Here is a 107,401-nt window from a genome sequence, read left to right as displayed (position 1 = left end):
ACCGCCCGGCGTGCGCGGCGGCGCCAGGCGCTGCTTACGCGCGAAACCCTCTGTGACGGGCTCGAAGACCACGTCCGTCATGTCGGCCACTTCCCGTGCCTCCCCCGGAGTGCGGCGCGCCCCCACGCGCCGTCGTGGCACCACCATGCACCGCGCGGCCCGTCGGCGGAAGGGGTTCGACGAAGATCGCCCGAAGGGGAACCGATCGTGGGGCCGGTGCGTCTAATTCATATCGGGCCCTGTGCGGGTCCGGCGTACGGCATGCGAGGGGAGCGCTATGACCGACATCGACATCGCGGAGGAGACGGCCGCGGAAGTGGCCCGGCTGAGCCGGGTCTCGGTACTGTGCGGTGGTGCGCAGGTGGACGTCTCGCTGCCGCTGCTCACCCCCACCGAGGTGCTCATCCCGGAACTGGTGCGGCTCTTCGGCGATCGCATCGGCGAGTCGGCGGAGTCCGCATGGTCGCGACCGTGGCGGCTGGCCCCGGTCGGCGGGGAGCCCCTGCCCGGCCCGCAGACCCCCGCCGACACCGGCATCACCGACGGTGCGCTGTTGGTCCTGTTCGTGGCCGACGCACCGCCTCCGCCGCCCGTCTTCGACGACGTCTTCGATCGGACCGCGGCGGATCTGACGGCCGGCCGGCGGTGGGACGAGCGGGCCGCGATGATCGTGGGCCTCATGGTGCTGGCCCTCGCCGTGGTCGCGACGGGCGCGGTGTCGCTGCGTCTGGGGCTCGCGCCGCGCAGCGCCGACGGCACGGGAGCGGGCGCGGACCGGGTGTTCGCCCAGCTGTGGTGCGGCGCGGCCGGCGCGGCGTTGATCGCCGGCTCGCTGCTGACCGCACGGCGGATGCGTTCGGCCGGGCCGGTTCCCACGGTGCTCGCGGCGTGTGCCGTCGTGCTGGCGGCGGTCACCGGAGTGCTCACGGTACCGCTCGGCGCCGACGGCCGGTACGGCGCGGCGCACGCTCTGCTCGGCGCCGCCGCCGCTGCGGTGACGGCTCTCGTCGCGCTGCGGTTCACCGGCCGCGGCACCGCTGTCCACGCCGCGGTGCTCACGGCGGCCGCGCTCGCGGGCCCCGCGATGTTCGCCGCGATGTGGCTGCCCGGCCGCCGAGCCGCGATCGGGGCCACCATCGCGATCATCGCCTACCTGGTGCTGGTGTTCGCGGCGCGGATCGCCGCCGTCGCCGCCCGGATCCCGTTGCCGCACGTGCCCGCCGCGGGGGAACGGATCGACCCGATCGACGACGACCCGCCGCCCACCGTCGCCGGTGTCGGTGCCGTGGCATCCGGGCTCGTGGACGAGCAGTCCGAGGCGCCGCGCTCGAGCTTCGCCCAACTGGTCTGCACCGGAATCACGGTCGGCGCGGCGGTAGCCGGCGCCGTGGCCGCTCTGACGGTCGGCGCCGGCACCCGAGAACTGCCCGGCCATCACCTGGCATTCGCGATCGTCGTCGCCATCGCGTTCTGCCTCCGGGGCCGCACCCACGCGGAGCCGGTCCAGGCGAGCGCCGGGGTCCTCGGCGGCGCGGTCATCGCGATCGGCACCGCCACGAGCCTGGCCTGGGGCTACGGGTCCTGGCCCACGATCGGACTCGTCGCGCTCGCCGCGATCGCCGGCCTGGCTCTGGCCTGCGGCGCGGTCGCTCCGCGCGTCACCTTCAGCCCGGTCCAACGCCGACTGGCGGAGATCGGCGAGTACCTCACGATCGCCGCCGCCGGCCCTCTGCTGGGCTGGGTATGGGACGTGTACGCGACAGTCCGGAATCTCTGATGGGGCGGCGGATCCGGGCCGTCACCGTCGCCGCGGCGGCCGTTCTCGCGGTGCCGGTCGTGCCGGCTGCCGCGGATCCGCCGGCGCCGGACGGTGCGCCGCGCGGGCCGGTGGCCCCGCTCGCGCCCACGGTCCAACGCACGCAGTGCAACACACTGCGTACGCAGTCCGGAACCGACTACGGCCGTGCCGATCACGCCCTCCGTGCGCTGCGTTTCGACGAGGCGTGGCGGTTCACCCGCGGCGAGGGACAGAAGGTCGCGGTGATCGACACCGGCGTCACACCGCACCCGCGCCTCGGGGAGGTGATCGCGGGCGGGGACTACGTCTCCTCCGGCGACGGCCGCGACGACTGCGACGCGCACGGCACCGCGGTCGCCGGGATCATCGCCGCGCGTCCCGCACCCGGCGACGCCTTCGCGGGCGTGGCGCCCGCGGCGTCGATCATCGCGATCCGTCAGGCCAGCGCCGCGTTCGAGCCGCAGCAGCGCGGCGTCAACAGCCACGGCAACGTGACCACGATGGCCTACGCGGTGGTCCGCGCCGTCGACCTCGGTGCCACCGTCATCAACATCTCCGAGGTGGCGTGCGGGCGCTCGGCCGCCGAACTCGGGGACGACGCCCTGGGGCGCGCCGTGCGCTTCGCTGCGGCGCGGAACGTGGTCGTGGTCGTGTCGGCCGGCAACGTCGGGTCCGGCGGGCCGTGCGCGGAACAGAACACGAATGCCGCGGCGCCCACGACGATCGCGTCGCCCGCACGCTTCGCCGACCAGGTGCTCGCCGTCGGCGCCACCGAGCCCGACGGGCGGCCGGCGGCGTTCTCGCTGGCGGGGCCGTGGGTCACCGTCGCCGCGCCGGGCACGGACGTGACCACGCTCGAGCCGCGCGGAACCGGCCTGGCGAATGCGCAGGCGACCCGCGAGGGCACCGGTCCGCTCGCCGGCACCAGCTTCGCCGCTCCCTACGTGGCGGGTGTGGCCGCGCTGGTCCGATCGCGGTTCCCGCAGCTCACCGCGGCCCAGGTCCGTGCACGTATCCTCGCGACGGCCCGGCGGTCCGCAGGGATGGGCGGGGCGGGCATCGTCGACCCCGTCGCGGCGGTCACCGCGGAACTCCCCGCCGACGTCCCCGCTGCCGGCCGCCTCGCCGTCGCAGCGGCTCCCGCCCCCGATCACGGGCCGCGCACCGTCGCGCTCGGTGGGCTCGGGCTCCTGCTGGTGGCCGCTGTCGGGGCGTGCCTCACGCGCCGGTGAGTCCGGTGCGGCGCAGTGCACCGATCGGGCCGTCAGAGGCGGAATCGCGCGGAGGCGATCGCCTCCAGGACCCGTTCGATCGTTCCGGCCGGGGTATCGGCCGAGGTGTCGAGAACGTGCGGTTCGTACTCGTCGAGCGCATCGAACTGGTCCCACATCGTCACGATCGGATGTTCGTCGACGAGGGCCCCGGGCGTTGTTCGTGCCTGCGCGCGACGGAGCGCGACGGTCCGTGACGGCCGGAGGATCACGTAGTGGACCGCGGCCTCATCCGCGCGGTCGCTGAAGTGATCGAGCATCCACGGACCCACGATTCCATCGAGGACGGTCGTGAATCCGCCTCCCGCGTAGGTGAAGACCGCTCCGGCGATGACCTCCATCACCGTCCGATTCTGCTCCGCCGACTCCGGCTCGTACGGCGGAATCGCCCCGGCGACGATGGAGTGCCAGAAGTCGTCCGTGTGCAGGTGGACTCCGCGGGCGAACGACCTGGCGACGGATGCCGCGACAGTACTCTTCCCGGCCCCCGGTGGCCCGGTGAGGATGACGACGGTTCGCTCCATCTGATTCGTCCCTCCGGTGGCGGTTCGTCGACGACGCGGTGCCACGCACTCTGCCGCGGACCGTGGCGGCGGTCAACCTGATTACCGGACCCGCGCGAGTCGGGAGACTCAGCTGGACACCGTGATCGGCACACCGTCGCGGGTCACGGCGGCGGCCGTCCGCGTGAGGTCCGGCCCTGCGGGCAGGGCCGAGAGCACCGACCAGGCCACGGGCCGCGGCTGGTGCAGCAGCCCGAGGATCTGCGCGGTCCCCGTGTCGGGGATGCCGAACCGCACGCCCGAGTCGGAGACGTAGAACAGGCCATCGCGGCGCTCGCCGCCCGGCTGCGCCGAGACCACGTACTCGCCCGACCCCGCGGGCACGAGCGCCGCGTCCAGGGCGTCGCCGGCACCGTCGGCCCCGGCGAGCGCGACGGGCGTGCCGGGCCCGGATGGCGCGGTGAAGGTGCGCAGTTCGACGGTGCCCCCGCTGTTTCCGTCGGTCGAGGCCGCGGCGCACACGACCGGCGCCTCCCGCAGCGTGCGGAGAGCGGGCCGCCTGTCCGGCAGGTCGGCGACGGGCACCGAGCGCCGGACGGCCGCGGCGGCGACGACCGAGGCGGGCACGGTGGCGATGGGCGCTCCCGTCGGGTCGCCCGCGCGGATCAGGTCGGCGGCCCACTGCCCCACCGGCTGCACCCCGTCGGACAGGACGACGTAGAGGCGGTCCCGGTCGGCGTCGGAGACCCGGACCACATCGGCCACCCGCGATCCGGGGACGGCTGTGGCGGCCTGGCCGCGGCCGGCGATCTGTGGGATCGCGATGTCGTCGATCCGGGCGAACGCGTTGAGCAGGGGCGCACTGACCGCGCGAGCCGCGGCGCCGTCGATGCCCGCGAGCCTCCGGACAACGGGGTCAGCGGGGTCGACCGGCGCGCGGAAACCTCGCAGCAGCAGGAAGTACCGGTCCTCGCGGCGCACCAACACGGCGCCGTCGTCGGCGGATCCCTCGTCGACGGACGTGACCATCGTGTCGAGCGCGTCCCGCGCCGTGGGCTGGTCCGACGGTGCCGGCCGCGTCCGGTCGCAGAGCAGCCACGGCGACGCGCCGTCCTTCCAGGCCGAGACCGGGCCGAGGATCTGGGCCGGTGCGCCGACGATCCCGACCTCGGGCCCCCGCCGGAAGTCGCTGAGCCGCTTGTCCTTCACCGAGGTGGGCGAGGCGGCCTCGCCGACCACGAGGCGCGCGGACGCGAGACCGGTCACGGGGTGCAGCACGTCCTCCACGCGGACGTACAACGCGCCGGACTCCTTGGCCAGCACGATTTTCGCGCTGCCGACGGCACCCTGCGGACGGATCAGTGCGAGGACGCCGCAGCCGCCGGTGACCACCAGCGCCAGGATCAGGCCCACGATGAGCGATCGGGACTGCGAGGCCATGGGATCCGAGATCATCCGCGGATCGCGGCGCAACAGCGCGTGGTCCATGCGCCGCAACACGAAGCGGTATCCGCTGACCTGCGCGCGGGTGGTCAGTTGTCTACGCATTCTCGCTCGCCCTCCCCCAAGGTGCGTGCCGATCCGCTTCCCCCGAAGCGGTCGTGCTCTCGCCGAGACTACGGTACTTTCACAGCACTGCAGGGCGTTTCGGGGGAGACGGCCGGGCTCGAGGGGGAGCATTCATGGATCAGTCACTACCGTCGACCGGACTCACCGCTCCCGGGAGGTGGCACCGCTCGACGTGGCCGGGCACCGGCGCTGTGCTCCTCGCGGAGGCGGGTGCCGCTGTCGCGGGGCTCGGCACCGCGGCGCTCGGCGGGCCGCACTGGGCCGCCGCCACCGCCGCGCTCGTGGTCGGGGGCGGGGCGTTGACCCGAGTGCGCGGGACCTCCGGCGCCGAGTTCGTCGCGGACCGGCTCGCCGTGCGGGCGGCGGCACGGGTCCGGGTCGAGGCCGCGCCCTATCCCGGCGGTGGCGACATCGGAGTGCGCCGCAGCGGCGACGGGCTGACCACGTTCGTGCGCATCGCCGCGTCGACGCCGCACCTGGTGGCGCTGCTGCGCCGGGACGACCCGGCCGTGCCGCTGGGACTGCTCGCGGGGCTGCTCCGGCACGCCGACTCACCCGCATCGCGGATCGATGTCCTGCTGAACGGCGGCCGTGCGCCCGGTGAGCCGCCCAATCCGCGCCTGCGGTACCGGCAGCTCCTCGGACCCGTGAACCGTTGGGCCGCAATCGACATGCTGCTCGGCGTCACGATCGATCCGCGCGAGTGTGCGGCGGCGTGCCTACGACGGGGTGGCGGACCGTCGGGCGAGGGACGCGTGGCCGCGCTGGCGGCGCAGCGGGTGATCGATCTGCTCCGCGCGGCGGGCATCGACGCGGCCGTGGTTCGCCCGGCCGAGGCTGCGCACCTGGACACCGCCCCGCCGTCCGGAGCCGAGCACCTGGACCCCGAGATCCTCTCCCACGGCGGGCTGGGCGACCTGTTCCGCGAGGATGCACCGGGCACCGTCGGAGTGACGCTGCGCGCAGGTACGGATCGCGGAGTCCGGCTGGGCGCCTGGCTCACCGGGGCCGAATCGGGCGACCGCCGGCGGCGCGGCGATCACGAGGCGACCGGCGCGGTGAACGCCCTGGAATCCGTCCACGTGCCGCTGAGCGGGGCCGGCCAGATCCTCGGGTCCGATGCGGCGGGCGGGCCCGTGGGAGTCCGCCTCCACGGGCGCGGCGTTCGGACCGTCTGGGCCGCCGTCGCCGACGATCCGGCCCGCCAGCTCGTCGAGCGCGCCGTCGCGACGGGGGCGCGGGTCCTCGTCGTGACGGGCCGGCCCGCGATGTGGGAGCCGCTCGTGTCCTGGGTGGGATCTCCGCGCCACCTGTGGATCTCCGGCTGGCGCTACCCCGATCCGGTCCCGCTCGGCCCGGCCGACTACACGGTCACCGTGCTCGACGGCACAGCGATCGGGCTGCCGCCGGGCTCGGTCGAGCCCGCGGGCACCGTCTGGCGGATCGAACAGGCGGGGATCTCCCCGGTCTCCGAGGCCGACGTGGTGCTCAGCCAGCCGATGCCGGGGATGCTCACCGTCCGCACCGACGGCGGCGCCGCCACCCTGCGGCTCGTCGCATGACCCACTGTCCCGCGCACGACGGGGCCCGGCGACCGAGCGGTCGCCGGGCCCCGTCGCCGCTTCCGAGCTAGGTCTGCCAGCCCTGCGCGGCCTGCGCGTTGGTCGTCTGCATCGACTGGACCGCGTTCTCGGCTGCCGTCTTGACGCGGGTCAACAGCGAGGTGATCTCCTCGAAGCCCGAGTTCCACTTCGTCTGCACCGCCTGATAGGCGGTCGCGGAATCCGGGTCCTCCCAGGCGCCCTCGAACTTCTTCTGCTCCGCGACGATGCTCTCCGCCTGTTGGAGCAGCACCGTCGTGCGGGTGGTGATGTCGTCGAGCGCGCCGCGGATGGTGGCGTAGTCGTACCGGATGTAGTCACTCATGATGTTCCCCCTGTGTCGTTGTCTGATCAGACGTTCAGCACGCCGCCGAAGCCCGCGTTGATGTCGGAGACGTTCTGTTCCTCCTGCGCGCCGTAGCTGGCGGTGTTGTTCGTGAGCATCGTGCTGATGTCGTTGAGCGCGGTGTTGATCTTGGCCGCGCTCTCGTCCCAGCGCGCCATCACGCCGAGGAACGCCACCTGCGCCGCACCGGCCCAGACCCCCTGCGTGGCCTCCACGTCGCCCCGCAACTGCCCGAGCGTCCCCTTCATCTGCGCGCCGAGGTCGTCCAGCGTCCCGGCGCCGGTCTTCATCGCCGCGAGTTCGGCCTTGGTCGTCATGTCGTACTCCTCCCCGCCGGACGTGCCGGCACGTCGCGACCCGCACCGGTCGGCGCGAGCCGTCCCCGGTCACGGCGTCCAGCCGCCCCCCGGAAGTTCTTCGCAGGCACTCCGCAACGCCCTGCCGATCCGATGCGTGCTCCCCTCGGCCACCGCCATGAACGCTCCGGCGCCGGACCCGCCCGCTGTGCGGACGACGACGCGGCCGCTGGGCGCGTCGATCACCGCGACCACGCCCGCGCACCGGGACTCGCCCGCGTGCACCGTGAACTCGACACTGCGCCGCGAGCGCGTGAACACCTTCGCGATCAGCCGCGCGGGATCCGCCGCGACCCCGATCGCCCGAAGTCCTGCGGCGACGGCGGACGCCTCCCCCGCGGACAACGCCTCCATACCCGCCGCGGCGGGCAAGCACGCCGCGACAGCGGGATCCGCGGGCACACCCGCGCCGAGCAGCGGCGCGACGAGCACGCCCAGCCGGTCCGCGGAGCCGTCGCAGTGCGGCAGGTCGACGGTGGCGGTACCCGCGCTGCGGATCACCCGCGCTGTGCTGAGTCCCGAACGGGCCAGACACAGCCGTGATCCCAGTGCATCGGACGAACGGCCCTCGATCCGCACCTGCGGCGCGGCGAGCACGCCCAGGGCCGCCAGCTCGTCGTCGTCCAGGCCGTCGTCCTGCTCCGCCTGCGCTGGTCGGCCGAGCGCCGGCTCGTCGGAATCGACGGTGCGCCTCGGGTCCGGCGGCGTCCACAGCACCGGGGGTACCTCGGTACCGAACCGTGCCCTCAGCGCGGCGACCGCGTGCGCGCTCACAGCTCCTCCACCAGGCTCTCGCCGTGGGCGCCGAGCACCGCGGGCGCGGCGTGCACCACGAAGGCGTCGGGAGCGTCCTCGTCACCCGCGGAGGGCATGGCGCCCGGAGTGTGGGTGACCGCGTGCTTCGCACCGGCACCGGCCGCCGCGCCCATCAGGCCGGCGGGCATCATCGGTACGCCGCGCCCACCCGTGGCGGTCGTGTTCGCCGCGGCGGCCGGACGTGTGCCGGTACCCGCCTGATCGCGCTGGAGCGCGCTCGCCGGGAACGCGGAGAGCGGCGCGGCCGGGACCCCGACACCACCTGCGCCGCGGCCCGCTCCCGAACCGGAGCCGGAGCGCTTGTCCCTAGCGGGCTTCTCGCGCCCCGCGTCCGTCTTCGGTGGCGGCGCGAAGTCCCAGGGCACCCGCAGTGGCTCCGCGGCGCGCTCGAAGCCCACCATCACGGCGGAAGCCGTGCCGTGCGCGTCCTGCTCGGCCCGTTCGGCGTCCACCGCGGCACCGACCAGTGCCGCCACCGCGGGCTCCGCACCGCCGGCGTCCGCCGCGGCACGAGTGTTCTCCCGGTCCGTGCGCATCCGCGTGGCGTCCGCCACCGAGGGCATCGCCCGAGATGCGGTCTCGTAGGCGGACGCCTGGCCCGCGAGCTTCGCGGCGTACTCCGCGAGGTCGGCCGCATGCCGCGCCAACCAGCGCGCGTACTCCGGGAGCGGGCCGGTGCGCCGGGCCTCCGTGTCCGAGCGCCCCGTGTCCACGGCACCGTCGAGCTGCACGACGAGCCGGTCTAGCTGGACTGCGGCGGCGCCGTACGCGGACGCGAGCCGCGCCGTCTCCTGCGCGGCGGCGGTGAGCGGCTGTGCGCCGGCACCGCCCAACAATTCGCTCGCTAGCCGCTCGGTGGGACGGGAGTACCATTCGACGCCGGTGAAACCCGGATCGCGCGGCACCGTCAGACCGCCAGACCGACGACCGCCGCGAGCTCCCCGTCCCTGCGTTGGACGGCCGAGACATGGCCGCTCACCGCCTGGCCGAGCCTGCGCAGCTCGGCGGTGGACGTCTCCGCGGCGCGGGACTGGGCCTCCCCCATCCGGCGAGCGGTGTTCGCCACCGCCACCGACACCTCGTCCCTCCCCGTGGCCGGCGGCGCCGCGTGTGCCGCGAACCGCTGCTGCGCCCCGGTGAGGTCCTCGACGATCCGCTCGATGCCGCGGGCGATCTCCCGCGCCTCCCGCGGATCCATGCTGAGCCTGGTACCTGTCATGGTCGTGCACTCCCCCCGAAGTTCTTCCCTCATTCATTAGACGCACCGACTCCCGGTACGGTTCCGCCTGTTACAGGCGCAGTTCGACATCGGGCCCGGCAAGGTCGGCGGACGGCGATGCGTCGCCCACCACCTGGGGCCCGACCAACGGCAGATCCCCGAGTACCTCCTCCCCGTTGCCGCTGGTGACGAGGTAGTCGGGCACGGAGTGGTCCGCGCCGGTGGCACGCGCGCCCGACGCGCCGGCCGCACCCATCGGCATCATGCCGCCGCCCATCCCGGTGCGCGTGAGCACCTCCGAGGCGGGCACCGTGCGCGCGCCGCCGTCGACGACAGGGGTGCGCGCCGCCGGCGTTCCCGAACTCGGTTGCGCCAGAGTGGCGGACGCCGCGCCAATACCGGCGCCGGTGAGGCCGACGCCTCCCCCGCCTCCGCCCGCACCCACGCCGCTGCCGGTACCAATACCAGCGCCGGTGGTGGCCACCGGGAACGCGTCCCGGTCCGCGTCCGGCGCGCCGGCATCCTCGGACTCCGTGGTCGACTCCGCCAGGCCGCCGACCGCCTCCGCCGCCGAGCCCGCCAGGCCCACGGCTGTTTTCACGGCACCCGAGACCGTGTCGGTGGCGAGCTTCGCCACGCCCGTGAGAGCACCCGTGACCGCGGAGACCACGCCGGGGACGATCGACGCGGCGGCCTGCGCCGCGGTCGTCGCCGCGGTCATCGGCGGCGACGCCACCGGGACCTTGCGGCCCGCGGCGCCCACCTGCGCGCTGAGCCCCGAGAGCTGACTCTTCGTGCGCGCCACCACCTCCGTCGCGTGCGCGAGGTGCTCCTCGGCGGCCGCCACCGCCGCGGCCTGCCCGGGCGGAAGCCACAGCGACGGCCCGAGCGCCGCGATCACCGACATGAACGAGTCGATGATCGCCTGCAGCTCGGCCTCGCCCGTGCCGACGACGGTGGCGGCCTCGCCGACGGCCGTGGACAACTCCGCGCCCTGTTCGGCGGCCAGGCCCGTGCCGGTCGCGGCCTGGAGCCCCTTGCCCGTGGCCGCCGTCGCGGCGGGCCCCTGCCACACCGACGCGAGCTGCCCGATGGCCTGCATCCCCGTCGACACGCCCTGCTCGAGCGCCTTCGACGCCCCGGACAACGCCGCCGACGGGTCCAGCCCGCTGAAGCTGCCGGAACCGAAGGTGGACAACAGATCCGTCATGGGTTTCACCAGGCCCGCCACGTCGAAGCCCGGGAACTCCGGCGCCTCCGGCACGCCCTTCGGGGCGGGCGGCAGCTCCTGCTGCGGAGGCTTCTCCGGCGCCGTGGGCACCGGGGGCAGACCGAGCGCGGCGAGGACCTCGTTCACGGGCCGGTCGAGCAGCGCCCGGATGGCGGGGTCCAGCCCGGTATCCGTGCCCCCTCCCGCTCCCGTTCCGCCGACCGCCCCGGCACCCGGAGCCACTGGATCGGCCATGGCCTACAGCACCGCCGAGGTCAGCCCCGCGACGTTCGCCACCTCCGTGGCGCCGTACGCCGCGACGGTGGCCGACGACGACGCCGCGATCCCGCCGTACAGCACCGCCAGCTCCGCGACCGACTCGACATGGACCGCCTGCGCCGCGGTGAACGCCGCGAGGAAATCCTGCCCGATCAGCCCCAAGGCCGGGTTCAGCGCCGCGACATTGGCCGCCGCATCCACCGACCCCGCCGTCGCGACCGCCACCCCGATGCCGGCGTTGGCGGCGCCGAACGCCGCGATCGCCGAATTGACCGCCATGAACATGTCTCTCCCCCATCGTGTTCCCGGGGCCCGGTGCGCGAGGCCCTCATCAATTGGACGCACCAGCTCGGGAATCGGATCCCGAAATCTTCCTCCGCCCCGGCGCGTGGTCCTCAGCCGGCGATATCGGCATGGAAGCGCTCCATGACCGCGCCGCGGCGGGCCGCGACCTCCCGCGCCGCGACGGCGCAGACGTCGACGATGCGTCGGCCGAGCACGGCACCGTCGGACCGGCAGGCCGCAGGCGCGAGCGTGAGGCCGACCAGGGCGCACACCCCGTCCAGCTCCACGCGAATGGCGCCGTCCGGGCTGGACACGGCGACCCGGAGGTCGTCGAGCTCGATCCTGGTGCGGCGCAGCACCCGCAGCTGCTCGTGCGCGCGGGCCTCGATGCGGTCCATCTCCTCGCTCATCGGCTCAGACCCGCCGCAGCCACGTGCCGACCGCGTCGTCCGGCCGCTCCTGCGGCGCCGGCGGGTCGGGCAGGCGCATCGCCCGCAGCACCTCCTCGGCGACGCCGGCGCGTTCGAGTTCGGCGCGGCGCCGGAGCCCGGCCGTGGTGGCGGCGTCGCGGCACAGCCGGACGATCGCATCCGCGAGATCCTGCGGCTCGCGGCGCAGTTCGGTCCGCTCGATGGCGATGTGCAGCGGCGTGCCCTGGTCGTTCGCGCGCACCCGCAGCCCACCGTTCGTCGATGTGGCGATGGTCATCTCTCCCCCTTCATGATTCATTCCTCCCGCACGGTGCCGACGGCGCGCTCACACGCGCCCGCCAGCGGTGCCGCCGTACGCCCGGCCTCACAACCCACGCTGAGCTGCGCCGCCCCCGCGACGACCACGTACCAGTCCACGAACCGTTCCGCATCGAGCTGTTCGCGGTAGCCGATCACCTCCCGCCCCGCGACCCGCGCGGCCGGATTCAAGTCGGTGATCCTGCGGTCGCCGCGCCGGGCGAGGGCCGCTTCGAGATCCGCCGCCACCGCCGCGGTGTCCGACGGTGCCCGCAGGCGGGTCCGCACCACGGTGACGCGGCGGCCGTCGCCGGCCTGCGCGAGGCGACGCCCCGGCGCGGGTTCGGTGAGCGCCCAGCCCTGCGGGAGGTCGACGACGGCACCGTCGAAGGCGACGCGGACGAAGGTCTCCGCAGGTGGCACGGGACGCTCGGGCGCCGACGGCGGTGTCCCGGGCAGGCACGCCACCGCACCGACGGCGATCACCCCGACGGTCCCGGCGCCGGCGGTGATCAGCGGCCAGCGCCGGAAATGTGCGGTCGTTCGTCTCGGCGATTCTTCAGACGGACGACCGCACATTCGCGCCACCGCCTCCCGCGGCGGCGCGGCGAGAGCCGCGAGCACCTCCGCCGGGTCCGTCCGGACCACGCGCCAGAGCTTCTCCGCGGCGAGCGCGGCGCGGACGGCTTCGTACACCTCCGGCGGACCGTCGACGAGGGCCTGATCGACCCGCTCGTCGAGGACCGCCCGCACCGCCCGCACCGGATCCGGGTGCGACGAGGCGGCGACGGGAAGCCAGGCACCGTCGGCGGATTCGAGGACGTGAGCCTGCGCGACCGGACCGCGGCACTCGAGAACCAGGGCCCGCCGGCAATCGAGGAGGCCGATCGCGCGGACGACCGCCTCGGCCCGCGGGAGCACCTCCGCCGCGACGCCGAGGGATCCCGCGGCCGCCGCGAGGAGACTCCGCCGCGGTGCGCCGAAGACGCTGGGCGCCAGCACCGTCCAGAAGCGCGACGGCGCGCTGCCGCTCGCCGCATCGGCGAGCCACTGCGCCCACCGGCGGGTCGTCTCGGCGGGCGCCGCGAACTCGCCCGTGGCCGCCGGAGCGGCCAGGGCGTGCACGGCACCGTCGGGCCCGTGTACGTACCATTCATCCCCCGCGCAATCGATGAGAATGCGCGCCGGGTCCCCCAACCCGATCATGCGAGGGAGGTTAGCGCGCGGCGGTCTCCTGCGGAGCCGGTTCCGCGGATTCACGCTTGCGGGCGCGGCGGCGGGTGATCACGGTGACGGCGATCGGGATGATAATCGTCAGCGCCGAGCCGATGAACAGCACCTCGAGATGGTCGCGCAGCAGCGGGATCCCGCCGAGGAAATAGCCGAGCAGCACGATGCCGTCGCACCACAGGATCGAGCCCAACACCGAGAACAGCGTGAACCTGCGGTGATCCATCTTCGAGAACCCCGCCAACACCGGGACCAGCGTGCGGACGATGCCGATGAACCGGGCGAAGAGCACCGTGAACGGGCCGTACCTGTCGAAGAAGGCGTAGGTCTTGTCCACCGGGTCCTGACCGATGAAGCGCATGACCCTGCCGCGCATCACCTTCGGCCCTGCGTACCGACCGAGGGCGTAGCCGCACTGGTCGCCGAGGATCGCCGCGATCGGCAGGAACAGCAGCAACTGCCACAGGTGGGCGAAGGGCTGCGGCTGCGCCGCGAAGATGCCGGCGGTGAACAGGATCGAATCGCCCGGGAAGACGAACCCCACCAGCAGACCGGTCTCGATGAAGATCAGCAGTACCAGGCCGATCAGGCCCGCGGAACCGAGGAAGCCGGTGACGTCGAAGGGGTTCACATCACCCGAGTATCCACGCGGTGAGCGTCGCGATCATGAACTGCGGGCGAACGGCTCCGCAACCTGTCGTCAGTCGCCGCAGCAGCCGCCCGCGTGGGCGTCCACCTCACGCTTGTCCCGCGTGGCGAGGTTGCGCGCCGCGAGCTCGTGGTCCGCGGGGTAGTCGACGCGCACCAGCGTCAGGCCGCAGGCCGCGGCCACGTTGATCGCACTCGAACGCTCGCGCTCGTCGAGGAGCCCGGCGACCCAGTCGGCGGACCGTCGGCCCTCCCCGACCGCGGCGACGGCGCCGACGAGGGAACGGACCATCGACCAGCAGAAGGCATCGGCGGAGACCTGCGCGGTGCAGACCCCGTCGGCGTCCTGCGACCAGGAGAAGCGCTGCAGTTCGCGGACCGTCGTCGCGCCCTCGCGGCGGCGGCAGAAGGCGGCGAAGTCGTGCAGGCCCAACAGCGCATCGCTCGCCGCCTGCATCCGACCCAGGTCGACGGGCCGACGCCAGGGCGCGGTGTCGCGGGCGCGCAACGGGTTCGCGCCGAAGGGGGCGTCGGTGAGGCGGTACTCGTAATGTCTGCGCAGCGCGGAGAACCGGGCGTCGAAGTCCGCGGGGGCGACACCGACCGCGGTGACCCGCACGTCCTGCGGGAGCATGCGCGCGAGGCGGCGCACCAGGCCGTCAGGGATCACCACCGGGTCCGGCAGGTCGAAGTGGGCCACCTGGCCCGTGGCGTGCACGCCCGCGTCGGTGCGGCCCGCGACAGTGAGCTGCACGGCGGTCCGCAGCACCGTCGAGAGGTTCTCCTCCAGCACGCCGCACACCGTGCGCAGTCCGGGCTGGCGGGCCCAGCCGCTGAAGTCGGTGCCGTCGTAGGCGATGTCGAGGCGGTAGCGAGTCATAGCGGTTGCGATTTTACCGCCGCGGCCAGACCGTCCAGGTAGCGCGTCAGCGCGGTGTCGAGCAGCACGTCGGCATCGTAGGGGTAGCTCGTGTGCAGCATCTCCGCCATCGTCGGGAAGCGGTCGGCGGGCGCCGCTGCGCGCAGCTCGCCCAGCTGGGTGTCGATCCACTCGTCCTCGGTGACGCCCGTGGCGGCTCGATCGGCCAGCTCCGGCTCGATCGTCGCGCCCAGGCCCCGCACCAGGTTCAGCAGGCACAGGTACTCCGTGAACGCCGCGCGCGGTTCCAGGCCGGCGGAGCGGAGCGCGCCCAGCAGGTGCTCCGACATCGGCATCGCACCGGGCATCACCGACGGCCGGGTCATCGACATCGCGGCCGCCAGCCACGGGTGGGCCTTCATGGTCTCCCACAGGGCACGGAGGAGCGCCTCGACGTCCTCCCGCCAGTCGGCGGTGCGCGGCGGCAGCTCCAGCTCGCCCAGCACCCGGTCCAACATCGCGGCCTGCAGTTCCTCACTGCTGGGGACGTAGCGGTAGACGGCCATCGTGGGGATGTCGAGCGCCGCCGCGAGCCGGCGCATCGAAACCGCCTGCAGCGACTCCTCGTCGGCGATGGCGATGGCGGCGGCGAGGACGGTGTCCCGGGTGGGCTCGGCCGGGCGCGGACGCCCCGGAGCGAGCACGACGCTGCCCCTGCCGGGCGCGGAATCCACCAGGCCGTCGGCCTGCAGCCGGGCCAGCACCCGGGTGGCCGTACCCATCGCGACGCCGTGATCGCGCATGATCGCCCGGGTCGACGGTGCCCGGTCCCCCGGCCGCAGCCGACCCGCTGCGATGCGCTCGCGGAGCACCGCGGCGATCTCCTCGGCGCGATTCACGCCGCCGCCCGGAGCGGTGCACTAGTGCACTTCTTCGTTCTTCCCACGTCAACACTGTAGCGTGATGCACTCGATACGGCGTACCTTCGCATCATGAATCAGCTACGAATCCTCATCAGCGGCGCCTCCATCGCCGGTCCCGCCGCAGCCCTCCTCCTCGCCCGCCAGGGACACCGCGTCACGATCGTCGAACGCGCGCCGTCGCTCCGGGCGGGCGGCCAGACCGTCGACCTGCGGGGCGCCGGCCGCACCGTGATCGACCGGCTCGGCCTCGGCCCGGCCACCACCGAGCGGCTGCTGGATCAGCGCGGCATCGTCAAGGTCGACGATCGCGGCCGGCGCGGCGCGAACATGCCCGTCGAGGCCTTCGGCGGCAACGGCGTCGTCTCCACCCACGAGATCCTGCGCGGCGACCTCGCCGAGGTCCTCGTCGGCGCCGTCCCCGACGACGTCGAGTACCTGTGGGACGACACCGTCACCGCGATCACGCAGGACGGGAACCGCGCGCACGTCGAATTCGAATCCGCGCCGGCCCGGGAGTTCGACCTCGTCATCGGGGCCGACGGTCTCGGCTCGGCCGTGCGGCGCGCCGCCTTCGGGCCCGACGGAGACGCCCTGCGCCCCATCGGCCTGCGATACGCCTGGTTCACCGCCGCCATCGACGAGGACACCCGGGGCTGGTACCTCATGCACACCGCCCGCCGGGGCCGCGTGGTCTCGGTGCGACCGTCGCGCACCGACGGCACCGTCAAGGCAGGTCTCGCGATCCGCGGCACCGACGCGCGCCGACTGAGCCGCGAGGAGCAGTTCGCGCTGTTCGAGCGGGAGTTCGCCGACATCGGCTGGGTCGCCCCGCAACTGCTGCACGCCATGCGCACCGCCGACGACTGGGCGTACCAGGACCTCGCGCAGGTCACGCTCGACTCGTGGACCCGCGGCCGCGTCGCCCTCGTCGGCGACGCCGGGTACTGCCCCACCCCGCTCACGGGGCTGGGCACCACCCTCGCGCTCGTGGGAGCGTACGTGCTCGCCGGGGAGCTCGAGCGCGCTGATGGTGACGTGCCCGCCGCGCTCGCGCGGTACGACGCCGTGATGCGGCCCTTCATCGGCCCGGCACAGGAGTTGCCGCCCGGCAGCCCGTCCGGGTTCGCACCGATGGGACGGCTCGGCATCGCGCTGGGCGACCTCACCTACCGGACCGCCACGAGGTGGCCGATGCGGCTGGTCTGGGCGGCGCAGTTCGACAAGGCCGACGGCATCGACCTGCCGGCGTACGCCTGAGGCTGTTCACGATGTCGGGTTCTGCGGCGGTCCAGCCGCAGTTCTCCGCACCCGGATGCCGCAGAACTCGATATCGTGAGCGGCGTACCGTCGGGACGATGACCGATACCTCCCAGACCGTCACCGTGGCCACCGATCTCCCGCCCGCCGTGCTGTTCGCGGCGCTGGCCCGCCCCGCGGTGCACGCCGCCGCCGACGGGTCCGGCATGCTGCGCGGCGTCTCCGCCGACAGCCCCGAGACGATCACGGGCGTCGGCGACGTCTTCGGGATGGAGATGACCGCCGAGGACGGGCGCGAGTACTCGGTGGACAACCACGTGACCGCGTTCGAACCGGAGCGCCGCATCGCGTGGCTGCCCGCCGGGCGCGGCAGACCGCCCGTCGGGGTGGAGTGGACCTGGACCTTCGAACCGCAGGACGCCGGCACCGTCGTCTCCGTGACCTGCGACTGGTCGCGCGTGACGGACGAGGCCTACCTCGCGCGGTTCACGCTGCCGCGGGTCTCCGCGGAGAAGGTACGGCGCACCGTCGACGCCGTGATCGCGACGACCCGTACCTGACCCGAGGGTAGGTAGCACCGGGCGCAGAAGAAGTCGCAGGTCGGCACATGGGCCAACACTGTTGAGTCAGAAAGCACGGAACCCGCCGCACCGAAGGGTGCGACGGGTTCCGTGGGTGAAGCGTGGGTGACTACTCCGAGTCGGAGGCGTCCTCCTGCTGCGACTTCGGCAGCGAGTAACCCGCAGCCTCGGCCGAAGCGTCGTCGGCGAACCAGATCTCGGCGACCGTCGACTCGAAGAAGCGGGTACCGGGGCGGTGGTACAGCTTCGAATCGGCGTTGCCCTTGATCGGGAAGCCCTCGGGAGCCTCGTTGACGTCCTCGAGCGGCGCGTGCGCGCCGGCGGGGAGGTCCGAGCCCTCAGCCGAATCCTCGGCCGGAGCCTCGGTCTCGACGATCTCCGCAGCCTCGACGGCGGCGGACTTGGCAGCGGCCTGCGAGGCGGCGACGCGGGTTGCGCGCGCGCCCTCGGTGGCGGCGAGCTGCTCGGTCACGATCTCGATGACGGCCATGGGGGCGTTGTCGCCCTTGCGGTTCTCCGTCTTGATGATCCGGGTGTAACCGCCCTGACGGTCGGCGACCGCCGGAGCGATCTCCGCGAACAGCACGTGCACGACGTCCTTGTTGCGGATCTCCTTCATGACCTCGCGGCGGTTGGCCAGCTTGCCGTGCTTGGCATGGCTGATCAGCTTCTCCGCGTAGGGACGCAGGCGCTTGGCGCGGGACTCGGTGGTCTCGATGCGGCCGTGCTCGAAGAGCGCGGTCGCGAGGTTCGCCAGAATGTGCTTCTGGTGCGAGGCCGAGCCGCCCATCCGGGCGCCCTTAGTGGGCCTAGGCATTGTTTCTCCTGTGGGTGTTTACGAGCTCTTCAGCTCAGAGCTGCTCGGTCTCGGCGTAGTCCTGATCGCCATCGGCGTCGCCCGAGAACGACGCCTCGTCGCTCCAGGTACCGGTGGCCGGGTCGTATCCGTCGACCTGCGACGGATCGAACGACGCGGGGCTGTCCTTGAGGGCCAGACCCAGCGTGTGCAGCTTGACCTTGACCTCGTCGATCGACTTCTGACCGAAGTTGCGGATGTCGAGAAGATCGGACTCGGTGCGGGCCACGAGCTCGCCCACGGTGTGCACACCCTCGCGCTTGAGGCAGTTGTACGAGCGCACCGTCAGGTCGAGGTCCTCGATCGGCAGCGAGAACGCCGCGATGTGGTCGGCCTCGGCCGGCGACGGCCCGATCTCGATGCCCTCGGCCTCGACGTTGAGCTCGCGCGCCAGGCCGAACAGCTCGACCAGGGTCTTGCCGGCCGAAGCCAGCGCGTCCCGCGCGGTCATCGAGTTCTTGGTCTCGACGTCCAGGATCAGGCGATCGAAGTCGGTGCGCTGCTCGACACGGGTGGCCTCGACCTTGTAGGTCACCTTCAGCACGGGCGAGTAGATCGAGTCGACCGGGATGCGGCCGATCTCGGCGCCCGACGCCTTGTTCTGCACGGCCGGCACGTAACCGCGGCCCCGCTCGACGACGAGCTCGATCTCGAGCTTGCCCTTGTCGTTCAGGGTGGCGATGTGCAGGTCGGGGTTGTGGACGGTGACCGACGCCGGGGGGACGATGTCGCCCGCGGTGACGGCGCCCGGACCCTGCTTGCGCACGTACATGGTGACCGGCTCGTCATCCTCCGACGAGACGACCAGGCCCTTGAGGTTCAGGATGATGTCGGTGACATCCTCCTTCACGCCGGGGACCGTGGTGAACTCGTGCAGCACGCCGTCGATGCGGATGCTGGTCACGGCCGCGCCCGGGATGGACGACAGCAGCGTGCGGCGGAGCGAGTTGCCCAGCGTGTAACCGAAGCCCGGCTCCAGCGGCTCGATGATGAACTTCGAGCGCGCCTCGGAGATGACCTCTTCGCTGAGAGTGGGTCGCTGCGAGATGAGCATTGAGTGATTCCTTCTCTCTGGGCGTCCGCTATTTGACGCCCGTTAACAGGTCGCCGGCGGCGAATCCGCCGGCGACCGTGCAGTGCTTACTTCGAGTAGTACTCGACGATGAGCTGCTCCTGGAAGGGCACGACGATCTGCTCACGCTCGGGCACGCGGTGCACGAGGATGCGCAGGGTCGACGGAACCACCTGGAGCCATGCCGGAGCGGTGCGCTCGGCAGCGGTCTCACGCGCGATCTGGAACGGCGTGGTGCCCAGCGACTTCGGGCGCACGTCGATGATGTCGTACTGCGAGACGCGGTACGAGGGAACATCCACGCGGACGCCGTTCACCGTGAAGTGACCGTGGGTCACCAGCTGGCGGGCCTGACGGCGGGTGCGCGCCAGGCCGGCGCGGTACACGACGTTGTCGAGGCGGGTCTCGAGGATCTGCAGCAGGGCGTCACCGGTCTTACCGGTGGCGGCCTTCGCCTCCTTGTAGTAGCGGGAGAACTGCTTCTCCATCACGCCGTACATGAAGCGAGCCTTCTGCTTCTCCTTGAGCTGCAGGAGGTACTCGGACTCCTTGATCCGCGCGCGGCCGTGCTGGCCGGGCGGGTACGGACGACGCTCGAACGCCTCAGAGCCGCCGACGAGGTCGACGCCCAGACGACGGGACTTACGGGTGACAGGGCCGGTATAACGAGCCATGGTTTCTCTCTCCTACCTTCCCTAGACCCGACGCCGCTTGGGCGGACGGCAGCCGTTGTGCGGCTGCGGCGTCACGTCGGAAATGGTGCCCACCTCGAGGCCGGCGGCCTGCAGCGAACGGATGGCGGTCTCGCGACCCGAACCCGGGCCCTTGACGAAGACGTCGACCTTCTTGACGCCGTTCTCCTGCGCCTTGCGGGCAGCGTTCTCGGCGGCGAGCTGCGCGGCGAACGGGGTGCTCTTCCGCGAACCCTTGAAGCCGACGTGGCCCGAGGAGGCCCAGCTGATCACGTTGCCGTTGGGGTCGGTGATCGAGACGATCGTGTTGTTGAACGTGCTCTTGATGTGCGCGTGGCCGTGCGGAACGTTCTTCTTTTCGCGACGACGCGATGCGCCCTTCTTCGCGCCGGTGGCGGCGCGCGACTTCGGAGGCATTACTTCTTCTTTCCGGCGATGGTCTTCTTCGGACCCTTACGGGTGCGAGCGTTGGTCTTGGTGCGCTGGCCACGCACGGGCAGGCCACGACGGTGGCGGATGCCCTGGTAGCACTGGATCTCGATCTTGCGACGAATGTCGGCCTGCACCTCGCGGCGCAGGTCACCCTCGACCTTGTAGTCCGTGCCCTCGATGAAGTCGCGGAGCTTGGTCAGATCCTCGTCGCTGAGGTCCTTGCTACGCAGATCCGGGCTCACACCGGTCTCGGCGAGAATCTCAGTCGCGCGGGTACGGCCGATGCCGTAGATGTAGGTCAGTGCGATCTCCATGCGCTTCTCGCGCGGGAGGTCGACACCCATGAGACGTGCCATTCTTGGCGGTTTCCTTTTCTCGTTCGGAGGTCTGCTCCCCGCCCGTCCTCGCTGGTTCCGGCGCTTTCACGCCGGCCGAGGCCCCGGCCTCCGAGCCGGGGGTCCCACAGGGGCCGTATGCCCCCGCTGGTGCGGAGAGGTCATCAAAGAGTTCCAAGCGGCGAACCGCTCGAAGCGCGGTGACTAGCCCTGACGCTGCTTGTGACGCAGGTTGTCGCAGATCACCATGACCCGACCGTTACGGCGGATCACCTTGCACTTCTCGCAGATCGGCTTGACGCTGGGGTTGACCTTCACGTCAGTCCTATCCAGTTGTTCCGTGTTTTTCCACGCCGCACCGGGTATCCGGAACAGCGCCACGACACGCACGACGAAGTCGCGCACGCACGCGATGATCCAGTGTACGCTGCGCGCGCCGCGCTCCCAAATCCGCTGCCGAGCGGCCGCCCGTGCTAGCCTCAGGCGCACACGTGACATGCACTATCCGTCACCGACGATTCCCAATGATTCGATAGGACCGAGACATGCGCATGTCCCTCGCTCGCCGACTGAGCGTCGCCGCGACCGCCGCCGCCGGCGTCGCCACGTCGTTGCTGGTCACCGCCGCTCCCGCCGCCGCCGCGCCGCGCATCGTCGTGGGCCCCGGCTCCGAGATCGACGTGGTGCAGAAGCGCACCGGCGACGGGATCGAGGTCGCCGCCTGCACCCTCGGCGTCCTCGCGATCACGCCGAACGGCGAGCGCGTCGGCGTCACGGCCGGCCACTGCGGACGCGCGGGACAGGACGTCGCCGTGCCCGTGCCCGGCACCGAGCGCACCATCGCCGCCGTCGGCAAGATCCGCCAGTCGTCGAACCCGAAGGTGACCAAGGACGGGCGGGTAGCGGACTTCAACGCACCCGACTGGGCGACCATCACCTTCAAGAAGGACGTCCCGCTGAGCACCTCGCTCGGCCGCGTCAAGCCCACCCGCGTCGCCCGTGCCGTCGTCGGCGACCGCGTGTGCCGCCAGGGCCGGACCACCGGCTGGCAGTGCGGCAAGGTCGTCGACGTCGCGACCACGCGGATCCTCACCGACCTCAAGGGCGATCACGGCGACAGCGGCGGCCCGCTCGTCCGGCTGTCCGACGGTGCCGCGCTCGGCCTCACGACCGGGGGTATCCAACTCTCGACGAACAGCGGCCTGATGTCGGAATTCATCGACCTGCAGTTCGTGTTCGCCCAGGCCGGCGGCCTGCGGCTCGCGGTCTAGCAGCCGGACTCCGGGCAACCGGACCCGATCGACCCGCAGATACGGAAAAGGCCCACCCCGCGGGGTGGGCCTTTCTCGTCGCTGCGCTACACGGTCACTTGTACCGGTAGACGATGCGCCCGCGCGTGAGGTCGTACGGAGAGAGCTCCACGACCACGCGATCCTCGGGCAGAATACGAATGTAGTGCTGCCGCATCTTGCCGCTGATGTGTGCGAGCACCTTGTGCCCGTTCTCCAGCTCGATGCGGAACATTGCGTTGGGGAGCGGCTCGACGACGCGGCCCTCCACCTCGATGGCTCCGTCCTTCTTCGCCATACCCTCCACGATCCTGTTGTCTTCAGCGGACGCCGTGTGCGACCTGTGCCCCGCCGCGAGCGGCCGGGCATGCGGCCGAACGCCGCGCTACCCATCTATTCTACGCGCTCACGACCCTCCGACCGAATCCTGGCCGAAGGCCCCGTCGGAACCGCCCTCGCGGCTGACGAGGTGCAACGCGAGTCCGACCGAGTCGGGGACGAAGTCCGCGGGGTCCGCGGCGACCGCCGCGAGCAGATCCGCCGGCTCCATCCACTCACCGCTCGCGACCTCCTCGGCTTGGTGGACGAGCGCACCGTCGTACGTGCAGACGTACTGGAAGCAGACGAACCGGGTGTGCGCGTCCGCGTACGAACGGACGCCGACGGGCCGCAACTCGACCCCGTGCACGCCCAGTTCCTCGAAGGCCTCGCGGGCGGCACCGTCGTCCGGCGACTCCCCCGCCTGCAGCACCCCGCCCGCGCAGAAGTCGCGCAGGCCCGGGTAGAGGTCCTTGACGACGGTGCGCCGGTGCACGTAGATGCGGCCGGCGCCGTCGAAGACGAGGATCGCCGTCGCGCCGTGCCGGAGGTTCTCCGCGCGCACCCGCGAGCGGAGCGCCGAGCCGGTCTCGCGCCCGGCCTCGTCGAACAATCCGACGATCTCGTCCTGCGGCATGCGCCTCCCCCTTTTCCCACAGTATGAGTCAAACCCTGGACATCGGCGCGCCCGTGCACTTGTATCGGGGCCATGAGCAATCCGGACAGCCCGAACTGGCACTTCGAGACCACGCAGATCCACGCCGGGCAGTCGCCCGACGGTGCGACCAACGCGCGTGCGCTCCCGATCTACCAGACCACGTCGTACACGTTCAACAACACCGACCACGCCGCGGCGCTGTTCGGGCTGGCCGAGCCGGGCAACATCTACACCCGCATCATGAACCCGACCCAGGACGCCGTCGAGCAGCGCGTCGCCGCGCTCGAGGGCGGTGTCGCGGCGCTCCTCGTCGCCTCCGGCCAGGCCGCCGAGACGCTGGCCATTCTCAACGTCGCGGAGTCCGGCGACCACATCGTCAGCTCGCCCTACCTGTACGGCGGCACGTACAACCTGCTGCACTACACCCTCGCCAAGCTGGGCATCGAGGTCACCTTCGTCGAGAACCCGGACGATCTGGAGCAGTGGCGCGCCGCCGTCCGCCCCAACACCCGCGCGTTCTTCGCCGAGACCATCTCCAACCCGCGCGGCCACGTGCTCGATGTCGCGGGCGTCTCCGGCGTCGCGCACGAGAACGGTCTGCCGCTCATCGTCGACAACACCGTCGCGACCCCGTACCTGCTGCGCCCGCTCGAGCACGGCGCCGACATCGTGGTGCACTCCGCGACCAAGTACCTCGGCGGCCACGGCTCGGCGATCGGCGGCGTCATCGTCGACGGCGGGAACTTCGACTGGACCCAGGGCCGGCACCCGAACTTCACCACCCCGGACCCGTCGTACCACGGCGTCGTGTTCGCCGACCTCGGCGCGCCCGCGTTCGCCCTCAAGGCCCGCGTCCAGCTGCTGCGCGACCTGGGCCCCGCCATCTCGCCGTTCAACGCCTTCCTGCTCTCGCAGGGCATCGAGACGCTGAGCCTGCGGGTGGAGCGGCACGTCGAGAACGCACAGAAGGTCGCCGAGTTCCTCACCGGCCAGGAGGCCGTGACCGACGTGATCTACGCCGGGCTCCCCTCGTCGCCGTACCACGATCGGGCGAAGGAGCTGCTGCCCAAGGGCGCCGGCGCCATCGTCGCGTTCGAACTGGGTGGCGGCGTGCCCGCGGGCAAGGCCTTCGTGGACGCGCTCCAGCTGCACAGCCACGTGGCCAACATCGGCGACGTGCGCTCGCTGGTGATCCACCCCGCCTCCACCACGCACAGCCAGCTCAGCGAGCAGGAGCAGCTCGAGGCCGGCGTGACCCCGGGCCTGGTGCGCCTGGCCGTGGGCATCGAGCACATCGACGACATCCTCGCCGACGTGCAGGTGGGCCTCAAGGCCGCCGCGGACGCGTCCTAGGGATCCGCTGATGCACGCGCTGCGGTGGTTGCGTCGGGCCGTCCGGTCCGTCCTGCGGGACGACGATGCCTGGACCGCGGCCGTGCAGCGCGGGTGCACGTAGCGCCCGATCCGCTCGTCGAAGGCACCCCCGACACCGTGAACGACGGAGTCGGGGGTGCTTCGTTCTGCACGCACTCGGATTCCGTCCGATTCGGACAGGGATTTCACCGGGATCGGATTGGGATACGACTGGTAGAGTGATCCCATGGAAGCAACAGTGGATTCCGTGGGCCGGATACTGGTCCCGAAGCAGCTCCGCGACGCGCTCGGCATCACGCCCGGCTCGGTGGTCGACATCTCGTGGTACGGCAGCGGCGTTCAGATCACCCCCGGCGGCCGTACCGCGAAGCTCGAGCGTGACGATGACGGTCGCCTGGTCGCGGTCGGCGACACCCCCTTCGATGACGACGTGCTGTTCGCGCTGATCGACGCCGGCCGCAGATGACGTCGGCGGCACTCATCGCGGTGGATACGTCCGTCGCAGTCCCCCTCTTATCCACCCTGCACCGGCAACACGAAGCCGTCGCCATGTGGGCGTCCGGGAAAAAGCTGGCATTGAGCGGTCACGCGCTTGCCGAGACCTATTCCGCGCTGACTCGGCTCCCGGGCGGGTCACGGGTCGCCCCCACCGATGCGACGGACCTCATCGACGCGAACTTCGAGCAGGTCCTCACGCCGGCGCCCCGCACAACAACCGAGATCCACCGATTGTGCGCGGAGCTGAACATCGCAGGAGGTCCGGTGTACGACGCGCTGGTCGCGTTCGCCGCCCGTGACAACGGCGCCACACTGGCCACCCGCGACGCCCGGGCACGTGGCATCTACAGCCTGGTGGGCGTCACGACGACCTTCGTCGCGCCGTAGCCCGGTTACCGCTCCAGGGCCGCCCGGACCTGGCGCTCCAGGGCGACGGTGGCGGGTCTCGGCAGGTCGATGAGGCCGTCGAGCTCGGACCGGGCCCGCTGGTACGCCTGCTGGCGCTCCGGGCCCGTGGCGGCACCGTCGAGTGCGACGGCCAGGAGGCGTTGCGCCTTGGCGAGGCGTTCCTGCTCGATCGGCGAGAAGTCCCCGCGGCGTCGGCGGTGCGCCTCCTGCTCGGCGACATCGAACGCGGCGGCGTAGGCGTGGACGGCGTCGCGGTACTCCTCCACCCCGTCGACCTGCTCCGGGCCGTCCGGGCGGAGCAGGTCCGCACGACGCTTGGCCTTGTGGAAGTCGACGGTGAGCGGCTCCCGCATGTCGACCATCATCGGGAAGTCGAGGATCGTCGACAGGTCCGTCTCGTACTCGAACCAGCGGGTGTCGACGGCGTCGTGGTCCGCGACCGCGCGCGCGAGTTCCTGCCGCACCTCGGCCGCATCGACCTGCGCGCGGCCCTTCGCCTGCGCCATCGCGGCCTTCGTCTCGTGCTTGATGCGGTACCGCTCGAGCCGGCGGTCCGCCCGCCGGTCACTCCAGCTGACCGCGCCCTTGACGCCGGCCGCGATCACGCCGCTGAAGGGGAAGATCAGCCACCAGAAGTTGAGCCACTCCACCTCACCAGGGTAGCGCGATGATTCGGGCCGCTCAGGACATCGTGTCCGTTCCCGAGCGGCCCGGAATCAGTTCTGCTGCTCCGCGTTCGCAACGATCACGTCGTGCACGTACTGCGCCAGGCCGGGAGCGATGTCGTCGTAGTGCTTGGTGAAGCGCTCGTCGGCGACGTACATCTGCGCGAGGCACACCTGCATCTCGTAGCTGCAGTCGTAGAACTTCTCGATGCTCGCCCGGTGCTGTTCGGCCAGTTCCCCGGCCTCGACGGTGCCGGGCGCGACCCCGCGGGCCAGGCCGTCGGCGAGCGCCGCCTCCAACGCATCGGTGTCGGCCTTGATCGCCTGCCAGTCCGCCTTGGAGAAGTGCCTCGTGCGCTCCGCACTCTGCTTCCACTCGTCGGTCTCGCCCCAGCGCTGCTGCGCCTCCTCGGCGTACTCGTCACCCATCCAGTTGTCGCCGAAGATCTCGGTCTGCTCCTCGGCGGTCAGTTGGATGCCCTGCTTCTTGCTGTTCATCATGTCCTCCACAGCCGCGACCATCCGGTGCAAACGGTCGATCCGCTCGGTCAGGAGCTTGCGTTGCTGCTCCAGGTGCGCCATGGCGTCGGCCGACGGATCGTCGAGCAGGGTCGCTATCTGCTCGAGGGGAAAACCCAGCTCCCGGTACATCAGCACGCGGTGCAGCCGCTCGACGTCGGCGTCCGAATAGGCCCGGTAGCCGGCGCGGGTGCGCGCCGACGGCGGGACCAGCCCGATCTCGTCGTAGTGGTGCAACGTGCGGACACTCACCCCGGTCATCCGCGCGATGACGCCGACCGGGTGGAACCGATGCTTCCCTTCGTTCACAGCGACCACACTGCGGCCTCACGTCGCGTGAGGGTCAAGCGCGGCACCGTCATCGCAGGTCAGGGAGGTGGGTCAGGGACGCGGAGTGAGGATGCGCGGACCGTCGGCGGTGACGGCGACGGTGTGCTCCCAGTGCGCTGCGCGGGCACCGTCGTCCGTGACGACGGTCCAGTCGTCCTCGAGGACGGAGGTGTCCGGGGTGCCGAGCGTGAGCATCGGCTCGATCGCGAGCGTGGACCCGACGACGAGGCGCGGGCCCTTGCCCGGGTCGCCCTCGTTGGCGAGGAAGGGCTCCATGTGCATCTCGCGGCCGATGCCGTGGCCGCCGTAGCCGTCGACGATGGCGAGGTCGCGACCGAGCCGCGCGGCCTGCGCGTAGGTGGCGGTCTCGATGGCGTGCGAGACATCGGTGAGGCGGTTGCCGTCGAGCATCGCGGCGATCCCTGCCTCCATCGCGAGGCGGGTGGCCTCGGAGAGGTCCGCGTCCTCCGCCGACAGCTCGCCGACGCCGAAGGTCCACGCCGAGTCGCCGTGCCAGCCGTCGAGGATCGCACCGCAGTCGATGGACACCAGGTCGCCGGCGGCGAGCACCGTCGACCGGTCCGGGATGCCGTGCACGACGACCTCGTTGACCGACGAGCAGATCGAGCCCGGGAAACCGTGATAGCCCTTGAACGAGGGCACCCCGCCGGCCTCACGGATCACCGTCTCGGCGACCTCGTCGAGCTCGAGCGTGGAAACGCCGACGCGGGCGGCGTCGCGGACCGCGACGAGCGCGCGGCCCACGACGGCGCCCGCGGCGGCCATCGCGTCGAGCTCCCCCGCGGAGCGGAAGGGCACGGTCTTCTTCGTGAGGCGGAAACGACTCACTTGTCGAGCTGCGCGGTGACCCGGCCCAGCACCTCGTCGACGGTCCCGAGAGCGTCGATGTGCGTGACGAAGTCGCCGTAGTAGTCGAGCAGCGGCGCGGTCTGATTCGCGTACACCTGCATGCGGTTGCGGATGACCTCTTCGGTGTCGTCCGCGCGGCCGCGCGCGAGCATGCGCTCGACGACGGTGTCCTCCGGGACGTCGAAGGAGATCACGGCGTCGAGCTTCTCGCCGCGCTCGGTGAGGATCTCGGCCAGCGAGTCGGCCTGATCCGTCGAGCGCGGGAAGCCGTCGAGGATGAAGCCGTTCTTCGCGTCCGGCTCCGTCAGGCGCGAGCGCACCATGTCGACGGTGACCGACGACGGGACCAGCTCGCCCGCGTCCATGTACTTCTTGGCCTGGACGCCGAGCGCGGTGCCCTCGCTGATGTTCGCACGGAAGAGGTCGCCGGTGGAGATGTGCGGGATGCCGTACTTCTCGGACAGCCGCTCGGCCTGCGTACCCTTGCCCGCCCCGGGAGGGCCCAGAATAACCAGTCTCACTTGAGGAATCCTTCGTAGTTGCGTTGCATCAATTGACTCTCGATCTGCTTCGTGGTGTCGAGCGCCACGACCACGATGATGAGGATCATCGTGCCGCCGAAGGGCAGATTGCTCGTGCTCGAACCGCCGCCCATCTCGAGGAACAGGTTGGGGAGAATCGCGATGATACCCAGGTACAGCGAGCCCGGGAGGGTGATCCGCTGCAGGACGTAGTTGAGGTAGTCCGCGGTCGGCTTGCCGGGGCGGATGCCCGGGATGAAGCCGCCGAACTTCTTCATCTCGTCCGCGCGCTCCTCCGGGTTGAAGGTGATCGCCACGTAGAAGTACGTGAAGAAGATGATCAGCGCGAAGTAGACGGCGATGTGCCAGGGGCTCGCGGGGTTGACCAGGTTGTTCTGGATCCACACCACCCAGCTCGCCGTCGAGCCGTTCGCGACCAGCTGGATCACCAGCTGCGGCAGGTACAGCAGCGACGACGCGAAGATGACCGGGATGACGCCCGCGGTGTTGACCTTCAGCGGCAGGTAGGTCGACGAGCCGCCGTACATCTTGCGGCCGACCATGCGCTTGGCGTACTGCACCGGGATGCGGCGCTGCCCCTGCTCGACGAAGACGACCGCGACGAGGATCACCACGACCGCGACGCACACGAGGCCGAAGACGAGGCCGCCCTGGCTCTGGAGGATCTTCTGCCCGTCGGCGGGCAGGCGGGAGGCGATGCCCGCGAAGATGAGCAGAGACATGCCGTTGCCGATCCCGCGCTCGGTGATCAGCTCGCCGAACCACATCACGACGATCGCGCCGGCGGTCATCACGACCACGATGGTGACCAGGGTGAACAGGTCGTTGTTCGGGAGGATCGGCTTGTCGGCCGGGCAGCCCTGCAGCAGCTGGCCGCGCGAGGCCATCGCGACGATCGCGGTGGCCTGCAGCAGTGCCAGCGCCACCGTGAGGTAGCGGGTGTACTGGGTGATCTTCGCCTGGCCGGCCTGGCCCTCCTTGCGGAGGGTCTCGAACCGTGGGATGACCACCATCAGCAGCTGGATGATGATCGACGCCGTGATGTACGGCATGATGCCGATCGCGAACACCGACAGCTGCAGCAGTGCGCCGCCGGAGAACATGTTGATCAGCGAGTAGACATCGGCGTTCGCGCCCTTGCTGACAGTATCGATGCACTCACTGACGTTCTTGAAGTCCACGCCGGGCGACGGCAGGGTCGCGCCGAATCGGTAGAGCACGACGATGCCCAGGACGATCAGCATCTTCCGTCGCAGATCCGGGGTCCGGAAGATCGGGACTAGGGCCGAAAGCACACATCCTCCTGGCAGCCGGGCGACCCCGACCGGGGCGCCCCACGCTCGTGGACACGTCCTCCACCCGCGGCGGAGTGCCGTGTCCTCATGGGTAATCCTGCAAACGTATGAAACTCTAACAGCCGCTCTCAAAGAGGCTGTTCAGGGTGGGTGGCAGACCGCATGCGCGGTGACCAGCCCGCGCGGCACACAGCCCGCGGGTTCGGAGCGTACCGCCCGGCAGGAGGCGGACGGTCACCGTCGAACCCGCGAAACGAGAGCCGCGGTAGGCACCGGTGACCGGCGCCTACCGCGGCGTCCACGTTGCGCTCAGCGCGAGGACTAGGCCTCGGCCGAGGGCTTCAGCTCGGTGGTCGAACCACCGGCGGCCTCGATCTTCGCCTTGGCGGCGCCGGTGACCTTGGTCGCCGTCACGTCCACCTTGACGCTGATCTCGCCGTCGCCGAGAACCTTGACGACACGGTTCTTGCGAACCGCACCGGCGGCGACGAGCTCGTCGATGCCGATGGTGCCGCCCTGCGGGAACAGACGGGCGATGTCGCCCACGTTCACGACCTGGTACTCGACCCGGTTGCGGTTCTTGAAGCCCTTGAGCTTCGGCAGCCGCATGTGCAGCGGCATCTGCCCGCCCTCGAAGTTCACGGGGACGTTCTTGCGGGCCTTGGTGCCCTTGGTGCCGCGACCGGCGGTCTTACCCTTGGAGCCCTCACCGCGACCCACGCGGGTCTTCGCGGTCTTCGCGCCCTTAGCGGGACGGAGATCGTGCAGCTTGATAGCCATTGCTTACACCTCCTCCACTTCCACGAGATGCGACACGACCTGGATCAGGCCGCGGTTGACGGGGGTGTCCTCACGGACGACCTGCTTGCGGATGCCCTTGAGGCCCAGCGTCCGCAGGCTGTCGCGCTGGTTCTGCTTGAGCCCGACCAGGCCACGCGTCTGAGTGATCTTCAGCTGTGCCATGACTTACGCTCCCTGACCCGCGCGAGCGCGGAGCATGCCGGCCGGGGCGACGTCCTCGACGGGCAGGCCGCGACGAGCCGCGACCTCCTCGGGACGCTGCAGCTCCTTGAGAGCCGCCACGGTCGCGTGCACCACGTTGATGGCGTTGTCCGAGCCCAGGCTCTTGGCGATGACGTCGTGGACGCCGGCCGCCTCGAGCACGGGACGCACGGCGCCACCGGCGATGACACCGGTACCCGGGCTGGCGGGACGCAGCAGCACGACGCCGGCCGCGGCCTCACCCTGCACCGGGTGCACGATGGTGTTGCCGATCATGGGGACGCGGAAGAAGTTCTTCCGAGCCTCCTCGACACCCTTCTGGATGGCCGCAGGAACTTCCTTGGCCTTGCCGTAACCGACGCCGACCATGCCCTGGCCGTCGCCGACGATCACGAGGGCGGTGAAGCTGAAGCGACGACCACCCTTCACGACCTTCGACACGCGGTTGATGGTGACGACCTTCTCGATGAACTGGCTCTTCTCGGCCTCACGGCCACCGCGCTGATCGCGATCGCGACCACCACGGCCGCCGCGGCGGTCGTTCGAGTTCTCGGGGCCGTTGCTGCCGGCGGGCCCATTGCCGCCGTCACGACGCTGACGTCCGGGCATCAGGCTGCCTCTCCTTCGATGGAAAAGATGGTGGTGTTGGTCATCAGAACTCCAACCCGCCTTCGCGAGCGGCGTCCGCGAGAGCGGCGATCCGGCCGTGGTACTTGTTGCCACCACGGTCGAACACGACGGCCTCGACACCGGCTGCCTTGGCGCGGGCCGCGATGAGCTCGCCGACCTTCTTCGCCTGGGCCGACTTGTCGCCACCCGCAGCCTTGACGTCCGCCTCCAGCGTCGACGCCGCGGCCAGCGTGTGGCCCTTGAGGTCGTCGATCAGCTGCACGTGGATGTGCCGGCTGGAGCGCTTGACGACGAGGCGCGGACGGGCCGCGGTGCCCTCGATCTTCTTGCGCAGGCGGAAGTGACGGCGAGCCTTCGACGTGCGACGACGAGTCGAAACGTCCTTGCCCACCGGGATACGCTTGTTGTTCTCGGTCTGAGTTGCCATGAGTTACTTACCCGTCTTTCCGACCTTGCGACGGATCTGCTCACCCTCGTACCGCACGCCCTTGCCCTTGTAGGGATCGGGACGACGGAGCTTGCGGATGACCGCCGAGATCTGGCCGACCTGCTGCTTGTCGATGCCGGACACGGAGAACTTGGTGGGGCTCTCCACCGCGAAGGTGATGCCCTCGGGCGCCTCGATCGGCACCGGGTGGCTGTAGCCCAGGGCGAACTCGAGGTCCTTGCCCTTGAGCGCCACGCGGTAACCCACGCCGTAGATCTCCATCTTCTTGGTGTAACCCTCGGTCACACCGGTCACCATGTTGGCGACCAGGGTCCGCGACAGGCCGTGCAGCGCGCGATTGCGCCGCTCGTCGTCGGGACGGGCCACCACGACGGCGCCCTCTTCGTTCTTCGACACCGAGATCGGCTCGGAGACGGTCAGCGACAGCTGGCCCTTGGGGCCCTTGACGGTGACGTCCTGGCCTGCGATCTGCACGTCGACGCCCGCGGGAACGACCACGGGGTGCTTACCAATACGCGACATAAGTTTGTTGTCCCCTTACCAGACGTAAGCGAGGACTTCGCCGCCCACGCCCTGCTTGGCTGCCTGGCGATCCGTGAGGAGGCCCGAGGACGTGGAGATGATCGCCACGCCCAGGCCACCGAGGACCTTCGGCAGGTTGGTGGACTTCGCGTACACGCGCAGACCGGGCTTCGACACGCGGCGCAGGCCGGCGATCGAACGCTCACGGCTGGGGCCGTACTTCAGCGAAACGACGAGGTTCTTGCCCACCTCGGCGTCCTCGGTACGGAAGTCGGTGATGTAGCCCTCACGCTTGAGGATCTCGGCGATGTTCGCCTTGATCTTCGAGTGCGGGAGCGTCACCTCGTCGTGGTACGCCGAGTTGGCGTTGCGCAGACGGGTCAAGAAGTCTGCGATCGGATCAGTCATGGTCATGACAGATTCGTCTACCTTTCTCGCAGCGGTTCCCATGCATCGCCGGCGCTCTGGTGCCCTCACGAGGAGGGCCTGGATCGTCCGACGGTGGGCCTACTACGAAGCAAACCGTCCTGCAATACCGTTGCACTGCAGGGATTCCGGACCGGCCGGACGAGTCCGTACCGGTTCGGGGAAGTGCGCCGGCCGTGCTCGAAGCACGGCAGGCAACCTCACTAGTGTAGAGAAAGTCCCGGTCAGAGTCGAATCAGTGTGGCTCGTCCGGCCCGGAGGGCGCCACAGGTCACCGGGCCCGACGGTGCCGCCCGGTCGTCCCCCGCGCCGCACAGACTCCCCCACTCCACGGCTCCGCCCCCACCGGACGCCGGTCGTGCGGTGGGGGCTCGGCCGTCCCCCACGCGGCGCCGACGTCCCCCGCGCCACGCCAGGCCTCCCGCATCGGACGCCGACTCCCCCACCACACGCCGTGCACCGTCGGCCATCCCCCGCGCGGCGCCGACTCCCCCACCGCACGCCGGATCCCCCACCCGACGCCCACCGCGTACCGTCGGCGCCATGACGCACGGCGATACCGGGGTCTTCACCCTCCACCTCGTCGAGCTGCCCCGGACGACGACGGCGTCGCTGCTGGTGCGGCCGCCCGGGCCGGGCACCGTCCCCGGGCTGCGGCACGCCGAGACCCTGGCGCTGATGCGGCTCGGCGCGCCCGTCGTCTCCCCCGACCGCCTACAGCTGCGCCGGTTGGCGATGTTCGCGCGGTGGGACGACGAGGCCGCGATCGACGACCACCTCGCGAGCCCGGCCGGCGCACGACTGGCCGACGGCTGGCACGTGCGGATGCGTTACCTGCGGCGATGGTCGCAGATCAGCGCGCTGCCGGGACTACCCGCACGGGCCGGCGAGTGGGACGAGGACGAACCGGTGGTCGCGGTCACCGTCGCCCGGATGCGCCTGCCGGAGGTGCCCCGCTTCCTGCACTGGGGGCGGCCCGTCGAACGCCAGGTCCGCGACGATCCCGGCGCGACGCTCGCGGGAGCGGCGATGCGCCCGCCGAACACCATCGCCACCTTCTCGATCTGGCGGACCGTCCGCGCGATGACGGACATGGTGCACGGCCACAGCGACCTGCCGGATCCACATCGGCACGAGGTCGCGATGGAGGAGCGCCGGCGCCGGGACTTCCACCACGAGTTCGCGACCTACCGGTTCCGGCCGGTCTCCGAGCACGGCAGCTGGGACGGGCGGCGCGGATACGTTCCCGGCCTCCCGCCCGGCGCGTGACGCCCGGGGTCGCTCCCGGCGCGTGATGCCCGGGGTCGCTCCCGGCGCGTGATGCCCGGGTCACTCCCGGCGCGTGAGCTTGTAGTGCAGCCGCAGCGCCGTCGCCGGCCCGACCGGCACGACGTGATCGGTGCGCAGCGTCCCCTCGTCGTCGACGTACAGCTGGAAGCTCTCGTGCAACGGCACCCGCTTGGCGAAGTCGCGGCCACTGTCGTGGACGGTGATGTACGCGCCGTCGGCGCCCCACGGGCCCCGCGGCGACGCCAGTTCGAGCGCTCCGCCCGGCCGGTCGGAGGGCCGTAGGAAGACCTGCAGGTTCCCCGCCTCGAGCGGGAAGGTGACGTGCACGCTGGGGCGGTCGGCGCCGGGCAGGGTCCGCGTGGAGTAGCAGCCGCTGAACACCGTGTCGCCGGAGCTGCGCAGTGTCCGGATCCAGCCGGCGGCGACCTGCTCGCCCGCACTGTCGGTGAGCACGGACACCCGGCCGTCGAGCCCGCGCGCGACGTCCAGGGGGTTCGTCGGGAGCGCGAGCTGCTGCACGCGCCGGCCGAAGCCGCGCGAGACGATCTCGCCGCCCGGCTGGAACAGCGGCGACCAGCTGCTCCACACCTCCATCCGCCACCGCGCGGTGCGCGCGTAGAAGTCGACGATCGACGGGTGCAACGCCGACGGGTCGAATCCCGCCCCGGCCAGGGCGCCCCAGTCGGGGATCAGTCCCGCGTCGGGCAGGTCGTGGTGGACCGTGCCGCCCCGGCGGGCGGCCTCGGCCTCGAGCCACGCCGTCCCGACGGGTCCGGGGCCGACCGTCGGCGCCCGGAGCCAGGCGTCGGCACCGTCGAGGTCGATCTCCCGCCCGGTCAGGCGCCAGAACTTCCGCGTCCCCAGGTCGACGGTGCCGGCGAACCGACGTTTCGGAGCATCACGCATGCCGTCACCCCATCACACCCGCGCCGCGTCCGCCCTCGGGAGGACGACGGGGCGCGGGGCGCGGCGTACCGTCGAAGGGCATGAAGGTCTCCGAGATCGTGCACGAACCCCGCCTCTATCAGCTGGCCGCCGCGGGCCAGGCGGCCGACGCAGCGATCTGCGTGCAGCCGATCCCCTACGTCGCCGCGTGCCTCGACTCCGTGGGGTGGCCCGACGGTGGGCGGTGGTTCTTCCCGGTGGTCAAGGGCGCGTCGGCGCTGGGGCTCGCGGCGGCGCCGCGGTGGCCCGGCCTGGCCCGGTTCACCGCGATCATGCTGACGCTGTACTTCAGCGTCGCGGTCGGCATGCACGTGCGGGCCCGCGACCTGCGGCTGAACTTCGCCGCCGCCTCGTCGATGCTGGTGTTCTACGCCGCGCTCGCCGCGACGGGGCCGCGCGTCAGTTCACCCGCAGCGTCGTCGTGACCGGGGTGGGGTTCTGGGTGAGGTCCAGGACCGGGCAGTGCGCGTCGACGGTGTCGGTCAGCTCGCGGTAGCGCTCCTCGCTGTCCGGGCCGGTGATGTCGACGGTGACCCGCACGGCCGTGAATCCGGGGCGGACGGTGTCGTCCAGGCCGAAGAAGCCGCGCACGTCGAGGTCGCCCTCGGCGCTGAGCTTCAGCTCGTCGATGCTCACGCCCAGCTTGTCCGCGTAGAAGCGGTAGGTCACGACCTGGCAGGCCAGGAGCGCGCCCAGGTACGCCTCGACGGGGTTGATCGCGGTGTCCGTGCCGCCGAGCGTGGGCGGCTCGTCGACCGCGAGAGTGTGCTGCCGGGCCGTCGTGACGCTGCCGACGGTGCCCTGCGGCACCGCGGTCGCGGAGAACACCACGTGCGCGTTGGCGACATTGCGCGAGACGGCCTCAGCGGTCGCGTCGATGATGGCGGTGAGGGTTCCGGTCGCGGATGCGGTCATGTGGGGTTCCTTCGGTGGGGGCGGATGGTTCTTCCGCGGACCGTATGACCGTTTCGCCCGGGACGCACTGGTTGCGCTCAGCATGATTGCCTGCGGATATTCTGACCCCGTGTCCACCTCCCTCACGGTCGCCCTGCTCGCGGTGCTCACCACGGTGGGCCTGGTCGGGTCCGTCGTGTCCGACGGTGCCGCCTCCCTCGTCTGGGCCGTGACGACCGTCGCGGTCGCGGGGCTGCTCGCGTGGCGCCTGCGGTCCGCCCCGCCGGGGATGGGGCTGGTCGCCGCGTTCATCACCGGCATCCTCGTGGTGTCCGCCGGGTTGCCGGTGGCGATCGTGATGACCGAGGGCGACGCCGGACCGGGTTCACGGGCGAGCGCCGCGGACGAGACGATCGACCCGTCGACCGAGGTGCAGCGCGTGCTCGCCAAGGCCGAGGAGATCCAGCCGGGTGCCACGAAGACGCTTCGGCAGATCACGATCAGCACGTACTGGACGCAGATGCGGTACCTCGACCTCGCGCGGGGCGAGGAGGTCTGGTTCCAGTTCTCCCGCTCCGGCGGCTCGCACGAGTGGAACTCCCCGTCGCGCAGCACCACGTCCTATCGCGCGGATGCCGCGTTCAGCGCCGCCGACATCGCCGGGCTCGACCTGACCGCCGCGTCCACGAAGGTGGACGCGGCGATCGCCGCCCTCGGCATCGAACGCAAGCCGTCGACGTCGGACAAGATCGAGATCGCACGGCGCAGCTCCGACAAGAAGCTGGTCGCGACCTTCGGCAGGTCGTCCGTCGAATTCGAAACGGACCACGTGGGGAACCTCCCCGACAACCTCGCGCTGGCGAAGGTCGACGGGCTGCTGCCCGTCGCCGAGCGGCTCCTGCGCGACAACGGCTTCACCCCGGACCAGTCGGTGCTCGACGACCTCGAGTACCGCGTCTTCGCGACGAACGCCAGCTCCGTCGGATCAGGGAAGGGCACCGTCGAGATCACGGTCCGCGGGGCGGGGAAGTACGGGACGCTGAAGGAGACGGTCGGGAAGTTCCCGGAGGTACGACTGAGCCCGTCCACCTACACGCCCGACGACGCCTTCCCGCTGCGCGCGATCACCACGGCCGCGATCGAGAAGGCCCGCTCCGACGTCGAGCAGCGCTTCTCCGTGCCACCGATCGACGCCCACGCCCTGGGCCTGCACGTCGATACGGACACGCGGACCAGCTCACGCGCCGTGCCTCCACCGATCCTGCAAGTGGGCCTCGGCCCGAACTCGGACCACCGCGCGTACTACCGGATCGACGGCAGCTACCTGCGCGCCGATTAGGTCCGGGCGGTGAGGCGGCGCACCGTCGACACCTCGGACTCCCGGTAGGCGCGCCCGTCCGGCCACAGGAGGTCGTGGAACCACTGCGCGGGCTGACGCGCCCCGACGTAGGGCTGCTTCCACGAGTCCCACGGGTAGTAGGTCTGGCTACGGCCGGCCACGAAGCCCCACTGATAGGCGTCGATGCCGAGCTCCTGGCAGATCGGCAGGATCGTCTCGATCGTGCTGCCCTGCGGGCGGGCCATGTACTCCGTGAGCAGCATCGGCCGGCCCTGCTTCGCGAGATCCGCGGCCATGGCGCGGAACTTCTCCGGCGGGTCGTAGCTGTGGAAGCTGATGACGTCCGACTGGGCGAGCTGGATCGCGCGGATCTCGGGGCGGGTGTCGGCCCAGACGCCGGAGGTCAGCGGCTGCGTCGGGGCGCCGGCGCGGGCCCACTCGAAGGCCTTCGGGAGCAGCTGCGCGACGCGGGCCACCTTGTCCGGCGGGCTCAGCGGGTAGGAGTCGGCGAGGTTCTCCGGCTCGTTCCACACGTCCCACGCGATCACGCGCGGATCGTTCGCGAAGGCCTTGACCACGCCGGTCGCGTAGGCCTGCAGCGTGCTGGTGTCGGGGTTGGTCAGGCCCGCGGCGCCCGGGCTCTGCACCCAGGTCGAGTTGTGCACGCCGGGCGTGGGCTCGCGCTGGACGCCCGGCTTCGGGTTCGGATCCCAGCACGAGTCGAACAGCACGAACATGACCTTGATGCCGTTGGTGTTCGCGACGGTGAGGAACTGGTCGAGGCGCCGCACGAAGCCGGTCGGGTCGGCGGTCCACAGCTGGTCCTGCAGGAACACGCGCATCGTGGTCATGCCGAGCCCCTTGGCCCAGCTGAGCTCGAGGTTCATCCGCACCGGGTCGAAGGTCTGCGCCTGGAACATCTCGAACTGGTTCCCGGCGTTGGCGTTGATGTAGTTCGCGCCGACCATCCAGGGGTTCTGCGCGCGCCACTGCTGCGCACGTTCGGGGGTCCAGCGGGTTGCGGGCCCGGCGGGCGCGCCCGGCGTCGTCGGCCCGACGGTGCCGCCCGCCCCCGGTCCGGAGCCCGGGTCGGCGGCGGCACGCGCCGCGATCATCGCGGCCGGCACCGCAGCGGCGGCCGCACCCAGCAGCACCCGTCGAGTCACAACAGTCACACTGACACCATAGGCAACAATTGTCACGGGAGTGTTGCGGCGCGCGGCAGCGCGCGCCGCGGACCACCGCGCATTTCGGGTGCGAACGGCTTCCCGCACCCGTTTCGCGCAGCCGCACCCTGCACGCCGGGGGCGCTGGCGCATTTCAGGTGCGGATGACCTCGCGCACCCGTTCTGCGCGCGGCGATCGGTTCCGATCAGCTCTCGATGGCCTTGCGGGCCTCTGCCTCCAGCTCGGCGCGGAACCGCGGCGGCGCGGGTAGGACGCCGCGGTCGACCAGCCGGTCGACGGTGCTCACCACCTGGTTCAGGTACGCCGCCCGCTCTGCGGCGGTGCTGGACGAAGCGTGACGGTAGAGCTTGAGCCCACGGTCGAGGTCGCGGGCGTCCTCGGCGGGCAGCCCGGTGGTGCCGGTGCTGCGGGCGTGCCGGTCGGCGGCGTACCAGGTGGTGCGCAGGTCGGTGACGGCATCGGCGTACTCCGCGGCGGACTCCTCGCCGGGGTATTCGTCGGTGCGCAGGGCGCCCGCGTGCTCGAGGGCGTCGTGGAAGGCGATGACCTTCGGCGAGCTGAGGTCCCACATCGCGGGGAAACGGAGCAGCATCTCCGGGTCGAGCTCGTAGCCCGCGTACTCGGACAGCACCTCGTCGTGACGGCCCGTCGCACGCTCCCACAGCGCCCTGCCCGACGGCGCCGGGGTCGCCTTCGGCTGCGCCCGCGGCCGCTGCGGCGCAGGGGCGTCGACGAACCGCAGCGGGTCGGGCCGGCGCACCGCCGCCTCGTTGCCGGGGCCGGCGAGGAGCACGACCATCGCGATGATCAGGCCACCGGCCAGGAACAGCATCCCGATCGGCCCGATGAAGCGCGTCGCGATCAATCCGACGGCGGCGACGCCGAGTGCCACCGCGATCGCGCTACGCATCGGAATCACCCACATCGGACAGCGTAGCCGTCAGGCCGCGAGCGCCTGCTGCCCCACCGGAGGTGCGGTGGCGGCATCGTCGAGCGACGGGGGCCGCGCGATCCGCGCGTAGGCGACCACCATGACGCCCACGACACCGAGCAGTGCCACGGCGGCGAGATGGCCGCCCTGCGCCATGGGGACGCTGAGGTACCGGATGGCGAGCAGGATCGCGGCGAAGGCCACCGTCCCGCCCACGACGGTGACGATGCGGCGGGGGTGCCAGCCGTCCTCGGGGCGGATCATCGCGGCCTCGAGGGTGAGGGCGAAGACGAGGCCGGCCACGAGGTCGACGCCGTAGTGGGCGCCGAGGCCCAGGGTCGCCGAGATCGTGCACACCCACCAGACGACGCCGAACAGCTTGAGCAGGCGCGGCCCGCGCAGGGCGTGCACGAGGATCGCGGTGGCCCAGGCGGTGTGCAGGCTGGGCATGCAGTTGCGCGGCGCCTGCTGGCTGAAGTACGCCGAGACGGGCTCGAGCGAGGTGGGCACCACGTGCGGCCAGACGTTCATCCAGCCCGCGCCGGCGACCTCGTTGCCGAAGGCGTACGCGGGGCCGACGACCGGGAACAGGAAGTAGACGACCGGGCCGATGGCGCCGATCAGGATGAAGGACTTCACGATGTGGTGCCGCGGGAAGCCCTCGGTGGAGCTGCGCCGCAGCTGGAAGTAGGCGACCACGGCCGCCCCGACGGGCAGGTAGGTGTAGACCTTCGTGATCAGCCACAGGTACCAGCCGTGCTCGTGCACGAGCCGCCCCATCACCCACGACGGGCTGCCGAGCGCGCGGTCGGCGACCTCGACGAAGTGGTCGGCGACATCGGGCAGCGCCTGCATCGTCAGGCCCAGCCAGACGGCGGAGACGGCGTTCGCAGCGATGAGGATCGCGGCGACGCCGGCGGCCTTGAGCGCCGCGGCCCGCTCCGAGCCGGTCAGGCGGGTGCCGGCGTAGACGGTGAGCGCGAGGAGCCCCCACATCACGCCGTTGCCGAAGTGCAGCGGCGACCCGGCCAGCAAGCGCTCGCCGTTGAACAGCACCTCGACCCCGGCCACGACGCCGACGAAGGGCAGCCGCAGCCGCGCGGGCATGCACATCAGGGCCAGTGCGAGGGCGGCGACCTTCACCTCACCGGTGACGGGACGGCCGACGAAGTCGGAGACGAGGCCGTGCACCGGGCCGCGGAGCCCGTAGTACATCGCCGCGGCCTGGATCACCAGGACGAACGCGACGACGGCGAGCACCGCCCAGGTCCATTGCCTCTTCCCCCAGCCGCGGCGGGAGCGCTCCCCGCGTGGACCCCGCGGGAGCGCGAAGTCTGCACGCACCAACATGAGATGACAGCATAGTTAACGGACGGGTAACTCTGTGAATCCGAACGGCGTTTCGTGATGGAGAACGCTCGAAAAAACGACAGCGGGCGCGCATCCCCGAAGGGATGCGCGCCCGTTTTGTCTGTGTCCGGTGAGGCCGGACGGTGTCCCGGGTCAGACCCGGGGATCACTCACCAGCTGCTCTTGTGCACACCGGGGAGCTCGCCGGCGTGCGCCATCTCGCGCAGGCACACACGGCAGAGGCCGAACTTGCGGAACACCGAGTGCGGGCGGCCGCACTTGTTGCAACGGGTGTACGCGCGGACGGCGAACTTCGGCTTCTTGTTGGCCTTGTTGACCAGCGCCTTCTTTGCCATGGCTCAGTTCTCCTTGAAGGGGAAGCCGAGGTGCTTGAGCAGTGCGCGGCCTTCCTCATTGTTGGTGGCAGTGGTGACGACGGTGATGTCCATGCCGCGCGGGCGGTCGATGGAGTCCACGTCGATCTCGTGGAACATCGACTGCTCGTTCAGGCCGAACGTGTAGTTGCCGTTGCCGTCGAACTGGTTGCCGTTGAGGCCGCGGAAGTCGCGGATACGGGGCAGCGCGATCGAGGTGAGGCGATCGAGGAACTCCCACATGCGGTCGCCACGGAGGGTGACGCGCGCGCCGATGGGCATGCCCTCACGCAGCTTGAACTGCGCGATGGACTTGCGGGCCTTGCGGATCTCCGGCTTCTGGCCGGTGATCAGCTCGAGGTCCTTGACGGCGCCGTTGATGAGCTTGGCGTCGCGGGCGGCGTCGCCGACGCCCATGTTCACGACCACCTTGACGACGCCGGGGATCTGCATCACGTTGGCGTAGTCGAACTCGCTCTTGAGCGCGTCCTTGATCTCGGCGCGGTAGCGCGCCTTCAGGCGCGGCTGGGTCTTCTCAGAGGTGGTCATCTCAGATGTCCTTCCCGTTCTTGCGGGAGATCCGCACGCGCTTGCCGGTCTCCTCGTCGGTCCGGTAGCCCACGCGGGTGGGGTTGCCGTCCGAGTCGACGACCATCACGTTGGAGACGTGGATCGGGGCCTCACGGACCTCGATCCCGCCCTGCGCGGTGGCGGACGTGCTGGTGTGCTTCTTGATCCGGTTGACGCCCTCGACGAGGACCTTGTCAGCCTGCGGGAAGGACTCGACGACCTTGCCCTTCGCGCCCTTGTCGGGTCCCGAGACCACGATGACGGTGTCGCCCTTGTGCACCTTCATGTCAGAGCACCTCCGGGGCCAGCGAAACGATCTTCATGAACTTCTTGTCGCGCAGCTCGCGGCCGACCGGGCCGAAGATGCGGGTGCCACGAGGATCGTTGTCGTTCTTGATGATGACAGCGGCGTTCTCGTCGAACTTGATGTACGAGCCGTCCGGACGGCGGCGCTCCTTGGAGGTGCGCACGATCACGGCCTTGACGACCTCGCCACGCTTGACGTTGCCGCCGGGGATGGCGTCCTTGACAGTGGCGACGATGATGTCACCGATGCCGGCATAGCGGCGCGAGCTTCCACCGAGCACGCGGATGCAGAGGATTTCCTTAGCACCCGTGTTGTCGGCGACCCGCACTCGCGATTCCTGCTGAATCACTAGAGAGTCTCCTCAGACCTGGATTTTCATGCGCGCCGGATTACCGACCCGAACACGCGCGGTCCGCCACCTGTGGCACGAGGCCGCAGGCAACCGGTCCATGATAGAGGAAACCGCAGGTCGCTGTCGAATCACGCCCGGTCAGCCCCTCGGCCCCCTGTCCCCCAGGTCCGACGGTGCGCCGCCGCCACCCCACGCGGTCGCGATGGGGCCGGCCACTGCCCGCACCGGGCAGAACGGGTGCGGGAAGCCATCCGCACCCGAAATGCGCCAGCGCACCCGGCACGCAGGGTGCGACCGGGCGAAACGGCTGCGGGAAGCCATCCGCACCCCGAAACGCGCCGGCGCACCCGGAGGACCCTCGCGCGGGCGCAGACCGTGTCGTTCGACCGGATGACGTGCTATGTGCCGCGACGGGCATGCCGTAACTTCCAAGACGTGCAGCTCTCGGACCTCCCGTCGGGCGGGGTGACGCGCCTGCGGGCCACGTCGCCGCTCGCGCTGGCGGCCGCTGCGGAGCGCCGCGGACCGGAGGATCCGATCGTCGTGTTCCCGGGGCTCACGCAGCCGCTGGGATCCGCGCCCAGCGCGATCATCGAGGACGTGCTCGCGCGGACCGTCGCGGTCGCGCTCGAGCTGTTCCCCGCGTGGCTGCCCGCCGCGGACGGCGCCGACGGCACGGACGGCGCCCCCGAATCCGACGGCGTCCTGGACCGGTTCGCGGTCCGCTCGCTCAGTCATCGGCACGACGGTGCAGCCGGGCTCGGGACGGCCCTCGGGGCGCTCGCGACCGCGGCGCTGCGGCCCGAGTCGATCGCCGCGTTCACGGAACTGCCGGCGGCGGACCGTCGGAGCGCGGTCGAGTACGCGCTGACCCGCGGCTACGGCGCCGGGCGCGCGGCCCTGGCGCTGGTGGTCGACCGGCTCATCGCCCCGCATCAGGCCGACGCGCTGTCCGTCGGCGCGCAGTGGCTGGCGCGCGGCGGCTGCGCCGTCTGGCTGCTCGGTCCCGGTGCGGCTCCGCTCGACCGGTTCCCCGTCGTCGACGGTCCGCCCGTCCCCGACGACGAGGACGCCTGGCCCACCGAGCACACGGTGGGCTTCGAGCCCGCCCCGCTCTACCCGCCGGTCGCAGGCAGACCGCACCCGGCGAGCGCGGCGGAGAAGTACCTGGAACAGGGGCTGGCGCGGGTGGACTGGGCCGCGGCGCGGCACTGGAACTACGCCGTCGACCTGGGTCCGCTGCACCCGCCCGTGCGCGTGGACCTGCTGTTCCCGCAGCCCCGGTTGGTCGTCGAGATCGACGGCCCGGACCATCGCTCGGTCGAGAAGTACGAGGCCGACCGGCGCCGCGACGCGGACCTCCTGCTCGCCGGGTTCCGCGTGCTGCGGTTGACGAACAGCCGGATCTTGGGAGACCTCGCCGAGTCGATGTCCGTCATCCGTACATTGGTGCTGTCGGGAACGCGATGACAGAAGGGCGTGTCGGGTGAGCGAGTCGATCGCCGGTCTCACCGGCACGGAGACCGCGGTGCTGCTGGTCCTGGCCGCCGCGGTCGAACCGGTCCGCAACCCCGATCTCCAGCAGTTCGGACCCGCCCTCGAGGCGCCCGCACGCCGCCGGCTCGTCGATCGCGGACTCCTGGACGTGGAGAAGGGATCCCGGGGGGCGCTCGTGCTCTCCCTCACCGACAAGGGCTGGGCCGCCGCCGCCGATCTGCTCGAGTCGCCTCCCCCGCCGCGCGCGACCCCGCAGCTGCGCGCGATGCTCACGTTCGCCGCGGGCATCGGCCGCTACCTGCGCCGCGAGTCGCTCGCGCTCGGCGAGGTCATGATGCCCGGGCCGGGCACCCCGGAGCCGGTCCCGGCACCGTCTGGCCCGGGCGCGGCACCGTCGGCGCCGGTTCCGCAGTCCGACGATGCCGCCCACGCCCGCCCGGCAGGAAGCCCCGTCGAGCGGGTGCGCGCGGCGTACCTGCGGATCGCGGCGCCCGGCGCGTGGGTGGCGCTGCACCGCTTGCGCGCGGCGCTGCCGGACCTGCCCCGCGCGGACCTCGACGACGCCCTGCGCGACCTCTACCCCGAGCCCGGCGTGCACATCGTCGCGGAGGACAATCTCAAAGCCCTCACCGCCGAGGACCGCGCCGCCGCGCTGCACCTCGGCGGGAGGCCCCTGCACGCGATACGGATCACCCGATGACACTGTCCGACCTGCAGCGCGCCGCGCTGCGCTCCGTCCGCCTGAGCTGGGCCCCCACCTACGAGGAGGTGTGGGACACGGCGACGGAGGACATGCACGTCGACGGCCTGCACACCGACGTCTGGGAGGACCTCGAGGACGCGCTCGGCGACGCGGTCGCGTCCACCGGCGCCTCCCCCACCGGCCTGGTGATCACGGGCAACGCGGGCACCGGAAAGACCCACCTGCTCACCCGGTTCCGCGCCGAGGTGCAGTCGGCGGGCCACTACTTCGTCCTGCTCGAGCTGCTCGACGCGTCGGATTTCTGGCGCGCCGCCCTGACCTCGCTGCGCAGCTCGCTGCTCCGCCCGGCGCGCGACCACGAGACGCAGCTCGCGCAGCTGTTGTGGCTGCTCTCGGACGAGGCCGGGCTGTCGCGGGCGCACCGTCGGGAGTTCTCGGGCGACGCGGTGCCCACCCCCGAGGGCCTCGACGCGCTGGTCGCGGCCATGAGCAAGCGGCGCCCGCAGGTCCGGCAGTACCACGGCGTGCTGCGCGCGCTGGTGCTGCTGGGCTCGCCCGACAGCCGCCTCGCGGACCTGGGCTCCGCCTTCCTCGACGACATCGAGGTCGAGGAGACCGCCGCCGAGCGCCTGCACTGGGGCCTGCCCGCGCACGGCTTCCCCGCCGTCGAGACGGTGCGCGCGATCTCGGCGTTCATGGCCGAGACCGCGGCCACCGTGTTCGCGGTGGACCAGATCGACACCCTGCTCGCGCAGTCCGCGGCCACGCTGACCTCCCCCGATGCCGCGGAGTCCGAGGTGATCGAGCAGGTGGGCCACGGCCTGATGTCGTTGCGGCAGGGCCTGTACCGCACCGTCACCGTCGCCTGCATGCTGCCGACGGCGTGGGAGACGCTCTCCAGCCGGGCGACCGCGTCCGTGGCCGCCCGGTTCCGGGTGGTGGGTCCGCTCAAGTCGCTGCCCGACGGTGCCATCGCCCGCGCGATCGTCGAGCGGCGCCTGACGGCCGCCTACCGGGCGAAGGAGTTCGCGCCGCCCCACCCGACGTGGCCCGTCGCGCCGGAGGCCTTCGCCTCGGCGGTGCACCACACCCCGCGCGACCTGCTCACCAAGGTCGACGCCCACATCCGGGCGTGCGTGTCCACCCGTTCGGACTTCGAGCTCGCCTCCTTCGACGACGGTGCGCCGCGCACCGCCCCGGCGCCGACGGTGCCCGGCCCGACGCCGGAGCCCGCCGTGCAGCCCGCGCTGCCGGAGACCACGCCCGAGGAGGCCCTGGCCCGCATCGACGCGCAGTTCGAGGCGCTGCGGATCCGGGCCCGGGTGGGCGACGTCGCGACGGATCAGGCGGTCGCGGACAAGCGCATGAGCGCGCTGCTCGAGGCCGGACTGCGCGCCTGGACCCGCGAGGACGGCGGCGACGGCTTCCAGATCGAGCGCGGCAACAAGCAGCTCGACGGCCGGCTGCGGCGCCGCCTGCCCGGCCGCGTCGAGGACGAGCAGCACTGGGCCTTCCGCGCCATCCCCGCCCCGAACGCCGTCGCCACCACGAACCGGGTGCAGAGCGCCGCGACCGCGGCCGGCGTCGCTGCGGGCATGGACCGCCGCAAGCTGTTCCTGCTGCGGTCCACGCCCTGGCCCACCAGCCCGAAGGCATCGGCCGTGATCGCCGACGCCGTGGACCGTGGCGCCGAGCTCCTCCCCCTCGACGAGGGCGATCTCGCGACCCTCGACGCGCTGAGCCGGATCATCGCCAATTCCCCTGAGGGGCTGGACGAATGGCTGACCGCCCGGCGCCCCGCGCACGGGCTGCGGATGTTCGCCGGGCTCGAACGCGCGGCCCCGACGGTGACCGGAGCCCGTCCGACGACCTCCCCGCGTCGCGCGCGCGGCCTCATCCCCGGCGACGCGGTGGGCCGGGTCGGCGGGCTGTCGAGCGCCGTCGCGGACGTCATGTTCGGCGGCCCGCCCGCCCCGCGTGCGGACGCCCCGCCCGAGCACGCCCCCGCACACGCGCAGGTGCAGGCGCCGGAGGCACCCGGGCCGGGGGCGGCACCGTCGGAGCCCGGGAGCGTTCCCGTGGGCACCACCGGCGACCGGGCGCCGGTGCTCCTCGACCTCGCCGAGCTGCGCAAGCACACCGCGATCTTCGCGGGCTCGGGCTCGGGCAAGACGGTGCTGATCCGCCGGCTCATCGAGGAGTGCGCGCTGCGCGGCGTGTCCGCGATCGTGCTGGACCCCAACAACGACCTCTCCAGACTGGGTGAGGAGTGGCCGCAGGCGCCGTCGGGCTGGTGGGAGGGCGACGCCGAGCGGGCGCAGCGCTACCTCACCGGCACCGAGACGATCGTGTGGACGCCGAACCGCGAATCAGCGAGACCGCTCGTGCTGCAACCGATCCCGGACTTCGCGGCGCTGCGCACCGGCATGGACGGCGACGATCTCGACGCGCAGGAGGCTCGCGAGGGCTTCGCGATGGCGGTGGAGGCGTGCGCGAGCGCGCTGGAGCAGCACGTGGGCGTGGGCGGCATGCGGCGCGAGCAGCAGCGCGCGATCCTGCGGGAGGCGCTCGACGCGTACGGCCGGCAGGTGGACCGTTCGGACGTGCGCGGCTTCGCCGACTTCCTGCGGGAATGGGATTCGACGCGCAGCAGCCTCGGCAGCGCCGACAAACTGGCCCCGGAGCTCGCGGAGAACCTGCAGGCGGCGCTCATCAACAACCCGCTGCTCGGCGGCCGCGGCGAGGCTGTGGACCCGGTGACGCTGCTGACGCCGTCGGCGGGCAAGATCGCGCGGATCTCGGTGATCAGCCTCATCGGCCTGCCCGACGAGACGCAGCGGCAGACCTTCGTGGCGCAGCTGCAGCTGGCGCTGTTCTCGTGGATCAAGCGGCACCCGGCCGGCGATCGGCCGCTCGGCGCCCTGCTGGTCATGGACGAGGCCCAGCAGATCGCGCCGTCGGGATCGGTGAAGCCGTCCACGGAGTCCACGCTGTTGCTCGCCTCGCAGGCCCGCAAGTACGGGCTCGGGCTGGTGTTCGCGACGCAGGCGCCGAAGGGCCTGCACGACAAGATCGTCGGCAACAGCGCCACGCACTTCTACGGAAAGCTCAACGCGCCGGTGCAGATCCAGGCCGCCAAGGACCTGGCGGCCGCCCGCGGCGGTCGGATCGACGGGATCGGCGGGCTCGGCCCGGGCGACTTCTACCTCGGGTCCGGGGCGTCGACGGTGCGCCTGCACGCCCCGATGTGCCTCTCGCATCACGCCGCGAGCCCGCCCACCGAGGACGAGGTCCTCGCCATCGCACGAAGGAGCACGCCATGAGCCCGAAGAAGAAGCTGAGCTGGAGCGAGCTGTCGCCCCGCGCGAGGACCGCCATCGTCGCGACCGCGGCCGTCGACGCCGGACTCCGGGCATGGGCCCTCGCCGACCTGGCCGGACGCGACGACGCCGAGGTCCGCGGCCCCAAGAAGCTCTGGGGCCTCGGCCTCGGCGTGGTCAACTCCGCGGGCGTCCTGCCCGCGGCCTATCTGCTGTTCGGCCGCGGTACCCGCATGGCGTAGCGGGACTCAGCCCGCGGGGCGGGTTGCGCGACGACGGGGCTGCTGGGCGCGGCCCTGCCCCTGCGGCCGTCCCTGGCCCTGCGTCCGTCCGCCGGACGGTGCCTGGCGCTGCTGACCGGAGCGCTGACCGCCCTGGCCTCGCCCGGCGCCCTGACCGGCGCTGTGGCCGCGACCCGCGGCCTGGCTCTGGCCGCGGCCGGCACCGTCGGACCGCGCTCCCGTGCCCTTGCCGCGCCCGGCGCGACCGCGGCCCGGGGCGTGTCCGCCACCGGCCCGACGCTGCTGCTGCGGCGGCGCCACAGGTGCGGGCTCGACGTAGGGGGCGGTCTCGCCGACCAGGTCGACGACGACCGGCGCGGTCGCGGTGACCGACGTCGGACGCGCGGAGATCGCGGCCTTCTTCAGCAGGACCTGGGTGTCCTTGCGCTGCTCCGGCGTCATCACGGTAACGACGGTGCCCGAGCTGCCGGCGCGGGCCGTGCGGCCGCTGCGGTGCAGGTAGGCCTTGTGCTCGGCGGGCGGGTCGACGTGCACGACCAGCTGCACGTCGTCGACGTGCACGCCGCGGGCGGCGATGTCGGTCGCGACGAGCACCCGGGCGGTGCCCGCGCTGAACGCCTCGAGGTTGCGGTCGCGCTGCGGCTGGCTCAGATTGCCGTGCAGGTCGACCGCGGGGATGCCCTGCGCCGTGAGCTGCTTGGCCAGCTTCTTCGCCTGGTGCTTGGTACGGGTGAACAGGATCCGGCGCCCGGTGCCCGACGCGAGGACGCGGACCAGCTCGCTCTTCTCGTCCTTGCCGCTGACCTCGAAGACGTGGTGCGTCATGTCGACGACCGGCGAGTTCTCGGGGTCGACGGAGTGCGAGACCGGATCGGTCAGGAACTTGCGGACGAGCTTGTCGACGCCGTTGTCGAGCGTGGCCGAGAAGAGCATGCGCTGGCCACCCGTCGGGGTGGCGGCGAGGATCCGGGTGACGACCGGGAGGAAGCCCAGGTCGGCCATGTGATCCGCCTCGTCGAGCACGGTGACCTCGACGCGCGACAGATCGACGATGCGCTGGCGCATCAGGTCCTCGAGGCGACCGGGGCAGGCCACCACGATGTCGACGCCGTTGCTCAGCGCCTGCTCCTGGCGGCCCTGCTTGACGCCGCCGAAGATCGTGGTCACGCGCAGGCCGGCCGCGCGGGCCAGCGGCTCGACGGTGGCGGTGATCTGGGTGGCGAGCTCACGGGTCGGGGCGAGCACGAGGCCGGACGGCTTGCCGGCGGGGGCGCGGTGGCCGGCGATGCGCGCGACCAGCGGGATCGCGAAGGCCAGGGTCTTGCCCGAGCCGGTCTTGCCGCGGCCGAGGACGTCGCGGCCGGCCAGGGTGTCGGGCAGCGTGTCGGCCTGGATGGGGAACGGGGTGCTGCGGTCCATGTCGTGGAGGGCGGCGATGAGGTTCGACGGGACGCCGAGGTCGGCGAAGGAGCGAGTGGACACAGGGGTGCTCACGGCAGGTGTTACCTAACACTGGTGGGTGGCGAAGGCGGCGGTGGCCGCATCCGTTCGCCGCAAGAAAAGAACCGGGAGGTGGTCTCGAGCCGCGTGCGGCGAGACAGGGGCCCGGGAGCCCTACGACGGCGCGGAACGATGAACGTCCCGCATGTTCTAGAGCATAGCAAACCTGTTCGCACGGGCGTGCATACTCGAGGGGGAAGTGCCGACACTCACAGTCCTCGCGGCGGCACCCCTGATGCAACGCGGAGGGGCTTCATGCGCGACAATGCAGTGATGGAGGCGTGCACGTCGACGCACGCCGGGGGAGGCAAGAACATGACCGCACGTACGACCCGTCGGTTCCGCGGACGCGCCGCAGCGGCGCTCGCCGCGGGCGTCTCAGTGGTCGCGCTGGCCGGCTGCGCATCGGTGCCCGGTACCGGCTCCGCCGACCCGAAGGACGTGGCCGCGTACCAGAGCACCATCGCCGCCTCGCGCGCGGCCGCCGCTGCTGCGGCCGGCAAGTCGGCCTGCGCCTCGTGGCAGGCCGGATACGACATCCGGATCGTCGCCAGCCGCGCCACGGTCGCCTTCACCAAGGACCCGAAGTGGACCTGGGACGGCATCACCACCCTGCTCAACGCCGAGCTCGCGGCGATCGACACGGAGTCGGGCAAGTTGCCCGGCGTCATCAGCACCGCGCAGCCCGCGGCCTCGATCCAGACCGCGATCACCGACTACAAGTCCAAGCTGGACGCCTACGGCGCCGCGCTGCGCGTCGACCAGGCGGCCCGCGCCTCGGGCGACGCGACCTGGGCGAAGAGCAACCCCGCGTTCGACGCGCTGGGCACGGCCGCGACGGCCGTCAAGCGGGTGTGCCCGTCGTCCTGAGTCGTCGGCTCACCGCACCAGACGATTCAGTTTTCACAATCACGCGATTCGCGATAGCTTATGCATGTCCTGTTCTTGATTTTGAACTAGAGGTACAGCATGAGCATTCATCAGTGGACCGTCCGGACCCTGTCCGCGGGCGTCCTCGCCGCCGCGATCGCCGCACCGTTGCCGGCTCTCGCCGCCCCCACCCCTGCCCCCACTCCCCCGCCCGCGCCGGCGGCACCGTCGAACAGCGCCGCGAAGGCGACCTGCGACCAGTGGGCGAACAACCGGGCGCCGCGGCTGCGGGCGAGCCGGGCCACCGTCGACTTCACCAAGAACCCGGACTGGACGTGGGCGGGAATCGGCCCCGTGCTCGACCGCGAGCAGAACGCGATCCGCGTCGAACTCGGCACCCTCCCCGGCACCGTCGCCCGCGCGGGCGGCAACCAGCGGCTCGCGAACGCCCTGCGCGCTTATCAGGCTCGGCTCACCGAGTACAACGCCACGCTGAACACGGACCGCGGGGCGCGCGCCAGCGGCGACGCCACCTGGGCCAGGAGGCGCGCCAGCGGCGACGCCACCTGGGCCAGGAGCAACCCCGCGTACAAGCGCGTGACCGACGCGACGAACGCCGTCATCACCCTCTGCCGCACGCTCTGACCCCGAGCACGACGAAGCCCCCGACCCCTCCTCGCGGAGGTGCCGGGGGCTGTTCGTTCGGTGGTGCGGAGCGGCCTACTTCGCCTTCTCCAGCACCTCCACCAGGCGCCAGTGCTTGCTGGCGCTCAGCGGACGGGTCTCCATGATCCGGACGCGGTCGCCGACACCGGCGACGCCCTCTTCGTCATGCGCCTTCACCTTGGAGGTGGTGCGGATGATCTTGCCGTACAGGGAGTGCTTCACGCGGTCCTCGAGCTCGACGACGATGGTCTTCTCCATCTTGTCGGACACGACGTACCCGATGCGGACCTTGCGGCTGTTCCGCTCCTCGGTGGTCACATTGCTTCCGTTCTCGCTCATGCGGCGTCACCCTCCGGGCCGGAGGCCAGGCCGAGCTCCCGCTCGCGCAGGATCGTGTAGATCCGGGCGATGTCGGTACGCACGGTGCGCAGGCGACGGTTGTTGCTCATCTGCCCGGTGGCCATCTGGAACCGCAGGTTGAACAGCTCCTCCTTGGCCTCGCGCAGCTTCTCCACCAGCTCGTCCGCGGTGAGACCGCGGAGATCAGCGGCGACGGTGTTCGACATCAGAACTGCTCCTCTCGGGTCACGATGCGGGTCTTGCAGGGGAGCTTGTGCTGCGCGCGGCGCAAGGCCTCGCGAGCGGTCTCCTCGTTGGGGTAGGACATCTCGAACAGCACACGACCGGGCTTGACGTTCGCGACCCACCACTCGACGGAACCCTTACCGGAACCCATGCGGGTCTCGGCCGGCTTCTTGGTCAGCGGGCGGTCCGGGAAGATGTTGATCCAGACCTTGCCGCCACGCTTGATGTGGCGGTTGATGGCGATACGAGCGGACTCGATCTGACGGTTGGTGATGTAGGCGGGCTCGAGAGCCTGGATGCCGTAGTCACCGAAGGTCACCTTGTTGCCGCCCTTGGACTGGCCGGAGCGACCCGGGTGGTGCTGCTTGCGGTGCTTGACGCGACGGGGGATCAACACGGTGTCAGCCCTCCTGGTTCGTTGCGGCCGGAGCCGCCGCCACCGGAGTGTCCTCCGTTGCGGCGCGACCGGCCTCGGTGCTGGTGGCGGTCGTGCCCGACGCGCCGCTACGACGCGGGCGCTGGGGGCGCTCACGACGCGGGCCGCGACGGTCGTCGTTCGACGGTGCCGCCAGCTCGCGCCGGCCGCCCACGACGTCGCCCTTGTAGATCCACACCTTGACGCCGATCCGCCCGAAGGTGGTCTTCGCCTCGTGCAGGCCGTAGTCGATGTCGGCGCGCAGCGTGTGCAGGGGCACGCGGCCCTCGCGGTAGAACTCGCTGCGGCTCATCTCCGCGCCGCCCAGACGACCCGAGCACTGGACCCGGATGCCCTTGACGTTCGGCTGACGCATCGCCGACTGGATCGCCTTGCGCATCGCGCGGCGGAACGCCACGCGGTTGCTCAGCTGCTCCGCGATGCCCTGCGCGACGAGCTGGGCGTCGGCCTCGGGGTTCTTCACCTCGAGGATGTTCAGCTGCACCTGCTTCTTGGTGAGCTTCTCCAGCTCCGAGCGGATGCGATCGGCCTCGGCGCCGCGGCGGCCGATGACGATGCCCGGACGCGCGGTGTGGATGTCCACCCGCACGCGGTCCCGGGTGCGCTCGATCTCGATCTTGCTGATGCCGGCACGCTCGAGGCTGTCGGTCAGGCGCTTACGGATCTGGACGTCTTCCTTGACGTACTCCGAGTACTGCTTATCGGCGTACCAGCGGGACTTCCAGTCCGTGGTGATGCCGAGGCGGAAGCCGTGGGGATTGATCTTCTGTCCCATGCTTACGCTCCCTTCCGGCTGTTGCGGCTGGCGGCGGGCTTCTTCGCATCCAGCGACTCCACCACGACGGTGATGTGGCTGGTGCGCTTGCGGATCCGGTACGCGCGGCCCTGGGCCCGCGGCTGGATGCGCTTCATGGTCGGGCCCTCGTTGGCGTACGCCTCCGAGACGACCAGGGTGCGCGGGTCGAGACCCAGGTTGTTCTGCGCGTTGGCGATGGCCGAGGCCAGGACCTTCGCGACGGGCTCACTCGCGGCCTGCGGCGCGAACCGCAGGATCGCGAGCGCCTGCTCGGCGTCCTTGCCGCGGACCAGGTCGATGACCCGCCGCGCCTTCATCGGGGTGACCCGGACGAAGCGCGCGGTGGCCGACGCCGAGGTCTGTGCTGCTGTGTCGTTGCTCATTAGCGGCGCTTCGCCTTCCGGTCGTCCTTGATGTGGCCCTTGAACGTCCGCGTCGGGGCGAACTCGCCCAGCTTGTGACCCACCATGTTCTCCGAGACGAACACCGGCACGTGCTTGCGACCGTCATGGACGGCGAAGGTGTGACCGATGAAGTCGGGGATGATGGTGGAGCGGCGCGACCAGGTCTTGATGACCTGCTTGGTGCCCTTGTCGTTCTGGACGTCGACCTTCGCGAGGAGGTGGTCGTCGACGAACGGGCCCTTCTTGAGGCTGCGTGGCATTCTCTAACTCCCTCCTAGCGCTTGTTCTTACCGGACTTGCGGCGACGCACGATCAGCTTGTCGCTCGCCTTGTTCTTGCGGGTGCGGCCCTCGGGCTTGCCCCACGGGCTCACCGGGTGGCGACCACCGGAGGTCTTACCCTCACCACCGCCGTGCGGGTGGTCGACCGGGTTCATGACGACACCACGGACGGTCGGGCGCTTGCCCTTCCACCGCATACGGCCGGCCTTGCCCCAGTTGATGTTGCTCTGCTCGGCGTTGCCCACCTCGCCGACGGTGGCGCGGCAGCGCACGTCGACGCGACGGATCTCGCCGGAGGGCATACGCAGGGTCGCGTACGCGCCCTCCTTGCCCAGCAGCTGGATGCTGGCACCGGCCGAGCGGGCCATCTTGGCACCGCCACCGGGGCGCAGCTCGACGGCGTGGATCACGGTGCCGGCGGGGATGTTGCGCAGTGGCAGGGCGTTGCCCGGCTTGATGTCGGCGTTGGGGCCCGACTCGACGATGTCGCCCTGCTTGAGGTCCTTGGGGGCGAGGATGTAACGCTTCTCGCCGTCCAAGTAGTGCAGCAGTGCGATCCGCGAGGTGCGGTTCGGGTCGTACTCGATGTGCGCGACCTTGGCGTTGATGCCGTCCTTGTCGTGACGACGGAAGTCGATCAGACGGTAGGCGCGCTTGTGGCCGCCACCCTTGTGCCGGGTGGTGATGCGGCCGTGCGCGTTACGGCCACCGTGGCCGTGCAGCGGACGGATCAGCGACTTCTCCGGGGTCGAACGCGTGATCTCGTCGAAGGTCGAGCCCGACGAGCCACGACGACCCGGAGTGGTCGGCTTGTACTTGCGGATAGCCATTTAGCTCGCGCCTCCGAAGATGTCGATGGGCTTGCTATCGGCGCTCAGGGTCACGATGGCGCGCTTGGTGCTCTTGCGCTGACCGTAACCGGCACGGGTGCGCTTGCGCTTGCCCTGGCGGTTCAAGGTGTTGACGCTGTCGACCTTGACGCCGAAGACCTTCTCCACGGCGATCTTGATCTGCGTCTTGTTCGCCTCCGGGTGCACCACGAAGGTGTACGTGTTCTCCTCGATCAGGCCGTAGGCCTTCTCGGAGATCACCGGCGCGAGCAGGATGTCCCGCGGGTCGGCGGGGATGGTTGCGGTTGCCATCAGGCGTTCGCCTCCTCGGTCTTCGTGGCGCTCGCGATGAACGAACCCAGAGCCTCGCGGCTGAACACCAGATCATCGGCGTCGAGGACGTCGTAGGTGTTGAGCTGATCGGCAAAGATCCACTTCGCGTTCGGCAGGTTCTGGACGCTGCGCTGCGCGGTCAGGTCCTCGCGGCCCACGACCACGAGGAACTTCTTGCGCTCCGACAGCGCGGCCAGGAACAGGCGGGCGGTCTTGGTCGACGCCTCCTGGCCGGCCACCAGCTCGGTGACGACGTGGATACGGTCCTCGCGAACCCGGTCGGTGAGGGCACCGCGCAGGGCGGCGGCCTTCATCTTCTTCGGGGTGCGCTGGCTGTAGTCGCGCGGCTGCGGGCCGTGGACGGTGCCACCGCCGTTGAACTGCGGCGCGCGGGTCGAGCCCTGACGGGCGCGGCCGGTGCCCTTCTGGCGGTACGGCTTACGGCCACCGCCGCGGACCTCGCCACGGGTCTTGGTGGAGTGGGTGCCGGCACGCGCAGCGGCGAGCTGGGCCACGACGACCTGATGCATCAGGGCGATGTTGGGCTCCACGTCGAAGATCTCGGCGGGGAGGTCGACGGTGCCGTCGACCTTGCCGTCGGCGGTCTTGACATCGAGAGTCAGCTTGCTCATGCGCGAGCACCACCCTTCACGGCGCTACGGACCATCACGAGGCCGCCCTTGCGGCCGGGGATGGCGCCCTTGATCAGGATGACGCCGGCATCGGCGTCCACCTTGAACACGGACAGGTTCTGCGTGGTCACCTTGTCGGAGCCCATGCGGCCGGCCATCCGGACGCCCTTGAAGACGCGACCCGGGGTGGCACAGCCACCGATGGAACCGGGGGCGCGGTGCACGGCCTGCGCGCCGTGGCTGGCGCCGAGACCGGCGAAGCCGTGGCGCTTCATGACGCCGGCGTAGCCCTTGCCCTTGCTGATGCCGGTGACGTCGACGAAGTTGCCCGCCTCGAACACGTCGGCGCCCAGCTCCTGGCCCACCTCGTAGTCGGCGGCGGCACCGGCGTCGGCGAGCCGCAGCTCGGCGATGTGGCGACGCGGGGTGACACCGGCCTTGGAGAACTGGCCCGAGACGGGCTTGTTCACCTTGCGGGGGTCGATCGCGCCGAAGGCGAGCTGCACGGCGTCGTAGCCGTCAGCGGCCTGGGTACGGATCTGGGTGACCACGTTCGGCCCGGCCTTGACGACGGTGACCGGGACGACCCGGTTGTTCTCGTCGAAGACCTGGGTCATGCCGAGCTTGGTGCCCAGGATTCCCTTGATCTTGTTCTCAGTCATATCGATTTCTCCGCAGCCGCTTACTGGATGTTCACGTCGACGCTGGCCGGCAGGTCGATGCGCATGAGCGCGTCGACCGTCTTCGGCGTCGGGTCCAGGATGTCGATCAGCCGCTTGTGCGTACGCATCTCGAAGTGCTCGCGCGAGTCCTTGTACTTGTGCGGCGAACGGATGACGCAGTACACGTTCTTCTCCGTCGGCAGCGGCACGGGACCGACCACGCGGGCGCCGGTGCGGGTCACGGTCTCGACGATCTTCCGAGCAGACGCGTCGATCGCCTCATGGTCATAGGCCTTGAGCCTGATGCGGATCTTCTGTCCCGCCACGCTGTGTCCTCTTCCGTCAAGTGTTCAAACGTATTGCTAGACACACGGACAGCTGAATCACCTGCGGGAACGTATCCCGCCTGAAGTCGATCGACGCTGTTCATGTGTCAAATTGCTCCGGCCCACGCGGTCGGGCGTGTCGCGCTGGCGCTCATGCTCCGCCGTGTGTTCCGGTGGCTCCCGCGAGGGCGCCGGGTCGATACCGTCATCGAGTGGCAGACCAGCCCGTATCACGGAGACGTCATACGAGACCGCGCCGCCCGACAAGGCAACCCGACCAGTATGCACTGCTCGAGCCGCTTCTTCAAATCGAACCGGTCGATCCGGTCGGTGCGATTCGCGTCACACCCGGCGAGCCGTGCGCTCTGGAAGAATGAGTCCCATGACCGAGCAGCGCGTCGCGCCGAAGCTGGGCGCGCTGATCCTGGTGGGATCACTGGGCGCCGGGGTCGTCGGCTGCACCATTGACTCCAGGACCGGGCCCGGCGGACCGTCGGCCTCCGTGGCCGCGTCGAAGGCCCGGATCGTGGCGCGCCCCGCTACTACCGTCCGCGACGACGCCGTCCGCTACACCTATCCAGCGCCGAACGCCGACCCCCGGCAGAACTACGGCACTCTCTACCTCCCGCGGGGCGCGCACGCCCCGCGCTCGCTCCCGGTGGTGGTGCTGATCCACGGCGGTGGATGGCGGAACCGCTCCAGCGCCGGCTACATGGCCGAGGTCGCGCGGGCGCTGCAGGCGGCCGGCCTGGCGGTGTGGAACATCGAGTACCGGCGCGTCGGGTCCGGGGGCGGCTGGCCCACCACCTTCACCGACGTGGGGTACGCCGTCGACCACGTGCCCGCCCTCGCGGAGGCCGCACCCGCGCTGGATCCGGCGAACGTGATCCTCGTGGGGCACAGCGCCGGCGGTCAGCTCGCGGCGTGGGCGGCCTCGCGGCGCATCCTGCCGCCGGGGTCACCCGGAGTGACCTGGCCCGCGGGCGGCGGCCCGACGGTGACCCCGCGCGCGTTCGTGTCCATGGCGGGTGTGCTCGACATGCGCACCAGCTCGCGCCTCAACGATCACGTGCGGAACGCGCTCGGCGGGATGCCCGACCGGGTGCCCGAGCGGTACGCCCTGGCCAACCCGATCCAGCGCATCGACCCGACGATGCCCTCCGTCGCGATCCACGGGACCAAGGACACCGTCGTGCCGGACGAGGAGTCCGTGGCCTTCGTCGCCGCGGCGCAGGCTCTGGGCGCACCGTCGCTGCTGGTCCAGCTCGACGGTGCCAACCACGGCACCCCCGTCAACACCCGATCGCCGTACTGGCCGCGGATCCAGGCGACGATCGTGCGGCTCGCGAACGAGGGCTTCGACGCCCTCGCCGCGAACCCGCCCCGCTGACCGGCGCGGCACAGCCCCCGGATCACTCGGCTGATCTCCGGCCCCGGGCCCATGCCGCCAGCCATGGATCCTCGGTGCGAGTCTGCGGCGACACGCCGAGCGGTCGTCGACGACACGCACCGAGGATCGGCCAGGCGGACTCGTCAGGCCGTGAACCAGCGGCGCGCGGGCTCCGACGCCCACAGCAGGATCGGGACCGCGATCGTGGCGACGACACCCCAGCAGGTGAGGATCATCAGCCCGGCGGCGACGGTCGCGATGATCGCGATGCGCTTGGTCCGCTGCTGCAGCAGGAGCACGCCGGCCGCCACACCGAACAAGCAGATGAGGAGCTGGGCGATGCCGACCCCGACGACGATGCCCGTGGCGGCGCCGTTGTCGAGCCCGGCGACGCTCACCGACGAGGTGAAGATGCTGATCAGGGACAACAGCCCGAACAGGCCTCCGAACGCGATGAGCACGATCGCCGCGGCGAGCACCGTGCCGGGCCGGGTCGTGGGCACCGGACCGCCGAACCCGGGCTGACCGAAGCCCTGCTGCGGGTAGCCGGGCTGACCGTACGGCTGCTGGTATCCGGACTGACCGTAGGGCTGCTGTTGCGAGTAGTCCGGCTGGCCGTAGGGCTGCTGGCCGTAGGGCTGCTGCTGCGGGTAGCCGGGCTGGCCGTAGGGCTGCTGCGGGTACTCGGGCAGGCCGCCGTTCTGCTGTCCGCCCTGCGGGTTCTGCGGATCCTGCGGGCTCTGGCCGTACGGGTCGTTCGCGGTCATAGATCTCCCCTTCACTGATGTGTCCGATCACGCTACCCCCGGTTCCCCCGGTCGCGTCTCGCACTTGAACTTACCGCGCGGTAAGATAGCGGTATGACGAACACCAGCACGTTGAAGATGTGGCGCACGCTGAGCGACAAGCCGCTCGGCAAGCTGGCCTTCTCGGCCGCCGCCTCGCTCAAGGCCCCGTACTTCGCGTCGGTCACCCCGTACATCTCCGAGATCGAGTACGGCCGCGCGGTCGTCCACGGCCCCAAGTGGTGGTTCGTGCAGAACCACATCGGCACCTTCCACGCCATCGCTGCGTGCAACCTGGCCGAGGTCGGCATGGGCATGGTCATGGAGGCCTCCACGCCGGGCACCCACCGCTGGCTGCCGAAGTCGATGACGGTGGACTACCTCGCCAAGGCCGAGTCCTCGCTCGTCGCGACCGCGACGCTGGCCGAGGAGATCGACTGGGAGGCGATCACCACCGGGCGCGAGGTCGCCGTCGACATCGCAGTCCGCGACAAGAAGGGCACCGAGGTGGTGCACGCCCGGATCACGACCTGGGTCACACCCAAGCCCTCGAAGTGACCGATTTCTGCAACTCACACACCACTGGCAACGTGAGTTAACAGGGTTCACTCGGTTTACAGGCGGTGTGGTGTGTGGCACGCTACCGTCGCACAGTCCTGCGCCCGGCCCGAGGAGAATCATGCGCCGCACCACCGTGACCACGCCCCGCTCCGCGGCCGCGTCCGTCGCCCGTCGGGCGGCCGCCACGATGGCCGCCCTGGGCACCGTCGCCGTGCTCGTGCCCGGCTCGGCCCAGGCCGAGCCGGTGACCACCATCGTCCCCGGCAGTTCCGTGCTCACGGTGTCGAAGCTCGTCGGGAACGTCGCCGACGGACGCGGTTGCACCGTCGGGTTCATCGGGCAGCGCCCCGACGGTTCGCGGGTGGGCCTCTACGCCGGCCACTGCGGCGACCAGGGCCAGCAGGTCGTGGTCGACGGCCGCATCGTCGGCGTGAACACCGCCTCGTCGGCGCCCAGCCTGACCAAGACCGATCTGTTCGTCGTGCCGGACGCCCCCGACTGGGGCGTGTTCGCCCTCGACCCGAAGCTGGCGAAGGCCGCGCCCGGCGGCCGGATCCGTCCGAGCACGGTCGGCACCGCGCGGGCCGGCGACCAGGTCTGCAGCCAGGGCATCTCGTCCGGCTGGCGCTGCGGTTCCGTGGTGAGCGTCGACGGCGGGTACATCGCCACGACGATCCCCGTGCAGGTCGGCGACAGCGGCGGGCCGCTGATCCGCACCTCCGACAACGCCGCGCTCGGCATCGCCAGTCGCGCCGCCACCTTCGACGGTCCGCTGCGCCGCAACGGTTCCCTCTTCTACGACCTGGGTTCTGCGCTCCGCGCGAGCGGCACGTCGCTGGTCGTCGGGTAGTCAACGCCGCAGCGAGGCCCGTCTCCGTGGCAGGCACGAGATGTCTCGATCGTGCGCGTGAGCCCCGAGCGGCGCACTCGGATTCCGTCCACCTCGGACACGCTGTCCGGACCGGACAAGATCCGAGTGTCGCGGGAAAGCCCTGGGCGGCCTAGCCCGCGAACCAGGCCCGGGCGGACTTCGAGCCCCACAGGAGGAGCGGGACGGCGACGGTCGCGATCAGGCCGGTGCACGTCGCGCCCAGGATGACGGCCGCTGCGGTCGCGACGATCAGCGCTGTGCGGGTCCGCTTGGCGAACAGGAGGACCGCGCCCACCAGGCCCGCGACCGAGCTGACCACCCACAGCAGCCCCAGCGGCACCCCGATCTCCTTGTCGGCGAATCCGGAGATCCCCAGCAGGAGCCCGAACAGGCTGCAGAGGATCAGGACGATCGCGGAGACGATCGCCTGCCACGGCAGCTTCGTCGGCACCGGCGTACTCGGCGTCGCGAATGCCGGGAACGAGGGCTGGGACCCGTAGGGTGCCGGGCCGGACCCCGACGGGAACGGCGCGGCCGACGGCCGCACCGGCCCGGCACCGCCCTGGTACGGGGGCGGCGTGTGCGGCGCGGCGGGCGGCGGGGTCTGCGGAGGCACAGGGGTGGGAGCGGCCACCGTCGGGCGGGCGGCGGGGCCCGAACCGACCGACCGGGCCGCGGTCTCGAGCGCCCGGGCGAAATCGGCGCAGGTGCGGAACCGTCGGGCCGGATCCGCGGCCATCGCGGCGGACAGCGCACGATCGAGGGGTGCCAGACGCGGATCGGTCTCCGCGGCGCGGGGCACCTCACCGCGCATCTTGCGGCTGATCACCGCGCCGGGCGTGGTGCCCGCGAACGGACTCCTACCGGTGAGCAGGGTCAGCGCCGTCGCCGCGAGTGCGTACTGGTCCGTGCGGCCGTCGACGTTCTCGTCCGCGAGTTGTTCCGGCGCGGCGTAGGTCACGGTGCCGACGGCCATGTTGGTCGCGGTGAGCCCGGCATCGTCATCGATGCGGCGCGCGATCCCGAAGTCCGCGAGCAGGACCCGCCCGCCGGCGTCCGCGCCGGACTCGGCGAGCAGCACGTTGGCCGGTTTGACGTCGCGGTGGATGAGCCCCTTGCCGTGGGCGTGGTCCAGCGCGGAGGCGACCTGCGCGATCACCGAGACCACGTCCGCGACCGGCAGTCCGCGCGGATGCCGGTCGCGGATCAGCTGATCCAGGTCCGTGCCCGCGACGTAGTCCATCGACAGCCAGAGCTTGCCCTCGGACTCGCCGCGGTCGTGGACGCCGACGATGTTCGGGTGGAACAGCGTGGCGGCGAGGTCTGCCTCGCGGTTGAACCGGACCCGGTAGGACTGATCGTGCGACAGGTCCTGCGGCAGGATCTTCAGCGCCTCCTGCCGCGGCAACCGCGGATGCGCGACGAGGTACACCTCGCCCATCCCACCCGCGCCCAACCGACGAACCACCCGGAATCCGGCGAATTCCTCACCGGCCTGCATCGACATGCGCGAATCCTAGCGACCGCCCGACGGCGGCTTCGGGCATACCTCCCGAATCCGCCGGATTTGCGATCGCGCCGTGAATGCTGCGGCGCGACCGTCGTTTCCGCCGGTATCGGGACGCTCTACCGGGCGATCAGTCGCGCCAGAGCGTCGCCGGATCGGTGGTCTCGGCCGACGGCGCCGCCGGGGTGCCGGCCGGCGTACGGGAGAACCGCGGCGCGGGCATCGGGGCCATCGCTCCCCCGACCTCCTGCAGGTTGCCGCGCGCCGCCATGTGCGGGTGCTTCGGCGCCTCCTCGAAGGTGAGGATCGGCGCGACGCAGGCGTCGGAGTCGAAGAAGACCTCGGCCCACTCGTCGCGGGTGCGCGTCTTCAGCGCGGCACCGATCGCGGCGCGCAGCTCGGGCCACCGGGCCTGATCGAGCTGGAAGGGCAGGTCGTCCTGCTTGAGGTCCAGCTTGGTCAGCAGCTCCGCGAAGAACTGCGGCTCGATCGCGCCGACGGAGACGTACTTGCCGTCGGAGGTCTCGTAGGTGTCGTAAAAGGGCGCGCCGCCGTCGAGGGTGTTGACCCCACGCTCGTCGCTCCAGATGCCCTGGCCCCGGAAGTCCCACTGCATCTGCCCGATGAGGGAGGCGCCGTCGACCATGGCGACGTCGATGACCTGCCCCTTGCCCGAGGTGTTGCGCTCGTAGAGCGCGGCGAGGACGCCGAAGACCAGGAACATCGAGCCGCCGGCGAAGTCGCCGACGAGGTTGAGCGGCGGCACCGGGCGCTCGCCCTGGCGGCCGATCGCGTGCAGGATCCCCGTCAGCGACAGGTAGTTCATGTCGTGGCCGGCGCGCTGCGCGAAGGGGCCGTCCTGGCCCCAGCCGGTCATCCGGGCGAAGACGATGCGGGGGTTGCGCTCGAGCACGACGTCCGGCCCGAGGCCGAGGCGTTCCATGACGCCGGGGCGGAAGCCCTCGACGATGACATCGGCGCGGTCGATGAGGTCGAGGATGGTGGCGATGTCGTCGGGATTCTTCAGATCCGCCTCGACGATGGTGCGGCCGCGCTTGACGCCGGACGGCTTGCCGGTCAGACCGGTCACACCGACCCCCGGACGCTGCACGGACACCACGTCGGCGCCTTGGTCCGCGAGCAGCATCGCCGCGTGCGGGGCGGGTCCGAGACCGGCGAACTCGACCACCTTCAGCCCGGCGAGCGGACCCTGCTTCGTATCAGTCATGAATGCACGCTAACTTGCCCGTACTCTGAGCGGGTGACCTGGCTCTCGATTCACGACCCCGAAGGCCCCGGGACCGCCGCGCGCGCGACCCTTGTTCTGGCCCACGGCGCCGGCGGTGACCGGGACCAGGCGATGCTGCGGTTGCTCGGCGAGGAACTCGCGCAGCGCGCCGTCCGCACCGTCCGCATCGACCTCCCGTTCCGCAGGCAGCGTCCGAAGGGGCCGCCGTCACCGTCGGGCCAGACGGCGGACCGCGCCTCCTTCGCGGAGACCGTGCGACTCCTCGACATCGACGGTCCGGTCCTCTGGGGCGGACACAGCTACGGCGGGCGGATGGCGTCGATGGCCGTCGGCGAGCCCGCCGACGGTGCCGCGCTCCCCGACGGCCTGGTCCTGCTGTCCTATCCGCTGCACCCGCCTGGCCGCCCGGAGAAGGCGCGCACGGCGCACCTGCCGGGCATCGAGATCCCGACGGTGCTGGTGCACGGCAAGCGCGATCCCTTCGCCTCGCCGGAGGAGCTGGCCGAGGCCGCCGAGCTCATCACCGGCCCGACCACGATCGTCGAGGTCGCCGCGGCGCACGACCTGGCACCCGCGAAATCCGGCGCCCCGGCCAGGGCCGCCGACGCGATCGTGGCGCTGCTCGATCAGCTGAACGCGTAGTCCTCGATCGGGAAGGTCCGGGCGTCGCGGCGGGCGCCGATCACGGAGCTGGGGCGCAGCAGCGTGGCCTCGCCGTGCGGGTCGAAGTAGTAACTGCGGCTCCCCGCACACGAACCGCGTTGGAACACAGACCTTTCCAGCCGGTGGCTCATGGTCTCCAGGAACCGCGCATTGGCCTGCTCGGTGACCTCGACGGTGCGGGCCGAACGCCGGTCGATCTCGTCGAAGACGCGCCGCAGGTGCACCATCTGCGCCTCGATGGTCCAGAAGTACGACAGCCCGGTGTAGCTGTAGGGGCTGTGCAGGCTGAAGAAGTTGGGGAACTTCGGCACGGCCATGCCCTCGTAGGCCTGGAACCGTCCCTCGCGCCAGAACTCACCGAGGTTGCGTCCGTCCCGGCCGGTCACGTCGATCGCAGGGAAGTTCTTCTCCCACAGCGAGAACCCGGTGGCGAGCACGAGCACGTCCAGCTCGTGGACGGTGCCGTCCGTCATCTCGATACCGTGCGGCAGCACCCGTTTGATCGACGAGGCCTCGAGCGTGACGTTCTGCCGGGAGAAGGTCGGGAAGTAGCTGTTGGAGAAGGTGGGCCGCTTGCAGCCGAAGGAGTACGACGGGGTGAGCGCTGCGCGCGTCCTCGGGTCGCGGACCTGGGCGAACATGTGCGCCTTGGCCAGCAGCGCGGCGATGTCGTTGAAACGGTGGCCGTACTGGTAGTTCAGCACGCCGACGGTGTTGAGCACCTCGAGCGCACTCGAGTTCGCCAGGCGCGCAGCGCGTTGCGTGACCGGCAGCCGCCGGAACAGCGCCTTGACGGGGCCGGGCACCGGGAAGTCGACCTTCGGCACCACCCAGATCGGCGTGCGCTGGAACACCGTCAGGTGCCCGGCGACCTTGGCGAGCTCCGGCACGAGCTGCACGCCGGTCGCGCCGGTGCCGATGACGCCGATCCGCCGACCGGCGAGCGGCACGTCGTCGTCCCACTGCGCGCTGTGGACGACGGTGCCGGCGAAGTCCTCGACGCCCTCGATGTCGGGCAGCTTCGGCTGGCTGAGGAAGCCGGTGGCGGTGATCAGGTAGCGGGTGCGCAGCTTCTGCTCGAGCCCGCCCTCGCGCACCACCGTGACCTCCCACTCGGCGGCCCGGGCGTCCCACCGGGCGCCCCGCACGTCGACGCCGAAGCGCATGAGCGGCCGCAGGCCGTACTTGTCGGCCACCCGGCTCGCGTACGCCTTGAGCTCCGAGCCCGGCGCGTAGAGCCGCGACCAGCCCGGGTTCGGCTCGAAGGAGTACGAGTAGGTCACCGACGCGATGTCCACCGCGAGCCCCGGGTAGTGGTTGACGTGCCACGTCCCGCCCAGGTCGTCCTCGCGTTCGAGGATCAGGAGATCGTCGATGCCGCGACCCAGCAGCTCGATCGCGGCCCCCATGCCGCCGAATCCCGCCCCGACGATGATCACGTCGTGTGCCATGCCCGCCCCTTTCGGTGAACGAAACGTCAGTTCCATCGCAAACCTACACCGATGTAGGACCGATACCCTGATTCCATGACCCAGGACGATCCGTCCACCCGCTTACGACGGGGCGCGAAGCTGGGCGGAGCCGTGGCCCGCCAGGCCGTCGACCGCACCGTCGCCCGGGCCCGCGCACGGACCCCCGAGGAGCGCACCGCCGCCGAGGAGCAGGCCGCGCTGCGCGCCGCGGACCGCCTCGTCGCCGTGCTGGGGTCGATGCGCGGCGCGGCGATGAAGGTCGGGCAGGCGCTGGCCACCGTCGACCTGGGGCTGGTGCCCGAGCACGCCCTGCCGGCCTTCCAGGAGAAGCTGACGGCGCTCACCGATCGCGCGCCGGGCGCCGCGTTCTCCGAGGTCCTGCCCGTGATCGAGGCGGACTGTCCGCGGGGCGCCTTCGCCGACATCGATCCCGAGCCGATCGCCGCCGCCTCCATCGGCCAGGTGCACCGCGGCATCACCGCCGACGGTCGCGCGGTGGCGATCAAGGTTCAGTACCCGGGCGTCGACGGCGCGATCCGCGCCGACCTCAAGAACCTCGCTCTGCTGCTCACCGTGTGGCGGGGCCGCCGCGCCTCCGCCGTCCGGACCGAGGCCGTACTCGCCGAGATCAGCGAAACCATCCTCGCCGAGCTCGACTACCCGGGCGAGTGCCGCGCGCAGTTCGGCGTGGCCCGACGGTACGCCGGCCACCCGTTCGTCCGGGTGCCCGCGCCGCTGCCGGAGCTGTCCGGGCCGCGCGTCCTGGTCACCGAGTTCGTCGACGGTGCGCGGTTCGGCACGCTGGAGTCGGCGCCGCGCCAGGTGCGCGACCGCGCCGGGGAGATCCTGCACCGGTTCTACGTGGGCGGCGTCTTCCGCGACGGCGAGTTCTGCGGCGACCCGCACGCCGGCAACGTCCTGGCCTGCGACGACGGGCGGCTCGCCTTCCTCGACTACGGGCTGTACAAGACGCTCGGCCCGGAGTCGGCAGCGTTCGAGCGGGAGTGCTTCCGGGCCGCCGTCGCCGACCGCGGCGACGACCTCGTCGCCCTGCTGCGCGCCGCCGGAGCCCTCCGCGGCGACGGGCCCGGCGCCGACACGTTGCTGCGCTACTTCCGGCTGTCGGCGCCGTGGCACCTGCGGCCGGGACCGGCGACGATCACGCCCGCCGAGGTCAAGCGGGCCGTCGCGGTCGCGACCTCGCCGCCCGAGGCCGATCCCCCGCTGCGCCTACCTGCCGCGCACACCTTCTCCCGACGGGCGGAGCTGCTCACCTTCGGCATGATCGGCGGCCTCGAGGCCACCGCCGACTGGCACGGCATCTGCCGTGAGTGGATCCACGGCGACCCCCCGTCCACCGACCTCGGCCGCGAGCACGCCGCCTGGCTCGCGCGGTGTGGCGGATAGTGCCCGCTGGGCGGGCAGAATCCGCCACACGTCGGGCCGATAACCTGGACGCATGAGCCTCACCCCCCATTCGACCCGCAGCCAGATCGTCACCGTCGCCGAGGTGATCGATGAGACGGAGCTCGCGAAGTCCTTCGTCTTCGACGTCGAGTGGGACTACCGGCCGGGGCAGTTCGTGACGGTCCGCGTCCCGTCGGAGCTGACGGGGTCCGTGGCCCGGTCCTACTCCCTGTACACCTCCCCGTTCGACGCCGGCAGGCCCGGCGTCACGGTCAAGCGCACCGTCGACGGATACGCCTCGAACTGGCTGTGCGACAACCTGACCACCGGCTCCGAGCTGGAGGTCCTGCCGCCGTCGGGCGTGTTCGTCCCGGAGAGCCTCGACGTTCCCCTGCTGTTGCTCGCCGCGGGCAGCGGCATCACGCCGATCATGTCGATCCTGTCCGCGGCGCTGACGGCGGGGACGCAGCCGATCACGCTGCTCTACGCCAACGCCGATCCGGCGGCGACGATCTTCCGCGCGGAGATCGCCCGCCTGGAGGCCGAGCACGAACGGCTGACCGTCGTCTGGTGGATGGAGTCCGAGCGCGGTATCCCCGACGCGGACATGCTGGCCGCGCTGCTCACGCCGTACCACTCGCGCAACACCTACCTGTGCGGTCGCGACGAGTTCATGGCGGCGTGCAAGGAGGCGTGCAAGGTCATCGGGACCCCGCGCGAGCAGGTGCACCAGGAGATCTACGCCTCGCTCACCGGCGACGCGTTCGCCGACATCGTGCCCCACGAGGTGGCGGTCACGGCGGACTCGCCGCAGGTCACCGTGTACAACCTGGGAGCGACCTTCACGGTCCCGTGGCCCGAGGGCGAATCGCTGGTGGACGTACTCATCAACAACGGCCACGACGTGCCCTACTCGTGTCAGTCGGGCGAGTGCGCGACCTGCCTGTGCAAGCTGACGAAGGGCACCGTCGAGATGGCGGTGACCGACGGTCTGGACCCCGATGACGCCGAGGACGGCTACATTCTGGGGTGCCAGGCGAAGCCCACGTCGCCGGAGTTGGAGGTCGAGTACTGATGCGTATCCGCGGAGCCGTGCTGGAGGAGATCGGGCGCGCGCGTCCGTACGCACAGTCGTCGCCGATCTCGGTCGGCGAGCTGGAGCTCGCGCCGCCCGGCCACGGTGAGCTGCTCGTGCGCATCGAAGCCGCGGGCCTGTGCCACTCCGATCTATCGGTGGTCGACGGCAACCGCGTCCGGCCCGTGCCCATGCTGCTGGGCCACGAGGCCGCCGGCATCGTGGAAGCCTTGGGCGAGGGTACTTCCGGAGTCGCGGTCGGCGACCGCGTCGTGATGGCCTTCCTCCCCCGCTGCGGCGAGTGCGGCAATTGCCGTACCGACGGCCAGCTTCCGTGCACGCCCGGCAGTGTCGCGAACAACGCCGGCGAGCTGCTCGGCGGCGGCCGGCGGCTCTCCCGCGACGGCGCCGAGGTCCACCATCACCTGGGCGTCTCCGGCTTCGCCACGCACGCCGTGGTCGACGCACGCTCCGTGACCCGCGTGGACGCCGACGTCCCGCCCGAGATCGCCGCGGTCCTCGGCTGTGCCGTGCTCACCGGCGGCGGCGCGGTCCTCAACGCCGGAATGCCCTCCGGCGGCGATGATGTCATCGTCATCGGCCTGGGTGGGGTCGGCATGGCCGCCGTCCTCACCGCCCTGTCCCTCAAGTCCGACGGTGCCGTCGGCCGCGTGATCGGCGTCGACGCGCAGCCCGCCAAGCTCGACGCGGTGCGCGCCCTCGGGGCCGACGCCGCCTACACCCCTGCGGAATTGGTGGAGGCGGGCGTGCGAGCACCGGTCGTCATCGAGGCCGCCGGACACCCTCGCGCCTTCGAATCCGCGGTCGCGGCCACCGCGGTCGGCGGGCGGACGGTCACCGTCGGACTGCCCAATCCCGCTGCGCGGTCCGAGATCAGCCCCCTCGTGCTCACCGCCGAGGCCCGCACGATCGTCGGCAGCTACCTCGGATCCGCCGTGCCACAGCGCGACATCCCGCGGTACGTCGAGCTGTGGCGCGCCGGGAAGCTCCCGGTGGAGAAGCTGATCAGCGGCGTCATCACCCTGGAACAGATCAACGAGGGCATGGACTCCCTGGCCGACGGTGCCGCCGTCCGCCAGGTGATCCGGTTCTGACTAGCCCTGGTCCGGCGGTGACGCCGGCCGGGGCCAGTCCAGCGGACGCTGCTGGGCGTCGAGGCCACCGTCGGCGAAGATGACCGAGCCGACGACGTAGCGCGAGTCCGGCCCGAGGAGGAAGTCGGTGAGCGCGGCGATCTCCTCCGGCCGCCCCGCGCGACGGGCGGGGACCAGTTCGAGGAAGGCCTTCATCGCGGCGGCGATGTCGGGGTCGACGTCGCGGGTCATGGGGGTGTCGATCATGCCGGGGGCGATGGCGTTGAGTCGGATCCCGTCGGCGATGTACTCGGCGGCGTGCGTGCGCACGAAGTAGGCGAGCGCCGCCTTGGTCGCGGGATAGGCGAGCACCGAACCGTACTCGCCGTACGAGTCGGCCAGGTCGCAGGCGTCGTGCTCGTCGCCTCGCAGGCACGTCTCCGCCAGCTCCATCGGCCAACCGGGCTGGGTGGTGGTCGAGTTCGAGCTGACCAGGACGGCGGACGCCGCTGCGGAGCGGGCCAGCAGCGGACGCAGCCCGACCAGCAGGTCGACGGCGCCGAAGTAGTTCACCGCGACGAGCGACGACCCGGGGCGACCGCCCGCGGGACCGATCCCGGCGAAGGCGGCGAAACCGTCGACCGCGCCGCTCCCGACCAGCTCCCCGATCCGGGCGACCGCCTCGAACCGTCCGCCCGGCGACCCGAGGTCCGCCTCGACGTCCGCGCCCGCCCGGTCGACGCCGATCACCCCGTGCCCCGCAGCGTGCAGGCGATCCGCGGTGGCGGCACCTATTCCGGATGCCGAACCGGTGACAACGTACGTACCCATGTACCCACGGTAGCGCCGCGCCGGCCCGGTAATCCGGATGCCCCGTCGATTCGTCCGGATTAGGGTGGTGGTCACCCGACGAGAGGAGACAGCATGACCGCCGACGGTGTCGCCGACAAGTTCAAGGAAGCGCTGGAGAAGAAGAACGCCGCCAACCGCAAGGGCTCCGCCCATCTGGACGGCTCGGCGAAGGGCCAGGCGCCCCACGGCTCCGAAAGCCACCAGCAGCAGTTCCGCCGCAAGAGCGGATAGCGACGAGTGCCCGCGGCGGCCGTCGGGACATCGGATAGGATTGCCATTGCACATCCGGGTCGCGCGAGGAGGCGTTCATCGACCTTCCGCTGCTCGTCCCCATCCCCGTCGGCCGCCCGCAGGCACACGGCGTTCCCGCGTCGGAAACCCCTGAGATCCAACAGGTCCGCGCCGTCGTCGCATCGATCCTCGGCTCGTTGCGCAGTGGCCCGCACCTCCCCGAGTCGGGGCTGAACTGGGCCGTCGCCTACCTCACCCGCGGCTCCGAGCCACTCCTCGCGGCCACCACCACGGACGCCGGATGGCTGCCGCGCGGCACCGTCGTGCCGGCCGACGTGCGCGTCCTCTGGAACGTCCCCACCGCGGCGGCGTGGGCCACCGTCGACGATCCCGTGCGCCAACTGATCGAGTTCGCCGAAGAGGGCGGCTACACGATCCGCGCGGTCGCCACCACGCACCCCAGCCGGGCGCATCACATCCCGAACGGGCCCTGGAAGCTCGTCGGGCAGCGCCACCCAGGGCCGGTCCTGCCGCGGCGCGCCACCCGGTTCGAGGTCGTCGCCTCCCCCGCCCGTGTCGAACAGATCCGGGCGATGAACCCCGAGGCGGCAGCCCGGCAGACCCGCGCGCTCCTGCGCGACCTGGAGCGGGTCACCGTCGACCCGGCGCACGCGATCGGCGTCGACGAGGCGCGCACCGAGGCCCGGCGGTACCTGTCCGGCGGGCACCAGGTGCCCGAGGAGGTGCTCGCCCAGCTCCTCCTCGACCAGGACGCCCTCGCCGACGCTCTCAGCCTGACCCGCACGTCGCCGCGCGTGCTCACGGCCGGCAGCGGGCCGCCCGACGGTGCCGCGCTCCGCGACCGCCTGCTCGAGCGCGCGCTCGTCGAGGCCACGCTCTCCGCGGCCTATCACGATGTCGAGTCCGCGGTGTACGCGTGGACCTTCGCCCGCTACCTGGCCCGCTGATCCACCGTCACGGGTAGGTCTTGTACCGGTCCCAGTTCCGGTTGCACAGGTACTGCGCGGCGTAGAACACCACCTGCTGGCGCTCCCACTCGGGGTTGCCCGCCTGGCGGTACAGCGACTGCGTCGCCGCGACGGTGCTCGCGGGGTTGCGGTCCAGGGCCGCACAGGCCTGGTACCCGAACCGGAGCATCTGCGCGTCGGTGGTGCGGTTCCCGAAGGGCTTGACGAAGTCGTGCATGTTGCTCGTGACCACCAGGAACCGGCCCTGATCGAGCCGTCCGTCCGCGTGGGCCGGGGCCTGGACCAGCGTCGCGGCCCCCAGCGCCGCGATCCCCGCCGCCATCGCCCTCATCAGCTTCGACATCGTCCACTCACCTCCATCGGGTGGGGCAGCGCCCCACGTGCCGACGATTATCGCCGATCGACGTCGTCCGCGTGACGATTCGCTGACGTCCCGGCCGCGGGGCGGGCGGGGTACCGTCGGGCTGCCTACCGTGGAGGCATGAGCACCTTGGACGATGCACTGACCGCCCAGAAGTCGCGGGCCGCCGCCGCGGGCGGGCCCGCCGAGATCTTCGCCGCCGAACAGCGCTCCCTGTCCGGGACCGCCCCCACCGGCGTCGCGAGCCCCGGCACCCCGCTGCCCGACAGTGCCGTCCTCGACCCGTACGGCACCCCCACCACGCTGCGCGCGGTGCTCGGGGGCAGGCCGGCCGTGATCGTCTTCTACCGCGGCGCGTGGTGCCCCTACTGCAACCTCACCCTGCACACCTACCAGGCCGAACTCGCGCCGGCCCTCGCCGCACGGGGCGTCGAGCTCGTCGCGATCAGTCCGCAGAAGCCCGACGGTTCGCTGTCGGCCGCCGAGAAGAACGAGCTCACCTTCGCGGTGCTGTCCGACCCGGGCCTGGCGATCGCCGATGCACTCGGCATCGTCACCGCACCTTCCGACGACGCCCGCGCGGCCCAGCTGGAACTCGGTCTCGACGTGACCGCGGCCAACGCCGACGGCACCACCCGCCTCCCCTATCCGACGGTGCTCGTCGTCGACGCCGGAGGCACCATCCGCTGGATCGACGTGCACCCCGATTACACGACCCGCACCGAGCCGTCGGCGATCCTGGAGGTCGTGGACGCGCTCTGACCCGCCCGCGTCGCCCCGCCACCACCTGAGAGCCGACCGTGGGATCGGTCACGGATCGGCCTCGAACCCCTTCCCGCAGTAGCGCGATCGCCGATTCACCGCCAGTCTGAGGGCATCGACGAGAGGGGTGGATCACGATGACGCACTACCTGGCCGCGGGCGAGACCTGGGGCATCGCGAGCGGGGACTTCCTCTTCCTCTACCTCGTCCTGTGCTTCTTCTCCGTGGGTGCCGCGCTCATCACGCGGGGCGCTACCGGCGATCGCGGTCGCCGGATGGCCGTGCTCAGCCCGGTCGAGGTCGGGATGCTCGTCTCCGACGGGAACGCGGTCCTCGCGGCGATCGCCCAGTTGCGCGTCGCCGGGGTGATCGACGAGAACGGCACACCGGTCCGGTCCATCACCCGGGAGGATCGCGCCACCCTGGACTGGTTCGTCCGGTCGGTCGGAGAGCGCATCGCGAGCGGGTCGACGTCCCTGGTGAGGGACCTTCAGACGCCGCTGCGGCAGCTGCGCTCCGCCCTCGTGCGCGACGGCCTGCTGCGCCGGCACCCCAGCACCGCGGGGTCCGCGCTGCTGCTCCTACCGGTGATCGTCCTCGGATTCGCCCGCCTCGGCGCCGGGATGGCCCACGGCAGGCCGGTCGGATTCCTGGTCCTCGCGATGCTCGCGATGGGCGGGCTGTTCCTGTACTTCGCGTTCCGCACGCGTCGGCGCACCGCCGCCGGCCGCCGTGAGCTCGAGGCGGCCCGGCAGCGCAACGCCCACCTGCATCCGCGGCTGCAGCCCTCGATGCGCACGTACGGCCCCCCGGCGGCGGCGTACGGCGCGGCCCTGTTCGGCGTCGCCTCGCTGATGCTGTTCGACCCGGTCCTCGCCGCCGCGCCCGCAGCCGCGCAGGCGGCCGCCATGACCCCCGCGTTCACGATCGGCGGCGGCACGGGATCGGGGTCCAGCTGCTCGTCGGGCTCGTCCTTCAGCAGCTGCTCGTCGGGCAGCAGCTGCGGCTCGTCCTCGTCGTCCAGCAGCAGCTGCGGCGGAGGTGGCTGCGGCGGGTGACGGCGCACCGTCGGGCCCGGGGAACCGCACCCAAGAAACCGTCCGGACATGCGAAAACGGCGCCCCTCCCCGAAGGGAGGGACGCCGTTTCAGCGTTGACTACCTAGATCAGGCGATGATCTTGGTGACGCGGCCGGCACCGACGGTGCGGCCACCCTCGCGGATCGCGAAGCGCAGGCCCTCGTCCATGGCGACCGGCTGGATGAGCTTGACGCTCATCTCGGTGTTGTCGCCGGGCATGACCATCTCGGTGCCCTCGGGGAGGGTCACGACGCCGGTCACGTCCGTCGTACGGAAGTAGAACTGCGGACGGTAGTTGTTGAAGAACGGGGTGTGGCGGCCGCCCTCGTCCTTCGACAGGATGTACGCCTGGCCCTCGAACTCCGTGTGGGGAGTGGTGGTGCCGGGCTTCACGACGACCTGGCCGCGCTCGACGTCCTCGCGCTTGAGGCCACGGACCAGCAGGCCGACGTTGTCGCCCGCCTGGCCCGAGTCGAGCAGCTTGCGGAACATCTCGATGCCGGTGACGGTGGTCTTCGTCGACTTCTCGCGGATGCCGACGATCTCGACCTCCTCGTTGACGTTGACGATGCCGCGCTCGACACGACCGGTGACGACGGTGCCACGACCGGTGATCGTGAAGACGTCCTCGACGGGCATGAGGAAGGGCTTGTCGGTCTCACGCTCGGGATCCGGGATCGACTCGTCGACCGCGTTCATGAGCTCGAGGATCGACTCGGTCCACTTGGCATCGCCCTGCAGGGCCTGGTAGCCCGACACGCGGACGACGGGGGCGTCCTCGTCGAACTCCTGCGAACCCAGCAGCTCGCGGACCTCCATCTCGACGAGCTCGAGGATCTCCTCGTCGTCGACCATGTCGCACTTGTTCAGGGCGACAAGGATGTAGGGCACGCCGACCTGGCGGGCGAGCAGCACGTGCTCACGCGTCTGGGGCATCGGGCCGTCGGTGGCGGCCACGACCAGGATCGCGCCGTCCATCTGGGCGGCACCGGTGATCATGTTCTTGATGTAGTCGGCGTGACCCGGCGCATCGACGTGAGCGTAGTGACGCTTCTCCGTCTGGTACTCGACGTGGGAGATGTTGATCGTGATACCACGAGCCTTCTCCTCCGGCGCCTTGTCGATCTGATCGAAGGCCGAGGCCTCGTTCAGGTCCGGGTACTTCTCGGCCAGAACCTTGGTGATGGCAGCCGTCAGGGTGGTCTTGCCGTGGTCGACGTGACCGATGGTGCCGATGTTCACGTGCGGCTTGGTCCGCTCGAACTTCGCCTTCGCCACTTGATGTCCTCCTGGACGTAGTGCTTGCGGGGCCGGTTGCCCTGCAAGGGTGGTTTCTTACTGGTGTTTTCGACGCCACGGCGGGGCCGTGAGTCTGACGCCGCGGCGGGAGCCGGGAAGCGCCACGCTCCGGAGAGCGGGGAGAACTACTCCCCGTTCACCTTCGCGATGATCTCCTTCGACACGTTCGCCGGAACCTCGGCGTACGAGTCGAAAACCATGGAGTAGTTCGCCCGGCCCTGGGTCTTCGACCGGAGGTCGCCGATGTAGCCGAACATCTCCGACAGCGGGACCTGCGCCTTGACGACGCGGGCACCACTGCGTTCCTCCATGGCCTGGATCTGGCCACGGCGGGAGTTGAGGTCGCCGATCACGTCACCCATGTAGTCCTCGGGGGTCGTGACCTCGACAGCCATGATGGGCTCGAGGATGACGGGGCCGGCCTTGCGGGCGGCCTCCTTGAACGCCTGCGCACCGGCGATCTTGAACGCCATCTCGGAGGAGTCCACGTCGTGGTACGCGCCGTCGAGCAGCGAGACCTTGACGTTCACCATCGGGTAGCCCGCGAGCACGCCGTACTGCATCGCGTCCTGCGCGCCGGCGTCGACCGAAGGGATGTACTCCTTCGGGACGCGGCCACCGGTCACGGCGTTGACGAACTCGTAGGTGACGCCGTCCTCGGCGTCCTCCAGCGGCTCCAGCTTGATGATGACGCGCGCGAACTGGCCCGAGCCACCCGTCTGCTTCTTGTGGGTGTACTCGTGCTTGTCGACCGACTTGCGGATCGTCTCGCGGTAGGCCACCTGCGGCTTGCCGACGTTGGCCTCGACCTTGAACTCGCGACGCATGCGGTCGACGAGGATGTCGAGGTGCAGCTCGCCCATGCCGCCGATGACGGTCTGGCCGGTCTGATCGTCGAGCTCGACGGAGAAGGTGGGGTCCTCCTCGGCGAGCTTCTGGATCGCGACGCCCAGCTTCTCCTGGTCGGACTTGGTCTTCGGCTCGATGGAGACGTTGATGACCGGGTCCGGGAAGGTCATGGACTCGAGGACGATCGGGTTCGCCGGATCGCAGAGCGTGTCACCGGTCGTGGTGTTCTTCAGACCGATCATCGCGTAGATGTGACCAGCGGTCGCATCCTCGACGGGCATCTCCTTGTTGGCGTGCATCTGGAAGAGCTTGCCGATGCGCTCCTTGTTGCCCTTCGTGGCGTTGAGCACGCCGGTGCCCGAGTCGATGTGACCCGAGTACACGCGGACGAAGGTCAGCTTGCCGAAGAACGGGTGCGCGGCGATCTTGAACGCCAGAGCCGAGAAGGGCTCGTCCTTGCTGGGCTTACGCGAGAGGATCTTCTCCTCGTCGCCCACGGCGTGACCCTCGATGGAGGGCACGTCGAGCGGGCTCGGGAGGTAGTCGATCACGGCGTCGAGCATGGGCTGCACGCCCTTGTTCTTGAACGCCGAGCCGCACAGCACCGGGTACAGCTCACGCGAGACGGTGAGCTTGCGGATGGCGCCCTTGATCTCCTCGACCGAGAGCTCCTCGCCGGCGAAGTACTTCTCCATGAGGGACTCGTCGGACTCGGCGACGGTCTCGAGCAGCTTCTCGCGGTACTCGGCGGCCTTGTCGACCAGGTCGGCCGGGATCTCCTCGATCGTCGGCTCGGCACCCGTCTCGACGACGCCGCGCCAGGTGATCGCCTTCTGCTCGATCAGGTCGACGACGCCGTCGAAGGCATCCTCGGCGCCGATCGGCAGCTGCAGAACCAGAGGCTTCGCGCCGAGGCGCTCCTCGATGGTGCGCACGGTGAAGTAGAAGTCGGCGCCCAGCTTGTCCATCTTGTTGACGAAGCAGATACGCGGGACGTCGTACTTCTCGGCCTGACGCCAGACCTGCTCGGACTGGGGCTCGACGCCCTCCTTGCCGTCGAAGACGGCCACGGCACCGTCGAGCACGCGGAGCGAGCGCTCCACCTCGACGGTGAAGTCGACGTGCCCGGGGGTGTCGATGATGTTGATCTGGTTGCCGTTCCAGAAGCAGGTCACGGCGGCGGAGGTGATGGTGATACCCCGCTCCTTCTCCTGCTCCATCCAGTCGGTGGTCGAGGCACCGTCGTGGGTCTCACCGATCTTGTAGTTCACACCGGTGTAGAACAGGATGCGCTCGGTAGTGGTGGTCTTACCGGCATCGATATGCGCCATGATGCCGATGTTGCGGACCTTCGTGAGGTCGGTAAGCACTTCCTGTGCCACGGTGGTAAGCCTCGTTCTCGTTAAAGGATGGTTGGAACTCCGGTGACCCGGGCCGGCCGCCGTGGGGCGGCCGGCCCGGGATCAAGTCACCAGCGGTAGTGCGCGAACGCCCGGTTGGCCTCGGCCATCTTGTGGGTGTCCTCGCGACGCTTCACCGAAGCGCCGAGACCGTTGCTCGCGTCGAGGATCTCGTTGGCGAGACGCTCGATCATGGTCTTCTCGCGACGCTGCCGCGTGAAGGTCACCAGCCAGCGCAGCGCGAGGGTGTTGGCGCGACCGGCCTTCACCTCGATCGGCACCTGGTAGGTGGCGCCACCGACGCGGCGGCTTTTGACCTCGAGCGACGGGCGCACGTTGTCCAGCGCCTTCTTCAGCGTGAGGACCGGATCGGTGCCGGTCTTCTCACGGGTCGCCTCGAGGGCGCCGTAGACGATGCGCTCGGCGGTGGACTTCTTGCCGTCCAGGAGCACCTTGTTCACGAGCTGGGTGACCACGGGCGAGCCGTAGACGGGGTCATTGACGACGGGGCGCTTGGGCGCCGGTCCCTTACGAGGCATCAGCCCTTCTCCTTCTTCGCGCCGTAGCGGCTCCGCGCCTGCTTGCGGTTCTTGACACCCTGGGTGTCGAGCGAGCCGCGAATGATCTTGTAGCGAACACCCGGGAGGTCCTTCACACGACCGCCGCGGACGAGCACCATCGAGTGCTCCTGAAGGTTGTGGCCTTCACCGGGGATGTACGCGGTGACCTCGACCGAGCTGGTCAGGCGGACGCGGGCGACCTTACGAAGCGCCGAGTTCGGCTTCTTCGGGGTCGTGGTGTAGACGCGGGTGCAGACGCCGCGACGCTGCGGCGAGCCCTTGAGGGCGGCCACCTTCGTCTTGGACGCCTTGTCCCGGCGGCCCTTACGGACCAGCTGGTTGATAGTCGGCATAGAAGCGCTGTTTCCTTCGTTTCGGCTGTCGCCGGCCGTGCGGCCGGCTTGTTCCTACTGCTGCGGTTGTAGCTCCGGGCAAGCGCGCCATCCATCCGGGGATGGAGGACGACTTCCGCAGCGCGGCCCCACCGGCTTCCGCGGCTCGCGCCGTTTCCGCTGGTCAGTCCCGTTTTCGGGAAGTAGCTACCCGCCTCGCACGTACCCCGAGGTCGGGCGTGTCGCGCATCTGTGGGCGGTTCCGGTCACCCGGCCTACGCACAGACACGTGAGATCGTCCTGATGTTCATCAGGCACGGCTCCCCAGCTTACCGTGCTGAACTCACCATGGTCAAAAGAGTTGCCCTCACCACGCCCGGTAGTCCCGGACCGGCACGCGCGGGCCCCGTCGTTCGCGGTCCACCCCCGCCCGGACGAGCAGCTTGACGACCCGACCGCGCTGCCCTCGGTAGGGCTCGAGGACCTCGAGCATTCCGGCATCGTCCAACGCCGCGCCCGTCAGGCCTATTCCCACGATCCGCGGCAGGTGGTAGTCGCCCACCGGAACGGCGTCCGGGTCGCCGCAGGCCCGCCCGAGCAACTCGCCGACGGTCCACGCACCGACGCCCGGCAGAGCGCCGAGCCGCTCCGGGCGGTGCTCGACCTCGACGGCGCTCGCGCCGACGATCGTCCGCATCCGCACCGGCTCCACGCCGGCCCGGTGCCACTCCCAGTCCGGGATCGCGGCCCACCCCTCCCGAGGCGGCGGGACCCGCAGGTCGGGCCGTCCATCCGGTCCGGGGGCGACGGTGCCGTGTCGCCGCAGCAGGTAGCGCCACGCCCGGAACGCCTCGGCGCCGACGACCTTCTGCTCGAGCACGGTGGGGACCAGGGTCTCCCACACGCGGTTCGACCTGGGCAGGCGCAGTCCCGGCGATGCCGCGACGGCCCGCTCGACGATCTCGTGCCGCGGCACCAGGGCGGACGGGTCGTCGTGCGCGCCGGCCATCGCGGGCGCGTTCTCCAGCAGCCAGGGCGCGCCGCTCCCCCACGCCTGCGCCGTGACGACACCGCCGGCCAGGCGCAGCCGCAGCGTCCCCGGACCGTCGGGCGTGTGCACGGCGCGCCACAGCGCACCGTCGGGCGTGCGGGCGTACGCCGGGTCCCCCGCGCCCCGGCGGAGGGCTCCGACGGTGCCGTGCAGGTCGAGGGCGTGCCCCGGTTCCCATGAGCGTTCTGCCGTCACCCGGCGAGGCTACGCCGCCCGGTGCCGGTACTTCTCCTCGTACACGGACGTGCGGCGCCGGTGCTCCTCGAGCTGCCTACCGCTCTCGATGTGCGTGTCGAGCCCGTTGTCCGCGAGCAGTTCCTGCAGGTAGATGCTGCGCAGGCCGCCGAGGAAGACGATGGCCGGCAGCGCCATCATCGCGATCAGCGTGAGCTTGACCCACAGCGGCGAGGGCAGGAGCAGCGCCACGACGAGGAAGGGCACGAACATCAGAGCCCCGCGGGTGAAGTAGCGACGGTTGTGACCGGGGCCGGTGGCGTCTCGGATCACCCAGTCGTTCATGGACTCGGGCAGGCGCATGCCGAGGAGGTACTTCACCCGCTCGATGAGGTTCGGTGTGGTTCGGGTAGTGGACATGCCCCCAGACTACGCCGATGTGATGCACCTCACAATCGTGCGGAATCCGTTCAGCGGGCGGCACTGCGCCGGTATGCGAGCGCCCCGAGCCCGGCGAACACCGCGAACCAGACGATCGTGTTCACCACCGCGACGAGCGGCGAGACGTGCGCACCCGAGAACTGCCAGCCGCCGGTGATCGGGTACCGCGCGAGCGTCGCGACCCCGTACATCGGCGTGAACTGCGCGGCCGTCAGCGCCCATCCCGAGAGCGGGAGGAAGACGTTGCCCGCGAAGGCGAGCACCGTCAGCAACAGTCCCGGCACGTGCATCACGATCTCGGGACGCAGTGCGAGGCCCAGCGCGAGGCCGAGGGCGCCGAACACCGCAGAGCCCAGCCAGGCGATGAGCAGGGCCGCGGCGAAGGCGCCGGTCTCCACCTGCGCGCCGGTCGCGAGCGCCAGCGCCGCGATCACGACCACCGGCACCGCGGCGACGGTGAGCGCGCCGATCACCTTCGACGCGAGGTACCCCGCGGGCCGCAACGGCGTCAGCTGCACCGTGCGGACCCAGCCCGTCGACCTCTCGACCGCCACCTGCGCCGCGGTCGTGGTGGCGGCCGAGGCGGCGCCGTAGAGCGCGAGCCCCGCCGCCATCCAGGACGCGAAGTCGCCGTGGGCGAACCGCACGTCGACCCCCTTCTGCCGGAACAGGGCCAGGTACAGGATCACCGGCAGCACCGTCGTGATGATCAGGGTCTGGCGATTGCGCAACTGTCGACGGATGTCGAGCGCGAGGAAGCGGGGAGTGAGCCCCGCGACAGCGGTGGTCATCGTGCGTTCTCCTTCGTGAGATTCGTGGTGAGCGCGACGAACGCGTCCTCGAGGCCGTGCGTGGTGGCCTCGACGTCGCGCGCGTCGGTACGGGTGAGCAGGAACCGCAGGGCCTCGTCGGAGGCCTCCGCGTCGGCGGCGAAGACGGTGCGCGCGCCCCGCACCTCGGCGACCCGGACGCCGGGAACGGCGGCGAGGAGGGCGGAGGCACCGTCGGACCCGACGACGGCGGACAGCTGCCGGCCGGTGGCGACTGCCCGAACCTCCGCGGTCGGGCCGTCGGCGACGATCGCGCCGCGCGCGATCATGACGACGCGGTCGGCGAACTGGTCGGCCTCCTCGAGGTAGTGCGTCGCGAACAGGACCGTCGAGCCGCGGCCGGCGTCCGCGCGGACCGACGCCCAGAAGCGGCGGCGGGCGTCGACATCCATGCCCGCAGTGGGCTCGTCGAGGATCAGCAGGTCCGGCTCCGCGAGCAGCGCGAGCGCGAACCGCAGCGCCTGCTGCTGGCCGCCGGAGCACTTCCCGACCTGCCGTGTGCGGATGGAGTCGATGCCCGCACGGACGATGACCGCATCGGGGTCGGCCCCGGGATGCAGCGCCGCGACCAGGTCGACGGTGTCCTGCACCGTCAGGGTGGGCAGCAGGCCGCCGGATTGTTGGACCGCGGCCACGCGACCCTGCGCGACGGCGTCCCCGGGCGTTCCGCCGAAGACGGTGACCGTGCCCGCGTCGGGCGGGATCAGGCCGAGGATCATGTCGATGGTGGTGCTCTTGCCGGCGCCGTTCGGGCCGAGGAAGGCGACGACCTCGCCGGATTCGATCGTCAGGTCGAGGGTGTCGACCGCGGTCATGACGCCGCCGTCGGCCGCGGGATAGGTCTTGGTCAGGGATCGGAGTTCGAGTGCCGTGGACATGGCGTCCACGCTGCCCGGCGACGACCGCGGCCGGATCCACCCGCGGGTGGAGAGCCGGGTGGATACGACCCTGTGATCCATGTCACTTCCGGCGTAGATTCTCCTCATGCGCACCCGGATCCCCCTGGCCCTGGCGGCACTCTCCGCGGCGGTGCTCGGGACGGCCGTCCCCGCAGCGGCCGCGCCACCCGCGAGTCCCCCGCCCGCCGGGGCGCTGCTGCAGCAGTTCGCGCGGAACCAACTGCAGAACTGCGCCGCGATCTGCCCCTACGCCGCGCAGGGCGTCCTGACGGTGCCGGCCGGCTTGGTCGCCGCGCCCGGCGCGGCCCTGGTCGCCGTCGGGGCGGGCCGAACCCCGCTCGCCGCGCTCGGTGCCGGCGCGGCTTCGGTGACGGCGCCGGCGAACGCGGCGATGACCGGCATCATCGGCAACGACCTCAACCAGGTCGTCCCGCGGTTCCAGAACGGCGTGCTCGTGGGGACGATCGACCTGATGCGGATCGGCGGGGGCACCGGCACCGTCGGCGCGCTGCGCACGGATCTGCTGGCGGCCCTGCAGGAATCGCTGCCGCCCGTCGCCCCGACTCCCCCACCGTTGACCACGCCGCCACCCTTCGGGAGCGCGCCCGCTCCGCAGGGTCCGGTGGAGACCTCGGTGGTGGGAGCCGCGAACGCCTTCTTCGCGGCGGCGTTCTACGTCCCCGAGCTGTCCCTGCTCGGCGCGACCCAGACGGCGAACGCCGCGGCCACGACACTGGCGGGCACCGGTGATCCGGTGGCCGCGGCGTCGGCGGGCGCGGACGCGGCAGGTGCCGTCGCGACGGAGGACGCCTCGATCCTCGCCGACGCGCTGTCCCGGAGCGGCGGGGCGCAGCGGACCGCCGACTCCGACTCGTCGTCCGTACCAGCCACCGAACCGACCACGAACGCCACCGAACGCACGGCCGACGAGCCCGGCACCGATACCGGGACCACCCAGGAGACGACCGCCGGCGACGGCGCGGGCGTCACCACCGGCGACGGGGACTGATCCCCCGCTACGGCTCGCTCAGCCCGCGGCCGCGGCGCGCGCCGCGATGCGCGCCCGGACCTCCGGACGACGCAGGGGTGGCACCGTCTTGGGCGGCTGTCGGCGGGCGGGCAGCGCGTCGAGCAGTTCCTCCGTGGCGGCGGTGACCTTGGCGACGGCGATCTCGAAGGCCTCGCGGTTGGCGTCGCTCAGTTTCTGGATGCCCGAGACCTTGCGCACGTACTGGCGCGCGGCGGCCTCGATCTCGTCGTCGGTAGCGGCGGGCTCGAGCCCCCGCAGTTCAGTGATGTTCCGGCACATGTACCCACGCTACGTTCGCCGCCGCGGCAGCGGAAGGCCCGCGGCGCACGACATGACGGGACTTCCACGCGACACTCGGATTCCGGCCGGTTCGGACTCGCTGTCCAGGATGGACACGATCCGAGTGCCGATCAGATCAGCGCCGTGACCTCGTCGGCGCAGCCCCAGCTCAGCGTGACCCCGGCACCGCCGTGGCCGTAGCAGTGCACGACATCCCCCTCGCGCTCGAGGCGCACCGTCGGGCGAGAGGGCCGCAGGCCGACGTTGTGGCCCAGCACCCGCGCGTCGCGCAGTTCCGGAACGAGGTCGCGTGCCCGTTCCAGGATGGCGTCCGCCGTCGCTGGGTCGACGGTGAGCTCCTCGGCGCCGTGATCCTCGGTGCCGCCCACGACGATGTCGCGCGAGCGCGGCACCACGTAGGTGGTCACGCCCAGGTCAAGGGCGGAATCGTCGATCCACCAGCGGTCGACGCCCACCTGCTCGAGGTAGACGACCTGCCCGCGGACAGGCTCCATCGACGCGTCGCCGACCAGCTCGCGGGCGCCGAGCCCGGTGGCGTTGACGACGAGCCCATCCAGCTCGTCGAGGGACCGTACGTCGCGCTGTTCGACGGTGCCGCCCAGCTCCCGCACGCGCCCCGCGAGCCAGGGCAGGTAGACGGGCATCTCGATCACCGGCGAGACGAAGCTCCAGCCCTCGGCGTACCCCGGGCGCGGCTCGAGGACCCGCTCGACGGACGGCACCGCGGAGGTCCACCAGGGCTCGGGAACGGGCTCGCGGAAGATCTCCGTGCCGGGCGTCATGACGACACCGTCGACGCCCCGGGCGGCGAGGTCCGTGAACGCGGCGAGCGCGGTCGCCGACCAGCCGCCGACCCGGTCGCGGGGCTCGGCGAGGTACGGGTACCAGACGGCGGCGGCCACCGCGGAGGTCACGGTGTCGATGCGTCCCGCTCGCTCCGCTCCCGGCGCCGACGGAGTGAGCTCCCGCCCGTACACGCGCACGTCGTGCCCGGCCTCCAGCAGGCGCACTGCGCACGACAGACCGATCACACCCGCACCGACGATCGTCACCTCAGCCACACGAACAGTGTGTCAGGACTAGGGTCGGGCGCGTGATCAAGCCAGCAGTGACCCCGTCGGACTACGAATTCCTGCAGGCCGCCCCGCCCGGGCCGTCCTTCGAGCGGACGTGGCCGGTGCGCACGGGCGATGTGGACCCCGAGCGGCGGGTCCGGCTCGACGGGATCGCGCGCTACCTGCAGGACATGGCGAACGACGAGATGTTCCACCGCGGTTTCGACGCGACCGATCCGTACTGGCTGGTGCGCCGCTCGATCATCGACGTGCTCGAGCCGTTGCACTGGCCCTCGGACGTGACGCTGCTGCGCTGGTGCGAGTCGACGAGCTCGCGGTGGTGCAACATGCGGATCACGCTGCGCGGCAGCGCCGGCGGCCACGTCGAGACCGAAGCCTTCTGGATCCGGTTCAGCGCGGAGTCCGGCATGCCGACGCACATCTCCGACGGCGGCATGGAGTACCTGCAGCAGTACGTGTCCGAGACGCGCCTGCGGTGGAAGGCGCTGAACACCACGACGCCGCCGGAGCCCTCGCCCGCCGATCACACGGTCCGGCTGCGGGCCACCGACTTCGATCCGTACCAGCACCTCAACAACGCCGCCTACCTGCAGTTGGTCGAGGACGACCTGAACGGCGACCCGCTGCTCGCCGCGCCGCACCGGGCGGTCATCGAGTACCTCGCGCCGATCCCTCTGGGCTCGAGCGTGCAGGTGCGGTCCGTCCGCGACGACGCGGGCTACCGGCAGTGGCTCTACCTCCTCGACGCCGACGGTGCGCCCGCCGCCAAGCCCGCCTCGGCGGTCTCGGTGATCGCGCTCCCGGGTGCGCCCTTCGATGCGCCCGCCCCGTGGCCGCCGGAGCAGGTCGAGCGCATCGAGTGGAAGAGCTGACGCCGGGGCCGACAGGCGACGGTCAGGAATCGCGCCTACACTCCTCAGGTAAATAAGTTCTTCTAACCTAAGGATCTGGCTCGTGGCCTACAAGTGGATCGCTCTGTCCAACACCACGCTGGGCATGCTGATCGCCACCATCAACAGCTCGATCGTCCTCATCGCACTGCCGGACATCTTCAAGGGCATCCACCTCAACCCGCTGGAGCCGGGCAACACCAGTTACCTGCTGTGGATGATGATGGGCTTCCTCGTGGTCACCGCGGTGCTCGTGGTCGCGTTCGGCCGGCTGGGCGACATGTTCGGGCGTGCCCGCATGTACAACATGGGCTTCCTGATCTTCTCGATCTCGTCGATCTTCCTCGCGGTCACCTGGTTCGACGGGCACGCCGCGGCGCTGTGGCTCATCGGCTGGCGCGTCGTGCAGGGCATCGGCGGCGCCTTCCTCATGGCGAACAGCTCGGCGATCCTCACCGACGCCTTCCCGCCGGACCAGCGCGGCCTGGCGCTCGGCATCAACAGCGTCGCCGCGATCGCCGGCTCGTTCCTCGGCCTCATCATCGGCGGCGTCCTCGCGCCGATCAACTGGCACCTGATCTTCCTGGTCTCGGTGCCCTTCGGCGTGCTCGGCACCGTCTGGGCCTACCTCAAGCTCGAGGACCGCGGAACGCGCGTGCCGGCGACCATGGACTGGTGGGGCAACCTCACCTTCGCGATCGGCCTCATCGCGGTGCTGGTCGGCATCACCTACGGCATCCAGCCGTACGGCCGACACGCGATGGGCTGGACCTCCCCGTTCGTGCTGTCCTGCCTGTTGGGTGGCCTGGCCGTGCTGGCGGTGTTCTGCGTGATCGAGCTGCGGGCACCGTCGCCACTGTTCGACCTGCACCTGTTCCGGAACCGGGCCTTCGTGTGGGGCAATGTCGCGAATCTCTGCGGTTCGCTCGGGCGCGGCGGCCTGCAGTTCATGCTCATCATCTGGCTGCAGGGCATCTGGCTGCCGCAGCACGGCTACGACTACACGCAGACCCCGTTGTGGGCCGGCATCTACATGGTCCCGATGACCGTCGGCTTCCTGCTCTCCGCGCCCGTCTCGGGCGCGCTGTCCGACCGGATCGGCGGCCGCGCCCTGAGCTCGGCGGGCCTGATCATCACGGCGCTGACCTTCCTCGCCCTGATCGCACTCCCCGTCGACTTCGCCTACTGGGCGTTCGCCGTGATCCTGTTCGTCAACGGCGTCGGCATGGGCATGTTCGGCTCCCCCAACCGCGCGGTCGTCATGAACTCGCTGCCGGCCACGTCCCGCGGGTCGGGCTCGGGCATGATGACGACCTTCCAGAACTCCGCGATGGTGCTCTCGATCGGCCTGTTCTTCTCGCTGATGATCGCCGGCCTGTCCGGCTCTCTTCCCGGTTCCATGTCGACGGGGCTGCAGGCCAACGGCGTTCCCGCCCAGTACGCCTCGGAGATCGCGGCACTGCCGCCGGTCGCGGTGCTGTTCGCAGCCTTCCTCGGCTACAACCCGGTGCAGGAGCTCCTCGGCCCGCACCTCGCGCAGCTGCACCTCACCGCGGAGCAGACGCAGCACCTCACGGGCCTGCAGTTCTTCCCGCACCTCATCTCCGAGCCCTTCCGCTCGGGTCTGGAACTCGCGTTCGGCTTCGCCGCGGTGGTGTGTCTCCTCGGCGCGGTCGCGTCGCTGCTCACCGGGAAGGGCGACGGTGCCCCCACCGACGTCGAGGTGCTCGAGTCCGAGGCCGACGAGGTCGAGACGGTCGCCCGGTACTGAGAATGCCCCTCAGGTCATTCATATGAGTGATTTTTCACTCATATGAATGATATCCTGCGCATGTGTACACCAACGAGCCGTTCGGAGGGATCATCCCCGGTGCGCAGGGGGCTGTTCTCAGCGCCCTGATCGGCACCGGCAAGCCCCTGACCGGCAGGGAGGTCCACCGGCTTGTCAGCGACCGCATCGGGCAGCAGACAACGCAACGGGCCCTGCATGCGCTGGTCGCCATGGGACTTCTGACAGCGATGGCCGTCGGCAGAGCGAACCTCTACACGGTGAACGACGAGCACATCGCCGTTCCCGCTCTTCGGGAGATCGCGTCCCCGTTGCACATGCTGCGCAGGGTCATCGCCGACGCGATAGGCACGGATAGCGAGGGCCTCGTTGCGGTGATCCTGTTCGGATCCGCGGCACGCGGGGAAGCCACACCCGACAGCGACATCGACCTCGCGATCATCACCGAGGACGACGAGAACCGATCCCAGCGCATCTGGGAGGCGGTGACATCGCAGTACGGCGGAAAATGCGACGTTCTCCACTACACGCCCACGGAGTTCGCCCAGTGGACGCATTCCGGAGAGGAGGCCGTTCTGCCGACGATCGCCCGAGACGGGATCACACTGTGGGGACGATCACCGGCGACAGCGCGGTAGTGCACTCGGGGGAGAGCTCATGTCGGAACAGCGCAACGTAGCTCGTGCACACCTCCAGCACGCGCAGGACTTCCTCGACGGAGCACGAACCAACCTCGAGTTCGGAAACCTCCGCGCCGCGGGAAGCAACGCCGTTCTCGCCGGTTTCCGCGCGAAGGACGCTATATCCACAGCTGTCACAGGTTCGACGACAGCATCGGAGGATCACCGCCGGGCCGTCAAGGAACTGGTGATCGCGCTCGGAAAACGACCCGAGGCTTCGAGCGCCGAGAGAGCGCTCGGGGAGCTGGTGAAGTTCAAGACGCCGCTCCAGTACAGCACCCAGCGCATCGAACAGCCGCGGATCGCGACGCTGGTCCGCCGTGCGGAGTCGCTCGTCGAGCTCGTGAAAGAGATCGTCGCGCAGGCCTGACGACAGTCGCGAGTGACTCAGGTCCCGGCAATCCGCTGCGCGTGGGTGTAGACGTTCATGTGGTCGCCGCGGACGAAGCCGATCAGGGTGAGTCCGGCCTCGTCGGCGAGCTCGGCCGCCAGCGACGACGGCGCCGAGACCGCGGACAGCACCGGGATCCCCGCCATGACGGCCTTCTGGACGAGCTCGAAGCTGGCTCGCCCGGAGACCTGCAGGACCATGCCCCGCAACGGCAGTCGGTCCTGAAGAAGCGCCCAGCCGATCACCTTGTCGACGGCGTTGTGCCGGCCCACGTCCTCGCGCAGCACGAGCAGCTCGCCGGTCGCGACGTCGAACAGGGCGGCCGCGTGCAGCCCGCCCGTCTTCTCGAACACGGCCTGCTCCGCGCGGAGCCGGTCCGGCAGGGCCGCGACCTGCTCGGGTTCGACGGTGACCGGATCGGACCGGACGTCGAACCGGGAGACGGTGCGCACCGCGTCGATGCTCGCCTTGCCGCACATGCCGCACGAGCTGGTGGTGTAGAAGTTCCGGGTCACGTCCGGCGCGGGCGGCGCAACACCGGCCGCGAGCGCGATGTCGAGCACGTTGTACTCGTTGACCTCGCCGCCGGTACCGGGCCCGCCGCAGTGGATCGCGGAGCGGATGTCCTCGGCGGCACCGATCACGCCCTCGGAGACGAGGAACCCGGCGGCGAGCTCCACGTCGTGCCCGGGCGTGCGCATCGTGACGGCGAGAGGTGTTCCGGCGATGCGGATCTCGAGCGGCTCTTCGACGACGAGGGTGTCGATGCGACGGACCGGTTCGCCGCCCACGGTGATCCTGGCGACCGCTCGCCGCACCGTGATTCGTCCCACGGAGCCGACGTTACACCGGGGCCCGTGACGGGCACGCGGCATCCTTCGGGCGCCGCCGAGTCGTCAGTCCCCGCCGGTCTCCGGGCCGCGGCTCGTCTCGGCCCGGTTCTCCGACGCGACCCGGTGCACATGCAGTGCCTGGTCGAGCGCGGCATCGAGCGCCCGATCGAGGGCGGCGTGGGCGTTCTCGGTGCCCGCACGGCGCATGGCGCCGATGAGCCCCACGGCCCACGCCATGTCCTCCTCCGACGAGGGCAGCCATCCGGGACCGCGGACCCGGTCGACCTCGTCGTGCGCGGCGCCGATGAGGATCTCGGCCACCTCCGCCATCTTCGCGGTGAACCGCTGGTGCACGCCGACGAGCACCGCCAGGTCCATCCCCTTGCCCACGAGCCGCGCGAGGTTGCCGACGATGTGCGCGTCGGCCGCCTCGTACCGCCCCGGCTCGCCCGTCTCGGAGAGCACGCCCGCGTCGAGCAGGGAGGCGAGTGCGGCATCGTCGAGCGGCCCGAGCCGCGCCTGCAACTCCTCGCGGTCCAGGACGGGGCGGCGCGTGCTCGCCCACGGTTCGTCGATGATCTCGGCGAGGTCCAGCGCGTCACCGATGCGGGCGCCGGGGTTGGTGAGGAAGGTCGCGATGTGCCCCAGCGTGAAGCCCTTGCCCAGCAACTTGTTGATCGCCAACAGGTTCCGTACGTGCTTCTCGGTGTAGATCGCGACCCGGCCGCGGCGCAGGGGTTTCGGCAGCAGCCCGCGCTCCTGATAGCCCCGGATGTTGCGCGTCGTGGTCCCGGACACACGGGCCAGGTCGTCGATCCGGTACTCGGTCATGCCCGGCATGCTATCCGGCCGCCGCCGCGCTGCTCGCCTCCTCGTGCACGAGGATCCGGTAGTCCTGCAGGTCGACGGTGCGCAGCTGCCCCACGTACTGCGAGGCGAAGCCGGGGTACATGGTGGCGTTGAAGCCGTCGTCGGTGAGGTACCAGCTGCTGCAGCCGGAGTTCCAGGTGGTCGAGGTCAGGCGGCGCTGGATGTCGCGGTTGTACGCCTCCTGGACCTCCGCGCGGACGTCGAGCGCCTTCCAACCGCCCCGCAGCAGCTGCGCGATCGCGTCGGTGATGTAGTCGATCTGCGCCTCCATGTACACGAGCGCGGAACTGTGCCCGGGGCCCGAGTTGGGGCCGAACGTGACGTACAGATTGGGGTACCCGGACACGGCGACACTGCGGTAGGCGAAGGCACCGCCGCTCCATTCGTCGGCGAGGACGCGGCCGTCGAGGCCGGTGACGGGGATCGGCGAGCCGGTCTTGGAGACGTCGAAACCCGTGGCGAAGACGATGCAGTCGAACCGGTGCTCCACGCCCTCGACGGTGCGGATGCCCTGCGGGGCGATGCGCGCGATGGGCCACGTGACCAGCGTGCAGTTGTCGCGCTGCAGCGCCGGGTAGTAGTCGCTGGTCATGAGGAGTCGCTTGCAGCCGGCGGCGAAGTCGGGGGTCAGCCGGCGGCGCAGCCACGGATCCCGGACCTGCAGCCGCAGGTGCAGCTTGCTGACGGCCTCGACGACCCGCGTGAGCGGGGTGTTCCAGACGACGCCGAGCGCGACGGACTCGTGGCCCCAGAACCAGAGCGCGCGTGCGAGCTGCTGTGCGCCGGGGATCCTCCGGTAGATCGACTTGGTGAATTCACCGGTCTCGGTGTTGATCCGGGGCAACACCCAGCCCGCGGTGCGCTGGAAGACCTTGACCGAGGCGGCCTGCTGCACCAGCTCGGGCACGATCTGGACGCCGCTGGCGCCGGTGCCGACGACGGCCACCTTCTTGCCGGTGAAGTCGTAGTCGTGGTCCCAGCGGGCGCTGTGGATCTTGTGCCCCTCGTAGTCCTCGATGCCGCGGATCGCGGGGAAGGAGCAGTTGGCGAGGGGCCCGGACGCGATGATCACGGCGCGCGCCCGTTCGGGCTCGCGCCCGGAGAACGAGATGGTCCACTCCCCCGCGTCGGCGTCGTAGACGACGCCCGTCACGGTGTGCTCGAACCGGATGTGCGGTGCGACGCCCGAGGATTCGACCATGCCGTCGATGTACTGGAGGATCTCGGCGCTGCCCGAGTAGGTGTGGGACCAGTCGGGGTTGGGGGCGAAGCTGTAGGAGTAGAGGCGCGAGGGGATGTCGCACGCCGCTCCCGGGTAGGTGTTGTCCCGCCAGGTCCCGCCCACGCGGGTGTCGCGCTCGAAGACGACGTAGTCGTCGATCCCCTTGTCCTGGAGGCGGATGGCGGCGCCGATGCCGGCGAAGCCGGCGCCGATGATGGCTACTGAGATGGTCATGGCTGGGGCGTCCTCGTCAGGCGGTGGGCTCGTAGGTCAGTTCCTGCGACCAGGTCGGCGTGCGGTGCACCAGCGGGAACGGGATGAGGGCGGTCGCCTTCACCAGGGTGTCGACGGGGAAGTGGTAGAGCGTGTTCGACCGGTTGACGACCCACCCACCGTGCCGGGAGACGATCCGGTACATGGGCAGGCGGCGCACGTATTCACTGCGCTCACCGACGCTCTTGTAGCGCTTGATCGCGCCGTACAGGCGCTCCTCGTCGACGCCCATGGCGACGATGTTGTCGCGCATCTTGTTCAACAGCGGAACGTAGCTCAGCGTTCCGATGAGCAGCGAGGGCTTGATCCACCCGCCGACGAAGTCGATGGTCCGCTTCCGCAGGTCCGCGTGGCCCAGCATGTCCATGACCTCGAAATCGACGGCCAGGTGCCGGGACTCGTCCGCGTTGATCCGCTTGAACACCTCCTGCGCGATCGGATCCTGCACCTCGTCGGTGATGAACTTGATGAGGGCGCCGTCGAGCGCGACCTCGAGCATGGGGATGACGGTGCCGAGGAAGGAAAGCGACATGCCGTCGGAGTACTGGTCGAGCCAGTTGATCACGAGCTGCACGTTGATGTTCGGGGAGGGGATCTCGTCGTCGTCGAGCATGCCCCAGCGACGCATGAGGGCGAGCTCCGCGTTGGCGTGCTTCTGCTCCTCGGCGTGGAAGTGCTCGTAGATGCTCTTGAGGGTCGGGGTCGGGGCCTTGCGCGCCATGGCCGCGAAGCCGCGCGCACCCACGTTCTCGATCCACATCAGGTCCGAGAGGAAGGGCTTGAGCTTCGCGTGCAGTTCCGGGTCGATGAGCTCGGCGCCCGGTGCGTCCCAGTCGATATCGACGAGGGCCCATTGCCGGTCCTTGATCATCTGCAGCATGTTGTCGAGATCCATGGCCATGGCGGCTGTTCCTTTCGGTGGCGGGTGACGATCGGCGTCAGGACGAGGGCAGGAGCCGGGTGAGCAGGCCGAGGCCTCGCACGTAGGGCGTCGGGAAGTGGCGCTTGAGGTGCCAGATGACATTCGCGTCGAGCTGCGGCACCACGTAGAGACGGCCGAGGTCGAGCGCGTCGAGGGTCTGCGCGGCGACGCCGTCGGGCGACACGCCGGTGAGCTTCATGAGGGTGCCGGCGAGGTTCTTGCTGCCCTCGGTGATCCGGCCGTCGCGCGCGACGTTGGTCTTGACGAAGGTGGGGCACAGCACCGTCACGGCGACGCCGGTCCCGGCGAGCTCGGCGGCGAGGGTCTCCGAGAGCGACATGACGCCGGCCTTGGAGACGTTGTACGGACCCATCGAGGGCGCGGCCGCGAAGCCCGCGGCGGAGGCGACGTTGATGATGCCGCCGCGACCCGCCTCGCGGAGCATCGGCGCGAAGAGCTCGCAGCCGTGCACCACGCCCCACAGGTTGATGCCGAGGGCCCAGTCCCAGTCGTCGAGTCCGATGTCGCCCACGGGGCGGCCCCCGATGCCGACGCCGGCGTTGTTGATCACGAGGGTGGGCGGACCGTCGAAGACGGTGCGCGCGAAGGACGCCAGGTTCTCGACCGCGGCCCGGTCGGCCACGTCGACGACGACGGCGTGCGCCGTCCCGCCCCTGGCCTGCACGAGCCCGACGGTCTCCTTCGCGCGCCCCTCGTCGATGTCGGCGCAGACGACCTCGGCGCCACGGCGGGCGAGTTCCAGCGCGAAGGCGCGGCCGATGCCGCTGCCGGCGCCGGTGACGACGGCCTTCGCGTCCGAGGTGATCGGGTCGCGGACGAGGTGGTGCAGCAGCCGGTCGATGCCGAACATCAGGAGGCCTCCGAATCGGGGAGAGTGGTGGTGGGGGCGCCGTCGAGCGCCACGAGGAAGTCGCGCACCCGCAGGAGCGCGGCGTCGGCCTCCGGGGCGAGCCGGGGCAACGCTTGGAAGACGTGCATGAGACCGGGCCAGATCTCGAGCGTGCTGGCGCCGCCGTGCGCGCGCAGCTCATGATCGAGGTGGCGCGCGTCGGCGGACAGCATCTCGGCACCGCCGGCCTGGATCAGGAAGGGCGGGAGCCGATCCGCGTGCCGGAAGTCGAGCCGCAGCCGCGGGTGCGCCGGATCCACCCCGACGGTGTAGAGGTCGACGAGGCGCCTGGCCGCGGCCGCCGAGATGGCGGGGTCGCGCCGGACGCGCTCCTGCCGGGCGGCGAGCGTGAAGGTGAGATCGATGAGCGGCGAGAAGAGGACGGCCGCGGCCGGCTGCGCCTCTTCGGTGGCCGCGCGGTGCAGCAGCAGGTCACCGATCAGGTGCCCACCCGCGGAGTCACCCGCGATGATCAGGTCGTCGGCCGCGTAGCCCTGGGTGAGCAGCCAGGCGAAGCCCGCTGCGACATCGCCTGCGGCGGTCGGGAAGCGATGCTCGGGTGCGAGGCGGTAGTCCACGACGAACACCGGCAGTCCGGTGGTCTCGGACAGCCGCGCGGCGAGACTCCGGTGCGTGCGCGCCGAGCAGATCGCGTACCCACTGCCGTGCACGTAGTAGACCGCGCGTCGGCCGTGGGTCACGCCCGACCCGAGCACCCACTCCCCGCGCACCGGGGTCCGTACGGCGGTCACCGTCGTACCGCCGGGGGTGGAGCCGAGCGCCCCCATGATCGACGCGATGAGCCCGCGCGCGATCCGGATGCCGACCGCGTTCATGGGGATCAGGCCACTGGTGACGCCGAGTCCGTAGCGGGTCAGGAACGCCGCGGCGTCGGACCGCGACGTCGAGGCCGACGGGACCGGCGGCGCCGGAGTCGTTGTTCGCATGACATACACACCATCAGCAATCGCGCCAGTTGTCAATGGCACAGTTGGCGATGTAGCGTCCGGGAACCCGACGAAGGAGCAGGACACCGTGGAATCACCGGCGGCCGCACGGTCGCATCCGCTCGAGATCATCGACGTGATCGAGGAGACCCCCGACGCGGTCTCCCTCGTCTTCGCGCATCCCACCGAGGGGCGCCTCGACCACACCCCCGGGCAGTTCCTCACCCTGCGCGTCCCGGGCACACCGGAGGACGGCACGCGGTGGGCGCCGCGCTGCTACTCACTCTCGAGCACCCCCGGAATCGACGATCACCTCAAGGTCACCGTCAAGCGGACGGCCGGAGGCTACGCCTCGAACTGGCTGTGCGACAACGCGAAGCAAGGAATGATCCTCGAATCCCTGGCACCCGGCGGGCGTTTCACCGTGCGCGACGCGCCGGATCGCCTCGTCCTCGCCGCCGCCGGAAGCGGTATCACCCCCGTGATGTCGATCCTCCGGGACGCGCTGGCGGCGTCCACGACGCCCGTGACGCTCGTCTACGCCAACCGGGATCGGTCGTCGATCATCTTCGCCGCCGCGCTCGCAGAGCTGCAGGAGTCGCACGGCGATCGGTTCACGGTCACCCACTGGCTGGAGTCGGAACGCGGACTCCCCACCGCGGCCGGCCTCGCGCGGCTGATGCCCGCTCCGACGGCCGCGACGTCCGCCTACCTGTGCGGACCCGCCGGTTTCATGGACGCGGCCACCGAGGCCGCCGCCCTCGCAGGGATCGACGGTGCGCGCGTCCACCGGGAGGCCTTCGCGTCGCTGACCGGCGACCCCTTCGCGGTCGATACCGGGGCGGCCGCCGCGCCGACCGGCGGGGCATCGTCGGACGGTGCCGCGACGGTGGTCGTCGACCTCAACGGCGCGACCACCATCGTCGCCTGGCCGCGCGAACAGGTCCTGCTCGACACCCTGCTCGACCGGGGACTGGACGCGCCCTACGTCTGCCGCGAGGGCAACTGCGGCGGCTGTGCCTTCACGCTGCGCCGCGGCGAGGTGCACATGCTGGTCAACGACACCCTCGACGATCACGAGCTGCGCAACGGCGTCCGCCTCGCCTGCCAATCGCTCCCCCGCGCGGACGAGCTGGAGGTCGAGTTCGACTGACCGAGGATTCGGGACCGGGCCCCGGTCAGCAGGCGAGCCTGGCCGCCGTGGCCGCCGGCACCCCCTTGTCGGTGCACGAGAAGCCGCTGCCGAACGCCACGCCGCTCCAGCCGCCGCCCGTGTAGTGGAACAGCAGCCGGGCGTTCTGCGGGTACGCCTCGCGGGCAGGGATACGAGCGGTCGCCCACTCGTCGGCGCACACGATCGCGTCGACGGTGAACGGCTTCACGATCTGTGCGCCCCAGTTCATCTCGGCGTTCGTGCGCAGGGTCTCCGGCGTCGCTTCGGAGCAGTGCGAGACCGGCGCGGGAGCCACCGTCGGAGCAGCGGAGGTGGACGCGGTGGTCGTCGTGGCGCCACCGTCGAAGACCTGGGACGGGACCGCCTTGTCGGGCGTCACCGTGCGCCCGGACAGCGTGTACGTGACGATCACGGGTCCACCCGACGGTCCGGCCGTGGCGTCGCCCGGGTTGAGCCAGCGGTACTGGAGCGCCACCGACGTGTCGGTGCTGCCGAAGAATCCGGTGAAGCTGGTGTATCTGTCCGTGGCGGTGCCGAGGTAGCCCTTCCGGTCGAAGAACAGGTCCCACTCGGGCGAGCTGCCCGTGCCGCCCTCGAGGTCCGCGTGCACCCACAGCAACGAGGGGCACGAGCCGAGCTTCGCGTCCGTGCCGCGGGTCGCCCGGTAGCCGATGCCGCGGAAACGCGGTAGGCCGGCCACGGCCTTGGCGACCGCGGGCGACGACAGGTCCACGCACGCTCCCCCACCCGCCGTCACCGGCGCGGCCGAGCCGCCGCCCGCGCCGCCGCCACCGGATCCACCGCCGGCCGGGTCCGCCCCACCGCTTCCGGTTCCGGGCGCGACGACGGTGCCGCCCTGCCCGGCGGACGCGGAGTCCGTCAGGGGCGACGGTGCCTCGCCCGACTTCGCCGGCTGGCCTCCGCCGCACGCGGTGAGTACCGTCGCCGCGACGACGACCGCCACGATTCCTGCCGATCTGATCATGTCCACCCCTGAACCACTCTCGCGCGCCGGACGGCGCCCTCCTGTAGTTCGGTTCGGCAATGAGATCGCCGACGTTACGCCCGGGGCGGAGACGTACCCGGTCCGGACACAAGAAAACCCCCTGCGAACAGGGGGTTTTGCTTGTGGCCAGAGCCGGGATCGAACCGGCGACCTACCGCTTTTCAGGCGGTCGCTCGTACCAACTGAGCTACCTGGCCGTGCCGGTAAAACCGTCACCGCCGAGTTCTTACGAACTCGGATGGCGACCCTGACGGGACTCGAACCCGCGACCTCCGCCGTGACAGGGCGGCGCGCTAACCAACTGCGCCACAGGGCCATATGCAATTTTTCGTCTTGCGACGTACCCCCTACGGGATTCGAACCCGCGCTACCGCCTTGAAAGGGCGGCGTCCTAGGCCACTAAACGAAGGGGGCTCGCTTCGGGCGACTTGAAGCCGCTCTCCGCACCGCTTCCGTGTTCCGTTGGGAGCTGGGATAGCTTATGGCACATTCCACCCAGTTCCCAAATCGCCAGGTCAGAGTGCCGATACCGCCGATCACGGCGTGGGCAAGTCCATGCCGGCCAGACGCCGCGAGTCCACGATCGAATCCAGTTCGACGATCCGCCCGTCGACGACGGTGCACGCCATCAGCGCCAGTGGCCGACCGGACCGCGACCACACCAGGATCCCCGGCTCGCCGTTCACGCTCACCCTCCTCGCCACGATGTCCGCGCCGCTGCCGCGCCGGGCCAACGACAGCACCTCGTCCGCACCGACCGAGACGACCCTCCCCCGGGCCGTGCGCCGCGACCAGACGACCTCGGGGTCGAGCAGCCGCAGCAGCGCTTCGAAATCGCCGCCGTGCGCAGCCGTGAGGAAGGCGTCCACCACCTCCCGCCGCTGCCGCCGAACCGTGGGCAGCGGCTGCTCCTGAACCCGCCGCCGGGCCCGGCTGGCCAGCATCTTCGCCGCGTCCGCCGATCGCCCCACGACCGGCCCGATCTCAGCGAAGGGCACCGCGAACAGGTCGTGCAGCACGAACGCGAGGCGCTCCTCGGGCCGCAGGGACTCGAGCACCACCATCAGTGCCAGCCCGACGGTGTCGGCCGCCACCGCAGCGTCCTCGGGGCCGTCGACATCCTCGGTCACCACCGGGTCGGCGTCGTCGAGGTCGGTCTCGGGATGGGCGGTACGGGACCGCAGGACGTCGATGCAGATCCGTCCGACCACCCGGGTGAGCCAACCGCCCAGGTTCCGGATCGGCGGACCGTCGTACCGGTCGAGGCGCAACCACGCCTCCTGCACCACGTCCTCACCGTCCGCGCGGGCGCCGAGCGCGCGCGTCGCGACCGCGAGCAGCCTGGGCCGATGCTCCTCGAACTGCTCCGCCAGGGTGAGCCGATCCATCGTCGTTACCTTTCCACGCGGTGATCCGTCAGCACTATGACGCGCCCGAACGGGCGGACGTAACGAGAGGACATCGCATGAACACCGCACTGTGGATCGTCACCGCCGTCCTGGCCGTCGGCTTCACCGCCGGCGGCCTGGCCCTGATCGTGCTCCCCCGCGAGCGGTACCGCGCCCTCGGCGCGAACCAGCATTGGGTGGACGACTTCGGCGACGGCCACCTCACGGCGATCGGAACGATCAAGCTGACCGGCGCACTCGGGTTGATCCTGCCCGCCGTGACCGGCGTCGCGACCGTGCTCTCGCCGATCGCCGCGTGCGGGCTCGCCCTGTTCATGTCGGGGGCGGCCACGACGCGCATGCGCCGCGACGAGTGGGCGTACATGGCCGGCGACATCGTCTTCATCGCCGCATTCGCGTTCGTCGCGTGGGGTCGGTTCGCGGTCGCGCCGTACGGCGGATGAAGAACCGGAAGACGGCACGTCGGCACGGGCCGAGCCGCTAGCGTCGGCGGGATGGGTGACGAGACGACGACCACCGGCCCCGCCTTCGACAAGGACGCGGCCAGAGCGTTCCAGAAGCGCATGGTCGGCGTGCTCGACGATGCCGCGCTCGCCCTCCTGCTCAGCATCGGGGACGAGCTGGGCCTGCTCGACGTGCTCGGCACGGTCGGCCCCGCAGACACCGCGACGCTCGCCGGGGCGGCCGGCGTGGACGAGCGGTACCTGCGCGAGTGGCTCGACGGTGTCGTCGCCGGCGAGGTCGCCGAGTACGACCCCGGCACGGGGCGCTACAGCCTGCCCCGCGAGCGCGCGGCCTGCCTCACGGCCGCCGACGGCCCCGTCAACCTGGCACGCACCATGAAGATGATCACGATGCTCGCGGGCGTGGAACCCGCTCTGCGCGAACCCTTCCGGCACGGCGGCGGGCTCGACTACGCGCACTACCCGCAGTTCCACGCCATGATGGCCGCCCAGTCCGCGGCCACGCACGAGGCCGGCCTGCTCACCGTCGTCGTCCCGACGGTGCCGGGCCTGCACGAGGCGCTCACGCGCGGCGCGGCGCTCGCGGACGTCGGCTGCGGGTCCGGGCGCGCCGTCAACCTGCTGGCCGCGGCCTATCCGGCGAGCCGGTTCGTCGGATACGACATCAGCGCGGAGGCCGTCCACGCCGCCCGCACGGAGGCCGCGGACCGAGGCCTGACGAACGTGACCTTCGAGGTCCGGGATGTTTCGGCGCTCGGCGAGAACGACGCCTTCGACGTGGTCACCGCGTTCGATGCGATCCACGACCAGGCCTTCCCGGACCGCGTGCTGGCGGGCATCACCGCCGCACTGCGCCCGGGCGGGACGCTGCTCATGGTCGACATCAAGGCGCAGTCGGGCGTGGAGAACAACCTCACGCTGCCGTGGGCGACCTACCTGTACACGATCAGCCTCCTGCACTGCATGACGGTGTCACTGGCCACGCCGGGCGGCGCCGGACTCGGCACGGTGTGGGGCCGGCAGACCGCCGTCCGCATGCTGCAGGAGGCAGGCCTGGCCGAGGTGGACGTCCACGAGATCCGCTCGGACCCCTTCAACTACTTCTACGTCGCCCGCAAGCCGATCGCCTGAACCCTCTTGCCGGACCAATGCGTAAGTAGTAACTTACGTATTGTGTCCGTCGTCGCCGATCCCTGGTCCGCCCTCGCCGACCCGACCCGCCGCACCGTCTTCGCCCGGGTCGCGGCCGGCCCGTGCTCGGTGACCGAGATCGCCCGCGACCTGCCGGTGAGCCGGCCGGCCGTGTCCCAGCACCTGCGGGTGCTGCTCGACGCGCAGCTCGTGGATGTGCGCAAGCAGGGCCGCGAACGGCTCTACCGGCCCCGTCCCGACGGGCTGGATGCGATGCGCCGCGAGCTGGAGGGCTACTGGACGCAGACGCTGACCACGTTCAAGCACCTGGCCGAACAGGCCTATGCGGAAGAAGGGAACCCAGAACCATGACGACCACCGACACCACGGTGCGGACCGACATCGCCGTCGATGTGCCACTCGACTACGCCTACCGGATCTTCACCGAGCGCTTCGACGAGATCAAACCGCGCGAGCACAATCTGCTCGCCGTGCCGATCGAGCGGACCGTGCTCGAACCGCACGTGGGCGGCACGATCTACGACGTGGGCACCGACGGCAGCATCTGCACGTGGGCGCGGGTGCTCGCCGTCGACCCGCCGAATTCGCTGACGATCAGCTGGGACATCAGCCCGCAGTGGCGGATCGAGGACGACCTCGCCCGGACCAGTGAGGTCGAGATCCGGTTCACCGCCGAGTCCGCCACCCGGACCCGGGTGCAGGTGGAGCACCGCCACCTCGACCGGCACGGCGAGGGTTGGGAACAGGCGGCCGCCGGAATCGGCGGACCCAACGGCTGGCCGGTGTACCTGGATCGCTTCCGCTCCGTGGCCGAGCACGCGCCGCGCTGACGGGAATGCACGTCAGGAGTTCGGGTCCTGGTGCGACACAGGTGCGCCCGAGCCGGTTCCGGCGTCCGGGGCCCGAATTCGTGAGGTGGCGACCGCCCGCGCGATGAGCTCCGCGCGGCGACGCGGTGTCCGGGCCTTCAGCACGGCCAGGATCACCGCGTAGCGGTCGGACCGACTCATGGCCTCGAACGCCGCTGCGGCCTGCGGATCCTGCGCCAGCGCCGCGGCGAGGTCGGGCGGGGTCTCGGCGGTGCGCTGGGACTCGTACGCAGCCGCCCAGCGTCCGTCGGCCAGGGCCGCATCCCGCTGCGCGAGACCCGCGGGCCGCACGTGGCCGGCCGCCTCCAGCGCCTCGAACTTCTCCACGTTGATCCGCGACCAGGAGCTGGTCCGGCGCCGCGGCGAGTACCGCTGCAGGAACGAATCGGCGTCGTTCGACCTGCGCTGCCCGTCGATCCAGCCGAAGCACAGCGCACCGTCGAGCGCGTCCTCGATCGTCAGGCCCGGCACCTTCGAGTTCCGCCTCGCGATCCGCAGCCACGCCTCCGGTGCCTCCGCGTGATGCGCCTCGAGCCACGACTCCCAGTCGTCGACGGTGACGAATCCGAGTACCTCCACCAGAAGCCCTCCCATGCCGCCCACCGAGGGCTTATGCCGACAGAACTTGTCGGTGGGTGTCGCGAGAATGAGCGAGAAGTGCGAGTGCCCCCCGTGGGACTCGAACCCACAACCAGCCGATTAAAAGTCGGATGCTCTGCCAATTGAGCTAGGGGGGCGCGTTGCGAGAGTACCAGTGCGCCCGCCTGCACTAGAGAGACGGAGGTCGCTGTGGAGGAGACTCGCCGATGTATCGATTGCCTACAGGAACTTCCGGTCTCAAGTTTCTACCAACGCCCGAACAGGCCGCGCCCGTATCCGTACTGCCGCCGATGCCAGACGGCACGCAGCCGGGCCTACCGGCTCATCCATCCGGACACCACCTCGACCGAGCGCGCGCGGCGGTCGAGGCTGCGTGATCCCGAAGGATCCGCTGCTCGCGACCGCGCTCGCAGCAGAACAGATGAGTTCAAGCGTCGTCGCCGCGAGCGTTCTGCAGCCCAGTCCGAGTACTACCGGGAGTGGTACTCGCGGAACCGGGAGCACGTTGCCGCTCTGCATAGGCAATACCGGTCGGATCCGGAGACACGCGAGAAGATGGAAGCGCGAAAACGTGCGTGGTACAGCCGCGAGCCGGACAGACGACGTCGTGAACGACACAGGCGCACAGCGCGACTCCGGAGTGCGCCGGCGATTCCGTTCAGCGCCGAGCAGTTGCAGTCCCGGATGTCGATGTGGTCTGGCTGTTGGATCTGCCACGAACCGTTCACCACTACGCTGCCTCGAACCGTCGATCACGTGAAGCCGATCGCTCGGGGAGGTGCGGACATGCTGTCGAATCTCAGGCCCGCCTGCAAACCCTGCAATTCCCGAAAGAACGATCGATGGCCCTTCCCTCACGAAACTGCAGGGCTGCGACGGACTACTGAGCGCCCGCGGCGTTGACCATCCAGTGCACGCCGAACCCGTCGACGCACATGCCGAAGGTGTCACCCCAGGGCGCCTGTACGAAGGGCACGGTCACGGAACCGCTCGCGGAGAGTTTCTCCCACCAGCCGGTGAGCTTGGCCAGGTCGTCGCCGGACAGCGACACGGAGACATCGTCACCGACGGTGCGCGGCATCCCGGCCGGCGTATCGGCGCACATGAGGGAGAAGCCGTCGGGAGTGGACAGGTAGCCGTGCATCACCTTGGTGGCATCGGCCGGGTCGGCGAGCATCTCGGGCGGCATGCCCTCGAAGGTGGAGATCTCGAGCTCCCCGCCGAAGACCTCGCGGTAGAACTCGAGCGCCTCGCGGGCGTTGTCGGAGAAGCTGATGTAGGGGTTCAGGCGTACGGTCATATCCCGATTGTGCTCCCACCCACCGACACGTTCGGACAGTTCGCCGAACAACCCCCGCACGTTCACTCCCCCGACCGCCCCCACGGGCAACCTGGCGGGCATGCACATCGTCCAGCTCGCGAACTTCTACGGTCCCCGCTCGGGCGGGCTGCGCACCGCGGTCGACCAACTGGGCGCGGGCTACGTCGCCCACGGGCACGCCGTGACCCTCGTGGTCGCGGGCCGCGGACACGCGGACGAGGCTCTCGATTCGGGCGTCCGGCGGATCACCGTCCCGGGACGCAAATTCTTCAGGGTCGAGGGCTACCGCGCGGCGAGCCCGGTGCTGATCCGCCGGCTCCTCCCCCAGCTCGGCGCCGACAGCCTGGAGGTCTCGGACCGGCTCACGTTGCGCGGCATGGGCCCGTGGGCGAAGGCGCACGGCATCGGCTCGATCATGATCAGCCACGAGCGGCTGGACCGGATGATCGAGTTGGGGGCACCGTCGTCCGTCGCGACCTGGGCCTCCGACGTCGCGAACCTGGGCACGGCCCGCAGCTACGACACCGTCGTCTGCACCACGGCCTTCGCGGGCGAGGAGTTCGCGCGCGTGCAGGCGCCCAACGTCGAGACCGTGCCGCTCGGCGTCGACCTCGACACCTTCCGCCCCACGCGCGCCACGCGCACGGCGCGCGCCACCTGGTCCGACGGTGCCGACGTCCTCCTCGTGCAGTCCTGCCGGCTCTCGATGGAGAAGCATCCCGCGCGCGGGATCGAGGTCCTCCGGGCCCTGCTGGCCGACGGTGTCCCCGCCCGCCTCGTCATCGCCGGCGACGGTGCGATGGCCGGCGAACTCCGCAGGCAGGCTCGGGGACTGCCCGTCGCTTTCACCGGGCACCTCACGGATCGCAACGCACTGGCGGACCTGCTGGCGTGCGCGGACGTCGCGATCTGCCCCGGCCCGCACGAGACCTTCGGCCTCAGCGCGATGGAGGCACTGGCCTCGGGGACACCGATCGTGGTGTCCCGCAACAGCGCACTGGCCGAGGTGGCGCGCGGCGATTGCGGCCTGCCGGCGGCCGACACCGGCGCCGCCTTCGCCGCCGCCGTCCGCACCGTCCTCGCGCGGGGCGACTACGCCGAGACCGCGCGGGCGCGCGCGGAGCAGTACACCTGGGACCGGGCGGTCGAGACGATGCTCAGCCTGCACCGTTCGACGGCGGACCGTCGGCGGTTCCTGCGGACCACGTCCGCACCGAATCCCACAGCCCTGCTTCGGCGGTCGCTGATACCGGTAGCCCCGCCTCGAACAGGTCCGCAACGGCGCGCATGGCCTCCGGAAGCATCATCGCCGGATTCTCTCGAGCGAGCGCGCTGACCGCACCGATCATCGCGCCGACGGCGGCGCGCACCGCGAGCGGATCCGCCGGTCCGGTCACGTTGTCGAGGACCGCGCGCACGAGCGCCTCCTCGGTGGCCTCGACGTCACGCGCCTGCGCGGCACGCAGTTTCGGCGAGGAGTAGAGCAAGCGACCGCGCTCCATCTCGATCTCGCGCTCGTCCGGGTCGAGGGCCTCGAACTCGTCTGCACCACCGCGCAGGATCTGCGCGGGTAGATTCTCGCCCGGGTCGATCGGCGGGACGTCCGCGAGCAGGATCGCGTCGTAGTCGTCCTCGAGGATCAGCGCGTCCTTGGTCGCGAAGTACCGGAAGAAGGTGGCCTGCGAGACCTCCGCAGCCTCCGCGATCTGCGCCACCGTCGTCTCCTCGAAGCCCTGCTCGCGGAACAACTCGTAGGCCACTCTGCGCAGCGTCACGCGGGTGCGGAGCTTCTTGCGCTCACGCAGTCCGAGGGACGCCGTCACGCTCTTGCTCGTCCTCGTCGGCCTGCTCATGGGCCGATTGTGCCGGAATCAGCAGGCACAGTGCCACCAGAACCACGCAGACGGCACTCGCGACCAGTCCGGACGCGGCGAGTCCGTGCTCGTAGGCGGCGACGATGCCGCTCACCGCGTCGGGCGCCGCGGCACGCGCCACGGCGGTGCCCGCCACCACGCCGTCCTCCGCCACGGCGCGCACCGCCCGAGGCATATCCACGGTGCCGAGCCGCTGCAGGTACGCGGTCGAAACGACCGACCCCAGAACGGCGACGCCGAGCGCGCTCGCGATCTGCCGCAAGGATTGCAGCAGCGCCGATCCCGAGCCCGCGTCGGAATCGTCCAGGTCGAGCGTCGCGAGCGACATCGCGAGCGGGATCAGGCCGCCGAGCCCGAGCCCTAGCAGGACCGACATCACCGCGTACACGCCGTAGCCGCCGCTCGCCGCCGTCGCCTGGACCACGCAGGCGGCCAGCAGCAACAGGCACGCGCCGGCCGCGACGGTACGCCGACCGAGGGCCCGGACGGCGGGCTCACCGATCCGTGTGGCGACGATGAGCGCGCCGATGATGGGGAGCATCCGCAGTCCCACACCCAGTGCGTCGGCGCCGAAGGCCGCCGAGAACTCCTGGGAGAACTGGAAGGTGGCCCCCGCCAGCACCATCATGGACATCGCCGCCAGGATCGTGCCCGCGCGGAATCCCGGACGGCGCAGCAGGTCGAGGCGCACCAGCGGATACGCGACGCGCAGTTCGCGCACGACGAATGCCACCAGGAACGCCGCGGCGACGCCTAGCCACGCCAGGAACGCCGCCGATGTCCAGCCGCTGCGCCCCGCTTCGGTGAAGGCGTAGACGAGCGCACCGAAGCCCACGATCGACAGCAGCGAACCCGGCACGTCGAACCGCGCGCCCGTGGCGACGCCGCGCGAATCGGGGATCATCCGCCACACTGCGATCGCGCCGATCATTGCGATCGGGACGTTGATCAAGAACACCGATCCCCACCAGAAATGCTGCAGCAGAACACCTCCGACGATCGGCCCCAGCGGCATTCCCAACGCCGACGAGGCCATCCAGATCCCCATGGCGCGCTGTCGCTCGCCCGGCTCGGGGAACAAGCCCGGCAGCACCGCCATCGACAGCGGGGTCGCGGCCGCGGCACAGAGGCCGAGCAGGGCGCGCCCGGCGATGAGCATGCCCGGCCCCGTACTCACGGCGCACAGCGCCGAGGCGGCACCGAAGCCGAGCAGTGAGAGCGCCAGGAGTCGACTGCGTCCCCACCTGTCACCGAGGGCGCCGAGAGGGATCATGAAGGCACCCAGGACCAGCGGATACACAGTGGTGATCCACTGCAGCTGATTCGTGGTCGCACCGAGCTCGGTACTCAGCGACGGCAAGGCGACCATGAGCACCATCGTGTCCAGACCGATGACGAGCATGGCGAGCGAGAGCACTCCGAGCGCCCGCCAGGACGACCGGGTGGCGGTGATGGACATGACGAAACCTCCAGATCGAGAGTAACTCTTATTTGAGAGCGACTCTCAGAACCTGGTTTGTCAATGCCCTGTCGTCAGCGGAGGCGGTCCCCCGACTCCGCGTGGAAGAACAGCGCCTGATCCGCGGCGGGGAGCAGCCCCGTCTCCTCGCCCGCGCGCAGCGTCGTCGAGCGGTCGACCCGGGCCACCACGGGCTTGTCCTGCCCGTCCACGTTCACGTAGACGAGAGCCTCGGCGCCGAGCTCCTCCACCAGGGCGACGGCGCCCTCGGCCGCCCCCGGCGTGCCGGGCGCGACCACCTCGAGTCCCTCGGGCCGCAGCCCGACGGTCACCGTCGAACCGGATTCGACGGTGCGCGGAACCGGCACCACGGCACCGGCGAGTTCCGCGCCGGCGTCGGAGCGGGGCACGGTCAGGAGATTCATGCCCGGCGAGCCGAGGAAGCCGGCCACGAAGGTGTTGACCGGATCGTCGTAGAGCTCGCGCGGGGGCGCGACCTGCTGCAGCAGACCGTCTTTGAGCACCGCGACGCGGTCACCCATCGTCATGGCCTCCACCTGGTCGTGCGTCACGTACAGCGTGGTGACGCCCAGCCGGCGCTGCAGCGCGGAGATCTGTGACCGGGTCGAGACGCGCAGGCGCGCATCGAGGTTCGACAGCGGCTCGTCCATCGCGAACACCTTGGGGTGCCGGACGATGGCGCGCCCCATGGCAACCCGCTGGCGCTGCCCGCCGGAGAGGCGCGCGGGCTTGCGGTCGAGCAGCGGCTCCAGCTCGAGCATCGCCGCGGCCTCCGCGACGCGTTTGGCCGTGTCCTCCTTGGAGACACCGGCGTTGCGCAGCGCGAAGCCCATGTTCCCCGCCACCGTCATGTTCGGATACAGGGCGTAGTTCTGGAACACCATGGCCACGTCGCGCTTCTTCGGCGACACAGCCGTCACGTCGACGTCGTCGATGAGGATGTGGCCGTCCGTGACCGCCTCCAGGCCCGCGAGGGCCCGCAGACTGGTCGACTTGCCGCAGCCCGACGGGCCGACGAGCACGACGAACTCACCGTCGGCGATGTCCAGGTCGAGCGAGCTGACCGACGGCCGCTCGGCGCCCGGATACTGGACGGTCGCACCGTCGAAACGCACCGTTGCCATGGTGTTCCTGTCACTCCTAGTTCGTACGAAACCGAGTCAGCCGGAATCTACTTCGGCAGTTTGGGCTTGATCTGCGAGTCGATCTTGCCCTGGATGGTCTTCTGCAGCGCGCCGAGCACGGCCGCGGCGTCGCCGCCGGTCGCGATCTGCTGCAGGGCCTTGCCGATGTCCTCGCCACCGCCCGGCACGAAGACGCGCGCGTTGTCCTGGACCCGGGTGAGCGGGAGCTGCTTGACCGCGGTGCCGAAGTTCGGGTTCTTCTCGATGAACGCCTTCATCGAGGGCTCGTCGACGGCGGCCTTGCGAACCGGCATGTAGCCGGTCGCCTGCGTGAACGTCGCCGTGTTCGCCGTGTTGGTGAGGAACTCGATGAACTTCATGGCGGCGGCCTTGCGGTCGGCCGAGATCCCCTCCGTGATGGCGACGCCCGCGCCACCCGTGGGGCAGGACTTGCCGGCGGGGCCGGGCAGGAAGGCCGTGCCGACCTCGAACTTGGCGGTCGAGGCGATCGTCTTCAGCGAGCCCGTCGACTGCATCGTGGCGGCGGTCAGACCGGCGCCGAAGTCGTTCTCGGGCGTGGTGACCAGGCGGCCCCACTTGCCGATGACCTCCTTGAGCTGGTTCGCCGCGGCGATCGACTCGGGGGTGGTGAACTTCAGGTCCCAGCCGTCGGAGTAGGCGCCGCCCTTGGACCAGTTCCAGCCCTCGAAGACCCAGTCGATGTAGTTCTCCGAGTCGGCGAGCACGATGGCCTTCTTGTCGCCGCCGATGGCCTCCTGGATGCGCGGGGCCCACTGCACGAACTCGTCCCAGTCCTTGGGGCCGCGATCCTCGAGGCCGGCCTTCTTCCACACGTCCTTGTTGTAGTAGAACAGCGGCGTCGAGCGGGCGTACGGCACGGCGTAGTGCTTGCCGTCGAACTTCGTGTCGGCCAGCAGCGAGTCGACGTACTCCTCGGGCTTGAGACCGGCGCCCGCGAAGAGGTCGTCGAGCGGCGCGATCTGCTTGTTGAGCGCGAAGTTGAACCAGGTCACGTCGGAGACCACCACGACGTCCGGCTTCGTGCCGCCGGTCAGCGCGGTCTGGAACTTCTGCGCCACCTGCTCGTAGTTCTTACCGCCGTCGAGCAACTCCACCTTGATGCCGGGGTTCGCCTTCTGGAAGGCGTCGATCAACTCCTGCTCGGTGGCCTTGGAGCTGCCGGGGTGGTTGGTGAGGAAGCGCAGCGTGATGTCGCCGCCGCTGCCCCCGCCGGAGTTCGACGAGCCGCCGCCGGAACCGGATCCCGCGCACGCCGCGGCGACGGCCGCGGTGGCGGCGAGTCCGGTCGCGAGGAAGCCGCGCCTGGTGAAGTCGACCATGAGTTTCTCCCTTGGTGTTTCGTATTCGATGGTGGTCCCGGTCAGCCCTTAACGGCACCGGACGTGAGGCCCTTGATCATCTGCCGTTGCAGGATCAGGAAGACGACGAGCATGGGCAGCGCGGTGAGCAGCGTGGCGGCCATGACCGGCCCCCAGTTCACGCCCTGCTCGGTGTTCTGCAGCAGGGTCAGGCCGACCGGCAGCGGCGCCACGGCGGCGTTGTCGGACATGAGGAACGGCCAGAGGTACTCGTTCCACTCGTTCACCAGCGTGATCACCGCGAAGGCCACCATGGTGGGGATCGAGATCGGCAGGATCACCCGGAACAGCAGCCGGAGGTGGCCCGCGCCGTCCATCCGCGCGGCCTCCACGATCTCCTTGGGCAGGGAGAGGAAGTGGTTGCGCATGAGGAAGGTGCCGAAGGCCACGCCCGCGAGCGGCAGGATGATGCCGACGAAGGTGTTGCGGTAGTCCGCCATCAGCGCGTAGTTCGAGATCACGGTGATCTGGTTGGGCACCATGAGCGCCGCGATCACCACCAGGAACAGGAGCTTCTTGAACGGGAAGCGCAGGAACACCAGCGCGTACGCCGTGCTCACGCCCAGCACGAACTTGATGCCGCCGGTGACCAGCGTGATGATCGCCGAGTTCCGCAGGTACTGCCAGTACGGGATCTCCTGCGTGACATAGCTGTAGTTCTTCGGATACCACGTCGGCGGCCACCAGGTGGCGGGCGAGACGAAGATGTCGCCGCGGTCCTTGAACGAGGTGATGACGATGAAGTACACCGGCACCGCCACCAGCAGCAGCGTCGCCAGCATGCCGAGGTAGCCGACGATCTTCATCCCGACGCTGCCCGTCGGCCCGGACTTGAGCAGGGTGCTCACTTGTCGTCCCCCCGGTCCATCATGCGCACCTGCACCACGGTCACGATCAGCAGCACGAGGAACATGATCGTGGCGATGGTC

General features: G+C 70.8%; 128 protein-coding genes, 4 tRNA genes and 1 pseudogene (2 of these 133 only partly in view). 41 read left to right on the top strand and 92 right to left on the bottom strand.

Annotated elements, in window-relative coordinates:
* Window positions 1–81 carry the beginning of a type VII secretion protein EccCa gene (gene eccCa / locus AXK60_RS18170; protein WP_068573314.1) on the bottom strand. 3,945 nt of this gene lie to the left of the window's left edge, so the window shows 81 of its 4,026 coding nt (coding positions 1–81); its start codon is at window positions 79–81; its stop codon lies off the left edge, out of view.
* 196 nt (window positions 82–277) lie between these two features.
* Between eccCa and eccD the strand changes: the two genes are divergently transcribed.
* A complete protein-coding gene (gene eccD / locus AXK60_RS18165) occupies window positions 278–1,777 on the top strand; it encodes a type VII secretion integral membrane protein EccD (protein ID WP_068573312.1) in 1,500 nt (499 codons plus the stop codon).
* The gene (gene mycP / locus AXK60_RS18160; protein ID WP_068573310.1) at window positions 1,777–3,030 is read left to right on the top strand and encodes a type VII secretion-associated serine protease mycosin; all 1,254 of its coding nucleotides are present in this window, start codon (window positions 1,777–1,779) and stop codon (window positions 3,028–3,030) included. Before eccD ends, mycP begins: the two co-directional genes overlap by 1 nt.
* Before the next feature lie 32 nt (window positions 3,031–3,062).
* On the opposite strand, the gene AXK60_RS18155 is transcribed toward mycP, so the two are convergent.
* Complete coding sequence (locus AXK60_RS18155; protein WP_068573308.1) at window positions 3,063–3,593, bottom strand: AAA family ATPase; 531 nt, start codon at window positions 3,591–3,593, stop codon at window positions 3,063–3,065.
* Window positions 3,594–3,701: 108 nt separating this feature from the next.
* Window positions 3,702–5,120, bottom strand: coding sequence for a type VII secretion protein EccB (eccB, locus tag AXK60_RS18150; protein ID WP_068573305.1), 1,419 nt, complete (start codon window positions 5,118–5,120; stop codon window positions 3,702–3,704).
* Between the two features lie 134 nt (window positions 5,121–5,254).
* On the opposite strand from eccB, the gene AXK60_RS18145 reads away from it, so the two are divergent.
* The gene (locus tag AXK60_RS18145) at window positions 5,255–6,703 is read left to right on the top strand and encodes a type VII secretion protein EccE (RefSeq protein WP_068573303.1); all 1,449 of its coding nucleotides are present in this window, start codon (window positions 5,255–5,257) and stop codon (window positions 6,701–6,703) included.
* 67 nt (window positions 6,704–6,770) lie between these two features.
* Here AXK60_RS18145 and AXK60_RS18140 read toward each other — a convergent pair whose 3' ends face one another.
* From AXK60_RS18140 to AXK60_RS18080, 13 genes are all read right to left on the bottom strand, one after another.
* Entirely contained in the window at window positions 6,771–7,067 is a 297-nt protein-coding gene (locus AXK60_RS18140) for a WXG100 family type VII secretion target (protein ID WP_068573302.1), read from the bottom strand.
* Window positions 7,068–7,093: 26 nt separating this feature from the next.
* Window positions 7,094–7,405 carry a WXG100 family type VII secretion target gene (locus tag AXK60_RS18135; protein WP_068573300.1) on the bottom strand — a complete coding sequence of 104 codons (312 nt, stop codon included), beginning with the start codon at window positions 7,403–7,405 and terminating at the stop codon, window positions 7,094–7,096.
* Between the two features lie 69 nt (window positions 7,406–7,474).
* Window positions 7,475–8,218 (bottom strand): ESX secretion-associated protein EspG, encoded by a 744-nt coding sequence (locus AXK60_RS18130; RefSeq protein ID WP_068573298.1) that lies wholly within the window; start codon window positions 8,216–8,218, stop codon window positions 7,475–7,477.
* Entirely contained in the window at window positions 8,215–9,165 is a 951-nt protein-coding gene (locus tag AXK60_RS18125) for a PPE domain-containing protein (RefSeq protein WP_068573296.1), read from the bottom strand. The genes AXK60_RS18130 and AXK60_RS18125 overlap by 4 nt, the downstream gene beginning before the upstream one ends.
* Window positions 9,166–9,167: 2 nt before the next feature.
* Window positions 9,168–9,479 (bottom strand): PE domain-containing protein, encoded by a 312-nt coding sequence (locus tag AXK60_RS27135; RefSeq protein WP_068573294.1) that lies wholly within the window; start codon window positions 9,477–9,479, stop codon window positions 9,168–9,170.
* Between the two features lie 70 nt (window positions 9,480–9,549).
* On the bottom strand, window positions 9,550–10,944 hold the full coding sequence (locus AXK60_RS18115; RefSeq protein ID WP_068573292.1) for a WXG100 family type VII secretion target: 1,395 nt from the start codon (window positions 10,942–10,944) through the stop codon (window positions 9,550–9,552).
* A 3-nt stretch (window positions 10,945–10,947) separates the two neighbouring features.
* Entirely contained in the window at window positions 10,948–11,247 is a 300-nt protein-coding gene (locus AXK60_RS18110; protein ID WP_331710562.1) for a hypothetical protein, read from the bottom strand.
* Between the two features lie 116 nt (window positions 11,248–11,363).
* The gene (locus AXK60_RS18105; protein ID WP_068573288.1) at window positions 11,364–11,663 is read right to left on the bottom strand and encodes a YbaB/EbfC family nucleoid-associated protein; all 300 of its coding nucleotides are present in this window, start codon (window positions 11,661–11,663) and stop codon (window positions 11,364–11,366) included.
* 4 nt (window positions 11,664–11,667) lie between these two features.
* The gene (locus tag AXK60_RS18100) at window positions 11,668–11,961 is read right to left on the bottom strand and encodes a hypothetical protein (RefSeq protein ID WP_068573287.1); all 294 of its coding nucleotides are present in this window, start codon (window positions 11,959–11,961) and stop codon (window positions 11,668–11,670) included.
* 17 nt (window positions 11,962–11,978) lie between these two features.
* Window positions 11,979–13,187 carry a type VII secretion-associated protein gene (locus AXK60_RS18095; protein WP_068573284.1) on the bottom strand — a complete coding sequence of 403 codons (1,209 nt, stop codon included), beginning with the start codon at window positions 13,185–13,187 and terminating at the stop codon, window positions 11,979–11,981.
* 10 nt (window positions 13,188–13,197) lie between these two features.
* Window positions 13,198–13,842, bottom strand: coding sequence for a DedA family protein (locus AXK60_RS18090; protein WP_068573283.1), 645 nt, complete (start codon window positions 13,840–13,842; stop codon window positions 13,198–13,200).
* A gap of 69 nt (window positions 13,843–13,911) precedes the next feature.
* Window positions 13,912–14,739 (bottom strand): tRNA pseudouridine(38-40) synthase TruA, encoded by an 828-nt coding sequence (gene truA / locus AXK60_RS18085; protein ID WP_068573281.1) that lies wholly within the window; start codon window positions 14,737–14,739, stop codon window positions 13,912–13,914.
* Window positions 14,736–15,617 (bottom strand): TetR/AcrR family transcriptional regulator, encoded by an 882-nt coding sequence (locus AXK60_RS18080; protein ID WP_068573279.1) that lies wholly within the window; start codon window positions 15,615–15,617, stop codon window positions 14,736–14,738. Before AXK60_RS18080 ends, truA begins: the two co-directional genes overlap by 4 nt.
* 93 nt (window positions 15,618–15,710) lie before the next feature.
* On the opposite strand from AXK60_RS18080, the gene AXK60_RS18075 reads away from it, so the two are divergent.
* Both AXK60_RS18075 and AXK60_RS18070 read left to right on the top strand, forming a co-directional pair.
* The gene (locus AXK60_RS18075) at window positions 15,711–16,898 is read left to right on the top strand and encodes an FAD-dependent monooxygenase (RefSeq protein WP_068573277.1); all 1,188 of its coding nucleotides are present in this window, start codon (window positions 15,711–15,713) and stop codon (window positions 16,896–16,898) included.
* A 98-nt stretch (window positions 16,899–16,996) separates the two neighbouring features.
* Window positions 16,997–17,458 (top strand): SRPBCC domain-containing protein, encoded by a 462-nt coding sequence (locus tag AXK60_RS18070; protein ID WP_068573275.1) that lies wholly within the window; start codon window positions 16,997–16,999, stop codon window positions 17,456–17,458.
* Window positions 17,459–17,588: 130 nt separating this feature from the next.
* Here the strand turns inward: AXK60_RS18070 and rplQ are convergent, their stop codons facing one another.
* The 6 genes from rplQ to rpmJ all read right to left on the bottom strand — a co-directional run bounded on the left by rplQ (window position 17,589) and on the right by rpmJ (window position 21,184).
* A complete protein-coding gene (gene rplQ / locus AXK60_RS18065) occupies window positions 17,589–18,296 on the bottom strand; it encodes a 50S ribosomal protein L17, sunset domain variant (RefSeq protein WP_068573273.1) in 708 nt (235 codons plus the stop codon).
* 34 nt (window positions 18,297–18,330) lie between these two features.
* Window positions 18,331–19,389, bottom strand: a complete 1,059-nt coding sequence (locus tag AXK60_RS18060) for a DNA-directed RNA polymerase subunit alpha (protein ID WP_068573271.1) — start codon at window positions 19,387–19,389, stop codon at window positions 18,331–18,333.
* 86 nt (window positions 19,390–19,475) lie between these two features.
* A complete protein-coding gene (gene rpsD, locus AXK60_RS18055; RefSeq protein WP_068573269.1) occupies window positions 19,476–20,081 on the bottom strand; it encodes a 30S ribosomal protein S4 in 606 nt (201 codons plus the stop codon).
* 21 nt (window positions 20,082–20,102) lie between these two features.
* The gene (gene rpsK, locus AXK60_RS18050) at window positions 20,103–20,516 is read right to left on the bottom strand and encodes a 30S ribosomal protein S11 (RefSeq protein WP_068573267.1); all 414 of its coding nucleotides are present in this window, start codon (window positions 20,514–20,516) and stop codon (window positions 20,103–20,105) included.
* A complete protein-coding gene (gene rpsM, locus AXK60_RS18045) occupies window positions 20,516–20,887 on the bottom strand; it encodes a 30S ribosomal protein S13 (protein ID WP_068522639.1) in 372 nt (123 codons plus the stop codon). The genes rpsK and rpsM overlap by 1 nt, the downstream gene beginning before the upstream one ends.
* Window positions 20,888–21,070: 183 nt before the next feature.
* On the bottom strand, window positions 21,071–21,184 hold the full coding sequence (gene rpmJ, locus AXK60_RS18040) for a 50S ribosomal protein L36 (protein ID WP_013127970.1): 114 nt from the start codon (window positions 21,182–21,184) through the stop codon (window positions 21,071–21,073).
* Between the two features lie 227 nt (window positions 21,185–21,411).
* Between rpmJ and AXK60_RS18035 the strand changes: the two genes are divergently transcribed.
* Window positions 21,412–22,137: a S1 family peptidase gene (locus tag AXK60_RS18035; protein WP_068573265.1), complete on the top strand. Its 726-nt coding sequence runs from the start codon at window positions 21,412–21,414 to the stop codon at window positions 22,135–22,137.
* 94 nt (window positions 22,138–22,231) lie between these two features.
* On the opposite strand, the gene infA is transcribed toward AXK60_RS18035, so the two are convergent.
* Complete coding sequence (gene infA, locus AXK60_RS18030) at window positions 22,232–22,453, bottom strand: translation initiation factor IF-1 (protein ID WP_005140011.1); 222 nt, start codon at window positions 22,451–22,453, stop codon at window positions 22,232–22,234.
* Between the two features lie 108 nt (window positions 22,454–22,561).
* Window positions 22,562–23,110 carry an NUDIX hydrolase gene (locus AXK60_RS18025; RefSeq protein WP_068573263.1) on the bottom strand — a complete coding sequence of 183 codons (549 nt, stop codon included), beginning with the start codon at window positions 23,108–23,110 and terminating at the stop codon, window positions 22,562–22,564.
* Between the two features lie 72 nt (window positions 23,111–23,182).
* On the opposite strand from AXK60_RS18025, the gene AXK60_RS18020 reads away from it, so the two are divergent.
* The 3 genes from AXK60_RS18020 (at window position 23,183) to AXK60_RS18010 (ending at window position 25,390) form a co-directional block, all read left to right on the top strand.
* The gene (locus AXK60_RS18020) at window positions 23,183–24,484 is read left to right on the top strand and encodes a bifunctional o-acetylhomoserine/o-acetylserine sulfhydrylase (protein WP_068573261.1); all 1,302 of its coding nucleotides are present in this window, start codon (window positions 23,183–23,185) and stop codon (window positions 24,482–24,484) included.
* Window positions 24,485–24,731: 247 nt separating this feature from the next.
* Window positions 24,732–24,971 carry an AbrB/MazE/SpoVT family DNA-binding domain-containing protein gene (locus AXK60_RS18015; RefSeq protein WP_068573259.1) on the top strand — a complete coding sequence of 80 codons (240 nt, stop codon included), beginning with the start codon at window positions 24,732–24,734 and terminating at the stop codon, window positions 24,969–24,971.
* Window positions 24,968–25,390, top strand: coding sequence for a PIN domain-containing protein (locus AXK60_RS18010; protein WP_068573257.1), 423 nt, complete (start codon window positions 24,968–24,970; stop codon window positions 25,388–25,390). The genes AXK60_RS18015 and AXK60_RS18010 overlap by 4 nt, the downstream gene beginning before the upstream one ends.
* A 5-nt stretch (window positions 25,391–25,395) precedes the next feature.
* Here the strand turns inward: AXK60_RS18010 and AXK60_RS18005 are convergent, their stop codons facing one another.
* The 11 genes from AXK60_RS18005 to rpsH form a co-directional block, all read right to left on the bottom strand.
* Window positions 25,396–26,061 carry a hypothetical protein gene (locus AXK60_RS18005; RefSeq protein WP_068573255.1) on the bottom strand — a complete coding sequence of 222 codons (666 nt, stop codon included), beginning with the start codon at window positions 26,059–26,061 and terminating at the stop codon, window positions 25,396–25,398.
* A 66-nt stretch (window positions 26,062–26,127) separates the two neighbouring features.
* On the bottom strand, window positions 26,128–26,904 hold the full coding sequence (locus AXK60_RS18000) for a MerR family transcriptional regulator (protein WP_082778099.1): 777 nt from the start codon (window positions 26,902–26,904) through the stop codon (window positions 26,128–26,130).
* Between the two features lie 72 nt (window positions 26,905–26,976).
* On the bottom strand, window positions 26,977–27,774 hold the full coding sequence (gene map / locus AXK60_RS17995; RefSeq protein ID WP_082778098.1) for a type I methionyl aminopeptidase: 798 nt from the start codon (window positions 27,772–27,774) through the stop codon (window positions 26,977–26,979).
* Window positions 27,771–28,316, bottom strand: coding sequence for an adenylate kinase (locus tag AXK60_RS17990; protein WP_068573253.1), 546 nt, complete (start codon window positions 28,314–28,316; stop codon window positions 27,771–27,773). Before AXK60_RS17990 ends, map begins: the two co-directional genes overlap by 4 nt.
* Window positions 28,313–29,632 (bottom strand): preprotein translocase subunit SecY, encoded by a 1,320-nt coding sequence (secY, locus tag AXK60_RS17985; protein ID WP_068573251.1) that lies wholly within the window; start codon window positions 29,630–29,632, stop codon window positions 28,313–28,315. Before secY ends, AXK60_RS17990 begins: the two co-directional genes overlap by 4 nt.
* 321 nt (window positions 29,633–29,953) lie before the next feature.
* Window positions 29,954–30,412, bottom strand: coding sequence for a 50S ribosomal protein L15 (gene rplO / locus AXK60_RS17980; RefSeq protein WP_068573249.1), 459 nt, complete (start codon window positions 30,410–30,412; stop codon window positions 29,954–29,956).
* 3 nt (window positions 30,413–30,415) lie between these two features.
* Window positions 30,416–30,595 (bottom strand): 50S ribosomal protein L30, encoded by a 180-nt coding sequence (gene rpmD / locus AXK60_RS17975; protein ID WP_068573247.1) that lies wholly within the window; start codon window positions 30,593–30,595, stop codon window positions 30,416–30,418.
* Between the two features lie 3 nt (window positions 30,596–30,598).
* Complete coding sequence (gene rpsE / locus AXK60_RS17970) at window positions 30,599–31,243, bottom strand: 30S ribosomal protein S5 (protein ID WP_068573245.1); 645 nt, start codon at window positions 31,241–31,243, stop codon at window positions 30,599–30,601.
* A 43-nt stretch (window positions 31,244–31,286) separates the two neighbouring features.
* A complete protein-coding gene (gene rplR / locus AXK60_RS17965) occupies window positions 31,287–31,691 on the bottom strand; it encodes a 50S ribosomal protein L18 (RefSeq protein WP_068573243.1) in 405 nt (134 codons plus the stop codon).
* A gap of 3 nt (window positions 31,692–31,694) precedes the next feature.
* Window positions 31,695–32,234, bottom strand: coding sequence for a 50S ribosomal protein L6 (gene rplF, locus AXK60_RS17960; protein ID WP_068573241.1), 540 nt, complete (start codon window positions 32,232–32,234; stop codon window positions 31,695–31,697).
* Window positions 32,235–32,249: 15 nt separating this feature from the next.
* Window positions 32,250–32,648: a 30S ribosomal protein S8 gene (gene rpsH, locus AXK60_RS17955; protein WP_068533016.1), complete on the bottom strand. Its 399-nt coding sequence runs from the start codon at window positions 32,646–32,648 to the stop codon at window positions 32,250–32,252.
* Window positions 32,649–33,203: 555 nt separating this feature from the next.
* Here rpsH and AXK60_RS17950 point away from each other — a divergent pair.
* Window positions 33,204–33,929: a hypothetical protein gene (locus AXK60_RS17950; protein WP_068573239.1), complete on the top strand. Its 726-nt coding sequence runs from the start codon at window positions 33,204–33,206 to the stop codon at window positions 33,927–33,929.
* A 60-nt stretch (window positions 33,930–33,989) separates the two neighbouring features.
* Here AXK60_RS17950 and AXK60_RS17945 read toward each other — a convergent pair whose 3' ends face one another.
* Window positions 33,990–34,856 carry a hypothetical protein gene (locus AXK60_RS17945; RefSeq protein WP_068573237.1) on the bottom strand — a complete coding sequence of 289 codons (867 nt, stop codon included), beginning with the start codon at window positions 34,854–34,856 and terminating at the stop codon, window positions 33,990–33,992.
* Window positions 34,857–34,936: 80 nt separating this feature from the next.
* On the opposite strand from AXK60_RS17945, the gene AXK60_RS17940 reads away from it, so the two are divergent.
* Window positions 34,937–35,320, top strand: coding sequence for a DoxX family protein (locus AXK60_RS17940; RefSeq protein ID WP_068573235.1), 384 nt, complete (start codon window positions 34,937–34,939; stop codon window positions 35,318–35,320).
* On the opposite strand, the gene AXK60_RS17935 is transcribed toward AXK60_RS17940, so the two are convergent.
* Entirely contained in the window at window positions 35,295–35,810 is a 516-nt protein-coding gene (locus AXK60_RS17935) for an OsmC family protein (protein ID WP_068573234.1), read from the bottom strand. The genes AXK60_RS17940 and AXK60_RS17935 overlap by 26 nt on opposite strands.
* 109 nt (window positions 35,811–35,919) lie before the next feature.
* On the opposite strand from AXK60_RS17935, the gene AXK60_RS17930 reads away from it, so the two are divergent.
* Window positions 35,920–37,128: a hypothetical protein gene (locus AXK60_RS17930; RefSeq protein WP_068573232.1), complete on the top strand. Its 1,209-nt coding sequence runs from the start codon at window positions 35,920–35,922 to the stop codon at window positions 37,126–37,128.
* Here the strand turns inward: AXK60_RS17930 and AXK60_RS17925 are convergent.
* From AXK60_RS17925 to rplN, 7 genes are all read right to left on the bottom strand, one after another.
* Window positions 37,125–38,243, bottom strand: coding sequence for a cellulase family glycosylhydrolase (locus AXK60_RS17925; protein ID WP_068573446.1), 1,119 nt, complete (start codon window positions 38,241–38,243; stop codon window positions 37,125–37,127). The two genes, AXK60_RS17930 and AXK60_RS17925, sit on opposite strands and share 4 nt — an antisense overlap.
* Window positions 38,244–38,500: 257 nt before the next feature.
* Window positions 38,501–39,226 carry a hypothetical protein gene (locus tag AXK60_RS17920; RefSeq protein ID WP_244881127.1) on the bottom strand — a complete coding sequence of 242 codons (726 nt, stop codon included), beginning with the start codon at window positions 39,224–39,226 and terminating at the stop codon, window positions 38,501–38,503.
* A gap of 30 nt (window positions 39,227–39,256) precedes the next feature.
* Window positions 39,257–40,597, bottom strand: coding sequence for a phosphatase PAP2 family protein (locus AXK60_RS17915; protein ID WP_068573230.1), 1,341 nt, complete (start codon window positions 40,595–40,597; stop codon window positions 39,257–39,259).
* A 170-nt stretch (window positions 40,598–40,767) separates the two neighbouring features.
* Entirely contained in the window at window positions 40,768–40,953 is a 186-nt protein-coding gene (locus AXK60_RS17910) for a type Z 30S ribosomal protein S14 (RefSeq protein WP_068522657.1), read from the bottom strand.
* Between the two features lie 3 nt (window positions 40,954–40,956).
* On the bottom strand, window positions 40,957–41,520 hold the full coding sequence (gene rplE / locus AXK60_RS17905) for a 50S ribosomal protein L5 (RefSeq protein WP_068573229.1): 564 nt from the start codon (window positions 41,518–41,520) through the stop codon (window positions 40,957–40,959).
* A 1-nt stretch (window position 41,521) separates the two neighbouring features.
* Window positions 41,522–41,827 (bottom strand): 50S ribosomal protein L24, encoded by a 306-nt coding sequence (gene rplX / locus AXK60_RS17900; RefSeq protein WP_068573227.1) that lies wholly within the window; start codon window positions 41,825–41,827, stop codon window positions 41,522–41,524.
* A gap of 1 nt (window position 41,828) precedes the next feature.
* Window positions 41,829–42,197 carry a 50S ribosomal protein L14 gene (gene rplN / locus AXK60_RS17895; protein ID WP_068573225.1) on the bottom strand — a complete coding sequence of 123 codons (369 nt, stop codon included), beginning with the start codon at window positions 42,195–42,197 and terminating at the stop codon, window positions 41,829–41,831.
* Window positions 42,198–42,635: 438 nt separating this feature from the next.
* Between rplN and AXK60_RS17890 the strand changes: the two genes are divergently transcribed.
* The 4 genes from AXK60_RS17890 to AXK60_RS17875 are packed head-to-tail and all read left to right on the top strand — an operon-like array spanning window position 42,636 to window position 47,962.
* Entirely contained in the window at window positions 42,636–43,670 is a 1,035-nt protein-coding gene (locus AXK60_RS17890; protein ID WP_068573221.1) for an endonuclease domain-containing protein, read from the top strand.
* A 16-nt stretch (window positions 43,671–43,686) separates the two neighbouring features.
* Window positions 43,687–44,397: a hypothetical protein gene (locus AXK60_RS17885; RefSeq protein WP_068573219.1), complete on the top strand. Its 711-nt coding sequence runs from the start codon at window positions 43,687–43,689 to the stop codon at window positions 44,395–44,397.
* Window positions 44,394–47,723 carry a helicase HerA domain-containing protein gene (locus tag AXK60_RS17880; RefSeq protein ID WP_068573218.1) on the top strand — a complete coding sequence of 1,110 codons (3,330 nt, stop codon included), beginning with the start codon at window positions 44,394–44,396 and terminating at the stop codon, window positions 47,721–47,723. Before AXK60_RS17885 ends, AXK60_RS17880 begins: the two co-directional genes overlap by 4 nt.
* On the top strand, window positions 47,720–47,962 hold the full coding sequence (locus AXK60_RS17875) for a hypothetical protein (protein ID WP_068573217.1): 243 nt from the start codon (window positions 47,720–47,722) through the stop codon (window positions 47,960–47,962). The genes AXK60_RS17880 and AXK60_RS17875 overlap by 4 nt, the downstream gene beginning before the upstream one ends.
* Window positions 47,963–47,968: 6 nt before the next feature.
* Here AXK60_RS17875 and AXK60_RS17870 read toward each other — a convergent pair whose 3' ends face one another.
* Window positions 47,969–49,381 carry a DEAD/DEAH box helicase gene (locus AXK60_RS17870; protein WP_068573442.1) on the bottom strand — a complete coding sequence of 471 codons (1,413 nt, stop codon included), beginning with the start codon at window positions 49,379–49,381 and terminating at the stop codon, window positions 47,969–47,971.
* 336 nt (window positions 49,382–49,717) lie between these two features.
* Here AXK60_RS17870 and AXK60_RS17865 point away from each other — a divergent pair, with 336 nt between their 5' ends.
* Window positions 49,718–50,332, top strand: coding sequence for a hypothetical protein (locus AXK60_RS17865; protein WP_068573215.1), 615 nt, complete (start codon window positions 49,718–49,720; stop codon window positions 50,330–50,332).
* Window positions 50,333–50,431: 99 nt separating this feature from the next.
* Window positions 50,432–50,977 (top strand): hypothetical protein, encoded by a 546-nt coding sequence (locus tag AXK60_RS17860; protein ID WP_068573213.1) that lies wholly within the window; start codon window positions 50,432–50,434, stop codon window positions 50,975–50,977.
* Window positions 50,978–51,052: 75 nt separating this feature from the next.
* Here the strand turns inward: AXK60_RS17860 and rpsQ are convergent, their stop codons facing one another.
* From rpsQ to rpsJ, 11 genes are read right to left on the bottom strand one after another with little or no spacing between them, the layout of a single operon-like run.
* On the bottom strand, window positions 51,053–51,337 hold the full coding sequence (rpsQ, locus tag AXK60_RS17855; RefSeq protein WP_068573211.1) for a 30S ribosomal protein S17: 285 nt from the start codon (window positions 51,335–51,337) through the stop codon (window positions 51,053–51,055).
* Complete coding sequence (gene rpmC / locus AXK60_RS17850; protein ID WP_013128010.1) at window positions 51,334–51,564, bottom strand: 50S ribosomal protein L29; 231 nt, start codon at window positions 51,562–51,564, stop codon at window positions 51,334–51,336. The genes rpsQ and rpmC overlap by 4 nt, the downstream gene beginning before the upstream one ends.
* Window positions 51,564–51,980 (bottom strand): 50S ribosomal protein L16, encoded by a 417-nt coding sequence (gene rplP, locus AXK60_RS17845; protein WP_068573209.1) that lies wholly within the window; start codon window positions 51,978–51,980, stop codon window positions 51,564–51,566. The genes rpmC and rplP overlap by 1 nt, the downstream gene beginning before the upstream one ends.
* Window positions 51,981–51,984: 4 nt before the next feature.
* Window positions 51,985–52,794 carry a 30S ribosomal protein S3 gene (gene rpsC / locus AXK60_RS17840; RefSeq protein WP_068573207.1) on the bottom strand — a complete coding sequence of 270 codons (810 nt, stop codon included), beginning with the start codon at window positions 52,792–52,794 and terminating at the stop codon, window positions 51,985–51,987.
* Between the two features lie 2 nt (window positions 52,795–52,796).
* Window positions 52,797–53,198: a 50S ribosomal protein L22 gene (gene rplV / locus AXK60_RS17835; RefSeq protein ID WP_068573205.1), complete on the bottom strand. Its 402-nt coding sequence runs from the start codon at window positions 53,196–53,198 to the stop codon at window positions 52,797–52,799.
* Window positions 53,198–53,479 carry a 30S ribosomal protein S19 gene (rpsS, locus tag AXK60_RS17830; RefSeq protein WP_068573204.1) on the bottom strand — a complete coding sequence of 94 codons (282 nt, stop codon included), beginning with the start codon at window positions 53,477–53,479 and terminating at the stop codon, window positions 53,198–53,200. The genes rplV and rpsS overlap by 1 nt, the downstream gene beginning before the upstream one ends.
* Before the next feature lie 14 nt (window positions 53,480–53,493).
* Window positions 53,494–54,330, bottom strand: a complete 837-nt coding sequence (gene rplB, locus AXK60_RS17825) for a 50S ribosomal protein L2 (protein ID WP_068573202.1) — start codon at window positions 54,328–54,330, stop codon at window positions 53,494–53,496.
* Window positions 54,331–54,642, bottom strand: a complete 312-nt coding sequence (gene rplW / locus AXK60_RS17820) for a 50S ribosomal protein L23 (RefSeq protein ID WP_068573200.1) — start codon at window positions 54,640–54,642, stop codon at window positions 54,331–54,333.
* Complete coding sequence (gene rplD, locus AXK60_RS17815; RefSeq protein WP_068573199.1) at window positions 54,642–55,295, bottom strand: 50S ribosomal protein L4; 654 nt, start codon at window positions 55,293–55,295, stop codon at window positions 54,642–54,644. Before rplD ends, rplW begins: the two co-directional genes overlap by 1 nt.
* A complete protein-coding gene (gene rplC / locus AXK60_RS17810) occupies window positions 55,292–55,957 on the bottom strand; it encodes a 50S ribosomal protein L3 (RefSeq protein WP_068573197.1) in 666 nt (221 codons plus the stop codon). Before rplC ends, rplD begins: the two co-directional genes overlap by 4 nt.
* A gap of 20 nt (window positions 55,958–55,977) precedes the next feature.
* A complete protein-coding gene (rpsJ, locus tag AXK60_RS17805; protein WP_003938093.1) occupies window positions 55,978–56,283 on the bottom strand; it encodes a 30S ribosomal protein S10 in 306 nt (101 codons plus the stop codon).
* A gap of 382 nt (window positions 56,284–56,665) precedes the next feature.
* Here rpsJ and AXK60_RS17800 point away from each other — a divergent pair, with 382 nt between their 5' ends.
* Complete coding sequence (locus tag AXK60_RS17800) at window positions 56,666–57,673, top strand: alpha/beta hydrolase family protein (protein ID WP_068573195.1); 1,008 nt, start codon at window positions 56,666–56,668, stop codon at window positions 57,671–57,673.
* Between the two features lie 143 nt (window positions 57,674–57,816).
* Here AXK60_RS17800 and AXK60_RS17795 read toward each other — a convergent pair whose 3' ends face one another.
* Entirely contained in the window at window positions 57,817–58,440 is a 624-nt protein-coding gene (locus AXK60_RS17795) for a hypothetical protein (RefSeq protein ID WP_068573193.1), read from the bottom strand.
* Between the two features lie 93 nt (window positions 58,441–58,533).
* Between AXK60_RS17795 and AXK60_RS17790 the strand changes: the two genes are divergently transcribed.
* Window positions 58,534–59,016, top strand: coding sequence for a hotdog fold domain-containing protein (locus tag AXK60_RS17790; RefSeq protein ID WP_068573191.1), 483 nt, complete (start codon window positions 58,534–58,536; stop codon window positions 59,014–59,016).
* A gap of 121 nt (window positions 59,017–59,137) precedes the next feature.
* The gene (locus tag AXK60_RS17785; RefSeq protein ID WP_068573190.1) at window positions 59,138–59,869 is read left to right on the top strand and encodes a chymotrypsin family serine protease; all 732 of its coding nucleotides are present in this window, start codon (window positions 59,138–59,140) and stop codon (window positions 59,867–59,869) included.
* Window positions 59,870–60,020: 151 nt separating this feature from the next.
* Here the strand turns inward: AXK60_RS17785 and AXK60_RS27440 are convergent, their stop codons facing one another.
* Together AXK60_RS27440 and AXK60_RS17775 are read right to left on the bottom strand one after the other, a co-directional pair.
* Window positions 60,021–61,397 (bottom strand): serine/threonine-protein kinase, encoded by a 1,377-nt coding sequence (locus AXK60_RS27440; protein ID WP_068573188.1) that lies wholly within the window; start codon window positions 61,395–61,397, stop codon window positions 60,021–60,023.
* Between the two features lie 130 nt (window positions 61,398–61,527).
* A complete protein-coding gene (locus AXK60_RS17775) occupies window positions 61,528–62,625 on the bottom strand; it encodes a CaiB/BaiF CoA transferase family protein (RefSeq protein ID WP_068573186.1) in 1,098 nt (365 codons plus the stop codon).
* A gap of 33 nt (window positions 62,626–62,658) precedes the next feature.
* Between AXK60_RS17775 and AXK60_RS17770 the strand changes: the two genes are divergently transcribed.
* Entirely contained in the window at window positions 62,659–63,288 is a 630-nt protein-coding gene (locus tag AXK60_RS17770) for an alpha/beta hydrolase family protein (RefSeq protein ID WP_068573184.1), read from the top strand.
* Here AXK60_RS17770 and AXK60_RS17765 read toward each other — a convergent pair.
* Window positions 63,273–64,760: a flavin-containing monooxygenase gene (locus AXK60_RS17765; RefSeq protein ID WP_068573182.1), complete on the bottom strand. Its 1,488-nt coding sequence runs from the start codon at window positions 64,758–64,760 to the stop codon at window positions 63,273–63,275. The genes AXK60_RS17770 and AXK60_RS17765 overlap by 16 nt on opposite strands.
* A gap of 75 nt (window positions 64,761–64,835) precedes the next feature.
* Here AXK60_RS17765 and AXK60_RS17760 point away from each other — a divergent pair, with 75 nt between their 5' ends.
* Genes AXK60_RS17760 through AXK60_RS17750 form a run of 3 tightly spaced genes read left to right on the top strand, consistent with a single transcriptional unit; the run spans window position 64,836 to window position 68,378 of the window.
* Window positions 64,836–66,188: an ABC1 kinase family protein gene (locus AXK60_RS17760; protein WP_068573180.1), complete on the top strand. Its 1,353-nt coding sequence runs from the start codon at window positions 64,836–64,838 to the stop codon at window positions 66,186–66,188.
* Window positions 66,189–66,240: 52 nt separating this feature from the next.
* Window positions 66,241–67,263 (top strand): ferredoxin--NADP reductase, encoded by a 1,023-nt coding sequence (locus AXK60_RS17755; protein ID WP_068573178.1) that lies wholly within the window; start codon window positions 66,241–66,243, stop codon window positions 67,261–67,263.
* The gene (locus AXK60_RS17750; protein ID WP_068573176.1) at window positions 67,263–68,378 is read left to right on the top strand and encodes an alcohol dehydrogenase catalytic domain-containing protein; all 1,116 of its coding nucleotides are present in this window, start codon (window positions 67,263–67,265) and stop codon (window positions 68,376–68,378) included. The genes AXK60_RS17755 and AXK60_RS17750 overlap by 1 nt, the downstream gene beginning before the upstream one ends.
* Here the strand turns inward: AXK60_RS17750 and AXK60_RS17745 are convergent, their stop codons facing one another.
* The gene (locus AXK60_RS17745; protein ID WP_068573174.1) at window positions 68,379–69,188 is read right to left on the bottom strand and encodes an SDR family oxidoreductase; all 810 of its coding nucleotides are present in this window, start codon (window positions 69,186–69,188) and stop codon (window positions 68,379–68,381) included. It lies immediately after the preceding gene.
* 93 nt (window positions 69,189–69,281) lie between these two features.
* Here AXK60_RS17745 and AXK60_RS27125 point away from each other — a divergent pair, with 93 nt between their 5' ends.
* Window positions 69,282–69,440 (top strand): DUF5302 domain-containing protein, encoded by a 159-nt coding sequence (locus AXK60_RS27125; RefSeq protein WP_175400061.1) that lies wholly within the window; start codon window positions 69,282–69,284, stop codon window positions 69,438–69,440.
* Between the two features lie 197 nt (window positions 69,441–69,637).
* The gene (locus AXK60_RS17740; RefSeq protein WP_068573173.1) at window positions 69,638–70,408 is read left to right on the top strand and encodes a hypothetical protein; all 771 of its coding nucleotides are present in this window, start codon (window positions 69,638–69,640) and stop codon (window positions 70,406–70,408) included.
* A gap of 7 nt (window positions 70,409–70,415) precedes the next feature.
* Here the strand turns inward: AXK60_RS17740 and AXK60_RS17735 are convergent, their stop codons facing one another.
* Window positions 70,416–70,772 carry a DUF732 domain-containing protein gene (locus AXK60_RS17735; protein ID WP_068573171.1) on the bottom strand — a complete coding sequence of 119 codons (357 nt, stop codon included), beginning with the start codon at window positions 70,770–70,772 and terminating at the stop codon, window positions 70,416–70,418.
* 138 nt (window positions 70,773–70,910) lie between these two features.
* Here AXK60_RS17735 and AXK60_RS17730 point away from each other — a divergent pair, with 138 nt between their 5' ends.
* A complete protein-coding gene (locus tag AXK60_RS17730; RefSeq protein ID WP_139058023.1) occupies window positions 70,911–71,552 on the top strand; it encodes a peroxiredoxin-like family protein in 642 nt (213 codons plus the stop codon).
* A 137-nt stretch (window positions 71,553–71,689) separates the two neighbouring features.
* On the top strand, window positions 71,690–72,610 hold the full coding sequence (locus tag AXK60_RS17725) for a TIGR04222 domain-containing membrane protein (protein WP_068573169.1): 921 nt from the start codon (window positions 71,690–71,692) through the stop codon (window positions 72,608–72,610).
* 108 nt (window positions 72,611–72,718) lie between these two features.
* Here the strand turns inward: AXK60_RS17725 and tuf are convergent, their stop codons facing one another.
* The 8 genes from tuf to AXK60_RS17685 all read right to left on the bottom strand — a co-directional run bounded on the left by tuf (window position 72,719) and on the right by AXK60_RS17685 (window position 80,445).
* Window positions 72,719–73,909 carry an elongation factor Tu gene (gene tuf, locus AXK60_RS17720; protein ID WP_068573167.1) on the bottom strand — a complete coding sequence of 397 codons (1,191 nt, stop codon included), beginning with the start codon at window positions 73,907–73,909 and terminating at the stop codon, window positions 72,719–72,721.
* Between the two features lie 146 nt (window positions 73,910–74,055).
* Window positions 74,056–76,161 carry an elongation factor G gene (gene fusA, locus AXK60_RS17715; RefSeq protein WP_068573165.1) on the bottom strand — a complete coding sequence of 702 codons (2,106 nt, stop codon included), beginning with the start codon at window positions 76,159–76,161 and terminating at the stop codon, window positions 74,056–74,058.
* A gap of 86 nt (window positions 76,162–76,247) precedes the next feature.
* Window positions 76,248–76,718 carry a 30S ribosomal protein S7 gene (gene rpsG, locus AXK60_RS17710; protein ID WP_068533086.1) on the bottom strand — a complete coding sequence of 157 codons (471 nt, stop codon included), beginning with the start codon at window positions 76,716–76,718 and terminating at the stop codon, window positions 76,248–76,250.
* Window positions 76,718–77,092 (bottom strand): 30S ribosomal protein S12, encoded by a 375-nt coding sequence (gene rpsL, locus AXK60_RS17705; RefSeq protein WP_068522692.1) that lies wholly within the window; start codon window positions 77,090–77,092, stop codon window positions 76,718–76,720. The genes rpsG and rpsL overlap by 1 nt, the downstream gene beginning before the upstream one ends.
* A 346-nt stretch (window positions 77,093–77,438) precedes the next feature.
* Entirely contained in the window at window positions 77,439–78,317 is an 879-nt protein-coding gene (locus AXK60_RS17700) for a DNA-3-methyladenine glycosylase family protein (protein WP_068573163.1), read from the bottom strand.
* Window positions 78,318–78,326: 9 nt separating this feature from the next.
* A complete protein-coding gene (locus tag AXK60_RS17695) occupies window positions 78,327–78,716 on the bottom strand; it encodes a DUF5313 family protein (RefSeq protein WP_068573161.1) in 390 nt (129 codons plus the stop codon).
* Between the two features lie 50 nt (window positions 78,717–78,766).
* On the bottom strand, window positions 78,767–79,528 hold the full coding sequence (locus AXK60_RS17690; protein ID WP_068573160.1) for an ABC transporter permease: 762 nt from the start codon (window positions 79,526–79,528) through the stop codon (window positions 78,767–78,769).
* Window positions 79,525–80,445, bottom strand: a complete 921-nt coding sequence (locus tag AXK60_RS17685; protein WP_068573438.1) for an ABC transporter ATP-binding protein — start codon at window positions 80,443–80,445, stop codon at window positions 79,525–79,527. The genes AXK60_RS17690 and AXK60_RS17685 overlap by 4 nt, the downstream gene beginning before the upstream one ends.
* Before the next feature lie 106 nt (window positions 80,446–80,551).
* Between AXK60_RS17685 and AXK60_RS17680 the strand changes: the two genes are divergently transcribed.
* The gene (locus tag AXK60_RS17680; protein WP_068573158.1) at window positions 80,552–81,475 is read left to right on the top strand and encodes a hypothetical protein; all 924 of its coding nucleotides are present in this window, start codon (window positions 80,552–80,554) and stop codon (window positions 81,473–81,475) included.
* Between the two features lie 18 nt (window positions 81,476–81,493).
* On the opposite strand, the gene AXK60_RS17675 is transcribed toward AXK60_RS17680, so the two are convergent.
* Together AXK60_RS17675 and AXK60_RS17670 are read right to left on the bottom strand one after the other, a co-directional pair.
* Window positions 81,494–81,775, bottom strand: coding sequence for a DUF2277 domain-containing protein (locus AXK60_RS17675; RefSeq protein WP_068573155.1), 282 nt, complete (start codon window positions 81,773–81,775; stop codon window positions 81,494–81,496).
* A gap of 131 nt (window positions 81,776–81,906) precedes the next feature.
* Complete coding sequence (locus AXK60_RS17670) at window positions 81,907–82,857, bottom strand: FAD-dependent oxidoreductase (protein ID WP_068573153.1); 951 nt, start codon at window positions 82,855–82,857, stop codon at window positions 81,907–81,909.
* A 32-nt stretch (window positions 82,858–82,889) separates the two neighbouring features.
* Here AXK60_RS17670 and AXK60_RS17665 point away from each other — a divergent pair, with 32 nt between their 5' ends.
* The 4 genes from AXK60_RS17665 to AXK60_RS17650 all read left to right on the top strand — a co-directional run bounded on the left by AXK60_RS17665 (window position 82,890) and on the right by AXK60_RS17650 (window position 86,601).
* Window positions 82,890–83,744 carry an acyl-[acyl-carrier-protein] thioesterase gene (locus AXK60_RS17665; protein WP_068573151.1) on the top strand — a complete coding sequence of 285 codons (855 nt, stop codon included), beginning with the start codon at window positions 82,890–82,892 and terminating at the stop codon, window positions 83,742–83,744.
* Between the two features lie 124 nt (window positions 83,745–83,868).
* Window positions 83,869–85,533 carry an MFS transporter gene (locus tag AXK60_RS17660; RefSeq protein WP_082778112.1) on the top strand — a complete coding sequence of 555 codons (1,665 nt, stop codon included), beginning with the start codon at window positions 83,869–83,871 and terminating at the stop codon, window positions 85,531–85,533.
* Window positions 85,534–85,595: 62 nt separating this feature from the next.
* Window positions 85,596–86,189 carry a nucleotidyltransferase domain-containing protein gene (locus AXK60_RS17655; RefSeq protein WP_068573148.1) on the top strand — a complete coding sequence of 198 codons (594 nt, stop codon included), beginning with the start codon at window positions 85,596–85,598 and terminating at the stop codon, window positions 86,187–86,189.
* A 19-nt stretch (window positions 86,190–86,208) separates the two neighbouring features.
* The gene (locus AXK60_RS17650) at window positions 86,209–86,601 is read left to right on the top strand and encodes a hypothetical protein (protein ID WP_068573146.1); all 393 of its coding nucleotides are present in this window, start codon (window positions 86,209–86,211) and stop codon (window positions 86,599–86,601) included.
* Window positions 86,602–86,618: 17 nt separating this feature from the next.
* Here AXK60_RS17650 and fdhD read toward each other — a convergent pair whose 3' ends face one another.
* The 6 genes from fdhD to AXK60_RS17620 all read right to left on the bottom strand — a co-directional run bounded on the left by fdhD (window position 86,619) and on the right by AXK60_RS17620 (window position 92,599).
* Window positions 86,619–87,455, bottom strand: a complete 837-nt coding sequence (gene fdhD, locus AXK60_RS17645) for a formate dehydrogenase accessory sulfurtransferase FdhD (RefSeq protein ID WP_068573144.1) — start codon at window positions 87,453–87,455, stop codon at window positions 86,619–86,621.
* Window positions 87,456–87,518: 63 nt separating this feature from the next.
* Window positions 87,519–88,286, bottom strand: a complete 768-nt coding sequence (locus tag AXK60_RS17640; RefSeq protein WP_068573436.1) for a MerR family transcriptional regulator — start codon at window positions 88,284–88,286, stop codon at window positions 87,519–87,521.
* A gap of 10 nt (window positions 88,287–88,296) precedes the next feature.
* Window positions 88,297–89,781, bottom strand: coding sequence for a flavin-containing monooxygenase (locus AXK60_RS17635; protein WP_068573142.1), 1,485 nt, complete (start codon window positions 89,779–89,781; stop codon window positions 88,297–88,299).
* Window positions 89,782–89,797: 16 nt separating this feature from the next.
* A complete protein-coding gene (locus tag AXK60_RS17630; RefSeq protein ID WP_068573140.1) occupies window positions 89,798–90,721 on the bottom strand; it encodes a ferritin family protein in 924 nt (307 codons plus the stop codon).
* Window positions 90,722–90,758: 37 nt separating this feature from the next.
* Window positions 90,759–91,613, bottom strand: coding sequence for an SDR family NAD(P)-dependent oxidoreductase (locus tag AXK60_RS17625; RefSeq protein ID WP_175400060.1), 855 nt, complete (start codon window positions 91,611–91,613; stop codon window positions 90,759–90,761).
* Window positions 91,613–92,599: an alpha/beta hydrolase gene (locus AXK60_RS17620; protein ID WP_068573136.1), complete on the bottom strand. Its 987-nt coding sequence runs from the start codon at window positions 92,597–92,599 to the stop codon at window positions 91,613–91,615. Before AXK60_RS17620 ends, AXK60_RS17625 begins: the two co-directional genes overlap by 1 nt.
* Window positions 92,600–92,687: 88 nt before the next feature.
* Here AXK60_RS17620 and AXK60_RS17615 point away from each other — a divergent pair, with 88 nt between their 5' ends.
* Window positions 92,688–93,752: a ferredoxin--NADP reductase gene (locus AXK60_RS17615; protein WP_068573134.1), complete on the top strand. Its 1,065-nt coding sequence runs from the start codon at window positions 92,688–92,690 to the stop codon at window positions 93,750–93,752.
* Between the two features lie 25 nt (window positions 93,753–93,777).
* On the opposite strand, the gene AXK60_RS17610 is transcribed toward AXK60_RS17615, so the two are convergent.
* The 5 genes from AXK60_RS17610 to AXK60_RS17590 form a co-directional block, all read right to left on the bottom strand.
* On the bottom strand, window positions 93,778–94,758 hold the full coding sequence (locus AXK60_RS17610; protein ID WP_139058022.1) for an LppP/LprE family lipoprotein: 981 nt from the start codon (window positions 94,756–94,758) through the stop codon (window positions 93,778–93,780).
* 144 nt (window positions 94,759–94,902) lie between these two features.
* Window positions 94,903–94,976, bottom strand: a tRNA-Phe gene (locus AXK60_RS17605).
* A 42-nt stretch (window positions 94,977–95,018) separates the two neighbouring features.
* Window positions 95,019–95,095, bottom strand: a tRNA-Asp gene (locus AXK60_RS17600).
* Between the two features lie 25 nt (window positions 95,096–95,120).
* Window positions 95,121–95,193 (bottom strand) — tRNA-Glu (locus tag AXK60_RS17595).
* Between the two features lie 122 nt (window positions 95,194–95,315).
* Window positions 95,316–96,167, bottom strand: coding sequence for a sigma-70 family RNA polymerase sigma factor (locus AXK60_RS17590; RefSeq protein ID WP_068573131.1), 852 nt, complete (start codon window positions 96,165–96,167; stop codon window positions 95,316–95,318).
* 77 nt (window positions 96,168–96,244) lie between these two features.
* On the opposite strand from AXK60_RS17590, the gene AXK60_RS17585 reads away from it, so the two are divergent.
* The 4 genes from AXK60_RS17585 to AXK60_RS27430 are packed head-to-tail and all read left to right on the top strand — an operon-like array spanning window position 96,245 to window position 98,634.
* Complete coding sequence (locus AXK60_RS17585) at window positions 96,245–96,631, top strand: DoxX family protein (protein WP_068573129.1); 387 nt, start codon at window positions 96,245–96,247, stop codon at window positions 96,629–96,631.
* 51 nt (window positions 96,632–96,682) lie between these two features.
* A complete protein-coding gene (locus AXK60_RS17580; RefSeq protein WP_068573128.1) occupies window positions 96,683–97,783 on the top strand; it encodes a class I SAM-dependent methyltransferase in 1,101 nt (366 codons plus the stop codon).
* Between the two features lie 42 nt (window positions 97,784–97,825).
* Complete coding sequence (locus AXK60_RS27435) at window positions 97,826–98,155, top strand: ArsR/SmtB family transcription factor (RefSeq protein WP_231855505.1); 330 nt, start codon at window positions 97,826–97,828, stop codon at window positions 98,153–98,155.
* Complete coding sequence (locus AXK60_RS27430; protein WP_068573126.1) at window positions 98,152–98,634, top strand: SRPBCC family protein; 483 nt, start codon at window positions 98,152–98,154, stop codon at window positions 98,632–98,634. The genes AXK60_RS27435 and AXK60_RS27430 overlap by 4 nt, the downstream gene beginning before the upstream one ends.
* A gap of 12 nt (window positions 98,635–98,646) precedes the next feature.
* Here AXK60_RS27430 and AXK60_RS17565 read toward each other — a convergent pair whose 3' ends face one another.
* Entirely contained in the window at window positions 98,647–99,267 is a 621-nt protein-coding gene (locus AXK60_RS17565; RefSeq protein ID WP_175400059.1) for a YdeI/OmpD-associated family protein, read from the bottom strand.
* A gap of 70 nt (window positions 99,268–99,337) precedes the next feature.
* Window positions 99,338–99,410, bottom strand: a tRNA-Lys gene (locus AXK60_RS17560).
* 418 nt (window positions 99,411–99,828) lie between these two features.
* On the opposite strand from AXK60_RS17560, the gene AXK60_RS27900 reads away from it, so the two are divergent.
* The gene (locus tag AXK60_RS27900) at window positions 99,829–100,176 is read left to right on the top strand and encodes an HNH endonuclease (protein WP_082778094.1); all 348 of its coding nucleotides are present in this window, start codon (window positions 99,829–99,831) and stop codon (window positions 100,174–100,176) included.
* Here the strand turns inward: AXK60_RS27900 and AXK60_RS17555 are convergent.
* Window positions 100,154–100,573, bottom strand: coding sequence for a VOC family protein (locus AXK60_RS17555; RefSeq protein WP_068573124.1), 420 nt, complete (start codon window positions 100,571–100,573; stop codon window positions 100,154–100,156). The genes AXK60_RS27900 and AXK60_RS17555 overlap by 23 nt on opposite strands.
* Before the next feature lie 100 nt (window positions 100,574–100,673).
* Here AXK60_RS17555 and AXK60_RS27675 point away from each other — a divergent pair, with 100 nt between their 5' ends.
* The gene (locus AXK60_RS27675; RefSeq protein WP_068745227.1) at window positions 100,674–101,930 is read left to right on the top strand and encodes a glycosyltransferase; all 1,257 of its coding nucleotides are present in this window, start codon (window positions 100,674–100,676) and stop codon (window positions 101,928–101,930) included.
* Here the strand turns inward: AXK60_RS27675 and AXK60_RS25930 are convergent.
* From AXK60_RS25930 to AXK60_RS17520, 6 genes and pseudogenes are all read right to left on the bottom strand, one after another.
* Window positions 101,905–102,447, bottom strand: a pseudogene (locus tag AXK60_RS25930) (TetR family transcriptional regulator); the annotation flags it as partial. The gene AXK60_RS27675 and the pseudogene AXK60_RS25930 overlap by 26 nt on opposite strands.
* The gene (locus tag AXK60_RS17540) at window positions 102,392–103,927 is read right to left on the bottom strand and encodes an MFS transporter (RefSeq protein WP_068573120.1); all 1,536 of its coding nucleotides are present in this window, start codon (window positions 103,925–103,927) and stop codon (window positions 102,392–102,394) included. The pseudogene AXK60_RS25930 and the gene AXK60_RS17540, both read right to left, overlap by 56 nt.
* 74 nt (window positions 103,928–104,001) lie before the next feature.
* A complete protein-coding gene (locus AXK60_RS17535; RefSeq protein ID WP_068573118.1) occupies window positions 104,002–105,072 on the bottom strand; it encodes an ABC transporter ATP-binding protein in 1,071 nt (356 codons plus the stop codon).
* Window positions 105,073–105,119: 47 nt separating this feature from the next.
* Window positions 105,120–106,433 (bottom strand): ABC transporter substrate-binding protein, encoded by a 1,314-nt coding sequence (locus AXK60_RS17530; RefSeq protein WP_068573116.1) that lies wholly within the window; start codon window positions 106,431–106,433, stop codon window positions 105,120–105,122.
* 41 nt (window positions 106,434–106,474) lie between these two features.
* Window positions 106,475–107,278 (bottom strand): carbohydrate ABC transporter permease, encoded by an 804-nt coding sequence (locus tag AXK60_RS17525; protein ID WP_139058032.1) that lies wholly within the window; start codon window positions 107,276–107,278, stop codon window positions 106,475–106,477.
* Between the two features lie 38 nt (window positions 107,279–107,316).
* Window positions 107,317–107,401 carry the 3' portion of a carbohydrate ABC transporter permease gene (locus tag AXK60_RS17520; RefSeq protein ID WP_068573112.1) on the bottom strand. Its footprint extends 848 nt past the window's final position, so 85 of the gene's 933 nt are visible here — the last part of the coding sequence; its start codon lies beyond the right edge, outside the window; the stop codon is at window positions 107,317–107,319.

The sequence above is a fragment of the Tsukamurella pseudospumae genome, assembly GCF_001575195.1.
Lineage (GTDB): Bacteria > Actinomycetota > Actinomycetes > Mycobacteriales > Mycobacteriaceae > Tsukamurella > Tsukamurella pseudospumae.
The sequence above is the reverse complement of the archived record's forward strand: the minus strand, read 5'-3'. Positions and strand labels throughout refer to the sequence as shown.

Bases quoted from the DNA above. Each gene is read 5' to 3' on its own strand.
- rplV (WP_068573205.1), bottom strand. From the start codon at position 53,198: ATGAGCAACGACACAGCAGCACAGACCTCGGCGTCGGCCACCGCGCGC.
- AXK60_RS18145 (WP_068573303.1), top strand. From the start codon at position 5,255: ATGGATCAGTCACTACCGTCGACCGGACTCACCGCTCCCGGGAGGTGG.
- rplO (WP_068573249.1), bottom strand. From the start codon at position 30,412: ATGGCTATCAAGCTGCACGATCTCCGTCCCGCTAAGGGCGCGAAGACC.
- rpsE (WP_068573245.1), bottom strand. From the start codon at position 31,243: ATGCCCGGACGTCAGCGTCGTGACGGCGGCAATGGGCCCGCCGGCAGC.
- AXK60_RS27125 (WP_175400061.1), top strand. From the start codon at position 69,282: ATGACCGCCGACGGTGTCGCCGACAAGTTCAAGGAAGCGCTGGAGAAG.
- rplW (WP_068573200.1), bottom strand. From the start codon at position 54,642: ATGGCAACCGCAACCATCCCCGCCGACCCGCGGGACATCCTGCTCGCG.
- AXK60_RS17745 (WP_068573174.1), bottom strand. From the start codon at position 69,188: ATGGGTACGTACGTTGTCACCGGTTCGGCATCCGGAATAGGTGCCGCC.
- AXK60_RS17725 (WP_068573169.1), top strand. From the start codon at position 71,690: ATGACGCACTACCTGGCCGCGGGCGAGACCTGGGGCATCGCGAGCGGG.
- AXK60_RS17940 (WP_068573235.1), top strand. From the start codon at position 34,937: ATGAAGGTCTCCGAGATCGTGCACGAACCCCGCCTCTATCAGCTGGCC.
- AXK60_RS17750 (WP_068573176.1), top strand. From the start codon at position 67,263: ATGCGTATCCGCGGAGCCGTGCTGGAGGAGATCGGGCGCGCGCGTCCG.
- AXK60_RS17675 (WP_068573155.1), bottom strand. From the start codon at position 81,775: ATGTGCCGGAACATCACTGAACTGCGGGGGCTCGAGCCCGCCGCTACC.
- AXK60_RS17535 (WP_068573118.1), bottom strand. From the start codon at position 105,072: ATGGCAACGGTGCGTTTCGACGGTGCGACCGTCCAGTATCCGGGCGCC.
- AXK60_RS17860 (WP_068573213.1), top strand. From the start codon at position 50,432: ATGAGCATTCATCAGTGGACCGTCCGGACCCTGTCCGCGGGCGTCCTC.
- AXK60_RS17525 (WP_139058032.1), bottom strand. From the start codon at position 107,278: ATGAAGATCGTCGGCTACCTCGGCATGCTGGCGACGCTGCTGCTGGTG.
- AXK60_RS17610 (WP_139058022.1), bottom strand. From the start codon at position 94,758: ATGATCAGATCGGCAGGAATCGTGGCGGTCGTCGTCGCGGCGACGGTA.
- AXK60_RS18115 (WP_068573292.1), bottom strand. From the start codon at position 10,944: ATGGCCGATCCAGTGGCTCCGGGTGCCGGGGCGGTCGGCGGAACGGGA.
- AXK60_RS18060 (WP_068573271.1), bottom strand. From the start codon at position 19,389: ATGCTCATCTCGCAGCGACCCACTCTCAGCGAAGAGGTCATCTCCGAG.
- AXK60_RS27440 (WP_068573188.1), bottom strand. From the start codon at position 61,397: ATGTCGATGCAGGCCGGTGAGGAATTCGCCGGATTCCGGGTGGTTCGT.
- AXK60_RS17865 (WP_068573215.1), top strand. From the start codon at position 49,718: ATGCGCGACAATGCAGTGATGGAGGCGTGCACGTCGACGCACGCCGGG.
- AXK60_RS17760 (WP_068573180.1), top strand. From the start codon at position 64,836: ATGACCCAGGACGATCCGTCCACCCGCTTACGACGGGGCGCGAAGCTG.
- AXK60_RS17795 (WP_068573193.1), bottom strand. From the start codon at position 58,440: ATGACCGCGAACGACCCGTACGGCCAGAGCCCGCAGGATCCGCAGAAC.
- rplB (WP_068573202.1), bottom strand. From the start codon at position 54,330: ATGGCTATCCGCAAGTACAAGCCGACCACTCCGGGTCGTCGTGGCTCG.
- rplC (WP_068573197.1), bottom strand. From the start codon at position 55,957: ATGACTGAGAACAAGATCAAGGGAATCCTGGGCACCAAGCTCGGCATG.
- AXK60_RS18070 (WP_068573275.1), top strand. From the start codon at position 16,997: ATGACCGATACCTCCCAGACCGTCACCGTGGCCACCGATCTCCCGCCC.
- AXK60_RS17945 (WP_068573237.1), bottom strand. From the start codon at position 34,856: ATGCGTGATGCTCCGAAACGTCGGTTCGCCGGCACCGTCGACCTGGGG.
- AXK60_RS27135 (WP_068573294.1), bottom strand. From the start codon at position 9,479: ATGACAGGTACCAGGCTCAGCATGGATCCGCGGGAGGCGCGGGAGATC.
- AXK60_RS18140 (WP_068573302.1), bottom strand. From the start codon at position 7,067: ATGAGTGACTACATCCGGTACGACTACGCCACCATCCGCGGCGCGCTC.
- rpsK (WP_068573267.1), bottom strand. From the start codon at position 20,516: ATGCCTCCGAAGTCGCGCGCCGCCACCGGCGCGAAGAAGGGCGCATCG.
- AXK60_RS18035 (WP_068573265.1), top strand. From the start codon at position 21,412: ATGCGCATGTCCCTCGCTCGCCGACTGAGCGTCGCCGCGACCGCCGCC.
- AXK60_RS17590 (WP_068573131.1), bottom strand. From the start codon at position 96,167: ATGGATCGGCTCACCCTGGCGGAGCAGTTCGAGGAGCATCGGCCCAGG.
- AXK60_RS17685 (WP_068573438.1), bottom strand. From the start codon at position 80,445: ATGTCCACGGCACTCGAACTCCGATCCCTGACCAAGACCTATCCCGCG.
- AXK60_RS18110 (WP_331710562.1), bottom strand. From the start codon at position 11,247: ATGGCGGTCAATTCGGCGATCGCGGCGTTCGGCGCCGCCAACGCCGGC.
- AXK60_RS17765 (WP_068573182.1), bottom strand. From the start codon at position 64,760: ATGGCACACGACGTGATCATCGTCGGGGCGGGATTCGGCGGCATGGGG.
- AXK60_RS17565 (WP_175400059.1), bottom strand. From the start codon at position 99,267: ATGGGAGGGCTTCTGGTGGAGGTACTCGGATTCGTCACCGTCGACGAC.
- rplE (WP_068573229.1), bottom strand. From the start codon at position 41,520: ATGACCACCTCTGAGAAGACCCAGCCGCGCCTGAAGGCGCGCTACCGC.
- AXK60_RS18095 (WP_068573284.1), bottom strand. From the start codon at position 13,187: ATGATCGGGTTGGGGGACCCGGCGCGCATTCTCATCGATTGCGCGGGG.
- rplQ (WP_068573273.1), bottom strand. From the start codon at position 18,296: ATGCCTAGGCCCACTAAGGGCGCCCGGATGGGCGGCTCGGCCTCGCAC.
- AXK60_RS27900 (WP_082778094.1), top strand. From the start codon at position 99,829: ATGGAAGCGCGAAAACGTGCGTGGTACAGCCGCGAGCCGGACAGACGA.
- infA (WP_005140011.1), bottom strand. From the start codon at position 22,453: ATGGCGAAGAAGGACGGAGCCATCGAGGTGGAGGGCCGCGTCGTCGAG.
- rpsH (WP_068533016.1), bottom strand. From the start codon at position 32,648: ATGACCATGACTGATCCGATCGCAGACTTCTTGACCCGTCTGCGCAAC.
- AXK60_RS18025 (WP_068573263.1), bottom strand. From the start codon at position 23,110: ATGCCGCAGGACGAGATCGTCGGATTGTTCGACGAGGCCGGGCGCGAG.
- rpmD (WP_068573247.1), bottom strand. From the start codon at position 30,595: ATGGCACAGCTGAAGATCACTCAGACGCGTGGCCTGGTCGGGCTCAAG.
- AXK60_RS18100 (WP_068573287.1), bottom strand. From the start codon at position 11,961: ATGACCATCGCCACATCGACGAACGGTGGGCTGCGGGTGCGCGCGAAC.
- truA (WP_068573281.1), bottom strand. From the start codon at position 14,739: ATGACTCGCTACCGCCTCGACATCGCCTACGACGGCACCGACTTCAGC.
- AXK60_RS17790 (WP_068573191.1), top strand. From the start codon at position 58,534: ATGACGAACACCAGCACGTTGAAGATGTGGCGCACGCTGAGCGACAAG.
- AXK60_RS17915 (WP_068573230.1), bottom strand. From the start codon at position 40,597: ATGTTGGTGCGTGCAGACTTCGCGCTCCCGCGGGGTCCACGCGGGGAG.
- rpsQ (WP_068573211.1), bottom strand. From the start codon at position 51,337: ATGAGCGAGAACGGAAGCAATGTGACCACCGAGGAGCGGAACAGCCGC.
- rpsM (WP_068522639.1), bottom strand. From the start codon at position 20,887: ATGGCACGTCTCATGGGTGTCGACCTCCCGCGCGAGAAGCGCATGGAG.
- AXK60_RS17935 (WP_068573234.1), bottom strand. From the start codon at position 35,810: ATGACCGCATCCGCGACCGGAACCCTCACCGCCATCATCGACGCGACC.
- AXK60_RS27430 (WP_068573126.1), top strand. From the start codon at position 98,152: ATGACGACCACCGACACCACGGTGCGGACCGACATCGCCGTCGATGTG.
- AXK60_RS17660 (WP_082778112.1), top strand. From the start codon at position 83,869: ATGCTGATCGCCACCATCAACAGCTCGATCGTCCTCATCGCACTGCCG.
- AXK60_RS17540 (WP_068573120.1), bottom strand. From the start codon at position 103,927: ATGTCCATCACCGCCACCCGGTCGTCCTGGCGGGCGCTCGGAGTGCTC.
- AXK60_RS17620 (WP_068573136.1), bottom strand. From the start codon at position 92,599: ATGCGAACAACGACTCCGGCGCCGCCGGTCCCGTCGGCCTCGACGTCG.
- AXK60_RS18020 (WP_068573261.1), top strand. From the start codon at position 23,183: ATGAGCAATCCGGACAGCCCGAACTGGCACTTCGAGACCACGCAGATC.
- AXK60_RS17635 (WP_068573142.1), bottom strand. From the start codon at position 89,781: ATGACCATCTCAGTAGCCATCATCGGCGCCGGCTTCGCCGGCATCGGC.
- AXK60_RS17800 (WP_068573195.1), top strand. From the start codon at position 56,666: ATGACCGAGCAGCGCGTCGCGCCGAAGCTGGGCGCGCTGATCCTGGTG.
- AXK60_RS17695 (WP_068573161.1), bottom strand. From the start codon at position 78,716: ATGTCCACTACCCGAACCACACCGAACCTCATCGAGCGGGTGAAGTAC.
- AXK60_RS17585 (WP_068573129.1), top strand. From the start codon at position 96,245: ATGAACACCGCACTGTGGATCGTCACCGCCGTCCTGGCCGTCGGCTTC.
- AXK60_RS18010 (WP_068573257.1), top strand. From the start codon at position 24,968: ATGACGTCGGCGGCACTCATCGCGGTGGATACGTCCGTCGCAGTCCCC.
- AXK60_RS17950 (WP_068573239.1), top strand. From the start codon at position 33,204: ATGACGCACGGCGATACCGGGGTCTTCACCCTCCACCTCGTCGAGCTG.
- rplR (WP_068573243.1), bottom strand. From the start codon at position 31,691: ATGGCAACTCAGACCGAGAACAACAAGCGTATCCCGGTGGGCAAGGAC.
- rplX (WP_068573227.1), bottom strand. From the start codon at position 41,827: ATGAAGGTGCACAAGGGCGACACCGTCATCGTGGTCTCGGGACCCGAC.
- AXK60_RS17880 (WP_068573218.1), top strand. From the start codon at position 44,394: ATGACACTGTCCGACCTGCAGCGCGCCGCGCTGCGCTCCGTCCGCCTG.
- AXK60_RS27675 (WP_068745227.1), top strand. From the start codon at position 100,674: ATGCACATCGTCCAGCTCGCGAACTTCTACGGTCCCCGCTCGGGCGGG.
- AXK60_RS18015 (WP_068573259.1), top strand. From the start codon at position 24,732: ATGGAAGCAACAGTGGATTCCGTGGGCCGGATACTGGTCCCGAAGCAG.
- AXK60_RS17680 (WP_068573158.1), top strand. From the start codon at position 80,552: ATGCGCACCCGGATCCCCCTGGCCCTGGCGGCACTCTCCGCGGCGGTG.
- AXK60_RS17555 (WP_068573124.1), bottom strand. From the start codon at position 100,573: ATGACCGTACGCCTGAACCCCTACATCAGCTTCTCCGACAACGCCCGC.
- rpsG (WP_068533086.1), bottom strand. From the start codon at position 76,718: ATGCCTCGTAAGGGACCGGCGCCCAAGCGCCCCGTCGTCAATGACCCC.
- eccB (WP_068573305.1), bottom strand. From the start codon at position 5,120: ATGCGTAGACAACTGACCACCCGCGCGCAGGTCAGCGGATACCGCTTC.
- mycP (WP_068573310.1), top strand. From the start codon at position 1,777: ATGGGGCGGCGGATCCGGGCCGTCACCGTCGCCGCGGCGGCCGTTCTC.
- AXK60_RS17580 (WP_068573128.1), top strand. From the start codon at position 96,683: ATGGGTGACGAGACGACGACCACCGGCCCCGCCTTCGACAAGGACGCG.
- AXK60_RS17870 (WP_068573442.1), bottom strand. From the start codon at position 49,381: ATGGACCGCAGCACCCCGTTCCCCATCCAGGCCGACACGCTGCCCGAC.
- AXK60_RS18135 (WP_068573300.1), bottom strand. From the start codon at position 7,405: ATGACGACCAAGGCCGAACTCGCGGCGATGAAGACCGGCGCCGGGACG.
- AXK60_RS17775 (WP_068573186.1), bottom strand. From the start codon at position 62,625: ATGACTGATACGAAGCAGGGTCCGCTCGCCGGGCTGAAGGTGGTCGAG.
- AXK60_RS18105 (WP_068573288.1), bottom strand. From the start codon at position 11,663: ATGAGCGAGGAGATGGACCGCATCGAGGCCCGCGCGCACGAGCAGCTG.
- AXK60_RS17910 (WP_068522657.1), bottom strand. From the start codon at position 40,953: ATGGCAAAGAAGGCGCTGGTCAACAAGGCCAACAAGAAGCCGAAGTTC.
- rpsD (WP_068573269.1), bottom strand. From the start codon at position 20,081: ATGGCTCGTTATACCGGCCCTGTCACCCGTAAGTCCCGTCGTCTGGGC.
- AXK60_RS17875 (WP_068573217.1), top strand. From the start codon at position 47,720: ATGAGCCCGAAGAAGAAGCTGAGCTGGAGCGAGCTGTCGCCCCGCGCG.
- rplD (WP_068573199.1), bottom strand. From the start codon at position 55,295: ATGAGCAAGCTGACTCTCGATGTCAAGACCGCCGACGGCAAGGTCGAC.
- eccD (WP_068573312.1), top strand. From the start codon at position 278: ATGACCGACATCGACATCGCGGAGGAGACGGCCGCGGAAGTGGCCCGG.
- AXK60_RS17625 (WP_175400060.1), bottom strand. From the start codon at position 91,613: ATGTTCGGCATCGACCGGCTGCTGCACCACCTCGTCCGCGACCCGATC.
- AXK60_RS17690 (WP_068573160.1), bottom strand. From the start codon at position 79,528: ATGACCACCGCTGTCGCGGGGCTCACTCCCCGCTTCCTCGCGCTCGAC.
- AXK60_RS17925 (WP_068573446.1), bottom strand. From the start codon at position 38,243: ATGATCGCGGCGCGTGCCGCCGCCGACCCGGGCTCCGGACCGGGGGCG.
- AXK60_RS17735 (WP_068573171.1), bottom strand. From the start codon at position 70,772: ATGTCGAAGCTGATGAGGGCGATGGCGGCGGGGATCGCGGCGCTGGGG.
- rpsL (WP_068522692.1), bottom strand. From the start codon at position 77,092: ATGCCGACTATCAACCAGCTGGTCCGTAAGGGCCGCCGGGACAAGGCG.
- AXK60_RS17640 (WP_068573436.1), bottom strand. From the start codon at position 88,286: ATGACCGAGTACCGGATCGACGACCTGGCCCGTGTGTCCGGGACCACG.
- AXK60_RS17650 (WP_068573146.1), top strand. From the start codon at position 86,209: ATGTCGGAACAGCGCAACGTAGCTCGTGCACACCTCCAGCACGCGCAG.
- rplF (WP_068573241.1), bottom strand. From the start codon at position 32,234: ATGTCGCGTATTGGTAAGCACCCCGTGGTCGTTCCCGCGGGCGTCGAC.
- AXK60_RS18155 (WP_068573308.1), bottom strand. From the start codon at position 3,593: ATGGAGCGAACCGTCGTCATCCTCACCGGGCCACCGGGGGCCGGGAAG.
- AXK60_RS17755 (WP_068573178.1), top strand. From the start codon at position 66,241: ATGAGCCTCACCCCCCATTCGACCCGCAGCCAGATCGTCACCGTCGCC.
- rpsS (WP_068573204.1), bottom strand. From the start codon at position 53,479: ATGCCACGCAGCCTCAAGAAGGGCCCGTTCGTCGACGACCACCTCCTC.
- AXK60_RS17920 (WP_244881127.1), bottom strand. From the start codon at position 39,226: ATGCGTAGCGCGATCGCGGTGGCACTCGGCGTCGCCGCCGTCGGATTG.
- AXK60_RS18075 (WP_068573277.1), top strand. From the start codon at position 15,711: ATGAATCAGCTACGAATCCTCATCAGCGGCGCCTCCATCGCCGGTCCC.
- AXK60_RS17785 (WP_068573190.1), top strand. From the start codon at position 59,138: ATGCGCCGCACCACCGTGACCACGCCCCGCTCCGCGGCCGCGTCCGTC.
- rpsC (WP_068573207.1), bottom strand. From the start codon at position 52,794: ATGGGACAGAAGATCAATCCCCACGGCTTCCGCCTCGGCATCACCACG.
- AXK60_RS17530 (WP_068573116.1), bottom strand. From the start codon at position 106,433: ATGGTCGACTTCACCAGGCGCGGCTTCCTCGCGACCGGACTCGCCGCC.
- AXK60_RS17730 (WP_139058023.1), top strand. From the start codon at position 70,911: ATGAGCACCTTGGACGATGCACTGACCGCCCAGAAGTCGCGGGCCGCC.
- rpmC (WP_013128010.1), bottom strand. From the start codon at position 51,564: ATGTCGAACACCGTCGCCGCTGATCTCCGCGGTCTCACCGCGGACGAG.
- AXK60_RS17630 (WP_068573140.1), bottom strand. From the start codon at position 90,721: ATGGCCATGGATCTCGACAACATGCTGCAGATGATCAAGGACCGGCAA.